This window comes from Thermodesulfobacteriota bacterium, from assembly GCA_040753795.1.
In the GTDB taxonomy this organism is placed as follows: domain Bacteria; phylum Desulfobacterota; class Desulfobacteria; order Desulfobacterales; family Desulfosudaceae; genus JBFMDX01.
In genome coordinates, this window is record JBFMDX010000003.1 from 1 (window position 1) to 115,343 (window position 115,343).

Annotated in this window: 101 protein-coding genes, 2 pseudogenes and 3 riboswitches (1 of these 106 running past the window's edge); of the genes and pseudogenes, 48 read left to right on the plus strand and 55 right to left on the minus strand. The window is 56.7% G+C overall.

Annotated features, from left to right (window positions below):
* Positions 1 to 102: 102 nt before the first annotated feature.
* From AB1724_04900 to AB1724_04915, 4 genes are all read right to left on the minus strand, one after another.
* Positions 103 to 282, minus strand: coding sequence for a hypothetical protein (locus AB1724_04900; protein ID MEW6077125.1), 180 nt, complete (start codon positions 280 to 282; stop codon positions 103 to 105).
* Between the two features lie 55 nt (positions 283 to 337).
* Entirely contained in the window at positions 338 to 1,561 is a 1,224-nt protein-coding gene (locus AB1724_04905) for a thiolase family protein (GenBank protein MEW6077126.1), read from the minus strand.
* 26 nt (positions 1,562 to 1,587) lie between these two features.
* Positions 1,588 to 2,430 (minus strand): 4Fe-4S dicluster-binding protein, encoded by an 843-nt coding sequence (locus tag AB1724_04910; protein MEW6077127.1) that lies wholly within the window; start codon positions 2,428 to 2,430, stop codon positions 1,588 to 1,590.
* 181 nt (positions 2,431 to 2,611) lie between these two features.
* Entirely contained in the window at positions 2,612 to 3,544 is a 933-nt protein-coding gene (locus AB1724_04915; GenBank protein ID MEW6077128.1) for a MerR family transcriptional regulator, read from the minus strand.
* A gap of 308 nt (positions 3,545 to 3,852) precedes the next feature.
* Here AB1724_04915 and AB1724_04920 point away from each other — a divergent pair, with 308 nt between their 5' ends.
* Both AB1724_04920 and AB1724_04925 read left to right on the plus strand, forming a co-directional pair.
* Positions 3,853 to 4,890 (plus strand): nitroreductase family protein, encoded by a 1,038-nt coding sequence (locus tag AB1724_04920; GenBank protein ID MEW6077129.1) that lies wholly within the window; start codon positions 3,853 to 3,855, stop codon positions 4,888 to 4,890.
* A 3-nt stretch (positions 4,891 to 4,893) separates the two neighbouring features.
* Positions 4,894 to 6,516, plus strand: coding sequence for a hypothetical protein (locus AB1724_04925; GenBank protein ID MEW6077130.1), 1,623 nt, complete (start codon positions 4,894 to 4,896; stop codon positions 6,514 to 6,516).
* 57 nt (positions 6,517 to 6,573) lie between these two features.
* Here the strand turns inward: AB1724_04925 and AB1724_04930 are convergent, their stop codons facing one another.
* The gene (locus AB1724_04930; GenBank protein ID MEW6077131.1) at positions 6,574 to 7,293 is read right to left on the minus strand and encodes an alpha/beta fold hydrolase; all 720 of its coding nucleotides are present in this window, start codon (positions 7,291 to 7,293) and stop codon (positions 6,574 to 6,576) included.
* Between the two features lie 14 nt (positions 7,294 to 7,307).
* On the opposite strand from AB1724_04930, the gene AB1724_04935 reads away from it, so the two are divergent.
* The 8 genes from AB1724_04935 (at position 7,308) to AB1724_04970 (ending at position 14,061) form a co-directional block, all read left to right on the plus strand.
* The gene (locus AB1724_04935; GenBank protein ID MEW6077132.1) at positions 7,308 to 8,048 is read left to right on the plus strand and encodes an ion channel; all 741 of its coding nucleotides are present in this window, start codon (positions 7,308 to 7,310) and stop codon (positions 8,046 to 8,048) included.
* A gap of 44 nt (positions 8,049 to 8,092) precedes the next feature.
* Positions 8,093 to 8,303, plus strand: a riboswitch (cobalamin riboswitch).
* Positions 8,304 to 8,430: 127 nt separating this feature from the next.
* Entirely contained in the window at positions 8,431 to 8,691 is a 261-nt protein-coding gene (locus AB1724_04940) for a hypothetical protein (protein MEW6077133.1), read from the plus strand.
* A gap of 25 nt (positions 8,692 to 8,716) precedes the next feature.
* Positions 8,717 to 10,756 carry an adenosylcobinamide amidohydrolase gene (locus tag AB1724_04945; protein MEW6077134.1) on the plus strand — a complete coding sequence of 680 codons (2,040 nt, stop codon included), beginning with the start codon at positions 8,717 to 8,719 and terminating at the stop codon, positions 10,754 to 10,756.
* Complete coding sequence (locus tag AB1724_04950) at positions 10,753 to 11,607, plus strand: ABC transporter substrate-binding protein (protein MEW6077135.1); 855 nt, start codon at positions 10,753 to 10,755, stop codon at positions 11,605 to 11,607. The genes AB1724_04945 and AB1724_04950 overlap by 4 nt, the downstream gene beginning before the upstream one ends.
* Positions 11,604 to 12,614, plus strand: coding sequence for an iron ABC transporter permease (locus tag AB1724_04955; protein MEW6077136.1), 1,011 nt, complete (start codon positions 11,604 to 11,606; stop codon positions 12,612 to 12,614). Before AB1724_04950 ends, AB1724_04955 begins: the two co-directional genes overlap by 4 nt.
* Before the next feature lie 157 nt (positions 12,615 to 12,771).
* A complete protein-coding gene (locus AB1724_04960) occupies positions 12,772 to 13,575 on the plus strand; it encodes an ABC transporter ATP-binding protein (protein MEW6077137.1) in 804 nt (267 codons plus the stop codon).
* A gap of 101 nt (positions 13,576 to 13,676) precedes the next feature.
* Positions 13,677 to 13,883: a type II toxin-antitoxin system HicB family antitoxin gene (locus tag AB1724_04965; GenBank protein ID MEW6077138.1), complete on the plus strand. Its 207-nt coding sequence runs from the start codon at positions 13,677 to 13,679 to the stop codon at positions 13,881 to 13,883.
* Entirely contained in the window at positions 13,876 to 14,061 is a 186-nt protein-coding gene (locus AB1724_04970) for a type II toxin-antitoxin system HicA family toxin (protein MEW6077139.1), read from the plus strand. The genes AB1724_04965 and AB1724_04970 overlap by 8 nt, the downstream gene beginning before the upstream one ends.
* A gap of 421 nt (positions 14,062 to 14,482) precedes the next feature.
* Here the strand turns inward: AB1724_04970 and AB1724_04975 are convergent, their stop codons facing one another.
* From AB1724_04975 to AB1724_05020, 10 genes and pseudogenes are all read right to left on the minus strand, one after another.
* A complete protein-coding gene (locus AB1724_04975; GenBank protein ID MEW6077140.1) occupies positions 14,483 to 14,899 on the minus strand; it encodes a hypothetical protein in 417 nt (138 codons plus the stop codon).
* Between the two features lie 298 nt (positions 14,900 to 15,197).
* Positions 15,198 to 15,386, minus strand: a pseudogene (locus AB1724_04980) (RHS repeat-associated core domain-containing protein).
* Positions 15,387 to 15,430: 44 nt separating this feature from the next.
* Positions 15,431 to 16,273 (minus strand): hypothetical protein, encoded by an 843-nt coding sequence (locus tag AB1724_04985; GenBank protein ID MEW6077141.1) that lies wholly within the window; start codon positions 16,271 to 16,273, stop codon positions 15,431 to 15,433.
* Positions 16,274 to 16,345: 72 nt separating this feature from the next.
* Positions 16,346 to 18,307 carry a TonB-dependent receptor gene (locus tag AB1724_04990; protein MEW6077142.1) on the minus strand — a complete coding sequence of 654 codons (1,962 nt, stop codon included), beginning with the start codon at positions 18,305 to 18,307 and terminating at the stop codon, positions 16,346 to 16,348.
* A 132-nt stretch (positions 18,308 to 18,439) separates the two neighbouring features.
* Positions 18,440 to 18,648, minus strand: a riboswitch (cobalamin riboswitch).
* 62 nt (positions 18,649 to 18,710) lie between these two features.
* Entirely contained in the window at positions 18,711 to 18,995 is a 285-nt protein-coding gene (locus AB1724_04995) for a hypothetical protein (protein ID MEW6077143.1), read from the minus strand.
* A 169-nt stretch (positions 18,996 to 19,164) separates the two neighbouring features.
* Positions 19,165 to 22,101: a PilC/PilY family type IV pilus protein gene (locus AB1724_05000; protein ID MEW6077144.1), complete on the minus strand. Its 2,937-nt coding sequence runs from the start codon at positions 22,099 to 22,101 to the stop codon at positions 19,165 to 19,167.
* 175 nt (positions 22,102 to 22,276) lie between these two features.
* A complete protein-coding gene (locus AB1724_05005; protein MEW6077145.1) occupies positions 22,277 to 22,828 on the minus strand; it encodes a PilX N-terminal domain-containing pilus assembly protein in 552 nt (183 codons plus the stop codon).
* A gap of 26 nt (positions 22,829 to 22,854) precedes the next feature.
* On the minus strand, positions 22,855 to 23,262 hold the full coding sequence (locus AB1724_05010) for a prepilin-type N-terminal cleavage/methylation domain-containing protein (protein MEW6077146.1): 408 nt from the start codon (positions 23,260 to 23,262) through the stop codon (positions 22,855 to 22,857).
* A gap of 121 nt (positions 23,263 to 23,383) precedes the next feature.
* The gene (locus tag AB1724_05015) at positions 23,384 to 24,214 is read right to left on the minus strand and encodes a prepilin-type N-terminal cleavage/methylation domain-containing protein (GenBank protein MEW6077147.1); all 831 of its coding nucleotides are present in this window, start codon (positions 24,212 to 24,214) and stop codon (positions 23,384 to 23,386) included.
* Positions 24,215 to 24,218: 4 nt separating this feature from the next.
* Entirely contained in the window at positions 24,219 to 24,791 is a 573-nt protein-coding gene (locus AB1724_05020; GenBank protein ID MEW6077148.1) for a GspH/FimT family pseudopilin, read from the minus strand.
* A gap of 248 nt (positions 24,792 to 25,039) precedes the next feature.
* On the opposite strand from AB1724_05020, the gene nuoE reads away from it, so the two are divergent.
* Genes nuoE through AB1724_05035 form a run of 3 tightly spaced genes read left to right on the plus strand, consistent with a single transcriptional unit; the run spans position 25,040 to position 28,128 of the window.
* Entirely contained in the window at positions 25,040 to 25,567 is a 528-nt protein-coding gene (gene nuoE, locus AB1724_05025; GenBank protein ID MEW6077149.1) for an NADH-quinone oxidoreductase subunit NuoE, read from the plus strand.
* Positions 25,554 to 27,500 carry an NADH-quinone oxidoreductase subunit NuoF gene (locus tag AB1724_05030; protein MEW6077150.1) on the plus strand — a complete coding sequence of 649 codons (1,947 nt, stop codon included), beginning with the start codon at positions 25,554 to 25,556 and terminating at the stop codon, positions 27,498 to 27,500. The genes nuoE and AB1724_05030 overlap by 14 nt, the downstream gene beginning before the upstream one ends.
* The gene (locus AB1724_05035) at positions 27,493 to 28,128 is read left to right on the plus strand and encodes a 2Fe-2S iron-sulfur cluster-binding protein (GenBank protein MEW6077151.1); all 636 of its coding nucleotides are present in this window, start codon (positions 27,493 to 27,495) and stop codon (positions 28,126 to 28,128) included. Before AB1724_05030 ends, AB1724_05035 begins: the two co-directional genes overlap by 8 nt.
* A 413-nt stretch (positions 28,129 to 28,541) precedes the next feature.
* Here AB1724_05035 and AB1724_05040 read toward each other — a convergent pair whose 3' ends face one another.
* Positions 28,542 to 29,315: a zinc ribbon domain-containing protein gene (locus AB1724_05040; GenBank protein MEW6077152.1), complete on the minus strand. Its 774-nt coding sequence runs from the start codon at positions 29,313 to 29,315 to the stop codon at positions 28,542 to 28,544.
* A gap of 203 nt (positions 29,316 to 29,518) precedes the next feature.
* Here AB1724_05040 and AB1724_05045 point away from each other — a divergent pair, with 203 nt between their 5' ends.
* Positions 29,519 to 29,869, plus strand: coding sequence for a hypothetical protein (locus AB1724_05045; GenBank protein ID MEW6077153.1), 351 nt, complete (start codon positions 29,519 to 29,521; stop codon positions 29,867 to 29,869).
* Positions 29,870 to 30,229: 360 nt separating this feature from the next.
* Here AB1724_05045 and AB1724_05050 read toward each other — a convergent pair.
* Positions 30,230 to 30,349, minus strand: a pseudogene (locus tag AB1724_05050) (RHS repeat domain-containing protein).
* A gap of 103 nt (positions 30,350 to 30,452) precedes the next feature.
* On the opposite strand from AB1724_05050, the gene AB1724_05055 reads away from it, so the two are divergent.
* Positions 30,453 to 30,695 (plus strand): DUF2281 domain-containing protein, encoded by a 243-nt coding sequence (locus AB1724_05055; protein MEW6077154.1) that lies wholly within the window; start codon positions 30,453 to 30,455, stop codon positions 30,693 to 30,695.
* A 1-nt stretch (position 30,696) separates the two neighbouring features.
* Positions 30,697 to 31,086, plus strand: coding sequence for a type II toxin-antitoxin system VapC family toxin (locus AB1724_05060; protein MEW6077155.1), 390 nt, complete (start codon positions 30,697 to 30,699; stop codon positions 31,084 to 31,086).
* A 462-nt stretch (positions 31,087 to 31,548) separates the two neighbouring features.
* Here the strand turns inward: AB1724_05060 and AB1724_05065 are convergent, their stop codons facing one another.
* Together AB1724_05065 and AB1724_05070 are read right to left on the minus strand one after the other, a co-directional pair.
* Positions 31,549 to 32,580 carry an SPFH domain-containing protein gene (locus AB1724_05065; GenBank protein ID MEW6077156.1) on the minus strand — a complete coding sequence of 344 codons (1,032 nt, stop codon included), beginning with the start codon at positions 32,578 to 32,580 and terminating at the stop codon, positions 31,549 to 31,551.
* On the minus strand, positions 32,577 to 33,677 hold the full coding sequence (locus tag AB1724_05070; GenBank protein MEW6077157.1) for an SPFH domain-containing protein: 1,101 nt from the start codon (positions 33,675 to 33,677) through the stop codon (positions 32,577 to 32,579). Before AB1724_05070 ends, AB1724_05065 begins: the two co-directional genes overlap by 4 nt.
* Before the next feature lie 348 nt (positions 33,678 to 34,025).
* Here AB1724_05070 and AB1724_05075 point away from each other — a divergent pair, with 348 nt between their 5' ends.
* A complete protein-coding gene (locus AB1724_05075; GenBank protein MEW6077158.1) occupies positions 34,026 to 35,630 on the plus strand; it encodes a hypothetical protein in 1,605 nt (534 codons plus the stop codon).
* Between the two features lie 15 nt (positions 35,631 to 35,645).
* On the opposite strand, the gene modA is transcribed toward AB1724_05075, so the two are convergent.
* From modA to AB1724_05090, 3 genes are all read right to left on the minus strand, one after another.
* Positions 35,646 to 36,446, minus strand: a complete 801-nt coding sequence (gene modA, locus AB1724_05080) for a molybdate ABC transporter substrate-binding protein (GenBank protein ID MEW6077159.1) — start codon at positions 36,444 to 36,446, stop codon at positions 35,646 to 35,648.
* A gap of 252 nt (positions 36,447 to 36,698) precedes the next feature.
* Positions 36,699 to 37,373, minus strand: a complete 675-nt coding sequence (locus AB1724_05085) for a GntR family transcriptional regulator (GenBank protein ID MEW6077160.1) — start codon at positions 37,371 to 37,373, stop codon at positions 36,699 to 36,701.
* A 120-nt stretch (positions 37,374 to 37,493) separates the two neighbouring features.
* Positions 37,494 to 38,573 (minus strand): C45 family peptidase, encoded by a 1,080-nt coding sequence (locus AB1724_05090; GenBank protein MEW6077161.1) that lies wholly within the window; start codon positions 38,571 to 38,573, stop codon positions 37,494 to 37,496.
* A 299-nt stretch (positions 38,574 to 38,872) separates the two neighbouring features.
* Between AB1724_05090 and AB1724_05095 the strand changes: the two genes are divergently transcribed.
* The 5 genes from AB1724_05095 (at position 38,873) to AB1724_05115 (ending at position 45,553) form a co-directional block, all read left to right on the plus strand.
* On the plus strand, positions 38,873 to 39,694 hold the full coding sequence (locus AB1724_05095; protein MEW6077162.1) for a hypothetical protein: 822 nt from the start codon (positions 38,873 to 38,875) through the stop codon (positions 39,692 to 39,694).
* Positions 39,695 to 39,713: 19 nt separating this feature from the next.
* The gene (locus AB1724_05100; protein MEW6077163.1) at positions 39,714 to 40,814 is read left to right on the plus strand and encodes a hypothetical protein; all 1,101 of its coding nucleotides are present in this window, start codon (positions 39,714 to 39,716) and stop codon (positions 40,812 to 40,814) included.
* Positions 40,815 to 41,235: 421 nt separating this feature from the next.
* Positions 41,236 to 42,921 (plus strand): hypothetical protein, encoded by a 1,686-nt coding sequence (locus tag AB1724_05105; GenBank protein MEW6077164.1) that lies wholly within the window; start codon positions 41,236 to 41,238, stop codon positions 42,919 to 42,921.
* Between the two features lie 289 nt (positions 42,922 to 43,210).
* On the plus strand, positions 43,211 to 43,585 hold the full coding sequence (locus AB1724_05110) for a CBS domain-containing protein (GenBank protein ID MEW6077165.1): 375 nt from the start codon (positions 43,211 to 43,213) through the stop codon (positions 43,583 to 43,585).
* A gap of 72 nt (positions 43,586 to 43,657) precedes the next feature.
* On the plus strand, positions 43,658 to 45,553 hold the full coding sequence (locus tag AB1724_05115; GenBank protein MEW6077166.1) for a tetratricopeptide repeat protein: 1,896 nt from the start codon (positions 43,658 to 43,660) through the stop codon (positions 45,551 to 45,553).
* A 69-nt stretch (positions 45,554 to 45,622) separates the two neighbouring features.
* Here AB1724_05115 and AB1724_05120 read toward each other — a convergent pair whose 3' ends face one another.
* Entirely contained in the window at positions 45,623 to 47,875 is a 2,253-nt protein-coding gene (locus AB1724_05120; GenBank protein ID MEW6077167.1) for a hypothetical protein, read from the minus strand.
* A 141-nt stretch (positions 47,876 to 48,016) separates the two neighbouring features.
* On the opposite strand from AB1724_05120, the gene AB1724_05125 reads away from it, so the two are divergent.
* From AB1724_05125 to dctP, 3 genes are all read left to right on the plus strand, one after another.
* Positions 48,017 to 48,334, plus strand: a complete 318-nt coding sequence (locus tag AB1724_05125; GenBank protein MEW6077168.1) for a hypothetical protein — start codon at positions 48,017 to 48,019, stop codon at positions 48,332 to 48,334.
* A 128-nt stretch (positions 48,335 to 48,462) separates the two neighbouring features.
* A complete protein-coding gene (locus tag AB1724_05130; GenBank protein MEW6077169.1) occupies positions 48,463 to 50,562 on the plus strand; it encodes a hypothetical protein in 2,100 nt (699 codons plus the stop codon).
* A 123-nt stretch (positions 50,563 to 50,685) separates the two neighbouring features.
* Complete coding sequence (gene dctP / locus AB1724_05135; GenBank protein ID MEW6077170.1) at positions 50,686 to 52,086, plus strand: TRAP transporter substrate-binding protein DctP; 1,401 nt, start codon at positions 50,686 to 50,688, stop codon at positions 52,084 to 52,086.
* On the opposite strand, the gene AB1724_05140 is transcribed toward dctP, so the two are convergent.
* Together AB1724_05140 and AB1724_05145 are read right to left on the minus strand one after the other, a co-directional pair.
* Positions 52,078 to 53,169, minus strand: coding sequence for an NAD(P)-binding protein (locus AB1724_05140; protein MEW6077171.1), 1,092 nt, complete (start codon positions 53,167 to 53,169; stop codon positions 52,078 to 52,080). The genes dctP and AB1724_05140 overlap by 9 nt on opposite strands.
* A 77-nt stretch (positions 53,170 to 53,246) precedes the next feature.
* Entirely contained in the window at positions 53,247 to 53,477 is a 231-nt protein-coding gene (locus AB1724_05145; GenBank protein ID MEW6077172.1) for a 4Fe-4S binding protein, read from the minus strand.
* Between the two features lie 337 nt (positions 53,478 to 53,814).
* On the opposite strand from AB1724_05145, the gene AB1724_05150 reads away from it, so the two are divergent.
* Positions 53,815 to 54,381, plus strand: a complete 567-nt coding sequence (locus AB1724_05150; GenBank protein MEW6077173.1) for a hypothetical protein — start codon at positions 53,815 to 53,817, stop codon at positions 54,379 to 54,381.
* On the opposite strand, the gene AB1724_05155 is transcribed toward AB1724_05150, so the two are convergent.
* From AB1724_05155 to AB1724_05165, 3 genes are all read right to left on the minus strand, one after another.
* On the minus strand, positions 54,374 to 54,865 hold the full coding sequence (locus AB1724_05155) for a hypothetical protein (GenBank protein ID MEW6077174.1): 492 nt from the start codon (positions 54,863 to 54,865) through the stop codon (positions 54,374 to 54,376). The genes AB1724_05150 and AB1724_05155 overlap by 8 nt on opposite strands.
* Before the next feature lie 79 nt (positions 54,866 to 54,944).
* Positions 54,945 to 56,054 (minus strand): two-component system response regulator, encoded by a 1,110-nt coding sequence (locus tag AB1724_05160; protein MEW6077175.1) that lies wholly within the window; start codon positions 56,052 to 56,054, stop codon positions 54,945 to 54,947.
* A gap of 3 nt (positions 56,055 to 56,057) precedes the next feature.
* Positions 56,058 to 59,594 carry a response regulator gene (locus AB1724_05165; protein MEW6077176.1) on the minus strand — a complete coding sequence of 1,179 codons (3,537 nt, stop codon included), beginning with the start codon at positions 59,592 to 59,594 and terminating at the stop codon, positions 56,058 to 56,060.
* 384 nt (positions 59,595 to 59,978) lie between these two features.
* Between AB1724_05165 and AB1724_05170 the strand changes: the two genes are divergently transcribed.
* Complete coding sequence (locus AB1724_05170) at positions 59,979 to 60,305, plus strand: hypothetical protein (GenBank protein MEW6077177.1); 327 nt, start codon at positions 59,979 to 59,981, stop codon at positions 60,303 to 60,305.
* A gap of 130 nt (positions 60,306 to 60,435) precedes the next feature.
* On the opposite strand, the gene AB1724_05175 is transcribed toward AB1724_05170, so the two are convergent.
* The 3 genes from AB1724_05175 to cobT all read right to left on the minus strand — a co-directional run bounded on the left by AB1724_05175 (position 60,436) and on the right by cobT (position 65,178).
* Complete coding sequence (locus tag AB1724_05175; GenBank protein ID MEW6077178.1) at positions 60,436 to 61,929, minus strand: diguanylate cyclase; 1,494 nt, start codon at positions 61,927 to 61,929, stop codon at positions 60,436 to 60,438.
* Positions 61,930 to 62,260: 331 nt separating this feature from the next.
* Positions 62,261 to 63,853 (minus strand): radical SAM protein, encoded by a 1,593-nt coding sequence (locus AB1724_05180; GenBank protein MEW6077179.1) that lies wholly within the window; start codon positions 63,851 to 63,853, stop codon positions 62,261 to 62,263.
* Between the two features lie 260 nt (positions 63,854 to 64,113).
* Positions 64,114 to 65,178: a nicotinate-nucleotide--dimethylbenzimidazole phosphoribosyltransferase gene (gene cobT, locus AB1724_05185; GenBank protein ID MEW6077180.1), complete on the minus strand. Its 1,065-nt coding sequence runs from the start codon at positions 65,176 to 65,178 to the stop codon at positions 64,114 to 64,116.
* An 87-nt stretch (positions 65,179 to 65,265) separates the two neighbouring features.
* Positions 65,266 to 65,448: riboswitch (cobalamin riboswitch) on the minus strand.
* Positions 65,449 to 65,579: 131 nt separating this feature from the next.
* On the opposite strand from cobT, the gene AB1724_05190 reads away from it, so the two are divergent.
* The gene (locus tag AB1724_05190; GenBank protein MEW6077181.1) at positions 65,580 to 66,992 is read left to right on the plus strand and encodes a radical SAM protein; all 1,413 of its coding nucleotides are present in this window, start codon (positions 65,580 to 65,582) and stop codon (positions 66,990 to 66,992) included.
* A 1-nt stretch (position 66,993) separates the two neighbouring features.
* On the opposite strand, the gene AB1724_05195 is transcribed toward AB1724_05190, so the two are convergent.
* Positions 66,994 to 67,608: a DUF3786 domain-containing protein gene (locus AB1724_05195; GenBank protein MEW6077182.1), complete on the minus strand. Its 615-nt coding sequence runs from the start codon at positions 67,606 to 67,608 to the stop codon at positions 66,994 to 66,996.
* Positions 67,609 to 67,738: 130 nt separating this feature from the next.
* Here AB1724_05195 and AB1724_05200 point away from each other — a divergent pair, with 130 nt between their 5' ends.
* From AB1724_05200 to AB1724_05280, 17 genes are all read left to right on the plus strand, one after another.
* Complete coding sequence (locus AB1724_05200; protein ID MEW6077183.1) at positions 67,739 to 70,375, plus strand: 1-acyl-sn-glycerol-3-phosphate acyltransferase; 2,637 nt, start codon at positions 67,739 to 67,741, stop codon at positions 70,373 to 70,375.
* Positions 70,372 to 72,117 (plus strand): sugar phosphate nucleotidyltransferase, encoded by a 1,746-nt coding sequence (locus AB1724_05205; GenBank protein MEW6077184.1) that lies wholly within the window; start codon positions 70,372 to 70,374, stop codon positions 72,115 to 72,117. The genes AB1724_05200 and AB1724_05205 overlap by 4 nt, the downstream gene beginning before the upstream one ends.
* A 161-nt stretch (positions 72,118 to 72,278) precedes the next feature.
* Complete coding sequence (gene dapB, locus AB1724_05210) at positions 72,279 to 73,115, plus strand: dihydrodipicolinate reductase (protein MEW6077185.1); 837 nt, start codon at positions 72,279 to 72,281, stop codon at positions 73,113 to 73,115.
* Positions 73,112 to 74,632 (plus strand): glycerol kinase GlpK, encoded by a 1,521-nt coding sequence (glpK, locus tag AB1724_05215; GenBank protein MEW6077186.1) that lies wholly within the window; start codon positions 73,112 to 73,114, stop codon positions 74,630 to 74,632. The genes dapB and glpK overlap by 4 nt, the downstream gene beginning before the upstream one ends.
* Positions 74,633 to 74,709: 77 nt before the next feature.
* Entirely contained in the window at positions 74,710 to 75,279 is a 570-nt protein-coding gene (locus AB1724_05220; protein ID MEW6077187.1) for a 2-oxoacid:acceptor oxidoreductase family protein, read from the plus strand.
* Positions 75,276 to 75,587, plus strand: coding sequence for a 4Fe-4S binding protein (locus AB1724_05225; GenBank protein ID MEW6077188.1), 312 nt, complete (start codon positions 75,276 to 75,278; stop codon positions 75,585 to 75,587). The genes AB1724_05220 and AB1724_05225 overlap by 4 nt, the downstream gene beginning before the upstream one ends.
* Positions 75,588 to 75,795: 208 nt before the next feature.
* Positions 75,796 to 76,998, plus strand: coding sequence for a pyruvate ferredoxin oxidoreductase (locus tag AB1724_05230; protein MEW6077189.1), 1,203 nt, complete (start codon positions 75,796 to 75,798; stop codon positions 76,996 to 76,998).
* 31 nt (positions 76,999 to 77,029) lie between these two features.
* A complete protein-coding gene (locus AB1724_05235) occupies positions 77,030 to 77,929 on the plus strand; it encodes a thiamine pyrophosphate-dependent enzyme (GenBank protein ID MEW6077190.1) in 900 nt (299 codons plus the stop codon).
* Complete coding sequence (gene glpA, locus AB1724_05240) at positions 77,899 to 79,554, plus strand: anaerobic glycerol-3-phosphate dehydrogenase subunit A (GenBank protein ID MEW6077191.1); 1,656 nt, start codon at positions 77,899 to 77,901, stop codon at positions 79,552 to 79,554. The genes AB1724_05235 and glpA overlap by 31 nt, the downstream gene beginning before the upstream one ends.
* A gap of 161 nt (positions 79,555 to 79,715) precedes the next feature.
* A complete protein-coding gene (glpB, locus tag AB1724_05245; GenBank protein MEW6077192.1) occupies positions 79,716 to 81,047 on the plus strand; it encodes a glycerol-3-phosphate dehydrogenase subunit GlpB in 1,332 nt (443 codons plus the stop codon).
* Positions 81,044 to 82,246, plus strand: coding sequence for an anaerobic glycerol-3-phosphate dehydrogenase subunit GlpC (gene glpC / locus AB1724_05250; GenBank protein ID MEW6077193.1), 1,203 nt, complete (start codon positions 81,044 to 81,046; stop codon positions 82,244 to 82,246). The genes glpB and glpC overlap by 4 nt, the downstream gene beginning before the upstream one ends.
* A 161-nt stretch (positions 82,247 to 82,407) precedes the next feature.
* Positions 82,408 to 82,596 carry a hypothetical protein gene (locus tag AB1724_05255; GenBank protein ID MEW6077194.1) on the plus strand — a complete coding sequence of 63 codons (189 nt, stop codon included), beginning with the start codon at positions 82,408 to 82,410 and terminating at the stop codon, positions 82,594 to 82,596.
* A 21-nt stretch (positions 82,597 to 82,617) separates the two neighbouring features.
* Entirely contained in the window at positions 82,618 to 83,769 is a 1,152-nt protein-coding gene (locus AB1724_05260; protein MEW6077195.1) for an ABC transporter permease, read from the plus strand.
* 2 nt (positions 83,770 to 83,771) lie between these two features.
* Positions 83,772 to 84,563, plus strand: coding sequence for an ATP-binding cassette domain-containing protein (locus AB1724_05265; protein ID MEW6077196.1), 792 nt, complete (start codon positions 83,772 to 83,774; stop codon positions 84,561 to 84,563).
* A 35-nt stretch (positions 84,564 to 84,598) separates the two neighbouring features.
* Positions 84,599 to 85,585 (plus strand): MlaD family protein, encoded by a 987-nt coding sequence (locus AB1724_05270; GenBank protein ID MEW6077197.1) that lies wholly within the window; start codon positions 84,599 to 84,601, stop codon positions 85,583 to 85,585.
* Positions 85,578 to 86,243: an ABC-type transport auxiliary lipoprotein family protein gene (locus AB1724_05275; GenBank protein ID MEW6077198.1), complete on the plus strand. Its 666-nt coding sequence runs from the start codon at positions 85,578 to 85,580 to the stop codon at positions 86,241 to 86,243. Before AB1724_05270 ends, AB1724_05275 begins: the two co-directional genes overlap by 8 nt.
* A 348-nt stretch (positions 86,244 to 86,591) precedes the next feature.
* Positions 86,592 to 88,085 (plus strand): AMIN domain-containing protein, encoded by a 1,494-nt coding sequence (locus AB1724_05280; GenBank protein ID MEW6077199.1) that lies wholly within the window; start codon positions 86,592 to 86,594, stop codon positions 88,083 to 88,085.
* A 165-nt stretch (positions 88,086 to 88,250) separates the two neighbouring features.
* Here AB1724_05280 and AB1724_05285 read toward each other — a convergent pair whose 3' ends face one another.
* From AB1724_05285 to AB1724_05390, 22 genes are all read right to left on the minus strand, one after another.
* On the minus strand, positions 88,251 to 88,781 hold the full coding sequence (locus AB1724_05285; protein MEW6077200.1) for an N-acetyltransferase: 531 nt from the start codon (positions 88,779 to 88,781) through the stop codon (positions 88,251 to 88,253).
* A gap of 113 nt (positions 88,782 to 88,894) precedes the next feature.
* A complete protein-coding gene (locus AB1724_05290) occupies positions 88,895 to 89,605 on the minus strand; it encodes a methyltransferase (protein ID MEW6077201.1) in 711 nt (236 codons plus the stop codon).
* A 195-nt stretch (positions 89,606 to 89,800) separates the two neighbouring features.
* A complete protein-coding gene (locus AB1724_05295; protein MEW6077202.1) occupies positions 89,801 to 90,370 on the minus strand; it encodes a hypothetical protein in 570 nt (189 codons plus the stop codon).
* 17 nt (positions 90,371 to 90,387) lie between these two features.
* Entirely contained in the window at positions 90,388 to 90,549 is a 162-nt protein-coding gene (locus AB1724_05300) for a hypothetical protein (protein ID MEW6077203.1), read from the minus strand.
* Between the two features lie 102 nt (positions 90,550 to 90,651).
* The gene (locus AB1724_05305) at positions 90,652 to 92,364 is read right to left on the minus strand and encodes a bifunctional sulfate adenylyltransferase/adenylylsulfate kinase (GenBank protein ID MEW6077204.1); all 1,713 of its coding nucleotides are present in this window, start codon (positions 92,362 to 92,364) and stop codon (positions 90,652 to 90,654) included.
* Positions 92,343 to 94,280, minus strand: a complete 1,938-nt coding sequence (locus AB1724_05310; protein MEW6077205.1) for a nucleoside-diphosphate sugar epimerase/dehydratase — start codon at positions 94,278 to 94,280, stop codon at positions 92,343 to 92,345. Before AB1724_05310 ends, AB1724_05305 begins: the two co-directional genes overlap by 22 nt.
* 166 nt (positions 94,281 to 94,446) lie before the next feature.
* The gene (locus AB1724_05315) at positions 94,447 to 94,770 is read right to left on the minus strand and encodes a helix-hairpin-helix domain-containing protein (protein ID MEW6077206.1); all 324 of its coding nucleotides are present in this window, start codon (positions 94,768 to 94,770) and stop codon (positions 94,447 to 94,449) included.
* A gap of 230 nt (positions 94,771 to 95,000) precedes the next feature.
* Positions 95,001 to 96,188 carry an NAD-dependent epimerase/dehydratase family protein gene (locus tag AB1724_05320; GenBank protein ID MEW6077207.1) on the minus strand — a complete coding sequence of 396 codons (1,188 nt, stop codon included), beginning with the start codon at positions 96,186 to 96,188 and terminating at the stop codon, positions 95,001 to 95,003.
* A gap of 11 nt (positions 96,189 to 96,199) precedes the next feature.
* Positions 96,200 to 97,267, minus strand: coding sequence for a polysaccharide biosynthesis protein (locus tag AB1724_05325; protein ID MEW6077208.1), 1,068 nt, complete (start codon positions 97,265 to 97,267; stop codon positions 96,200 to 96,202).
* 128 nt (positions 97,268 to 97,395) lie between these two features.
* Positions 97,396 to 98,187, minus strand: coding sequence for a YdcF family protein (locus tag AB1724_05330; GenBank protein MEW6077209.1), 792 nt, complete (start codon positions 98,185 to 98,187; stop codon positions 97,396 to 97,398).
* On the minus strand, positions 98,188 to 99,180 hold the full coding sequence (locus tag AB1724_05335; GenBank protein ID MEW6077210.1) for a glycosyltransferase family 4 protein: 993 nt from the start codon (positions 99,178 to 99,180) through the stop codon (positions 98,188 to 98,190).
* A gap of 34 nt (positions 99,181 to 99,214) precedes the next feature.
* Entirely contained in the window at positions 99,215 to 100,105 is an 891-nt protein-coding gene (locus tag AB1724_05340) for an NAD(P)H-binding protein (GenBank protein ID MEW6077211.1), read from the minus strand.
* Positions 100,106 to 100,123: 18 nt separating this feature from the next.
* Positions 100,124 to 101,011: a glycosyltransferase family 2 protein gene (locus AB1724_05345; GenBank protein MEW6077212.1), complete on the minus strand. Its 888-nt coding sequence runs from the start codon at positions 101,009 to 101,011 to the stop codon at positions 100,124 to 100,126.
* Entirely contained in the window at positions 101,008 to 101,667 is a 660-nt protein-coding gene (locus AB1724_05350; GenBank protein MEW6077213.1) for a class I SAM-dependent methyltransferase, read from the minus strand. The genes AB1724_05345 and AB1724_05350 overlap by 4 nt, the downstream gene beginning before the upstream one ends.
* 48 nt (positions 101,668 to 101,715) lie before the next feature.
* Positions 101,716 to 102,993 carry a glycoside hydrolase family 99-like domain-containing protein gene (locus AB1724_05355; protein MEW6077214.1) on the minus strand — a complete coding sequence of 426 codons (1,278 nt, stop codon included), beginning with the start codon at positions 102,991 to 102,993 and terminating at the stop codon, positions 101,716 to 101,718.
* 17 nt (positions 102,994 to 103,010) lie between these two features.
* A complete protein-coding gene (locus AB1724_05360) occupies positions 103,011 to 104,174 on the minus strand; it encodes a TylF/MycF/NovP-related O-methyltransferase (protein ID MEW6077215.1) in 1,164 nt (387 codons plus the stop codon).
* Between the two features lie 66 nt (positions 104,175 to 104,240).
* Entirely contained in the window at positions 104,241 to 106,262 is a 2,022-nt protein-coding gene (locus tag AB1724_05365) for a sulfotransferase family 2 domain-containing protein (protein MEW6077216.1), read from the minus strand.
* Positions 106,263 to 106,322: 60 nt separating this feature from the next.
* Positions 106,323 to 107,030, minus strand: a complete 708-nt coding sequence (locus AB1724_05370) for a sulfotransferase family 2 domain-containing protein (protein ID MEW6077217.1) — start codon at positions 107,028 to 107,030, stop codon at positions 106,323 to 106,325.
* A 56-nt stretch (positions 107,031 to 107,086) separates the two neighbouring features.
* Positions 107,087 to 107,908 (minus strand): class I SAM-dependent methyltransferase, encoded by an 822-nt coding sequence (locus tag AB1724_05375; GenBank protein ID MEW6077218.1) that lies wholly within the window; start codon positions 107,906 to 107,908, stop codon positions 107,087 to 107,089.
* The gene (locus AB1724_05380) at positions 107,868 to 110,045 is read right to left on the minus strand and encodes a glycoside hydrolase family 99-like domain-containing protein (GenBank protein MEW6077219.1); all 2,178 of its coding nucleotides are present in this window, start codon (positions 110,043 to 110,045) and stop codon (positions 107,868 to 107,870) included. The genes AB1724_05375 and AB1724_05380 overlap by 41 nt, the downstream gene beginning before the upstream one ends.
* Before the next feature lie 6 nt (positions 110,046 to 110,051).
* Complete coding sequence (locus AB1724_05385; protein ID MEW6077220.1) at positions 110,052 to 110,876, minus strand: ABC transporter ATP-binding protein; 825 nt, start codon at positions 110,874 to 110,876, stop codon at positions 110,052 to 110,054.
* Positions 110,877 to 110,911: 35 nt separating this feature from the next.
* Positions 110,912 to 111,709, minus strand: coding sequence for an ABC transporter permease (locus AB1724_05390; protein ID MEW6077221.1), 798 nt, complete (start codon positions 111,707 to 111,709; stop codon positions 110,912 to 110,914).
* A gap of 435 nt (positions 111,710 to 112,144) precedes the next feature.
* On the opposite strand from AB1724_05390, the gene AB1724_05395 reads away from it, so the two are divergent.
* From AB1724_05395 to AB1724_05405, 3 genes are all read left to right on the plus strand, one after another.
* A complete protein-coding gene (locus AB1724_05395; protein ID MEW6077222.1) occupies positions 112,145 to 112,306 on the plus strand; it encodes a hypothetical protein in 162 nt (53 codons plus the stop codon).
* An 81-nt stretch (positions 112,307 to 112,387) separates the two neighbouring features.
* Entirely contained in the window at positions 112,388 to 113,155 is a 768-nt protein-coding gene (locus AB1724_05400) for a hypothetical protein (GenBank protein MEW6077223.1), read from the plus strand.
* Between the two features lie 26 nt (positions 113,156 to 113,181).
* Complete coding sequence (locus tag AB1724_05405; GenBank protein MEW6077224.1) at positions 113,182 to 113,628, plus strand: hypothetical protein; 447 nt, start codon at positions 113,182 to 113,184, stop codon at positions 113,626 to 113,628.
* A gap of 157 nt (positions 113,629 to 113,785) precedes the next feature.
* On the opposite strand, the gene AB1724_05410 is transcribed toward AB1724_05405, so the two are convergent.
* A protein-coding gene (locus AB1724_05410) for a hypothetical protein (protein MEW6077225.1) crosses the window boundary here: on the minus strand, positions 113,786 to 115,343 show its 3' portion. The gene runs 929 nt beyond the window's last position; only the last 1,558 of its 2,487 coding nucleotides appear in the window; its start codon lies off the right edge, out of view; it ends in the stop codon at positions 113,786 to 113,788.

The following is a 115,343-nucleotide window of genomic DNA, read 5'->3' on the forward strand; positions in this document are numbered from 1 at the left end:
ACTACGTTACGTTACCTCGGCGAAAAGACACTGGTGGAAAGGCAAGGCGGAGACCGTGAGCAAAAAACGATTTTTGCTAATAGAGGAGTGTTTTTTGTTGACTCACTTTCTCATAGGCGGCTTGACCCCGGCCTTGTCAAACCGCCGGCGGTTAAAAGGGGTGTGCTCATATTGCCAGTGCAGGGCATTTTTGAGTTTTTCCAGCTGCAGCGCCTTCATTTCCACGGTGTTCAGCTTCGGTTCAATATCCATGTTCCAGTAAGTTCTGTCGCTGTGTTCCATGATTCTCCCCTATCCTTTATTGCTTGATATCAACAACCGATTTACCCGGGTCCTGTTACCGTTTGAATATGTGAAGGGCCATGGCCGCCGCGTCAACTCCCAGGATCCCGCCGCCGTTATGGGTCATACCGATTTTGGCGTCCTTGATCTGGCGCTTGCCCGCTTTTCCCTGCAGTTGATGAACGATCTCGTGCACCTGCCCCAGGCCGGTAGCGCCGATGGGGTGGCCCTTGGCGGCCAGACCACCGGAGGGGTTGGAGGCGATAGTACCGTCGATTTCCAGCCGCCCTTCATCGATCCAGCGGGGCGCTTCCTCGCCGGGGCAGACACCCAGTTCGATCAGGGTGATGATCTCCGACGGCGAGGTGGCGTCGTGGACCTCGATCACGTTCAGATCCCTGGGCCCGATCCCGGCCTTTTCAAAGGCTTTCGGACCCAGCCGCCGGGTCAGGGTGTCGGACAGGTCATCGCAGATCCTGCCGCTGCCCACTACCGAGGACGCGATCCAGACCGGCCGGGTTGTGAATTGCGCGGCCTTCTCCTTTGAACAGACAATGGCCGCCGCGCTGCCGTCGCTGACCGGGGAACACATCATCCGCGTCAGGGGAAAGGCCACGTCCCCGGAATTGAGCACCTCTTCCAGGGTGACTTCCTTCTGGTACATGGCATGGGGGTTATTGGCCCCGTTCCGGTGACTTTTCACCGCCAGCTTGGCAAAGTGCTCCTGGGTCAGGCCGTAGCGCTTCATGTACTGCCGGGTATAATAGGCGTACATGTCCATGAATATGCTTTTGCTCTTGCCGCTGTCGTCGCTTAAAATCTTCTCGCCGGACTGCTGCCGCTTCTGGAAATCGGCCAGAAATTTTTCCACCATCTGGATATCCACGGCGGTGCCCAGGGCCATGAAGGATTTGAGTTTGTTCGTATCGTACAGTTTTTCAAACCCCACCACCAGCACGCAGTCATAAATACCGGCGCCGACGGCGGTCCAGGCCAGGTTCAGGGCCGACGACGAACTGGCGCAGGCGTTCTCCACGTTATACATGGGTATACTGTCGATCCCCATGGCGCTCAGGCAAACTTGCGCCTTGATCTGTTCCTGGCCCGTCATGACACCCGGCACCGCCGACCCGACATAGGCGGCTTCGATATCGCCGAACTGAATGCCGGCGTCGGCCACCGCCGCCCGGACCGCTTCGGCCACCAGATCCTTGATTCCCTTATCGGCGTATTTTCCGAACCGCATCATGCCGGCGCCGATTATCGCCACATCGCGCATCGCTTGCTCCCTTCTCTATTCACAGTTTATCTTACATTCACTTTTTCGTCGCTTAGTCGTTTAACCGACTTGGTCCGCACATCGTAATAGACCTGCCGGGGTTCAAACCCCAGTGCCCGGGTGGGGCAATGCTCCACACACAGGCCGCACCCCCGGCATTTGGACTGATCCACCATGACCTTATCGTCTCCGGCATAGGAAATGGCTTCATGCAGACACCACTTGGAACACTCCCGGCAGCCGATACAGTCGCCGCGGTTGGAGGCCGAGGCCACCACAAAACTGGGGATGCCGCCCCAGCGGGCTTCCGGCGCCCGGTAGGTGGCGCAACGCCAGTCGCAGTTGCACACCCAGATGACGTTGGCGTCCCACAGCCAGCCCACGCTCTGCCAGGCCCCCCGGGAGCGCCAACCGGCTACCAGGTCCTTGGCCTCCTGTTTGTTAAGCGGCTTGACATCGGTGTTGGCCGTATCCTTCATCCAGATATCGGCGGCAATGTTCATGGCAATGCAGCGGTAGAGCGGCGCCTCCCCCTTGTGCCGGTCCATGACCTGGTGACAGAGGCAGGGCATCAGGGCCAGTTCATTGGCCATGTCGATGGTTTTGAAGGCCGACTCCCGGTCCGGCAGAAACTGCATGCCGTGGAGGGTCTTGGCAAACCAGCTGAGCAGTTCCCGGCTGACAAACGGCATCTTTTTCGCGGTGTAATCGGGCTGCTTGGCCCGGACCAGGTTCAACCCGATGCTGATCAGCGGATTCAGTTTCCGGCTGACCAGATCCCGGAACACGCCCAGAGACCGGATCCGATGCTTTTCCTTATCTAGGTACCAGAGTTTTTCAGCGTTATGCTCGCCGCAGGTCAGGCACATCACTCCTCCTCAAATATGGTTTTCTTCTTCATATGCCCAGTAGACCGTTTAGTCAAGTAATAATTTAAAAAAATGATAACTTCTTAATATTTGTTTTAATATCAAATAATTATAAAATAAATGCGATGAGACTGCCTGATGGTCAGTTAGTAGATAGAATGGCCGATGGGCCGTATGCAGGTTATTTTTCAGGAGGAACCGGCAATCGCTCCCCGGCCCCGACCAGGCCGTATGCCAGCAGGTTGTAAATATGGATTTTCATGGCCTCCATTGAAAGGTCGCTGTTGATTTCCCGCATGTAATAGGTGTTTTCCACTATCGCAATCATCAGACTGGCCATCATTTCCACATTTACCGGCTGAAAAATCCCCCGGGTGATGGCTTTTTTAATATCGGATTCCAGCGGCCCGCGGATGGACAGGTATGTCTTCTGCCCCAGTTCCTTCAACTTCGGATCCGTATCCGCCATGGCCTCTTTGGCCAGCTGAAGAATGATACAGAACTCCTCCAGGGCGTTTAAGGCCAGCTGGAAACGCATCTCCAGACGTTCCACCGGGTTGTATAGTTTGCGAATATCATCCCAGCCGCTGGAAAACATTTCCTCGAAGATCCGGGGAACGCATTCCAGGAAGAGTTCCTTTTTATCGGAGAAATAGAAATAAAAAGTTCCTTTCCCGATATCCAGTTCACGGGTGAGATCATTCAAACGCGTATTGTTGTATCCACACTTCCGGAACATTTCGCAGCCCACGGAAAGGATGCGTTCCCGGGTTTTCTGGCTGTTGCGGCCACGGGTTTTCTTGCGGACGGTATCGGGCCGGACTTCTCCTTCAACGGCATCAACCGTATAATAATCGGACACCTTTCTTTCGCTGGCCGGGGCAATGTCCTTGACCAGATCTTTAACGGAAAACAGCGACTCTCCCCGCTGCCTGGCTTTCTTGATCACCTGAAGCTGCCGGATATGGGAGTCGTCATAATAGGCCATGGTTTTTCCCGTCTTTAAAGGCTTGTTCAGCAATCCGGACTGTATATAAAAATGGATCCTTCTTCTGGGCACATCGGTTATCTTTTCTATTTCCGCGATACGATACAATCGCTGGTGCTTGTTCATAATCCCTCCTCATGCTGCGGTAATGGCCGGTTTTAAATAGTAACTATACATAACATGCGCATGGACTGAAAGCAAATAGAAAATCACCTGCACGGAATTTTTTTTAGCAGAGACTAAATTACCATATTGAATAAATTGACAAATAATATTAATCAGAGCCATAATCGATAAATCAAACGGCTGTCTGGATAAAAAAAACAACTTGACTGGCCAGTCAAAAAAAAATATAAATGCACGATAGTCATATTCAACATGTCCATCGTTTTCGGAAGATAATATTCGGCATTTTTAGTATTTAAGGAGGCCTGATGCTGTTTGAAAAACACCGGCTGGTGACGTTTCCGCCGGCAACTTACTCCCGTTTTGTTCTTGATGAGGAAAAGTGTACCGGATGCGGCCGCTGCGTTAATTCCTGCCCGATTCAATTACTGATGGTCAACGACAATAAAAAAGCGGCTCCCAATGACCGTTATGATCATTTCCGCTGCATCACCTGCCAGAACTGCATGGCCGCCTGCCCCCAGGGCGCCATTACCATTGAAGGCGATTACCGCGTCCCCAGGGGGTTCTGGAAAAACGCCCATCTTTTTACCGGCGGCAAGACCGACCCATTGCCGATTCGCGGCAGAGAAAGTTACCAGGCCTGTGAACCGGATCTGACCGAAACGGAACGGGTGATTTACAACCGCCGCAGCATCCGGCTTTACAAAAAAAAGCCCGTTCCCCGGGAGTTGATCCACCGGGTCATCGAAGCCGGCCGTTTCGCCCCCTCGGCCGGCAACAATCAGCCCTGGAAATTTATCGTCATTCAAAATAAGGAGCTGATCGACGAGATCGACCTCAAATGCAAGAAGTTCTGCCGCCTGGTCATGCGAGGCACCATGCCCCGGCCCTGGATCGACAAACAGGTGCCGGGCGACAAAACCGCGACGCTGAAACCATGGCAGACCGTCCTCACCCGGCTGCTGATCGCCCTGCGGGGCCCCAACGAACTCGATCCCCGGGCACGCGGCGGCATCAACGCCATTGTCAGCGACCCGGATTACCACACCTTCTTTCACGCGCCGGCGCTGATCATCCTGCTGGCGGACCGGCGAGGCATCGGCTCCATCGAGCTGGACACCGGCATCTGCGGTCAGAACATGGTGCTGGCCGCCCATTCCCTGGGCCTGGGAACCTGCTGGGTCAGCCTGATCGAAGGTCTCCAGGGTTTCCCCAGATTAAGGAAACAACTGGGCATCACCGATCCCTTTAAAATCATCACATCCCTGGCCCTGGGGTATCCGCAGGGGAAAATCGACAACATCGTCAAAAGGGAACAGGCCCGGGTGGTATGGCATGAATAGCCTATGATTCACCGCCGTTTTTCCGACACTGCCGCCATCGGCCTGATCGTTGCCTACTTAGGGCTGCTTTGTTTTCGATATGGCAGCATCCCCGGCGGTATCAGCAACGATGCGGCCCAGGAGGTGATGACGGGCTACAATGCCGTCTGGCGGGACGGGTTCCCGGTTATGGCCTTTGACCCGCATACCAACGGCGTCGAGACGCTGTGGGTCGGGATCGCGGGCGTTCTGGTGGCCGTTCTGGGCCATGACACCCTGGCCGCCGTCATGTCTAGCTGGCTGGCCGTCGTCCTCATGCTGGTTTTTCTTTTTCTTCTGGCCCGGCAACACCGAAAACACCTTGATCCGCTGATTGTTGTCCTGGTCGCCATGACCCTGCCCTGGCTTTTTCATTACGGCCGCGGCGCGCTGCGGGGCATATCCTCGGCAACCTTCATGGCGGCCTCCCTGGCGGGCCTGTCCTGCTTCCTGCAAAACCCGCGGGGCTGGCGCGGACCGCTGGCCCTGGGCACACCGCTGGCCCTGGGTATCTACGCCTACACCAGTTCCCGGATCCCGCCGCTGGCCTATGCTGTTGTCGCGATCATCCATATCGCCACGGCCCCCGGGAGACGCCGGGCATGGTTCGTTCAGCACCTGCGGACGGTCATCATCGCGACGATTGTTTCCATTCCCAACATCATCTATGCCGCGGCCAACCCGCTTCTCTTCTTCTGCCGCGGCGCCTACAATACGCCTGCCTCTCCGGCCGACCGGATTCATCATGTCGCGGACAGCCTGGCGGTACCGCTCTGGTACCGGAACGACCTCTATAACACGATCATCAAATTACGCGGAGAAGGCCTGCGCTGGGCGTTTGATGCCGCCGCCGTCGTCCTGCCCAAAGCCGGCATCAGTCCCGTGCCGATCATCATCGGACTGGCGGCGCTGGCAGGACTGATCCTGTGGCGGATTCGCCGCAGGGAATACGGTCAACTGCATCGCGTTCTTCTATTGGCCGTCTTGACCTATCTTGCGGCGGCCCTGCTGATCGGGTTCATGGGACCCAGCCTGACCCGCCTGACGGTCATGATCCCGATTGTCGTACTGCTGGCGTCGCTGCCGCTGACCCTGCTCGCCCGCAAGTTCGGCGGCGCCGGCCGGGCGGGGGTCATCCTCCTGCTGGCGATCCTCCTGGTTCAGAATACTCATGACTATTTCCGGCTTACGCCGCAAACGCGCTGGGACTGCACCAGCCATGCGGCCATGTCCGCCGCCCGCGTGGCGGCCCGCATCGCCGGGCAGGGCAATCAGGTGCTGCTGATCGTCAGCCGGGATCTCAACGCGGCCAGATACTATTCGTTCGATCACCGCCGGCAAATCACCGTCTCCGAATTTCACCAGCGCCCCTTTGATCCCGTTGAACTCGAACCGGCAACCGGCCAGGTCGATGCCATCGTTGTGTCCCTCGATCCGATTGGCGGCCCTTACCATCATGCCCCCCAGATGCGGGAAGCCGCCCGCTATTACTCGTGCCGCTATAAAATCGCCGAAACCGGTGAGGATCCGCCTTATGTCGTGTTTGAGACCGGCAAACCCGGGCGGCGGCCCGGGAGCTCCCCCCCGGGCATTCCCGGCGGGCACTGATTTTTGCGGGCACGCTACCCGATAAAAATCAGTTCGGCATCCTTATGCCATCCGGAATCATTGGCTGAATTGCCCCTGTTTCAGGAAAACAATGGTCTGATCGATGGCCTGCCGGTTATCCATGATAAAAGGATGGGTGGCGTGGATAACGATATGGTCTTTCATCCCGTCGACTCGTGTCGCCGCCACCGACACCTTGCCGTCATCGGGACCGGGAATCATCCGGGACAGAAGCAGATTGACGGAGCGGTCCCCGGCGATCACGCCCGCCTCAAAATTCACCGGGCCAAGACTGCGGGGAAGGCTGTCGCCGCCGGTGCCGAGCTGCCCGCCGGCCGGACCGTTTAACCATTTGAAGGCGAAATTGTCTTTCAGCCGGTCGACCGCTTCGCTGCCGCTGTTGGGCGGCGCCATCATGACCACCCGGCCGAGATCGGGAAGCGGATATCGGGACAGGTAATACCGGACCAGGATGCCGCCCATGGAATGGGTGACAAAATGGATCTTTCCGGCGCCGTTGCGGCGGCATTCCGCCACGGCCGCGGGGATCACTTTTTCCGCCAGTTCCTGGACGGTCGCCGTCCGCGAGGGATAGCCCGCGTTCATAACGCCGTAGCCCTCGGCGACAAGCCGGGAGGCAAGGTCTTGCATCGACCGCTCCGTCCGGGCCAGGCCGTGAAGAAGGATGACATATTCGGTTGGGTCCGCAACGGCACCGCGAGTCTGTGTAAAGCACACCAGACACCCCGCCACCATGATCATCAACCCCGCTTTCATGAACGGCAATCCTCTTGAATAAAATTAAAGCCATCCTGTTTGATACCATGTATAATACTTGCATGGACAGCAAAAATTCAGTACCTCTCTGGCATCATATCACCCGGCGGCACCCGTCCGCGTTTCTTCTTGCCGCTCAACTGGTGAGCCTGGCGCTTTATGTGATGCTGGAAAATGTGCCCGGGGGGCAGTTTATTCTCGGCATTGTCGGAATGCTGATCCTTCTGCTGGTGGTCTGGGTCGTTATTCACAGTCCGGCCATCAACTGGATCGCCTGGAGTATTGCCGGAGCGGTATTTCTTCTTTCCGCCATGGCCTGGCTGCAGGACAACCCCTCCCTGCTGATATGGGCGGCACTGCCCCAGGCCGTCCTTTATTTTTACGGGGCAGGCGGGCTGATCGTCCATATGATGGGAGATGAAAACGTCACCACCGATGATCTGTTTGCCGCCGGCGCGACCTTTACCCTGATCGCCTGGGGCTTTGCCTATCTTTATCTTATCTGCCAGGCGTGGAGCCCCGGGGCCTTTGCCTATGCCGCCCACTCGCGGGATCCGCTGAACTTCATCGAACTGCTGTTCTTAAGTTTCGCCAACCTGTCGGCAACGGGCCTGAGCGATATTATCCCTGCCTCCGCCCCCTCCCGGGTACTGGTGATGCTCGAGCAGTTCGCCGGCGTCGCCTATATCGCCGTGGTCGTCTCACGGCTGATCGGGCTGACCATCACCCGCCGTCAGGACAGGGGCGCACCCTGATCTTAAAGTTTTGCCTTGACAAATCAGACCCCGCCGGCATAGAAAATATGGAATCTTGTTCGGGTCTCTCAAAGCGAGAGTAAAAGGGAACTCCGTGAGAACCGGAGACGGGCCCGCCGCTGTAATCCCGCCTTTTCCGGATGAATATGGAAAAGGACCCCTTTCAGCCATTGTAGGCCACTGTCCGCGCGCGGATGGGAAGGCTGCTGAAAGGGCGGGAGAGTCAGAAGACCTGCCCGGGCAAGACAATGGCGCCTGCCGTGGCAGCAGGCCGATCATGATCGATTGACGGATAAAAAAGGGAAATCCCGGATCGAAACCTATTTTCGGTCCGGTTTTTTTTTTGCCCGGACCCTGACGTGTTGGAAAGGAGACAGCCGTTATGAGGACCGGGGTGATCGTTTACGTCATGGAAAAGAATTTCCCCTTTGACAGAGAGCCTGAACTGGCCGAGGAGATCAGGCGTTACCATCAGGCGGACGCGGTGGAAATCGTTTCCTGCGGGCAGCGGCACTTTGATGTCATGGACGCCTGGTGGAAACTGACCACCAGAGGCATGCAGCGGTTTATCTGCGTGTTCGCCGGATACGGCCGCCATTCAACGCCGGCCCAAAACCGGCGCCATCTCAGGCTCTGTAAATAACCGTTCGATTGAAGGAGAAAAAGCCATGGGCAAACACCCGGCCGGATTCCCCCGGATATGGATATGGTTCCCGACGATCGTCCTGACCCTGCTGGCCCTGCCTGCGTTCAGCCTGCCCGTCACCATCACCGACGCGGATGACCGGCCGGTGACCATCACCCGTGCTCCGCAGCGGGTGGTCAGCCTGGTGCCGGCCGTCACGGAGATCATTGCCGCCATCGGCGCCGGGGAGGCGGTCAAAGGCATCACCTGCCATGACGCGGATTCCATTGCGGGCGGAAACGTCACCACGGTGGGCGGGTTCGCCTCCCCGGACCTTGAAATTATCGCCTCGCTGAATCCGGACATCATTTTCATCTCCGACCTGCATCCGTCCGTAAAAGACCGGTGGAAGAACTCCCCCTGCCCCGTCGTCTGTTTTCCGATCAGTTCCATTGCTGACAGCCTGGAGGTTATCGATCAGCTGGGCCGGATTTTCGACAGGCAGAATCAGGCCGGGGCCGTTATCCGCGGCATCCATGAAGATATCGACCTGATCGCGAAAAAAACCGCCCGCATCCCGCCCCGGGAAAGGCGGCGGGTCATCCGGCTGATGGGCGACAAAGCCGTCATGACCCCGGGCCAGGGCTCATTTCAGAACGAAATGATCCGGGCCGCCGGCGGCATTGCCCACGCCATTGACCGGAACGGCACCGTCATCCCCGTCTCCGTTGAACAGTGGCGGGCCTTTGATCCCCAGGTCATTTACGGCTGCGATGGAGACGAGCGCGTGGCAGCGGCGTTCTTCAATCTTCCCGGATGGAAGGAGGTGTCGGCCGTAAGGTCGGGCCGGATCACCTATTTCCCCTGCGATCTGACCTGCCGGGCGGCGACGCATACCGGCGAATTCGTCTCCTGGCTGGCCGCCTCCATTTATACGGATTCTTTCTCCAACCCGGCCAACCTGGTATTAAAGGAAGGCATAATGGAGACCGCCGGCCTGGCCACCGCGACGGATCTGCCCGTTTACGTAAAAAACGCCCGCATCGTCCGCAGCCGGCTGTACGACTTTATCCACAAAACGCTGGTTCTGGACTTTGCCAGGCCCACAACCGTCCTCTCTTCGCTGGAAGGGTGGCGGGACAACATCCGGACCGTGGGAAATCACTACCTGCCCCCGCCCTGCTGGCCCATCAGTCACCAGATCGGGTGGGACCCGTTCCGAAACCACGTGCTGAATGTTCTCGGCCAGGACCAGGCGGACACGTCCTTTCTCTATACCGGCGCGGACATGGACCACCTGTCCGCGCGGAAGAAGACATACCGGGACCTGACCGTATGGGCCCTGGTCACGGCCGGGGTCTCATCCAACGCCATGCGCATGTCGGCCGACGAAGGACTCTATTATGAGCCGGGGACCATCAATATCATCCTGCTGGCGAACACGGCCTTAAGCCGGCGGGCCATGACCCGGGCCGTCATCACGGCCACGGAAGCCAAGACGGCCGCCCTCCAGGACATGGACATCCGCAGCAGTTACAGCGGGAAAAGCTGCCAGGCCACCGGCACCGGCACCGACCAGGTCATCGTCATCCAGGGCGCGGGGAATCAGGCCCTGGACAACGCCGAAGGTCACTCCCGCCTGGGCCAGCTCATCGCCGAAACGGTTTACGCCGGGGTCCGGGAAGCGGTGGCAAAACAGAACCGCCTGACGGAGAAACGCGGCGTGTTTCGCCGTCTGGAAGAACGCGGGATTTCCCTCTACGGCCTGGTCGACCTGACCTCCTGTGAATGCAACCGGCCGGAAAGCGCCATGGTGGCCGAGCTGGAAAAGCGTCTGCTGGACCCGGCTGTCGCCGGGTTTATCGAACTGGCCCTGGCGGTCAGCGATGACCATGAAAAAGGCCTGCTGACGGATCTGACCGCCTTCAACCGCCTGGCCCTTGACATCTGTTCGCAGGTAGCGGAAAAAGAGGTAACGCGGATCAGGGATCACATCACCCGGGATGACCTGCCGGTGGTGATGGCAACGACATTCAACGCCCTGCTGACCGGGATTTATCAACGGCAGCCGGAACAACCATGAAACCATTGTTCTCGATATTACTGCTGATCGGGGGATTGGCCGTAAGCGCCCTGCCGGCCGAGGCCGAGCCTCCCCGGCGCATCGTTTCCCTGGGGCCGGTCATCACCGAAATGATTTACCTGCTGGGCGCCGAGGACAGCCTGATCGCCGACACGGTCTATTGCAACGTGCCGGAAGCGGCCAGGGAAAAAACAAAAATCGGCAACATCATTCAGGTGGATGTGGAAAAAATCATCAGCCTGGCGCCGGACATCGTGCTGGCCAACCCCCTGGACAGCGCCAAACAGTTGGATACCCTGCGGAAGATGGGCATCCGGGTGGTACAGTTTGACAACCCGGCCACCTTTGACAAAATATGCGCCATGATGGACGAGCTGGGCAGGCTGCTGGGCCGGGAAGATCAAGCCCGGGCCGTTATCGCCGAGGCAAAAGCGGCGGTCGATACCGTTGTATCGCGGACCCGCCGATTGCCGCCCCGTAAAGTGTTTATTCAGATCGGCATGAACCCGCTGCACACCTCCCCCGAGGGGACGTTTATCCATGAATACATCACCTTTTCCGGCGGCATCAATGTGGCGGCCCATGAAAAATCAGGCAACTACAGCCGGGAAAAAGTGCTGGAGACCAATCCCGACGTCATTCTCATCTCCGGTATGGGAACGGACACGGCCGGGGCCGAGCAGGAGAAACGGACATGGCTGAATTATTCCTCACTGAACGCGGCCCGGACCGGGGAGGTCCACGTCATCGACTCGGAGATCCTGTGCAGCCCGACGCCGGTCAGTTTTGCCGACGCCCTGGCCTATGTGGCTGCCCTGATTCATCCGCCGCATCCGGGTGAACTCCCATGAAAAACACGAGAGCCATCAAATACGCCGCCGTCCTGGTCATCCTGCTGGCCGTGCTGGCGTGCGCCTGCCTCCTGTCCCTGTGCGCCGGGTCGGCGGATATCCCGTTCCGGGACATCCCGGGGCTGCTCTTCGGCGGCGGCGAAAGCATCCAGCGGAACATCCTGATGGATATCCGCCTGCCCCGGCTGATCCTGGGTATCCTGATCGGCGGCGCCCTGAGCCTGGCGGGCGCCCTGCTCCAGGGGATGTTCCGCAATCCCCTGGTGGAACCCTACACCCTGGGGATATCGGGCGGCGCTTCCCTGGGCATATGCCTCAATATCCTTTTCAAATGGGACCATGTCCTCGGCGTCATCGCCTACCCCCTGGCCGGGTTCGCCGGCGCGGCCGCGGTCGTGCTGGCGGTCTATTTTCTCAGCCTGAACGCGGGGTCCCTGAAAACCAACCACATGCTGCTGACCGGCGTCATGATCAGTTTCGTGTCCTCCTCCCTGATCATGCTGATTATGGCCATTGCCCGTTCCGACGACATCCATACCATCGTGCTCTGGACCATGGGTTCCCTGGACGTGCCGAACATGAAACTGGTCAAAATCGCCGCCGCCGGAATTCTGGCCGGGCTGGTCGCGAGCCTTTTCTTCTGCCTGGACTTGAACGCCCTGGCCCTGGGGGAAGAGGAAGCCGCCTCCCTGGGCGTCAACGTGGACCGGACCAAAAAGTGGCTGTTCGTGCTGGCCTCCCTGCTGACCGGCCTGAGCGTGTCCGTGGCCGGGATCATCGGTTTTGTCGGGCTGATCGTGCCCCATCTCATGCGGCTGGTCATCGGCCCCGACCATCGGCTGCTGCTGATCGGCTCGTTCCTGGCGGGGGCGTCGTTTCTGGTCCTGTGCGATATCGCCGCCCGCACCGTGATCGCCCCCCTGGAGCTGCCGGTGGGGGTCATCACCGGCATCATCGGCGGGACGGTATTTATTTACGCCCTGGGGAAGAGGCAGGTCACGTTGTAGAGGGGTTCAAGGGGACAAGGATTCAAGGGGTCGAGGGGTCAAGTAACTCCCATAATTACAGGCCATCGAACGTTTGAGAATTCGATAGTTGACTGCCCCGGAAATATGATTCACTGGCGAACAACTATCATGGGAAAATAACTGAACAAGAACTTTCATGAATAAGTTTATCATCACACTGAACAACGTGACCTGCGGTTACCACGGGAAAACCGTCCTGACGGACATCACCCTGGCAATCGCCGCCGGAGAAATGGTCGGCATCATCGGGCCCAACGGCGCCGGCAAAACCACCCTGCTCAAAACCCTGGCCGGGCAGTTGAAGCCCCGGCAGGGGGACATCACCGTCGCCTCCCGGCCTCTGTCCGAATATTCCGGTAAAGAACTGGCCGCCGTCATGGCGGTGGTGGGGCAGACGGTCCCCCCTTCCCTGCTGACCGTCCGGGAACACGTGCTGCTGGGGCGCCTCCCCTTTTTCCGCCGATACCAGTTGTTTGAAACCGCCAGGGACTTTGACATCGCCGACCGGTATATGGAACTGACCGGGATCTCCGACCTGGCCGGAGCCCCCATGAACGAAATCAGCGGCGGCGAACGGCAGCTGGCGGCCATCACCCGGGCCCTGGTCCAGGAACCGAAGATCCTCCTGCTGGACGAGCCCACCTCGCACCTGGATATCACCCACCAGCAGCGCATCATGGACCTGATCGCCGGCCTCAACCGCGACCTGGCGCTGACGGTGGTCATGGTCATGCATGACCTGAACCTGGCCGGAGAATACACCGGCCGGTTGATTCTCCTGAACGGCCGGGAGAAGGGCATTCACCTGGCCGGTCCGGCTGAAACGGTCCTGACCCCGGAAACCATCCGCGCGGTTTACCGGACCGAGGTGCTGGTGACCCGGAATCCCGTGTCCGGAAAACCCGGCATCTTTCTGTCGGCGCGGCAATCAGATATTTGATTTTTTGCGGGGGATGCGATAAAAATAATTGTAAAAATAGCGGATTAAAAACAAGGGGCGAGGCTCAACAGCCATGCAATCTATTGAGGAGTAAAAATACCATGAACACCTTTACCGCCATTATCCATCAGGAGGATGACCGCTATGTGGCCGAGTGCCCGGAAGTTGGAACGGCCAGCCAGGGTACAACCATTGCCGAAGCTATCAGCAACTTGAAAGAGGCAACCGAGTTATACCTGGAAGAATTTCCTTTAAAGTCGTTCTCCCGCCCCATCCTCACCACCTTCGAGGTCTCCGCTCATGCCTGAGTTGCCGAAGATTTCCGGCGATGAAGCCATCAAGGTCTTTAAACGCCTGGGATTTTATGAAGCAAGTCAACGGGGAAGCCATGTCGTTTTGAGAAGAGAGAACAGCGGTTGTGTCATTCCCCGGCACAAATCTCTTGCCATAGGCACCTTAAAAGCGCCATCAAACAGTCCGGCATAACCGATCAGGAGTTTCTGGACGGTTATAAGAAGCGGTAGGCCTCCGTGCTCGGGCTTCATCCGCCTGCGGCGGATTTCACTCCCTGCGCGCGGAGCCCGGCTGATTTTTAAATCTATTCCCACCCGCCACCCTCAAAGGTAGCCGCCGCGCGTTTATTTGGTCATTCCCTGCCTGTCATGCCGCCTGCATCTTCTTACATAATCAAATCTTAATTATCGGCCCTTGCAGCGTTTTAAAAAGCATTAAGGAACCAAAGGCCGATAATTCTGATTATATAATCAGGCGCAAGCAGCCCGCCAGGCAGGGGACAACGGCCCCGGCAGCAGCGGCGGCGTCTGATTTTACCATTCTCCCGGCCACCCTCCCCGGATAAGGTAATGGATCAATTTTATTCTGGATCACCCGGACAAGCCGATATTTGTCACAACTTTCTAATCACTAAACTAAGGCCACAAATTATAGTACCACCAACAGCCACTACAATTGGACCGGCTTCATTCCAAACGGCTAATTCTTTACAAAAGTAATATAAAATTGCCAAAACACTAAGCCCATACGCAGTATACAAAAACCATACAGTCTTAACTCTATTCATTGCCTGTAAAACGCTTTGAAGGAGCGCTAATGCTGTTATAAAAATAAGCAGTGCCATCAAAAAGGTTGATTCACTAGAAGCAAATGTGCCACGGATGTAATTGTACCCATAGATGGGCACATAAAACACGTGAGCCCAAGGGACAATAATAGAGGATAACAACATTAAGCATACGGTGATAAGCAAATAATCATAAAAATTTTTTTTCATAATTTTAAGAAGCTCACTGGCACTTGTTTTCATCAATCACCTTATTGACGCAGTCGATCCAGTCGTCAATGGCCAGCCCACCGCCAAAAATTGGATTTCCTGTGGGGCATTGTTTTTTAATCTTTTTCTGAATATCATCACAACATTTACACTTACATAATTTATCTACACCCTCTTTGCATTTCTGAACGACCTTTTGGCAATATGACTCATTACTTATTGGGTTGTTGTTTCCATCGACAACAGTTATATTCTTTCTGCATAGTTCTTTAACGGTTGTTTCGCATCGATTATAGCCCTCGTCCCTTTTGGGGCAATCATTCTCATCTTCCAAACCTGCGGGATCAATTAGTCTTATGGGATTATTTGACGCATATGCAAATAAATTAATTCCACCTTTTATTCCTATCGGATCCTTCCTCAAATATCTCCCGGTAGAAGGCTCATAATACCGCCACCAGTTGTAGTGCAGGCCTGTCTCCTCATCGTAGTATTGGCCCGGGAACCTGAGATTTTCCTCGATGATGAAATCCAGATACTGATGCCGGTTTTCTGCCGCCGGTTTTATTCCGCCTGCCGGGCGACCGCGTTTGAATTATACGTTATCCTGCTCCAATAGGCCGCTTGCCAGGTATCCTCTAAACATTTAGCCCAGATATCCCAGGTATCTTTCGTCGCTACCGCCATGGCATCATTGACCGCGGCAGACTGGGTAGAACTCATTTTTGATTCCTGCGCCAGTTTCATCATACCGGCCACATCACCTTTGGCTTTTAACGCTTTCATTTGCGCCTGCAGCTCTTTTGCTTTGGCTTTATCATTATCAGTAAAGGCATTGGACGCATCGGCCGCTTTTTTCCTGTCTTTTTCCGGATACGCTTCCTGTTCGGCTCTCTTATAAAGCAGCTTGTCCTCGCTTATTGTTCTGCCGCTCCCGTCATCTACTTTTCTGAAATACGCTTTGTCCAAAGCCATATACTTCTTTTCCAGCGCCTGGTATTCCTGCTCGGAATGTTTTCCCATAAGACTCTGTGATTTCAAGGCGCCGAGCGCATCGACAATATTGTCACCGGCGGATATTTCCAGCATCTCCGCTTCCATGACGACCTGTTCCTTCTGGCCGAGCTTTTCATAATAATTGATGCGCCATCCCTTTTCCTGACTTTCCTGAACAGGTTCAAGCCGATCACCTTTTTGCGCCTGCCCTTCAAAAAATTGTTTAACCGTATCTATCGGATCTTTGGTCAGAACAACATAGGGTTCGCTTTCATTCTGCCTGACGGCGTTTGGATACGGGGATATGGGATGGGCCTGAATGATACCATCACCTTCATCCGCCTGTAATGACGACATCATTCCAAGCACCAAACCGGTTGCCACGATCAAAACCAGCCAGCCTTTTTTCATTTGTTTTCTCCTGTTTTCTTCAATAAGAAATTCAAATCAATTACGAGAGCGTCATAATTTCCCGGGTCCGCCCTAATACTCGTATCTCACGCCGATAAAGAAGTTTCTGCCCGGCATGGGATATCCGGCGACATAGGCATAGTCCCGGTCAAAGATATTGCGGATCTCGCCCTTTACGGTCAGCCCGCCGCGTTTGGCAAAATCAAGGATCTTCTGATGAACGGTAAAATTGGCCACCGTGAACCCGCCGCAGTGGATGATATTCACCGGGTCCGACCAGTTTTCCCAGTCTTCAACCTTTTTGTCCCCGGTATAGGCAAAGTTCAGATCAGTGGACAGTCCCTTTTTGTCCGAAAAAACCAGGCCCCAGGAGGCCGTCATGTCTTCGGTGTAAAGAAGGTCTTCATCGGTTTCGTCGTCCTCGTATTTCGTCAGGTAAACGATGCTGCCATAAGGCCTGAGGTCATAAGCCCAGCCCAGAAAAGCGCCGGCGTCAAAGGAGATTTCGCTCTCAATTCCCTGGATGCTGGCCCCGCCGATATTCTTGTAAGACTGTTCAAAGGTCGGCAGGGTATAAACTTCAATCTTGTCTTTAAAATCCGTGACAAAACCGGTTACGGAAAAATCGGTGAAGGCATGAGTCAGATCAAACCCGGCCTCGTATGTTTCGCTGGTCTCGGGTTTGAGTTCCGGGTTCCCCAGGTAACTGATCCAGGCCACGTAATCGCCGGCCAGCTGCTCGGCGGTAGGCATCCGGAAGGCCTCGCCATAGCCGGCCCTGGCCTTGACATGGTCGTTGATGATATAGGCCGCGCCGAGATTGGAGGCGAGATTGTCGTCTTTTTCCCGGCCGCCGTCGCTTTTCATGTCCACTTCGTAGTCGTCGTACCGCAAACCGCCGGAGAGGATGAGCCGCTCGACCAGCCGGGTCTTGGCCAGGATAAAACAAGCGGGGTTGTCGTATTCGGATTTCTCCGGCGCGGTATTGGAATCAATATCATAATTGACCCAGTCAAACCCGCCGGTAACAGTGGTGTTCTCCCAGTTGCCGCTGATCTGGCCCTGGCCGCCCCGGTGATCCGTATCTTTTGTGTAAAGGGAAGCCCAGGTCGGATCAACCCATTTATACTCGTCTTTGCCGGTAAAATACCGGGTGTTCCAGGCCAGAAAACCATCCGACGTCTGACCGTCATAAACAAAGTCGGCGGATTCCAGGCCGATATCGGAATAGGCGTCCGGATCGCTCTGGCTCAGATATCCCGCGCTGCCCGCCTCATCGGCGTCAAAATAATGATAGATCAGGCGGAGGTGGTTCCGGGGCAGGAATTCAACCCCCAGGTTCAAACTGGCGTTTTGCTTTTTGTCATAGCCGGTATTGTCATAATCGTCCCCATCGGCCGTAACATAATCGTCCATGGACTCACGGGTGGCGCTGCCGGAAAAATCGAACTTCTCCAGGCTCCCGGAGAAACCGGCCGTCCCCGTTTCATGGTCGAAACTTCCCAGCCCGCCCTCGGCAAAAAAACCCGGGGGACCTTCCCCCTTCTTGGTGATAACATTGACCACGCCGCCCATGGCCGCGGAACCGTATTGAACCGAGGCGGGCCCCCGGATGATCTCCACCCGCGCGACGTTGGCGGTCATGATTTTGGCCACGTCGCCGGTGCCGGCCCGCCGGCCGTCAATAAGGATCAGGACCTTGCCGGCCAGGTCGTTGCCGGTGGCGTCGGTCCGGAAACCGCGGATACCGATGGAGGTGGATATGCCCGGATACTGCTGGATATGGCCGATTCCCTTTTCAGCCAGCAGCTCCCCGAGGTCCGCGGCCGAAGACATCCGGATATCCTGTTCACTGATCACGACCACGCTCGCGGTGACTTCTTTCTTTTCCTCTTCCGCCCTGCTGGCGGTGACCACCACGTCTTCCATGGTTGACAAGGCCGCCTCATCCGACCGCGCCTCTTCCGCCAGGCTCCATCCCGGAATCATCAGCGCCGCGCAAATTGCCAAACTCCCTAACCACTTTCTCATCATTTTTTCCTCCTTCCCAAAGTTAACTGCCTCTTGGGCCCGGGAGCAAAAAAAAATCCCCGGACCGAACTCAATCGATCCGGGGATTACCCTTTTTATCCTCAAGATCCGTACCCGGCACCCTCCGTCCGCGAAGGTAATGCCTCCTGCCCAGACAGGTCTTCTGACTTTCCCGCCCTTTCAGCGGCCTTCCCATTCCACCGGAACAGTGACGCACAACGGCCAAAAGGGCTCCCTTTTCCGCCCAAACGGGAAAAGGAGGATTACAGCGGCGGGCCCGTCCCCGATTTTCACGGGGTTCCCTATTAAGCTCCCCAGGGAGCATCTGAACGTTTCCATCTGTAAAACAACCGGCGCCGCCGCGTCAAGGAAAAAACCGCGCCCGAAATTATTTTCAAGACAATTTTCAGCGGCGACTATTATTATCCGGCTGCGGGGGCTCATGCTCAAGCTCCTTGACCGTCACCCGCCCCTGGTCATCCGTTCTGACCTCCAGGATAACACCATTGCCGGTTTTAATAATGATCACCCGGGCCTGCTTATCCTCAAAAATAATCGTCCCTTCGGGAACCGGCGACTGACCGGCCAAGGACTGACCGGGGCAATAGCTCAAGCCCAGCACTATGGCCAGGGCCCAGGTAAATCCGGACAGGAACGCCAGGCAGCTCACGGAATTACGATATTTCTCCACTTGTTTCTCCTTTACTCATGATGGTCTCGTAAAAAGTCGAAATTTGGATGGCAAAGTAAAAAGTTCAAGATCAAGGCGCGCAAATCCTGAGGAATGGAGTCACGCCTGAGGCGTGATGAAATTCCGAAGGATGCAGCGCAACGCAGATATTGGACTTTTTACGAAGCCATCAATCATGAATCTTCCAGTAAAATATTCTGACGCCTTCCAGATCCGACAAGGGGTCTTCGGCATGAGGCCCGACCAGCAGCTTATCCCCGCTGTCGGTGATAAAAATATTCGGCGAAGGCGCGATGGATATGAGACCGTCTAAGATGATTTTAGAGCGGTCCTCCCGGTTGAGCAGCCCGTCACCGTTAAAATCACAGACCGCCGCGCCTGTCCGGTAATCAATCGCGTAAAGCCGGGTGACGCCTTCTCCCGGGTTGCTGTGCAGGCAGGGATCGGTATTGACCGGTTCAGGGGCAGGAGGCGTGTAGGTTGTAAAATACACGACCCCGTCATAAACGACCGGTGTGGACAGACATTTTTCCCCGTCATTTCCAAGCGTCAGGAACCAGCCCCGGTTATAATCCGCCTCCAGCGCCAGTCGAGCTGCTTTTTGCTCATCGGCCGTGCCGTCCTGAATTAAATTGTCGGACACATCGATGATGACCGGATCGTTGTCATTGCCGTCCGGATCCATTCCCGGGTCATCATCCAGGGTGGGGTAGTCCCCCACCACGCCCGTAACGGTCAGCGGCCCCGTCCGCCAGTCGTTTTTAACACAATAAAAATGATCCGTCTGATTCGTGCGCAGGGGGTTTTCCCGGTCGCCGGTACCGAAATAGACAAAGTCGCCGGGCGTTCTCTCCCATTTATTGTCTTCCGGATTAAAAAAACGGATCTTTTCCGGTACCACGTCAACATCTTCAAATATTTTCCGGCCTCCGGACACCACCGAGAACAACCGTGTCTTCTGCCAGCTGCCATCAAGAGCGGTCCGGTCTTCGGGATGGTCATTATCCCGGAAGGCGTAAAGATGACCGTCCAGGTCGGCGGCATAGATCTGGCTGATCAGGAACCGGCCGTCATCGATCATGTCCAGGGCGGAAGCGCTGACGATACAGCTCATCTCCTCAAAATCCCCTGTCCCGGCGGCAAACCCTGTCGCCGCCCCGGTTACGGCATCAATGGTGTAGACGGACCGGCCGCGCTCAGCCGGCAGGTCACGATCCAGGGAGGGATCATACCCGCCGGTGATCAGAAGCACTTCGGCGCTTTCACCGTCACCGACGGCAACCGGCATGAACTGGGGCGTTTTCCACGACTGGCCGTCGGTGGCATGGGTATAAAGATACCGGGGCCGATCCGGCTCGGATATGTCAATGGCATAATAATGGCTCCCGCCCCGTCTTTCTCCGCAGATAAGAATTTTAGTTCCATCAGATTTATCCGCAACCGCCGGTGAACCGTCCATGAAATAAGAATGTTTTCCGGAGGAAAGCGCCTTGAGACGGCCGAACTGCTCGGAAGGGACAAAGGCCCAGGTTTCCTCACCGTCAGCGTCATTAAAGCAGTGCAGCAGGCCGTCATTGGCGCCGACAAAAATACGGGAAGCGCTTCCTTCGCCGGAGCCATATGTGACAACCGCCGGTCGGGAGTGGTTCAAGTCGCCCAGACGCCAGTTTTTCCCGACCATCCGCACTTCATCGATCAGGGCGTTCTTATCCGCGACACCGAAAGCATCGGCCGCAATGTTTTCGTTCTCCTTTGAAAAAGCGTTGGCCGGATCCGTTAGATCGGACGTACCGGTAATATTGGCGTATATCCGCCGGGTGGCGTCTTCCCTCAGGGACAGTTTTTCCCCCACCCCTCCCTTGTCCACGGCGGGCCCGTCCGCCGACGCCGACCAGCAGGACAGGGCCGTGTCCCGGATATTGCCGTCGGCATCCAGAATGGGCGTTCCAGTGCCGCAGGAAACAAACTGGTTGTCCGCGCCCAGACCGTATTTTTTCAGATTACCGATCCAGCGCCCTTTGCCGGACGGCTGGAACAGAGACATATAAACATATTCACCAGCGTAGGCCCTGCTGTTGAGGCTGACAGGGACCACCGGCGCGGCGAACAGGGTCCGGCGCTCGTTGATGTCGAACATGATCGTCGTAAACGCCCGGGACAGGTCCTCCGGGCTGGTGGCGTCAAAATAGGTCCCTCCGCCCCGCCGGGCCGTCTCGCGCAAAAGATCCGGATCCCCTCCCTGAAAACCGATGGCGTAAACCAGGATATTCTGGGAATAATCCGGGGTGGTAAAATTGGCGTTTATATCATTATCGTGGAGATAGGCGGCCACATCGTCCAGGGCGGGCAAACCGCCGCCGGCGATATAATCGCCGTTGATGTACCTGTTTTTGAGCGTGACCGCGTTGTCATGGGTCGGCTCGCCGTCGGTCATGAGAATGATGTAATTCTTCCGGCAGCGGTGTTCGATGGGTGGGTGACTCAGCGTGGAGTTATAGGCGTCAACGATACTGTCCGGGTATTTCCCTCCCCGGGGGTAATTGACGGTATCGCTGTTAAACCACGACGCCTTTTCCGCGAAATAAAGGCCTGCCTCCGCCAGGGTCTCGGTCAGGGGCGTGTTGGTCCGCGGCGTCAGCGTTCCGACAAAATTTTTCAAATAAGTTTTATAATCCCTGATGGCCTGGGCATAAGCCTCTCCGGTCTTGACGCGACCCGTTGCGTCGAGGATGAAGGCGTCCTTGACCTCGCATACCGGATATTTTCCGCTGTATCCAGGAAAGTATCCGCCGTTGGTGTCATCCAGGCTGTCCCGGTCCGAACCGTCGACATTGTCGTGAAAAATCATGATGCCGAAGCGGTTACCGTCTCCGTAAGCGTCGATGATATTTTTCACCGTCTCCTGGGCGACCGCCAGCCGGGTTTTGTCATCCACCGCCGTGGACCGCATGCTTCCGGAGTTATCAAAAACGATCAGGATATTCGGTTCCACCCCGACGGAAGTGGCGCCGAAAATGTCGTTGTCGTCCGCCGCGGCGGTAAAAACCCCGCCGGCTATAAGCGCAACCGCCAATCCGCAACAGATCAAATAGCCTGCTCCTTTCATGACAATCCCCCCCCAAATCAGATTCATAATCAAAATCCAACCCGGATGTTTCACGAATTGATTTGGCTGCAGCCGCAAGGCGCGGGACACGAAGCTGTAGTGAATCTACTGCGAGTGTCCCGCAACACAGTCCCGCTTTAGCGGGACGGTTAAGGCGGCTCGTGAAACATCCGGGTTAAAAGGCGTTAAAGACCTTATACAACCCCGCCTCCACCGTCACCCCTCCGGCCGGCCGGTCCGGCCTCGATAATCCGTTAGAAAGAACCCCATACCGCCTGATCTCAAAGCTCCTGGCGGAATAACCGGCGCCGGACGGCATGGGCGCGCGATGCCCCAGGGCATAAAATTGTTTCGAAAGGGACTCGTCTTCAGGATCACGCTCGATGCGCGCGATGGAATAATTTCCCATGGCCGGCAGGTCGTTACCGTCCGGGCCGGAAACGGAAAACCCGTTGACCGTCACGGCAGCGTCCTCCCGTGACAGATCGAATAATTCCGAATCCGGGGCCAGCCAGGAATCGGCATGGGTCTCCCGCGCCAGCGTGATGCCGGTTTCCGCCCGATAGAGCGCGTCCCGGTACAGCCGGTTGTTCCTCATGATGCTGCTGTCGCTCATGGCCATATTTACCGCCATCACGGCTGTCAGCAGCAATGCCATCATGACCAGCATGGTAACCATGAGGGCCGATCCCCGCATCCCCCCTGCCCGGTTTTCAGGATGTTTCATTTTCCCCCTCCCTTTTGTCGCCGTATTTAATCTCTCATCGCCCGTCGGTAGTAGTTTTCCATCTTCAGATCGAACGCGTCTCCTTTTTTCACCCACACCCGGAGACCGATGGTCTTGAAATCATCCCGGCCGTTGCCGTCCAGGTCGGCGGCGCCAAACACGGTGATTTCCGCCTTCTGATTTTCCCGCAGAAGCGTCAGGACGCTGCCGTCTTCCAGTTCCGGAGCGTCCAGAGGGATCCCGGCCAGCCGCTCCGTCATATCCTGGCCCCAGAAAACCGCCTGGTCCGCCGCGGCGGTCGTGCGGTTCAGCCCTGACGCCGCGATGACACTGGCGGTAATGGCCAGAAACCCGATGCCGCAGATACTCAGGGCAATCAGGATTTCAATCATCGAAAATCCGGCCATGCTTCCTGCACCTGAAAATACTTTCATTTCCGACCTCCATAGAATGAGGATTCGAGGGTTCAAGGGGTTAAGGGTTCGAGGGCAAGGAACTGATCTTTACATTCACTTGACCCCTTGACCCCTCGCCCCCTTAAACCCTGCACCTTTTTTACATATTCCGGCATCGCACCGTCGTCTCCAGCAGCATATGGCCGTAATAATCATCCACGGCGCAGCGCTGGTCGCCGACCACGAATATCCGCTGATCCCGCACGCCTTTCTGCGGGCTGGCCGATCGAACCAGGAGCCAGACCTTTACCGCCCTGATGCGCCCGGTATCGACCGCCTGCCCCAGGTCATCTCCGCCCGCCGCGTCATCTTCGTCCACATCGCCGTCGTCATCCGTGTCCAGTAACGTATCCAGCCGGCCGTCGCTGTCGGTATCAATGGCCCAAACGATGTTGCCGCCGGCGGAAAGATCGAGACAGCCGTCATCGTCATCATCAAAGGCATAAGCAAACCGGATGGCCTTTATGTTATCCGCCGCACGGACATTATTAACGATCAAGCCGGTCGCCCCGATTTTGCCGTCGGCCAGGCCGTCCGGTCCGCCGCCTTCCCGGTCCGCGGACTTGAGCAGATTGATGCTGATCGTCTGGACTTCTTCTATTTCATCGGGATCCGGATTGTTCCTGAGAAAAACCATCCGGCCGCCTTCGGCGCACGCGCCACGGGAAAAATCCATGGCGTCAGCCGCGTCCAGATCCCCGGCGGGGCTGAACCCCATCATCTGAATACAGCCTTCTACAATATGCATGACATTGCGGGCGGTAATCTGCATTTCAGACCGCTGATCAATATGCGTCATTGTGTTCTGCTGGTTTGAGAAGGTCTTGACGACAATGGTCATGACAATGGAAAAAATCGCCATGGCGACCATGATCTCGATCAGAGTCATTCCCTGCTCTGACCGACTTGAACCGCTCCTTGATCCGATCATGGCGTTACACCCAGGTCTTTCCGTTGTCGCTGGACCGCTGAATGACCATGGATCCGGTAGACCTTACCTGGACCCGGCGTAAGTCATATCCCGGTTTCTGATATCGCAGGCAGACGGAGCCGGATACCCCGGTTTTAATACCCAGGGAGTTGAAAAAATACTGGTTCTCTGTTTTACCGTCACCGGTGATCTCGTAAAGATCGATGTATCCGGGCAATTTTATCCGGGAGAGGAGATTCCCGGCGGAATCCGTCATGGAAAACTCGTCTGCTTCCGGGCTGAAGGTAACAGCGACCCGTTCACCCCGGGCAACGGCCTGGGCCTGGGCCTGCCGAAGCGCGCAATAGAGTTCCCGGGAGGCGCTCATGAGCCGGCGCTCCGGCATTCCCCGCAGGATACCGATGCCACCGATACCGGCCAAGACGGCCAGAATCGCCAGAACCGTCAATAGTTCCATCAGGGTGACGCCCCGGCAGTCAGAGAAACCACCTGCCTTTAAGGAAAAAGTACGGGCCTGATGCTGATAATACGTGTGCTGGTGAAGGGGAATAAAAGAAAAACCATCCGGCGTTTTCATGGGCGACCTCCCTGTCATGTTGTCTGTCTTCATCCGGGCGGATGAAGTGTATCAGCTGCCGGTTCCGTCTCGTCCGTGAGACCGGAGTCCTGCTATCGAGTGTTTAATAAATAACCGCAAACGGTTTTGTCAAGCATTATTAACGATGGTCTCGTAAATTTTCCCAAAAAACACTTGAAAAGTTCTTCAATAAGATATTTATAGAAACCTTGGCTCGTTTATTAGAAACCGTTGTTGCCGAGGCGTTCATGCTGACACACGCCACCGTAGAAGAATCGCAAAAACTGGAGGCCGTCCGTTCCCGACTGATGGAAGGGCAGAGGAGCAGAGGCTCCCTGATTCCCATCCTCCAGACCATTCAGAAGGAAATGGGCTATCTTCCCGCCGAAGCCCTGGATCTGGTCGCCGGCCTGCTGAACATCTCCGCCGGAGAAGTTTATGGTGTGGCGTCATTTTATAACCAGTTCCGGTTCAATCCGCCGGGCAAACACCAGATCAAAGTCTGCCTGGGCACCGCCTGTCATGTCCGCGGCGGCGACATTATTCTGGAAAATTTTGAACGCAAGCTGGATATAAAGGAAGGCCATACCACCGAAGACCGGGAGTTCAGCCTGGAGCGGGTGGCCTGCGTCGGCTGCTGCGCCCTGGCGCCGGTGGTGCTGATGAACGAGAAAACCCACGGGTACATGTCGCCCAGCAAGGTCGAAGGACTGTTTACCCAGCTGGAGATTGCCAAAAAGAAGTCTGAATCGAATAAGACCGATGGCTCAGAATAACGACCGCATCAATCAGGCGCTCCAGGCCCTGCGGGAAAAAGCCGCCGGCCAATGGCGGGAATTTACCGGATCAACAATTCCCCGTATCCATATCGGCATGGCCACCTGCGGCCTGGCCGCCGGCGCCCAGGAAACCCGGGACGCATTTGAGGCTCAGCTCAAAAAAGACAACATCCAGGCCGTCATCCATCCCATCGGCTGCCACGGCCACTGCTATGCCGAGCCCCTGGTGATCATCGACCATCCGGCCTCGGGCCTGCCGCCCATCATGTACCAGAAGGTCAACGAGGGCAAGGCCGTGATGCTGGTAAAAAACTTCCTCAAGGGCAACGACCCGCTGCTGGAACACATGTATGGCGCCATGGAGGAGAGTGACACCATTCCCGCGGTCATGCTCTTTCCGCGGTTCAATATGGAAAAGCGGGTCATCATGGACAAGTGCGGCCGCATCAATCCGGCCGACATCAATGAATACCTGGCCCTGGGCGGGTACGCGGCCCTGGGCGCGGCCTTGAGCCTGGCGCCGGAGGCCATCGTCGAGACCGTGACCGCCTCCGGCCTGCGGGGGCGCGGCGGCGCCGGCTTCCCCACCGGCAGAAAATGGCAGTTCGCCGCGCAACAGAACGCGGCCGAGAAAGTGGTCGTCTGCAACGCCGACGAGGGCGATCCCGGCGCTTACATGGATCGCACCATCCTGGAAAGCAACCCCCACCAGGTGATCGAAGGCATGATCATCTGCGCCCGGGCCATCGGCGCCGGCCGGGGCGTCATGTATGTCCGGGCCGAATACCCCCTGGCGGTCAAACTGGTTACCCGGGCCCTGGAACAGGCCCGGGAGTTGAACCTGCTGGGTCAAAACATTCTGGGCAGCGACTTTTCCTTTGACATCGAGGTGTTTCAGGGCTCCGGCGCCTTTGTCTGCGGCGAGGAAACGGCCCTGATCCGTTCGGTGGAAGGATACCGGGGCATGCCCCGCCACCGTCCGCCCTTTCCCGTGGAACACGGCTTAAACGGCCGGCCCACGGTCATCAACAACGTCAAGACCCTGGCCACCATCGCCCCGATCATTGAAAACGGGGCGGAATGGTTCCGTTCCATCGGCACGGAAAAGAGCCCGGGCACGGCGATCTTCTCCATCGTCGGTCATGTCCTCTACCCCGGCCTGGTCGAAATCCCCATGGGCGAGACCCTGCGGTCCCTGATCTTCGACATCTGCGGCGGCATCCCGGACAAAAGAGAGTTCAAGGCCGTGCAGATCGGCGGCCCGTCCGGCGGCTGCCTGCCCGCGTCCTTCCTGGACACGCCCATTGACTTTGATTCCCTGACCGCGGCCGGCGCCATGATGGGCTCCGGCGGCATGGTCGTCATGAACGACGAGACCTGCATGGTCAACGTGGCCCGCTACTTTCTGGATTTCACCCAGAAGGAGTCCTGCGGCAAATGCACCTTCTGCCGCATCGGCACCCGCCACCTGCTGGAAATCCTGGACCGCATCACCAAAGGCCAGGGCAAGCCGGAAGACCTGGCGCGGCTGGAATGGCTGGCCGCGGCCGTCAAGCAGGGTTCCCTGTGCGGCCTGGGCAAGACCGCGCCCAACCCGGTCATCACCTCATTGAAATATTTCCGGCAGGAATACGAGGCCCACATCAACGACGGCGTCTGCCCCGCCCTGATGTGCCGGGACCTGATCGCCTATTACATCGATCTGGACAAATGCGCCCGGGGCTGCGACGCCTGCGTGGGCTGCTGCCCCACCGAGGCCATCTTCACCACCGCCAACCGCAAGAAGGGCATCGACCAGGAAAAGTGCATCAAGTGCGGGGAGTGCCGCCATGTCTGCATTCCGCTGTACAACGCCGTGGGCAAGGCCTCGCCGCCGGGTACCGTGCCGATGATTGAAAAACCGAAGGTGCCGGTAAAAGACAATGATTAAACTCTATATCGACAACTGGGAGATCCACGCCACCGAAGGCATCAGCGTGCTCCAGGCCGCCCTGGACAGCGAAATTTATATTCCCAACCTGTGCTGGGTGCGGGAGATGACCGACCCGCCGGCCTCCTGCCGCCTCTGCTTTGTCGAGATCGCCGGCCGGCCCGCGCCCGTGACCGCCTGCACCACCATCGTTGAGAACGACATGGAGGTGCACACCGATACCGAGGCCGTGCGGGAACTCCAGCGGACCTCCTTAAAACTCCTGCTGTCGGCCCACCACGTTGACTGCGGCCACTGCCCGGCCAACAAGAAATGCGAACTGCAGAACCTGGCCAGATTCCTCAAGGTGAAATTAAAACCGGCCGAGTTCCCGACCTATCAGCCGACCGGCCTCATCGACACGTCCCATCCGCACCTGGACTACAACCGCGACCGCTGCGTACTCTGCGGCCGCTGTGTAAACGCCTGCCGGGATAAGAACGGCCGCCCCCTGTTCACCTTTGCCGGCCGGGGCAGCGAGACTATCGTCACCCCGCTGTTCCCTCCCGCCGGCCAGGCCCTGGACAAGGACGCCAGCCTGGTCTGCGTCGACCTCTGCCCCACCGGCGCCCTGACCCGGAAAGGATAATTTTTTCCTCCTTGATTCCTGTGGCTGGACTGCCATAAATTCTTATCGTTTTACCAACATACCATGGGGGGGAACCGATGTTTCATCCTTGTTTTGAATTTATCGCCGTGGTGTTCACCCGTTTTACCGGCTGACGTCATGTTTGCTTCAACAGCGTCTGCCTATTCCCGACTGCTCCATCCCTATCACACTTTTCTATTCAATCTTTTGATTCAATCGTTGTATGACGCTTGTGTTTACCAATTTGCCGTCAAATTTTGGGAAATCATCTCCAAAAGACCGTTTTAATCTGACACTTTTGTCATTATACATCATCACAAATAATGATTTATCATCATTGTCGGTCAGGCGGTCAAGATGCCATCTGCCCGTGGCGGGACAACAGGCTTTCCGCCGACCGTTTTTAACCCTTCCTACCCCGCCGTCAAATTCCTCGGGATATTCTTATACTGCCGGAACAGCACAACGGCCCCCCAGGCAAATGACATCAGCATGATCAGGGCGCCCAGTTTATGGGACATGTTGGCCAGGAGATGATCGTATTGGGCAAGATGGAGCTCCTTTAAGATGAACTCCCAGTCATGAAACCCATAGGGGGCGCTCCGGCCGGTATTGCCGCCCAGCAGCGGCAGGGTCAGGGACCGGGCGTCGTTGATATACGGCGCGATATCGAGGAAATTATCGCCGATCCACCAGAGCACCACCGCCGCGCCGAAAGTGTCCCGGGTCTGGATCAGCAGCACCACCATGCAGACCGCGGGCATCAGTATCTGTCCCAGGGTGCCGCCCAGAGAACGCATGATCCGGCCGAGGGGACTGAAGATCAGGTGCCCGGCCTCGTGGAACGGCAGATTGACCAGGTGCATGAAAGAGTTGCCAGAGGTGCTGCCGGCAATGGGCGCCAGGATCAGTTTCCAGCCCCAGACAAACAACGCCGCCAGCAATACCGCCCGCGCCCAGAAGGAGAAGGCGTTCACCTCATCCGGAACATGGAACAGGATTTCGTTGATAATGGAAAAGAAACCGTCCCTTTCCTCCTGGATTTGATGACTCGGGGTGACCCGGGACGGCGGCTGGGGCCGGCGCAGGGCCTGCTGAAAAGCCTCGTATTTTTCAAAGATGACGCCGCACTTCACGCATTCGCGATGGCCGTCATCCTGTTCATGCTGACATTTGGGACAAATCATCAAAACACCTTCGGCGACTATGTGCCATGATTACGCCGAACTCTTGCCTGGATTCTTGTGACTCTCTCTTTATTGCGCAACCAAAATAAAAAATATATAATAAAAAATACCTATTAACACCAGCTACCGTCTTTGGGGCGGAAAAACTTACTCCGGAATCACCGGAGAATACGAATTTACTTACAGGATTGGAAAAGTCGGTTATGAAAAAATTGTTGTTTTTTGCTGCTATGGCTGTGGTTGGCTATTTTGGGTATCAGCAATTTACAGGCAATAAGTTAGAGCCGCTGTATGAAGAACCATATGTCATCTTATACGGTAACCCCAGGTGCGGCTGGTGTCAGAAGATGGAAAAAGGCTTGCAAGATAATGATATCGATTATATTTTTGAAAATATGAACGAACAGGAAGTCCAGGATGAAGTGCTTCCAAGGATGGAAAAGGCGGGATTGAATACCATGAGATTCAACTACCCGATTATGGATGTAAACGGCAGGCTTTTTATGAGGCCTGATATTGAAACCGTGGTGGCGGCCTATAACAAGACCAAGTGAATTCCACGGGTGACGTGGGCAACTCGTTGCCCGCGGCCGAATCGTGTATTGTCCCCAAGTCGTGCCCAAATTTCTGACTGAAACCCCGGAAATCCTCTCTGCCCTGCTCCATGACCTCAAAAAACGGATGAGATTTTGATCTGATTTTCTGCCTTGAATCCTTTGTACGGCTGATTTTTGGTCCGTTTGATTTTTTGTATAGTACTGGGTCAGGCTCCGGTTGTCGGCGGTGATGGTCTCGTTGGTCAGCCGGCCGCGGACGTCATAAGACAGGGTCTTGACCGTGCCGTTGGGATAGTCGATCTGGTACGGCCAGACCGGTCCGTTGTAGTGATAGACGGTGGCATTGCGGGCGCCGTCGATGGTTTTGGTGACCCGGCCGCGGTAATCGTACTGGGCAGACACCTGCCGACCCATCTGGTCGGTCAGCCGGACCGGGTTGTTATCGCTGTCATAAACGGCGGTGATATAGGCGGCCACGGGATCGACAGAAGCCCGGCGGCTTTAAAAATCTTTTGACATACCCTCAAAATTATTGGTAAATAATTCTATGACGATCCGCAATACCAGATAAAGGCAAAACATGGAAACTAACAATATAAATAATGACATATCGAGTCTTCCGCCGGAAGTTCAGCGGCAGGTATTTGATTTCATAAGTTTCTTAAAAAACCGCTATCAAAAGCCGCGAAAGGCCAGGGCGTCCCGGAAAGGTAAACTATCGGACTCCCCATTTATCGGGATATGGGAGGATCGAAAGGATATGAATGACAGTTCTAGCTGGGTCCGTAACCTGAGAACGTCCGAGTGGGGCGGATTGTCCTGATATGATAATTGTTGATACGGATATTCTGATTGATGCCGGCCGCAATATTAAGGAAGCCGTGACATGTCTTAACCAACTCGAAAAGAATTTTTCCTTGGCAATATGCAGCATCACCCAAATGGAACTTATTGCCGGATGTGGAAACAAAAAAGAATTAAGTGCGCTTGAGCTTTTTGGGGAACACTTTCAAGTTTTGCATGTTAATGAACAGATTTCTGAAACCGCCACGGAACTGCTGAAGCATTATCGGTTAAGTCATGGTTTACTCATACCAGACGCCCTTATCGCCGCAACATCCATAGCCAAGGGCATCCCGCTGATTTCCAAAAACCAGCGGGACTACAAATTTATAAAAAAGCTGCGCCTTCTTCCATACCCCAAACCGTTTTAATGCGGCCGAATCTTTACCATGTAAAAAAGGCGGCCTGACAACAGCCGCCATAGAACAAAGCCGCACATCCATTAAACAACGACAATCGCCGACAGTCTTTGCCGGCTTATCTGGAAAACCATCGACAAGCGCCCTCAACCTGCCTGCAAAAGCAAAAGCTCTGACTGAAACCCCGGAAATCCTCTTTGCCCTGCTTCACGACCCCAAAAAACGGATGAGATTTTTATCTGATTTTCTGCCTTTAGCCCTTGATAGGCCTGATTTTTAGTCCGTATGAATTTTTGTATAGTACAGGGGAGATCGACCCCACGCTCTTGACCGCCGACGAATCTCTTCAGCGACGCATTCAATGTCAGCCGCTTCTCGAATGGAAGGCTCTCAACGTTCGACATCACAAACTAAAAGAAAAAGGAATAAGGAAACACATAAAAAACATAGGCGTCCCCATTAGACCCTTTAAAATTATTCCTTACTTCCGGACAATTTCTTTATCCCCATGGTCTGGATCAGTTCATTGATATTGGTGGTTTTCAGATTCATGCCGCCTTCGGATACCGGCAGCAGGTAAAACGTTTTCCCCTGCAGGGCCTCGGCGATTTTCAGCTTTACAAAAGCCTCGCCCCCGGCGCTGGCCATGGCGTTGTTCATTTCACTGATGCCTTTGGCCTCGGCGATCCCTTCGGTTTTAATGGCCTGGGCAATCAGGTTCTGTTTCTCGTAGTAGGCATCGGCTTCAATCTTGGCTTTCAAATATTCACCATCAACATCGGCCACCATCTTATTCACCTCGCCCCTGGCCTGTTCCAGCTTGCGCTTATACTCCTCCGTCGCGGCATGCTGGGCAGAACGGTTTTTTTCCACCATCTGGTCGGCGATCTTCTTGTCCTCGATGGCTTTCTGATAAGCGGGATTGAAGCGGTAGTCCTTTGTCAACACCCTTTCGATGACAATGCCCATGGGATCGAACATGGATTGAAGCATTTCCTTGGCTTTCTGGGCCTGGGCCTCACGGTGCCTGGCAATATAAAAATCTTCCGTCTTCAATTCGCCGAAGAAATCCCGGGGTTTGCTGCGGGCGATGGTCCTGACGATCTTCTCCCGCAGGGCTTCATCATTCCGGGCCACGTTCTGCAAAATATAAGGCGCCTTCTCCGGAACAATGCGATAGGCGATGATCACGTCCAGGCCGATATCATTGCCGTCAATGGTTTTAAACAACAGGTCGTCGTGACTAAGGCGGTCGCCCCTGCCCTTCTGAAAGGTCATCTCCATGTTCTGGAGTTTGGTGTCAAACGTGTACCAGTCATTGATGAAGGGGAGAAAAAAATAGGTGGAACCGGCCGGGAAGATCTTCTCCGAAACCCCCTTCTCCCCCCACAACGCCAGCTTTTTAACCCGTACGCCCACTTCCGTTTCTCCCGTGGAATGGGGGACACAACCCTGGACGATGATCAACGCGGCCAGCAGCGCCACACTCGCAAGAATCTTTTTCATCGGTCACCTCCCTGACGGACATCAAAGAGTTTCAGGGCGTTGTCCAGATCCAGGGGATTGACCCCGGACGGGCCGTCACTGGGCAGAATGATCAGTTCAAGGCCCTGATAAACCTCCGCCATCTTGAGACCCACCATCCGTTCAGCACCGGCGCCTTTGAGGGCTTCGTTCTTCAGCCTTGTTTTTTCCGCCTCGGCCAGCTTTACCAGCAGGTCGGCTTCAGCCCGCTTGCTTCGGGCGTACAGATCTTTTTCCGCGTTCTTTCGGGTGACATAGGCGGCCCCTTTTTCCATTTCCACGGACACGTTGACCTTGCCCTCCTGCTCGATCTTCTTGAGAATGGCTTCTTCAATGGCCGCTCTGGCCTCGGCCTGATTTTTAAACACCAGCTGATCTTTCAGCTTTTTCTCCTCGATATTTTTCTGGATTTCATCGCTGTATTTAAAGTAGCGGACAAGAACCTGATCAACGGTGATGCCTTTTTCCTTCAGCTCCTGATTGAGATACTCCCGCGCGTCCTCGGCCCGTTCCACCCGGAGCGGGCTGTTGTAAAATTCCTCGGTGGTCAGTTTGCCCAGGGCGTCTTTGAGGGCCGGTTCGGTCTTGGGAATGATGCCGTTGTCCTCGAAGAGGTTGCCCGGACCGATGATGGTAAACACCTTGTACGGGTCGGCGATGTGATAGAGGATGGAGACATCCACGTCCACGAAAAACCCGTCGGACGTCTGGATATGGGCGGCCCTCTCCTGCCTGGCCTGCTCGGAGGCGGACTGACCGGGGTAGTTGGTCAGTTCCAGCACCTGAATGTCCCGGGGAAGAAAGTGCATGATTTGCAGCACGGGCAGGATGAAATGCAGTCCGGGAGGATATATTTTCTCCTGAATGCCCCGGGTCATGCCGATCTTGACCTGCTTGATGCCGTATTCATTGGGTCCGACATAAACCAGAAAAGAGTTGTACAGAGCGATAATGATGGCCAGGATGGCGATGATCAGCCACATCCTGGCCGGCATCTTGAATTTCGGGACTTTCATTTTCAGCGGCATTTTCGGAAACCGCTCCGGCACCACATCGATAATTTCCGCGTTGTCTTCCATGGCTCCTCCTCCATTTTCGAATCATAAAACATCGGGGTCACCCCGGATATTGCACAAATTCAACAGGTCGCGGTTGCGGGAAAAAGAAAACAAAAATCATGGAATATCCGGGCAAAGCAGAAACAGTATGCCTTTTTTCCGGAAGCATGGATATGAAAAAATTATATTCATCTGTGACCGGGGGAAATGGGGGATGTCCTTATCTGCGAGGCGGCGGGCCAACACCGTGGCAAGGGGCGCCGGGTATGATTCAAAATCCAAACCGCATGATACTTGCAATCCCGGGCCGTATGGCTTAAATTTCTGTCATTATTCATCTTGAATTGGCCTGAGGCCCGTTAATAAAGAATGTTTCCCTTCCTCCCCAAATTATACAATTTTCCATTCTTCATTGTATTCTTTATTTCGATATCATCCGCGTTCGCATCGCAGCAAACGCCAATGGTTCCTGATCCTGCTGCAAACAAGATAGAAAAGGCAACCGTAGAAGACGCGGCCCTCAAAACGGAAAAAGGGCTGCTCATGTGGGATTATGAAAGGATCCCGGTTCCTGATAATGAATCGTTTGATCTACTGGGCTTTCATTATCTTCATCAGACCAATAATTGGCTTTTTCTGGGTTTCGGCGTCCACGCCCCTCTGGTTGATGGAAATTGCGGCGGCTTTATGGCGGTTGATGGAACAGTACATGCGCAACGGAAAATATGGAGAAACTCATTTGTCGATGCCGGCGTCTCGCTTGGCGGCGGCGGCGGGGGATCCAGCATAGAACAGAGCAAAGAGCTTTCCGGAAAGGGGGGTTACATCAAAAGTTACGCGGGGCTGGGATACGATTTCCGCGCTTTCTCCCTGGGCATTAACTATGCACACTTTCAATTCATGGATTCCTCCATAAACCACTCGCAATTTGATTTTTTCATCCAGAAACCGATTTCATTCTCGCTCAGCCCATATGCGTTTTCAGGTAAAAAGAGCGCCTTTGATCTTAGCCTTCCGGAATCCCGGGAAAAGATATTAACATTTGAATTGAACAATTTATTTCAAATCCAACCGGAAGGATCGAACACGGAAACGATTAATACGTTATCCCTTCAATTCACCCGCTTCCTGAATGAAAAATATTACCTGTTTCTTGCAGGGGATGTCGGCTATTACGGCCTTCCCCTTTATAATCAACTGGTCGGTGGCATCGGGTATAAGTATTCCATCTCTCCCCGCGTCCATCTATATCACCAGATAGGGGCCGGCTCCGGAGGGTATTCACCGGATATCATCGATACCGGTTCCGGGCTGCTGGTTTATCCGAAATGTTCGGCTGAATACTTATTGAACAACCATATGGGGCTATCGGTTTCAGGCGGCTATCTGTTGGCGCCCGAGGGATCCTCCAGAAATTTAACCCTGGGTGCCGCCATAAATTATCACCTTTCGACAACAGGACATATCCCCGATCAGTTCCGCCTTGACAGGGTTCTGACGTTTAGAGGGTTCCGCCTCAACGCGTTCCAGCAAACTGAATTTAACGTTAAGTTCGGGGACGACCGTCTTGACGACATCAACCTGTTATCATTCCAGCTGGACAGTCTGGTAAATGACAACTGGTATGTACCCGTTCAGGTCAGCGTCGCGTATAATGATTTTCTCGGGTACCCGGGGTATGGAGAATTATTGACCGGATTAGGACGGCAGAATAAATTTACTGAAACAAACAGATTCCAGGGCTTTTGCCAGGTGCTGGTCGGCGTTAATGTTCTCAGCATATTGTTAAAGCCTTCGATTGGAATCAATTACAGCTTGAGTGACAACCTGGCGATCTATGCCCAGATCGGCAAGACCCTGTCAGTTTATAAATTATCCCTGCACAGTAATATTGACGTGGATAACGAACGATTAGACGCCAACCATATCGGAATCGGGCTGACCTATCGTTTTTCGGTGCTGGACATCCTGTAAATTTTTTTTACGTTGTCATCGATCCCGCAGCGGTCTGAAACCATTGTCTGCCAATATCTTCAGACCGGCTTCGCTTACGACAAAGTCGACAAACAGCCGCGCCGGAGCTTCGTGCCTGGTTCCCTTGACCACCGCGATGGGGTAGTCGATGGGTGTATGGCTTCCCTCCGGAGCGGTGGTCACCACCTTTACGTCGGCGGGTCGGGTGGCGGCATCGGTGGCGTAAACGACTCCGGCATCCACTTCACCCCGGGCCGTGTAATCCAGCGCCTGGCTAACGTTTTCGGCCGGCATGAGCTTGTTTTTCAAGTCATCGAAAATCTTCAGATAATGGAACACGTCATCGGCATACCGACCGGCCGGAACCGTACGGGGATTGCCCACGGCGATCTTTTTAACTTTTGCTTTGGTCAAATCCTCGAAGGAAGAAACGACCACCCTGGAAGAGGCCGGGACGATCAGGACCATGCCGTTGGAGGCAAAAACGCTTTTTGTTTCCCATTTTATTCTACCCTCCGCCAGAAGTTCATCCATCTCTTTGGCCGCGTCGGATGCGAACACATCCACCGGCGCGCCGCCCCGGATCTGCGACTGGAGATCGCCGGAAGCGCCGAAATTCAGCCTGACTTTTATCGCAGGATGGGACGCTTCAAATTGTTTGCTTATCTCCGTAAAGGCGTCTTTAAGGCTGCTGGCCGCGGAAACCGTTATCTCCTCCGGCTCCACCGCCCCCACATCTTTAACGGCCGGTAAAAAAACCAGTACAGACAACAGAACTATAAAAGCAGCTTTTTTGAACTCCAGGTTCATGATCATCGCAAATGCCCTCCCTCTTTTGATAAAGTTATCCCTGTTTTTTCGTCATTTATTGTTTTATCCTTCATTCGTATACGGTATACAGTATACGGTATACAATAAAACACGCTGCGATTTTACTGTCAAGTGTAAAAATGGTTAATAAATTCAATAACTCGAAGTAAGATGCCCTTTAAAGGGGGTGACAATGAAAAGTGCGGGGTGGAGGATCTGTTATATGATGGTTACAGGTTGGACTTCGGGGAAAAGAAATTACCGATTCGGCTCTTCGATACTTAATTTTTCAACCGTCATTTCCTTGGCCAGCAATACTGTGCTGTGGAATAAAACAATGGCTTCCTGACTGTTTTTCTCTAATATTTTTTCATATATTTTTTTCACACTTCTCATGAGGCGTTCCGGAATATCCGGGGCATTGGTCACCGCCGCCCACATGATACGGCTACCGATGGGTATGAGTTCCCTGGTTATTTTTTCGATTATCGGGTTGCCTGTTTTTGTGACCAGAAAAAGAATGATATCATTCATCATCTGGATATAGGCATCGAAATCCGTTTTCTGTATGCTCTCTTCCATTTGGCGTATCATTTTTTCCATTTGGCGTTTGTCGGGTTCCGACAAATCAATAAAATGAGACATCGAGTAGTCCAGCAGAATCCTTACCGTATCATAAAAATGGCCTATATACTCGACGGATAACGTGGTTACCTGATAGCTGCCGTTGGTCATTCGTTCCAGTAACTGTTGCTGCTCAAGCGCCCGCAACGCTTCCCGAACCGGAGTCCGGCTGACGTTCCACTCCTTTGACACCTGGGTTTCCCGAAGAATCTCGCCGGATTTATACTCCCCGTGAACAATTCTGGCACGAATCATCCTCAAAAGCTTATTGGCGTAATTTTCTCTGGTAAACAAATCGGCGTTATTCATTCCAACCCATTTAAAATCGTTGCGTGGTTGACTGGATCTGACCCGCGATTTATTGTGAAAACGATATATTATTCAGCCGATAGAATCAAGCAAGCATCCACCCGCATAGCGTGGCCTGGCCTATTCATCCACCGTATAGTGATAAACCTTGTCGTATTTCTGCCAAACCGCCAGATCAACGGTCTTCTTCGTGTTGTTGTACAGGGCGCTCCACGACGTATTGCAGATCGCACCGGTTTGGGGGTCTTTGACATTATGCATCCTGGCTTTGGCCAACAAGTCGATGCCCTCCCGGGTCGTCATTATCCCGTTCGTTTCCCGCAGGCGGTTCAAGATGATCTGGTAGCGGTCATGGCCATCTCCGATATTAAACTTCCTGCCCGGCGTCAGGTAGAAGTTGGTGGCGGCCTGGTATTTCCCGTCCGGTTTCAGGACCTGCATTTCATTATCGACGTACTCGACAATGACACTGTTGCCGGCCGCGTCGGTTATCTGATAGTGGTAGCAGCTATTGGCCGAGCTGCACATGTCATATTTTTGCAGCAGGGCGACCGCTTCATCCACGGTGGCCGCCTTGTCCAGCAACAGGCGGATGGCTGTCGTACTGGTAATCGCCACCTTGCCCGTCTCCTGCCGGGTGGGCGGGTCAAAAAGCTGAAGGATGCCGACCGCCAGTCCTTTTTCATTGATACCATCCAGGGGCAGGTAGGGCGCGGACATGGCCAGTCCCTTGCTCCATAACGCTTCCACTATATTGCCCCCTTCCCTGTACCCATCGATGAACGCCAGGTTGACCATGGAGACGCTCCGGTAGCCCTTATCCGGTTTTGTATATACCAGCATAACGATCGATTCATAGTCGAAGTTTCTTCCAAAAACGCGGTCGCCATCCGGTGTAACGGCATTAAACGTACTGCAGCTCAAATCAGGCGTTTTCATCTCAATGGCAAATCCCTTCAGGATCTGCCGGGACACGAATTCAACCAGCTCGGCATCATTGCTGGCGCCGACGTTGAGGAAATCGTCAAATCCGTAGTCGCCATGATATGTCATCACATAGAAATGGTCATCGACCTTTTGAATGCTGTTGGCCGTCTTGATCTCATTGCGAAAAACAAATCCGACCCCGGCCGCCGAGATCACCAGTACCGCCAGGATACCGATTAACGCCTTTTTCACAAACCCGTTCTGCTTTTCCATGACACGCATCCGATTAGCTTAAAGTTGAAGGTTTATCAGCATAGCATATTGATATAAAAAAGACAGCTTCAGAAATCTCATCCGGTTAAGATGCCGCAGGAACGATCCCGGGATCAACCAGGATCTTGACTCTCCATATCGGCCTTGTTATTAATGTCGGCCATAAACAATTGCTTTTGTCAAAACGCTACCGTGTATGGCGACATCACCCAAACCCGCCTGTTGTTTAAACCTGAAGCACATGGGCTACAGTGACTTGCTTAGCAGCATTCCCCGTCGATGCAGGAGTTGAAAGACCGATGAACTACAGGATATCCGGCAACGTCCTCGCCGTATACATGGCCTGTCTGGGAACGGCCGGTTTCCTGCTAGGCGCCATCTGTGCGGCGTTTGCGGCCGGAACGGTCCACAGCGACGAAACCACCATACTCCAGAGGATTCTTGGAACCCTTTTCGGCCTGACGCTGATGGCCGGCTCGGGGACGGCGCTGTGCCTGCTGGCGAAGGCGCTGGCCAGGGACCTCGCCTCCTCACCAGTCCGCCGGTCATTGACGGGACTTTTCGCCTATATAAAAGCCCAGATAACCGGGCGCAGCCTGGCGTCGTCCGCGCTGCTGTTCGTCACCATGCTGGATTGCCTGGCAGCGCTGAGATACCGCTCTGTGTTCCCGGCGAATATCATGGATATCGAGTTCCTCGCGATTCACGCTTCCCTTTTTCTCGGCCTGATCGCCGCGGCGCGCCCGGCCACCCGGCGGGGCGCAGCCCTTAAATACGCGGCATTTGCCTCGTTATTGGGCATTTACGCGGCCATCGCCGTCAGGAACATCGACGCCTACTCGGCCGCGGTTTTCCTTTTCCTGGTTCTTGGCAAGTTCGCCGGAATGTACTTCAACCCTCCCGACACCGATGAGCGGGCGATCACGGCCGCACGGTGGATCATGAACCTGGTCATCTTCATGTCCGTGGTCATGATCGGGCGTGCCGTTGGCGCCGACGGCCCTGGCCCGGCGGCCGCCGCCGTCTATTTCGGCGCCCTTGGCCTTCTGGAAGCGGTGAATTTCTATGGTATTAGATTCTCAGAAGAGACCGCCGCCTTCATCAGATCACGGCTCAACTGACGCGTCAGGAATGGAAGGAATGACTGACATCGACGGCTGGGAAATCGATCTTCGCCAGATCTACGGCGGCCGGTGGCGCGACCGTAAACGTTTCGGCCTGGGCGAATCCCTCTGGGAAGCGCCTGATGGCAGCTATGCCGTGCTTCTCTATGGCATCGGTGAAATCGGCATAAACAAAGAGGTCGGTCATCTGGCGGTGTTCCGGGACAAGCAGGCGCCGGTGACGGTCGCGCGGTTCGGACGACAGTTGTTCTGGCATCGCGACGACGATACGGCGCAGTTCGGCGAGGGCGGCCTGTTTCTGGTCCATCGCTATGACGTCACGGGTAAACGGCTCATGGCGACGCCACTGCTTGTCGATACGACTCGCGGCGCCTGGGCAATGCCACCGGACTTGCCAGGGGTTTTCCATCGCCTGCACCGGCTCCGGTCAACTGATTGCGTCCTGTGCCGCGATGACGAGACGGCAGCGCCCGCTGTGTCCCTGGACCCTTCAGCCCTGCGCTGGCGGACCTGTCGGCCCGGAGGCGGCATTCTGGTTTCGGCGTTCGCCTGGGGCATACCGGCGGCAATTTCGACCGGCTATCTCTGGGCCTTAATACGCTTTGCCGCGCTACCGGTCGTCGGTACCATAGATCAGATGTTGCCGGATGGCCCACTGGCGGACGAGACCCACTTCGATCAACTCTGGCAACCGCTGATGGTGGCCGGGCCGGCGTTCGCTGCCTATGTCCTCGGGTTGGCGGGGCTGGTGCGCCGTGCCGTCCTGGCCACCGGGCGCGCATATGGTCTGGCGGTCTGGGCGCTGGTGCTGGTCTGCTTAAGCCCTCTCGTGTTCATGGGACTCAATGCAGTGCTGGACCGGTCGCCTGCCGCGGTTCGGGAGGTTGTCGTGCTTAATAAATATGAGAGCACCGATCCGAACACCGGTGCTAACCCGATGTGGCGCCTGACGCTTGCTTCCTGGCGCCCCGGCCGCGAGTTGGAAATCCTGCCGGTCAGCGAGAATGAATACCGCGCCGCCATTCCTCAGCAGACTAAAGTGGCCCTGACCTTGCACACGGGATACTTCGGCCATAATTGGATTGCGTCCTACCGTCTCCAGCCTCCGACCCGATAAGCGATCTCAAACCGGAAGCGGCCGGTTTTGCAGATTGGTTTGAGGTCGTGAAAATATTGACACGCAAGGCCTTGCCATGGATAATGATCGGAACGAAAGACCAATGTTTTCTTGAAGGCCGCGGGGAGATGCTGAAGTGCCGCTCTTTTTTTCCATATCGTTACTTTTATGTTTTCTTTTCTCCTTGCCATTGACCCCGCCGGCGATTTGCGGTGAAATCGCGTCCCCGGATTCGGGCTATTGCCTTTCCTGTCATTTTAATAAAATCAACCCCGCCGGAAAAGAATCGCCGGCAAAGCATCCCGGCGCTCTTCTCGATCAGCACCCGCCGGACCGGTTTCGGTGCGTCTATTGTCACGGGATGAAGCCCGATTCGGATCCGGCCGGCCAATCGGACCCATGCCCCTCCCGTGAACCCGGAATGTTTATCCCCCGGCCTCATAGCCAGGCCGCCTGCCTTCGCTGTCATGAGAGTACCTACCGGCTCGCCGGCGCGGAGCGTCTGGAAGACGCGCGCGCACTGCTGGACAAGCATGGATGTTATGCCTGCCATTATTCGGAAGGCGTCGATTACCAAAAAAAATTCGCCCCACCCCTCAATGGCCTGCGCAAGAAACTGGCGGACAGACGCTGGCTCTTAAGCTGGCTGAGCGGCCCTTCCGGGATGAGGCCCGGAACGGTCATGCCGGATTTTCATCTTCCGGAAAACGAAATCCAGACCCTGGCCGCTTTCCTGCTGAAACTGCCGTACCCGGAAACGTTTGCGCCCATCGACCTCGGCAACGCTTCGGTTGAGCGGGGGCGTCAATCCTTCCATCGTCGCGGATGCATCGCCTGCCATGTGATTCAACGCCATGAATCGCAATCCATGCGCCGTATTCCGGTCCTTTTCGACGCCGGCATCAAGCTCAAGCCCGAATGGATCTGGGTCGAGCTCGAAGATCCCCGCCGGTACAATCCCGATGCCCGCATCCCCCTGCTTATCCTTCCCCGGGAAGAGACCCTCGACATCATCGCGTACCTGGTTTCCGAGACATCGGGAATCGAGGACGTTCAAATAAAAACCTTTCAGAAAGCGGTTCCCGGAACCCCGTCAGGTGAACAGATCATCCGCGCCAGGCGGTGTTACGCCTGCCACCGGATCAGCGGTTTTGAAAAGGACGAGCTGCCCCCGTCCGCGGGCGATAAACCGGCAAAAACACACACCCTGACGGGGATTCATGGATACCGGCCCGGTGCGGGCAATACGCAAACCGGACAGGGCGTCAACCTTCCGGACTTCGGTCTGAATTCCGGAGATACGGAGAAATTGCTGACGCTGTTCTTTTCTCTGCCTTCGACGGACATACCGGAGGCGTTAATGGTTCCGGCCTCTCCGGACCGCCAGCGCGGCCAGGCCGGTCATCGCCTGGTGGCTGATTATGCCTGCGGTGATTGCCATCTATTGGAAGATCCGATCAAACCGCGGGCAGGCCGATATGTCGACCGCACCAGCCTGATGCCGCCCCGGCTGGATTTTGAGGGAGAAAAAGTTCAGCCCCAATGGCTGGCCGGCTACCTGGCATCGCCCTCCCGGCTCCGGATATGGCTGGAAATGCAGATGCCGCTTTTCTATCTGGATGACAAAAGCATCGGCATGATCATCGATTATTTCCGGGACCGTTCCGGCCTGCCCGTGTCCGTCCCCCGGCAATACGCCCTCCCCTTTGACCCGGTCGGCCTGTCAGCGACCGACCGGGAGATGGGGCTTTACCGGTTCCGGAACGACCGGTGCATGCAGTGCCACCCGGTCAGCGCCGCGGCGGAACTGCCGCCGGGCGTATCCCTTGATGACCTGGCCGTGGACCTCATGCTGGCCAAAAACCGGCTCACCTATGAATGGACCGTCAATTTTCTCAAAGACCCGGTCCGTTTCGCCGGAGCCCGCACCCGCATGCCGTATGTCTATTTCTCGCCGGAAGGCCTGCCGAGGGTGAGCGATGCGGAATTCTGGATGGAAAAAGTGGCGCGGTTTCTTTTTGTCATGGAAGAGCCCCCGGCACCTTTAACACCGGAAGAGCACAGGCGATCCGTGCCCGATACCGACTGGCTTCATACGGATTATTAGCCTGTAGTAGGGCACACGATCATCTGTCCGCCGCGCTGCCGCATGGAGGCGAGCACGCCGGAAGAACGGGCCGCGGTAGGCGTTCGTGGCCCACAAGCAGGGGGCTTTGGCCTGACAGGAACGCCTGGCAGACGCATTGCGGCCGTTTAAAAAGCGCGGGACAGCAAGAGAAGCGCTCTGCGACTAAAACAAGTTGACACGCAAGGCCTGCCCTGGTATAAGGTATTTGCTTAAAAAGCAATCTATTATCCTTATTTTTAGTTTATCCGGCACGAAACAGGAGTCCGTTATGGTCACGGCAAAAGAGGTCATGTCCGCCTCCGTAATGACTGTCAACACCGATGTGAAAATAAACGACGTCATCAAACTGCTGGTGAAGCACAATGTAACCGGATTGCCTGTGGTTGATGAGGAAATGAATCTCCTTGGAATGGTTACCGAAAAAGATGTATTAAAAGCGTTGTATAATAAAGAAAAAGTCAAGACAGTTCAGGATTTGATGTCGCCGAACGTTACAACATTTGATGAAAATGAGGATCTGATTAAAGTATTCAAGTGCCTGGTTGAAAACAGCTTCAGAAGAGTTCCCATAACCTCATCCGGGAAACTGGTGGGGATAATAAGCCGGCGCGATATTATCCGGTTTCTTCACAAAAAATTATAACTTAAAGCAATTTTTAAATTTCTCGTTTTTACCTTTTTTATCCGTTTTTCCGCCAGAAGGCTTCCGCTGTCGATGAATAAAAAGTATGGTTATCTTGTCATCTTCGCCTTAATCGCCGCTTCCCTGGCCGCCTTTGGACGGATAGCCGGCAATGATTTTATTAATTTCGATGACACCGGATACATTACCGAAAACGCTCATATCCAGTCGGGGATAACGGCGCAAACCGTTAAATGGGCCTTTACCTCGGTTGTTCTGGTCAACTGGCACCCCCTGACCCTGCTCTCGCATGCCCTGGACTGGAGCCTGTTCGGATCAAACGCCGGCGGCCATCATATTATCAGCCTGATGCTGCACATCGGTGCCGTCCTTTTCCTGTTTCTTTTTTTAAACCGGGCTACCGGCAGCCTCTGGCCGGCGGCCTTTGCCGCGGCCTTGTTCGCCCTGCATCCCCTGCGGGTGGAATCTGTGGCCTGGGCCGCCGAGCGTAAAGACGTGTTGAGTATGTTTTTCGGCATGGCCTGTGTCTACACCTACGCCTGCTATGCCGAACGTCCCGGAGCAGGCCGCTATCTGCTGTGCCTGGTCCTGTTCGCCCTCTCGCTGCTGTCCAAGTCGATGCTGGTCACCCTGCCCTTTGCCCTGCTGCTGCTTGATTACTGGCCGCTTCAACGCTGGCGCAGTGCCGCGGCCGGGCCCGGCATCAATGTAACGGGCAGACTGATTCTGGAGAAAATACCCTTTATCTGCCTGACGGTCGCCATCAGCATGGTGACCCTCTGGTCTCAAAGCAAAGGCGGCGCGGTGGTGGAATTTGAAAGCCTGCCGTTTACCGAAAGGCTTTTAAACGCCATTGTCTCCTATGCGGCCTATCTGGGAAAAACCCTCTGGCCGGTTAACCTGGCTATTTTTTATCCTCATGAAAAGACGCTGCCCTGGGGACAGGTAGTGATTTCCGTCCTTGTCCTGACGGCCATCACCACAGCGGCTGTTTGTTATATAAGAAAGCTGCCTTTTCTGTTCGTTGGCTGGTTCTGGTATCTGGGCACGCTTGTTCCCGTAATCGGGTTGGTGCAGATCGGCGGTCAGGCCATGGCCGACCGCTATACTTACCTGCCTTCCATCGGTCTGGCCGTTATGCTGGCCTGGGGGATGCCGCTTCTATTCCCGCGCCGGGATACCCGCGAAAAACTCCTTTTCCCGTCGGCGATTGCCGTTCTTCTGGTTCTGGCGGGTTTGACCTGGAGACAATGCGGTTACTGGAAAGACAGCTTCAGTATTTTCGGTCACGCGCTGGCCGTGACCAGAAACAACCCGCTGCCGCATTTTAACCTGGGCCACGCTTATTCCCAGCAGGGCGATAACGAAAAGGCCCTTTATCATTACAACAAAACCATCCTGATGAATCCCGGCAACCACCTTCCCTACAATAACCGGGGAAAACTATACGAGGACCAGGGCCTTTATCAGCAAGCCCTTGAAGATTACAACATGGCCGTGCGGCTTAAACCGGATTATGCCGATGTTTACAATAACAGGGGAAATGCCTACATCAAAACCGGTCAGTATCAACAGGCCCTCAGAGACTACGACGAGGCCATACGTCTGGCCCCGGATAACGCTGAGGGATATTACAACCGGGGAACCGCCTACGGTAAAGTCTTGAGGCTGTACCGGGAGTCAATTGAGGATTTAAACAAGGCCATCAGCCTTAACCCTGATCACACTAAAGCCCACAGCAACCGGGGCAACTCCTATCTGGTGCTGGGCGATTATCAGCTTGCCATCAGGGATTACAACCACGCCATCCGTCTTCAACCGGATTACGCCGACGCCTATAACAATCGGGCTTTTGCCTATTTAAAGACAGGAGACATTTCCTCCGGTTGCCGCGATGCGCAAAAAGCGTGTGAATTGGGAAACTGTTCGGTCTTAAATGGCGCGCAAAAAGGTGGATTGTGCCGTTGAAAGCGGCGACTCCGGTAGCTTCAGGCGACAGCCTTAAGGCCTCTCTAAAAATTTACGCCCGCCCCACGCTTACCAGAGGCTTATCGGAAACATCTTCTGCCTGCCTCCCCGGAGCGTGCGAAGCAGGTAAAACTCCAGATAAGGGTTATCATCCGTCAAGTCCGGCAATTCAGGGGCTCTGCCCGAAAGTTGCGGAAAAGCTAAAAAAAAGTCGAGGGGTACGGGATCCCACTCAAGAAGGTCCGCGGCCACCGGCGGGCTGTAATATCGCATCTCTATTTCACTGGGGCTCGTTTTGACAGGTTCCGCTGCCCCGATTACATGCAGTCCCATTTTATTGTAACCTTGTTTGATATAAACGCAGGGGAAAGCGCTCGAGAAGGTCTTGACAAGCGACATGAACGTCTCTCTGTCGTCGACCCCGCTACCGGTCCCGACAAAAGGATACCAGTGAGCCATGATCCCGCCATCTTTCAGCCGGGACCTTGCCAATTCTATAAACTCCCTTGAATACAGATTGACTACTCCGGCCGCATCGATCGGGGGGGGAGGGTCAATGGTGATAACATCGAATTTCTCCCGTGTCAGTTTCAAAAAATTCCGTCCATCATTGACAATCATGCGCCCCCGAGGGTAGGCCCTTATCTGGTCGGCATCGGCATAAAAATGGGGGAACGCTTCAAAGACCTCCGGGACAAGCTCGACGACGGTAACGTTTCTCCCATGAGAAACGGCCGAACGATAGGTCGTCCCCATTCCAAAGCAGATTACCAGTACGTTTTCAGGGTTAGGATGAATCAGCAAAGGAAGGTGGGCCATGATCTTCGTATCCGTTGCCTTAACGGTCATGCCGATTCCGTTAACCAGCAGCTTGTCATAAAGGCCGTTCGACCATAATTTGACTACCGTTACCACCCCCTGCATCCCCGGTTTATGAAAAGGAATCGTTAAACCAGGGGATTTCTTTTTGATGTGCCGCACAAAACAGCTTTCCGCCTTCGTACCGTTTATCGATATAACGATCACGACCAGTGCCGCGATTCCCGCCGGCAAAAGAAGTACAGCCTGGCGCCGGAACGACTTTCTCTCAAACCATATCAAAAAGAGAAGCGCCACCAGGCAGATCAGTCCGTAACAAAAAGCCAGCAGAAAAAGAGCGTTGAAGTAATCATAGCGGGGGGCCACAATGAAACCGGCTGTCAGAGAACCGGCAACCGCTCCGATGGTATTCCAAGAGTAAGCCCGGGCAACCGCTTCCCCTCTCGGATCAACCGATCCGGGGTCAAGCATCCGCGCGGCCAGCGGGAAACACGCTCCGGAAAAAAGCGAAAGCGGCATCAGCATCAGCATCGCTTTCAGATACGCCAGAAAGATAACAGCCAGGTGAACCATAGCCGAGCTGTTAGTGGCGATACCTGTCGCGAGCCTTTCGAACAAGATAATGGAAACAATGCCCCACGCCCCCATGGCCAACTGAAGGCCTGCCAGCCAGATTGGCAAATCGTCCTGCCGTAACCGGTTGACAAACAGCGCCATCAGCCAGCTGCCGAGGGCGATCCCGACCAGGTAGAGCAGCACAATCGTGGCAAAGGCGTAAGTCGAGTTGCCCACCAGCGTTTCCAGTGTGCGTGTCCATAACACTTCGGAAGCCAGAGCGACGGCGCCGCTGCCCGTCAGTACGGCGATAGCCACTTTACCGTGAAAAGAAAGGCCCTTCACATCAATATTGTCACCGCTGGTATCAGGGGACGGCGGCGGCGGGCCTTTCTGCGCCAGGTCTCCCGAACCCGTTTCCCGGCGTGAGAGGAGAAAGCCCGCAAACGCAACGGAAAAATTCATGAAAGCAGCGATCATATTGGTTGCTGAAACACCGGCCAACTCTATCAGGACGAAACTGGCCGCTATGATGCCAATGGCCGCGCCCAGGGTGTTGGCGGCGTACAGCAAACCGGCCCGGAAACTGAAAGTCCGGCGGGGGTTACGCCGGAAGTATTCGGTCAGCAGCGGCAAGGTAGCACCCATAAACGTGGTCGGTACCATCAACAGCAGGAAAGAAAAGATCGCCCGCACCGACAGGCTGTAGGCGGGAGAAGAATCCGCGCTCATTATAATTGAAAAGATGGTGTCCCCGAGGCCGAACAGCCACGGAAAGATCAGGGCAAATGAGCCGATGCCCAGTTCCATGACGGCATACCATCTCATCACGTTTGTCACACGGTGCAGCACGCGTCCGGCGACATGGCTCCCCAGCGCGAGCCCGATCATGAAACAGCCCAGGACAATGGAAACCGAAGCGGTGGTGGTCCCAAGGGAAAGGCTCAACCAGCGCGACCAGATAATCTGATAAATGAGAGCGCTGGCACCTGAAACTGTAAAAATACCGTATACACTGAAATTTCGATATAAAGATTGACGCTGCATTCGTGCCTGCCTCTACAGATAGTTCTCAGAAAAAATTTGAAAATGCGGACTTTATTTAATATCAGGCCCTTCTTTATCTACGGCATTGAATATATTGAATTTAACACGACTGCGGGTATACTAAACTTCTTTTCCACTGTCAACCGCTCTTCTGCTGCCCATACATGGCGTGTAGCCGCAAAAACTTTGACACCTGAGAGCGACCTTGTTATAGATACCCGTCAGGAAGGACCCCGCTATCCTTTATCAACAACAGCACACCCCACCGCAAGCAGCGGGATATTTATCAAGGTTTATGGTGATCTTATCAAAGCAAGCTGCGAGGAAGTAAACCCGAACATGATCAAAAAGGCCAGATAATGGACGATAGCCGGTTATCGATAATAACACCCGCGGCGTCGGCATCTGATGAAAGGCGGGGGGCATCCCGGACAATTGTTCTATGGCAGCTTTTCGTGGCCAGCTTCATCTCGCTCTTCTGGGAAATCTTGCTGATACGATGGATCCCCTGTGAACTTCCTTTTCTGGCGTTTTTCCGATCGCTGGTGTTGCTCGCCTGTTTTCTGGGCTTGGGGCTTGGCTGCATTGCTTTCTCTCGAATAAAGGTTAGCAAAGGCACCCTGATTGCTCTTTTCCTGACGGGTTTGTTGATCGGCACGATTACCATACGGATGGCCGGTGAGGATTTGAGAGCAAGGGGGTTCGGCAAGAATTCCGGTATATACCAGCAAACCGGAGAAAGCGCCGACCGTCAGCGGAATAAACCGGACCAGCTTGATTTTACGATCGAGTTCGAGGGGACAAAAGGCCTGGGAGAATTCGTCATCATCGGTGTTTTTATCTTTGTTTCTCTGCTGATGGTCCCCATCGGGGTAATTATCGCCAGATGTTTCTGCCAGATCCCCCCGCTGCAGGCCTATCTGATCAACATCTCCGGAGCGATTTCCGGATCGATTGCTTTTATCGTCATATCGTTTACGGGGCTTTCTCCCGAATTCTGGTTTGCGATCGGACTTCTCCCTTGTGTTTTTCTCGTTTCCCGAAACGTAAAAAAGCAGGCGCCTTTCTGGGTGATGGTCTGTGCTGTTTTTTTTATTGTATGGCAGCATGTCAACAGCACGACATATCCGGTCATATGGTCCCCCTATCAGCGGGTTTCATGTAACTTCTGGTATGTCCGGCTATCCGGCTTTCCCCTGGATCTCAATGGCCGGCACCTGATGGAGGCGCCGGTTTTTGTCAATTACGACTATCACCAGAGCATCATGGATTATTCCTACGCCAAAAACGCCGATCCGGAAGGCATCAGGAATTCCCAGTGGGCACTGGACACCTATAACCCCAGGACATCTATCTTTTATCGGACTTATACAACGCCTTATCGGTACAAGCCCCATCCGGAAAGGGTTCTGATTATCGGGGCCGGCGTGGGGAATGAAGCGGCCGCGGCAATTCGTGCCGGCGTGCCGGAAATCGATGCGGTTGAAATCGATCCCGGTATAGTGGAAATGGGCGTTCGGTACCATCCGGAGCGCCCTTATGCCAATCCCCATGTCAATGTCATCCGCAGGGACGCCCGGTCCTTTCTTGAACAAACGGATAAGCAGTACGATCTGATCGTAAAGAATATTGTGGATTCTCATACCCAGTTTGCCGCCAGCGCAGGACTGAGGCTGGACAGCTATATCATGACCATGGAATTTTTTGAACAGATCCGGAGACATCTTAAACCGGATGGCCTGTTCGCCATGGAGTTCAGCGGCTATCACTGGTCCTTACCCTGGACGCAGGCGAGAATCCGGGAAATCCTGTGGCGGGTGTTCGGGTTTTCGATCTCCGACCCGGCAAAGCTGGTCTGGGGAGGAGGCCCCATGCTCCTTATCGGCAAAGGGTCGCCTCCGCCGAAGGCGGAATACGACCAATCGATCCCGGTGAGTACGGATGACTGGCCCCAGTTTTTCCTCAAAAAACCGATGATCCCCAGAGCGTATCTGTTTTTAATATTGAGCGTAATGCTCATCTCACTGGTCGGGATCACGATTGCGAACCCCCGCAGTTTGAAACAGGTTGATGCCCACTTCCTGCTGCTGGGCGCGGCTTTCATGATGCTCGAGATCAAGAGCATCACAGAGCTCTCGCTGATTTTAGGGGCAGACTGGCTGGTGAATTCAATCGTTATTGTCGGTGTGCTGATTGCGGTAGGATTATCCAATATGGTGATTCTGCTTTATCCGCGATTGCCCTACTGGCCGAGCTATCTGATTATATTCGCGTCCCTGGCGTTGGGGTTCGTTTTTCATCCCGGATTTTTTCTGGGTTATGATTTCCCGACGCGCGGCCTGGCCGGTATACTGCGCGTGGCGCTGCCCGTTTTCGGGGCTGGATTGGTCTTTTCCTCTTCTTTCCGCCAGGCGACCAACCCTCCTGTCGCGCTGGGATGGAACCTGCTGGGCGCCATGATCGGCGGACTTGGGGAGTACTTGAGCCTGATCACCGGGGTCCGTCTGCTGGGCGCTGTAATTATCCTGTTGTACCTCCTGTCACTGCCGCCTGTAACCAGACATTGCGCTTGCCGCGCTTCCGGGTAATTTCAGAATGAGTTCCCGGCAGCGGGAATTCAGTTGACAATTGTGATACCGGGCATGAATATTAGCTCTTATAATTTTTAGGATACGGTTACTTTTCATCAATATATATGAGAGGCGTAAATCATGACTTTTTCGCGTGCAGGGGTTGTCAAAACCCGACGACAGGTATTGGGTTGTTTATTCGTTATTGTTGCATTAGCCGTTCAACCGGCCGTTGTCACCGCGGCAGACAGCGGTTCTTCAGACACACAGGCCACCCTGCGTGACAGCCTTGAGGCGATCTGGACCGGGAATGAATTCAGCCCGGAACTGGTCAAACGTCAGCAGGCGCTGAAGGCCCTGTTAAAATCCGGGACGCTGACACAGAACGATCTTCGGTCCGCCGCTGAAAAAAACATCCTGTCTCTGATGAACAGTCAAAAAACCTCCCGCTATCTTTTAAAAGCATGTCCCGACCGCATCAACGGTCTGTTTTCTTCTTATCTGGAATGGAAGGACGTCAAAGAAATCATCTGGCGGGTGGCCTCAACCCCGGCCTCGGAAAGCGATCCCATCCTGGTCAACCTCGGCACACTGGCCCCTTCCGGAACACCCTGGTTAAGCGTACCGGAATCGGTTTTCTTTCCGGAGATCAAACGATTAAGCGGCGGCAGGGTCCAGGTAAAGATATACGCCGGCGGTGTCATGGGCGAGGACACCGACATCCTGCGAAAAATGGACATCGGCCAGCTTGACGCCTGCGGCTGCACGTCGCTCGGTGTCTGGTCCGCCTCGCCGGACACATCGGCGCTGTTGATACCCGGCCTTTTCAATAATTACGATGAAATTGACTACGTATGCGAAAAATTCCGGAAAAGACTGGATGAGACTTTTGAACAGAGAGGGTACATCCTGGCGGCGCTGATCGATACGGGCTTTTTTTATATGTTCTCCAAGAACAAAATCACCGGGCTGGCGGATTTAAGAGCCCGCAAGCCGCTGATGTGGTTCCCGGCCATCGAAGCGCCTTTATATAAGGAACTGGGCATTAACGCCACGCCGGTGGCGGTCCCGGAAATCGTTTCCGCGCTGAGTACCGGCATGGCGGATACCAACCTGGCGCCGGCGGCCTGGATGCTGGGTATGCAGGCCTACCAATATTCAAACTACTATTTGACCCCACCGTTGTTCTACTCCCCGGGCGCCGTCATTGTCAGCACCCAGTTTCAGAAAAGAATTGAGAAAAAATACGGCATATCGCCGGTATTTTCCCATAATTTCAAGGAAGTTTTTGTGCATGAATTAAACTCCATTGAGCCGGAATGGCGGATCCAGCTCCGAAGCTACGAAAAGAAGTGCCTGGAGGCGTTTGAGTCCAAATGCGGCATCAAAGTGATGACGTTTTCTCCCGAAGACCAGGAGACGCTAAAAAAGGCGGGCAAAGCCGTTCAGGAGCAGCTGGCCGGCCAGGATTTTTCAAAAGATTTGATGAACGACATGCTCAAGGCGCTGGAGGAGTACCGGGCGGCCCATCCATCAAGATAAACCGGCAGGCTGTTTCTCTCTTTTGTATCGGTAGCCCGGGGGCCAGAGCATGAATTTCATGGCATACGGCAGGGAATCGGGATCATAGGTAGCAAGGATGGCCTGGGTCAAGGGCTTCAGCAAGACGTGAGGCAGGTATTCCCTGAGTTTGCGGAAGACTGACTGCGGCCGGTAGAGGGGCGCCATCCGCTGAAACTCGCGCCGGGCCGCGTCGGGATCAATAACCGCCAGGGCGGCTATTTTCCCGGACACCAGGGCGCCGTTGACACCGAAGAGGAGCACCGGGCTGATCAGCCCGGCCAGGGTGCCGGCCAGGATCTTGCCTCCCTGAAAGAGACGCAGGTTGCGACGCCCGCCCAGGGGCCAGGCGGCCCAGGCGGCGACATGGTCATCCCAGCGGTCGAAAGCGATACCGTCCCGCTCCCCCAGGCTGGTTTTAAACGCCTCTTTTTCCTCTTCGGTCATGGGCCGCCGCAGACTGAAGACCAGTGCCCCGGCCGCTTCCCCCCGCTGGAAGTAATAGCCGTACTCGTGCGTGTAACGGTCCAGATGGATGATCACACCCGGCCGCGACGGGTCACCTTTGCCGGTGGCCATGTGACAGAAAAAACGCCGGCAAGGCAGGCCAAGAGATTCAAAAGTCTGCCGGTCCAAACCGGTGGCCAGAATGGAACCGACAGGCAGATCCCTTATCTCCTGCCCGGAGAGTCTGCTGCCCAGACGGACTTCCACCCCCTCCCGCAACGCCTGCTGGTAAAGCACGTTATCCAGCGAGTGCTCGCCCCTGCCGCGTTCCACGGTAAAGCCCTCCACGCCTCGCGGCAGTTCGAACTCGTATTTCTTTCCGTAAGCCCAGGCCCGGGTGATGGTCCAGGGTTCCAGGGACTCCTCCACCTCAAGCCCCAACTCCCTTCTCACCGCCGGCACGTCCATGATGGTGGAATCCGCGTAGGAGAGATCGCCTCCCGGACGCTTCCGTCCTTCGTGAACCGTAACCTTGAAACCCCGGCGGGCCAGGGTTATCCCCGCCGCCAGGCCGGCCAGGCCGGCGCCCACGATTTCCACCTTTTCAAATGTTTTCATTCCGGATCCCATCAAAGAGGCTAAAAGTCGGGGATAAGGCCCTCACGATAAAGAAGCGGTCATAGAATATCACTGGGTCAGGACACCTGTTTCATGGAAACGGCCCCCAGGGGGCAGGCATCAATGCAATCCCGGCAGCCCATGCACATATCCTGGAAAATAACGGGCGATTCAAAGGCGCCGTCGATCTGTTTGATGACCTTGTGGGAGCAGGCCGCGGCGGAAGCGCACCGTCCGTCTTCCGGATCGCATTGACCGGGGCGGCATTTCTCATAAGCCACAACGGCAAAAATTTTTTTCGGTTGCATGCTCCGTTACCTTCACCCGGATCCTCTTCGATTATAGCGGCTGGCGATCAGTAACGCCCCACATCAAGCAGACGGTTGCCGGGCCGGAATGCATTACCATCAATGGTTTTCTCTTACGCAACCATACCATGGAAAGCGCCGCTTATCAAGACGGGCGCGGTTGGAATTTGTACGGCATGACGAAAATGATGGGTGGCGCCCTTTAAGATTAACGCGGTATTTTTTAAGTACTTCTTAATTATGTTTGCCACCGGCTGCCACCCATGCTAAATTAATCAAAAATTTTCAGGATCAGTCCCTTCCATTATCCGTAATGTCAATTTAAAAGAGGTTTGCCATGGATACCGCGCAGAGAAAGCTGACCGTCATCACGTCCCTTGGAAAACGATATTCCGGCCTGGTGGATTTGCCCAATGCCAATTACAGAACCACCGATCTGTTTAACAGCGCCTATACCTTCTGGAAAAATCCAGATGAAAAATGTTTTGACAATTCGATCATGATGCATGATGCCCGGCTGATGCTCGATGATACGTCCGTTTACCGGCAGTTTGAAAAAATCCAGATACGGATTTCCGAAGTCTTCTTGTTTTATGATGATGTGCCGACCGTGGGAGACCAGTCGGAAAAAAAACGGGCAACAACCGTGGCCAAAAGGACGCCGGATAATGCGCAGGAGATCAGCATCATCACGCATCAGGTGGCCGGTTCCTTTTATGACATCACCGGAAAATTTTTCGGGATATTCCGCCAGCGGGCCAAGGACAAATTTGTCCCTCTGACCCAGGCCGGTATCGCCGAGATATATAAAAAACAGGACAAATGGATGAAAAAGACCGTCGTCCTCCCCCATGATTTCATCTGCGTCAGCACCGCTCACATCGAATCCGTGACGATCAAGTAACGGATCCGGTTGAGAGTATTATGTTGACGGTCTCCGTGTCCAGCTCGCGGCTTCTGTCGTAGGTCACGTCACGATCCCAGTATTTACCGCACATCCCGCACTGGTGCAGTTCACCCAGGCCACCGTCCAGATACTTTACAAAAATAAAGCCGGCACAAAAGTTCCGGTATCCGCCCCCGCACCGGGGGCAGGGTTGGCCCTGCCCGGGTGACCCGCCGTTCTCCTCTTGATGGCCGGAACCGGGGGCCGCCTCCGGTTCCGGTTCAGGGATTTTGTGTTTTTCAGGGACAGGAACAAAAGGCGTGCTCCCGCTTTTTTTCACCCTGTCCGGCTTTTTTTCCCCCGGTCTCGCCTTCTTCGGTTTTACTTTAGGCGCCATCATTTCCGGATATTTGTAGTGCAGCCAGTCCAGAAAACCTCCCAGCAGGACCAGGACAAGAAACAAGACCACATAGATAATGTTCTGCTTCCACTCTTCCATCATGGTTCAACCTCCCGGGAAAGGCAACTGCTTGTCCTTTTGACGCACCGATCCCGAGACGGCTCCCTTGAAGGCCAAGGATTTAGTCATCCCCGGAGAGCAGGGCGGCACGGTCTTCTTCGCAATCGGAGAATTCCAGGGCGATGTTCCGGAAGGTGTCCTCGATTTCAAGAAACCCCCGGCACACGTCCGGGTCGAAATGGGAGCCCAGTCCATCTTCGATGATGGCCACGGCTCTGTTGTGGGCAAAGGCCGGTTTGTAAACGCGCCGGGTCACCAGGGCGTCATAGACGTCGGCCACGGCCATGAGCCGGCCCGATACCGGGATGTCCTCCCGAAAGAGCCCTTCGGGGTATCCGGAGCCGTCCCATTTTTCGTGGTGGGTGTAGGCGATCTCCCGGGCCAGCCGCAAAAAGGAAGACCCGGTGTCTCCCTCCAGCCGGTCTTCCGCCCGCCGGATGGCGTCTCGGCCCAGGGTGGTGTGCTTTTTCATCTGCGCGAATTCTTCGCCGGTGAGTCGGCCGGGTTTGAGCAGGATGGCGTCAGGCACGCCCACCTTGCCCACGTCGTGGAGGGGGGCGGACTTGAATAAAAGATCGATGTAGCGGTCGTCCAGGAGGGAGAGAAAATTTCCCCGGGAGCGGAGATGCTCGGCCAGGGCCCGCACGTAGCGCTGGGTGCGCAGGATGTGGCCGCCGGTCTCATTGTCCCGGGTTTCCGCCAGGGAAGCCAGGCTCCTGATGGTGGCGTCCTGGGTGACGGCCAGTTCCCGGGTGCGGACCCAGACCAGTTCTTCCAGGTGGTCCTGGTGGAGCTTGAGGCGGATGTGATTGTTGACTCGCGCCCGGACTATGGGGGGAGAAACCGGCTTGGTGATGTAGTCCACCCCGCCCAGTTCCAGGCCCCGGGTTTCGTCCTCCACGTCTCCCATGGCCGTTACGAAAAGAATGGGAATCTCCCGGGTTTCCGGATCGTCCTTGAGCCGGCGGCAGACCTCGTATCCGTCCATTTCGGGCATCATGATGTCCAGGAGAATCAGATCCGGCCGGGCCGGGCCCCGGACGATCTCCAGGGCCTCGGCCCCGTTGATGGCAACGCTCACGGCGTAATCCTCGCGGAGGATGTCGTTCAATATCTTTATATTGGACGGCATGTCGTCCACGATGAGAATTCTTCGTCTGGCATTATTCATGAGTTAGTCCCGCGGTGACCCCGCCTCCGCCTCTTTTTCCAGGAGGCTGACAATTTTTTTCAGCGATTCCAGGGCGCCCTTGAAATTGAAGTTCCGGATGTTCTTCTCCAGTTCCCCGGCCTCCCCGGAAGCCGCGGCAAAAATGGCCTCCCGGACTTCTTCAAAGGCTTCCTCCGTGCCCGTGTCATTGATGCTTAACAGTTCCGCCAGACGGTCGAGGGCGCCTTCGGCCAAAGGCGGCGGCTGGGCGCCGGAACCGCTCCGGGAGGGCGGTGCCTGTCCTGAGAAAAAGCGCTCCAGGGCCTCCAGCGGGGGGGCAAGCGCCGCGGCCAGTTTCCCCAGGAGTTCCGGAAGGACTTTCTCCCCCTGGGCGATGGCCTGCTCCATGTCCCGGGCCGCGCTTTCCACCGCCCCGGCCCCCAGGTTTCCGGCCACGCCTTTGATGCCGTGGACGTGATGGCGCAGGGTTTCCATGTCCCCCGACTCCAGGAGGCGGGCCAGTTCTCCGGCCGCGTCACGGTAGTCGTCGGCAAAGCGCTTCAACAGATCCGCATAGGTCCCGGCGTTGCCGGAGAGACGGTCGAGTCCGGCGTCCAGATCAAATCCCGGGAGGCTCCCGGGCAGAGGGGCCCGGGTCGGCCGGGAAGCGGCGGCGGGTTTCGTGCGGTTCCGGGGCCCGATCCAGCGGGCCAGGGCTGAAAGGAGTTCCTGGGGATTGACGGGTTTGGTGACGTGGTCGTTCATGCCCGCGTCCAGGCTCTTCTGGCGGTCCCCGGCCATGGCATGGGCGGTCATGGCGATGACGGGCAGCCGGGAGATGTTTTCGTTCCCCCGTATTTCGCTGGTGGCGCGGTAACCGTCCATGACCGGCATCTGCACGTCCATGAGCACGGCGTCGAAATTTCCGGCCACGGCCATGTGGACGGCTTCCAGCCCATTGTCCGCCACCTCCACGGACATCCCGGCGTTTTCCAGGATCTCCCGGGCCACCTGCTGGTTGATGGGGTTGTCCTCCGCCACCAGGATCCGGGCCCCGGCCAGGCAGGAAAGGGTGACTTTCCCCATGTCGCCCGGGCGTTTCCTGCGGGTGGACGGGGGAAGGTCTTTTCCGAAGGCCTGCATGATGGTATCGAAAAAGATACTGTGACTCACGGGTTTTAACAGAAACCGGTCGATGCCGATTTCTTCGGCCCGGCGCATGACCTCTTCCCGGCCGTAGGCCGTGAGCATGATGATTTTCGGCCTTTGCCCGCCCTTTTCCGCGGCTCCGGCAATGATCCGCCGGGCGGTCTCCAGGCCGTCCATGTCCGGCATTTTCCAGTCCATGATGATCAGCTCAAAGGGCTTTTCCGGTCCGTTTTCAGACAGGAGCTCCAGGCACCGGGCGCCCGAGTCCGCCAGCGTCACGTCAAAGGTGAAGGAGGCGAGCATGGAATCCATGATTTCCCGGGCGGAGGCGTTATCGTCCACCACCATAACGCGCATACCCCGGAGGTCCGGGGCGGGAACGAAACGGTCCGGCCTTCTCTTCTCGGTCTGCTGCCTTTTTAAAACCGCCGTGAAGGTGAAAACCGATCCCCGGCCGGTTTCGCTTTCCACGCGGATGTCGCCGTCCATCATGGTCACCAGGCGTTTGCAGATGACCAGGCCCAGGCCCGTGCCGCCGAACTTCCGGGTGGTAGAGGTGTCGGCCTGGGTAAACGCCCGGAAAAGCCCTTCCACCTGCTCCTGGTTCATGCCGATGCCCGTGTCCCGGACGGAAAACTCCAGGGTGACGCTTTCCTCGGTCTTGTCCCGGGCCCGGACTTTCAGGATGATCTCGCCGCTGGGCGTGAATTTCACGGCATTGTTGGTCAGGTTGATGAGCACCTGGCCCAGGCGCAGCGGATCGCCCTTGAGGGAGTAGGGAACTTCCGGGTCCACGTGGATGAGAAATTCCAGCCCCTTTTCATGGGCCTTCAAAGCGATGAGGTTGGTCACGTCGTCCAGGACCTCTTCCAGCTGAAAGGGCATTTCCTCCAGGTCGAGCTTGCCCGCCTCGATTTTGGAAAAGTCCAGGATGTCGTCGATGATGCCCAGCAGGCTCCGGGCCGCGGACTGGACTTTTTCCAGATAGTCCTGCTGCTTGGGGGTCAGGTCCGTTGAAAGCGCCAGGTGGGTCATGCCCACGATGGCGTTTAAAGGTGTGCGGATTTCATGGCTCATGTTGGCCAGAAATTCGCTCTTGGCCTGGTTGGCGTTCTGGGCAGCGTCCCTGGCTTTCCGGATGGCTTCCTCGGCCAGCTTACGCTCGGTGAGATCGATGACGGTCACGATGTTGTGGTACCCGGAGTCTTTGTGGACGTCGGCCCACTTGAAGGCCAGGATTCGGGTCTCCCCGTCCGGGCGGGTGACGGGTCTTTCCATGAAAAGCCCCGACGGCAACTCGTTGCACTTGACCCGTAGAAGGGAGTCGGCCATCTCCGCCTGGATCTGGTCCATGAAATGATGGGATACGTAAGGCCCGAACGCCTTCTGCAGATCTTCCAGGCGTTCGAAACCCAGAAGCTGGAGAGCGGCCCGGTTGGCGCCCACCAGCCGGGCTTCCCGCACCATTTTCTTGACCTTGTCCGGATGTTTCTGCAGCAAATCCGTCAGGACGCAGCCCGTGGACGGGGTCACGTCCCCGGCCCCTTCCACGGTCCCGGTCCAGTCCATCTCCATGATGCCCACGGGAGACAGCTCAAACAGGTCCCGGAACCGGGTTTCGGCCCGGCGGCGTTCGGCCACCTCGGCTTCCAGCGCCCGGGTCCGGTCGGCCACCTTCTGCTCCAGGTTGCTCCGGGCCTGGATCAGGTTCTCGGCCATGCGGTTCAGGTCATTGGCCAGGTCCTCCAGCTCGTCACCGGTGGGAACGTTCAGGCGGTATTCCAGGTCTCCGGCGCCGATCCGGGCGGAACCCTCCTGAAGCAGCCTGACAGGGCGGAACAGCTTTACGGAAAACTTCAGGGCCAGAAGCGCCGGCAGCACCAGAATGATGAGAACCGCGAAAACAGCGTATATGGCCCGGAACTGGAACTGCTCTTTGAATAGTTGCGCCAGGGACAGGGACACATGAAGCACGGCCTGCCGGTCATCCGCGACCGGGACACGGAAGTAGATGAGATGGGGATCACGGTGCCAGTCCGTATCCGAACGTTCCAGGTTGCCGGAGACGGGCTTGCCCAGTCCGTTCATCAGGCCCGGCGGCGGGTTCCCGTCCGGAGCCTGGGCGACAGCCTTTCCTTCCACGTCCAGCACCAGATGGGTAAGCTGGGGATTGGCCCGGTGAAAGGTCCGGAGCACCATCAGTGCCCCGGCCCAGTCATCTTTGGCCACCGCCGGCGCGATCAATTCGCCCGCGGTCAGCGCCAGGTTCTCAAAATGGCCCATCCGCTCATGGACGCCTTTCTTGATCCAGAAAAAATCGCTGACCCCGCCGCCGCAGATCAATGTGAAGGTGATGGCAGCGAAAAAATAAAGGAACAGTCTTTTTTTGAAGGGAAGTCGCAAACGCTTCATGAAAAGCTCGCTGTGTTGTGGGGAACGGGGAGGAAATGTCTCCCCTGTCCGGATTGTCAGAAATCAGCTCGGCCCAGAGCCATAGCGATAAAAAGTTGCTTTTAAAATAGTTATTTATATCAAAACAGGCCTTTTCTGTCAATGGTTTTCCGGCCGCCGGGCTTATGTGGACGCCATGTGACCCAGACCACAAGCGGATCGTTCTGTCCCAGAAATCCGCACGCCCGGTGCATGCGTCGCGGCAAAAACGGAACGCGGGAGAATTCCGGTGCCATCCATGAATATCTGTTCCGTTAGTCCGCTCCATTTAGCGCAGAGGGAAAAAGTTAAACGAACGAATCGGGGGATATATCTATTGATGATTTATGAAATTGTAATATCGAGTTGAAATACGTATTCTGCCCACCGATTTCCTGGGTATTTCAGGCGGGCGGTAATGATGAATCATTATCCCAGGGGACGAAAGAGTTCGCCGTTTCTATCCAGTTGGACCAGAAGCGCGGCAGTAATTTCCGCGCCTGCGCCAACGCGTTCAACGCATTTTTCCCGCTCGGGAGAAGAATAGAAGGCGATGGCCTGATTAAGATCGCTAACGTCATACCCGGTGAGGTCTTTACAGGTATAGGCGCCCATATGTTTATGCAGGCGTTTCATCAGCCTGGCGGCGGGAGTGAGGATGGGGAGCAGTGCTTCTCTGTCGGACTCGGCTAACCCAATCCGTATCCTTCGGCAACTGCATCCCTTTTTGATCAGCGGACATTTTTACACCTCAGTTCGCAATATGGCATACGGACACGGCTCTCCTGCCACTTTCCTAAAAAACCGTGACCTGGCAAATATTTTAACTTTTATTCTTTTTCTGAAAATACATGTTGTTGTCAGCCTCGGACATCATTGAATCACAGGAAAAAGCGTTTTTGGAACCAGCGAAGGATATTCCGTAACTCATGGAAATCGTATAAGGCTTTTTTGAATGCGCGTTATATTCGCCGATAAGTTTTTCAAATTTTTCATTGATACGAGAAGTGATGGCATCCACGTCCTTATCTTCCGTTACCATGCCGAAAACAGCAAACTCGTCTCCACCGATCCGTCCGATAATATCTGATTCTCTGAAAGCATTTTTTAAAATACTTGCGGCACCGATCAACGCCAGGTCACCTTCCGCATGACCGTGCAGATCATTGATCTGTTTCATGCCATCCAGATCTATATAAAGTAACATGGCATTGTTTTTGACCCGTTTGGCGATGGCGCATTGCTGTGCCATTATGGATAAGAACCCGCGACGATTATAAAGGCCGGTGAGTTCGTCCTTTAATGACAATTCTTTAAGTTCTACGACAAGTTTCTCGCGCTCCTGTTCCAACCGTTTCTGCTTCATTATCCGCCACATACTGTTCATGAACAGGTTAATCTGTCGGGCATCGGATTCATCATACGGTTCTTCTTTATTGCCCACCCCGGTAACGCCCACAATTCGATTTCCATCAAAAATCGGAATGCCCAGATGGCGAATTAAATGGAAATGGCCTTCCGGGTATCCTTTTTTATTGGCCAGTGATTGATAATCGTTATGAATAACCACCTTTCTGAATCGAACGCTGTCCGCCCACAATCCGGCGGCTTCCAGGGGATAATGATGATCCTGTGCTGCCGTACATGTTTTCAGTACGTCTTTTGACCATGCATAAAGATGGATGGTTTGTTCGTCTTCATTAAAGAAATGAAGATAACCGCCTTTGCTTTTCGTCAGCCTGACCCCTTCTTCCAGTGCAAAATCCGTAATCTCCTGCTCAGATGTAAAATCCATCCGGGAAAGCGTCAGTAATGCCTCGAGGCGTTCTTCATCAAGCTTCAGGGATTTCTCCATCCGCTTGCGGTCTGTTATGTCCATGAATGTTATGACAGCGCCTGTAATCTCTCCGGCTTCCATGACAGGGGTGCTGGTATATTGAACAGGGAAACAAGTGCCGTCTTTCCTCCAGAACACCTCGTCATCTGCACTATGGGTCTTACCATCTTTATATGCGGCATAGATCGGACATTCTTCTTCAGGATAAGCGCTTCCATCAGATTTTTTGTAGTGCCATAGTGAATGGCTTTGATTTCCTGTCAGTTCAGTGACTGAATAGCCCAGCATTTTTGCCGCGGATGGATTGATAAATAATTGTTTCCCCTGAGTATCCAAGACGATAAAGCCTTCCCCGGCGGCATTTAAAAAAAGTCCGTGCTTATCCGCCAGACTTTCCGCGAAATCCGTTTTATTGATTTGTTTTCGCAGTTCCATCAATTCGTTGATGAGCTGCTTTTTTGTTTTGTATTCGTCTTTCATTGGCGTGTACCGGTTTGGGGTCGGCCCAGGCAACAATTTGATTAAAGAAAATAATTAAAAAAATAGCTTTTTTTTACCTTTAAGACAACCCTTTTGGGAAAAAACAGAATTCCGGCGCGAGTCCTTTATCGGTGTCGACTGCAAGGCCGGCGAAAAAAGTTCTTCCACTGCCAGATGTGTGACATCAGGCAAGACGGCCGGTCCCGGCAACTGGGCAACTGCGCTGTCTGAAAAGATTATATCTGCGACAAGCTGGCCTTACTTCGCACGCCGGCGCCGGAATAGGTCAAAGGCTGGCGGGACGGCGAGGTTGAGTCTTTCAGGACTTTCTTTAAAGGCGGCCATAATGCCGGATGCGCGTGGGCGGCTGGAGGGCGTCTCCGGTCAGACGGGTTCTGATCTCTCGCGCGCGGCCGAACAGGGCCATTCCGGCGGCCGCGGCTTTTTCAAAGACGGTGGCCGGCCCGAAGGCGCTCTCGATATCGGCCAGCGTGTCAACCGCCATTTGCCGCATTTCCGGGCGGGGCAACAACCGGCCCATGGCCAGGAGCAGAATCCGGTACTTGCCCATATCAGCGGCCAGGTCGGCCGCCCGGGCAACCAGATGCTGTTTGGAAGAATCCTTTAAAAAACGCCAGGCCTCGACATCCGTCCGGATATAGCGCAGCAGGGACGGCCCCAACTCGTAAAAATCCCGGTCATAGGCCCGGTTCTGGATTATCTCGGCTTCCTTGAGGTTAAATTCCGGATGAACGAACCAGGGTTGTTTGAACGCGTGCCACTCCTCATAGGGAATGGCCGTCAACAGCCGACCCGTGGATTTCACGCGGTCATAAAGAGGTGTGCCCGGCAGGGGGGAATAAAAGGTGAACTGGCTGAACGTCGGCCGGCAGGCCAGGTGATCGTTGATGTCGGCCTCGATGTTCTCCCGGGTGTGTTCGTCCACCAGCAGGATGGAGCTTAAGATGACCTTGATCCCGTATCGACCGAGCTCGGCCACCATCTCCCTGATGTTCCGGCCCAGGTTCTTCTGGTACGGGGAATAAATGCTTTCCCGTCCGATCCAGATCAGGTTGACGCCCATCTCGGCCAGTTTTTCGGCCCCGAACTCCGCCACCCGGTCGGCCGAGCCGAACGTAAACAGGCGGTAAATTCGTCCCGACCGGATCATGCATTGCCGCAATTCTTCGGCCCGATCCAGATCCAGCAGGAAGTTATCGTCGCCGATCAGGCTGACGGCATTGGTTTTGTAACGCGCGGCCACCTTCTCGATTTCGCGGAAAAGCGCCTGGCCGGTCTGAAAAAACCGGATGTGACGCTTGCCGAAAAAATGGCTGGGGCAGCAGAAGTCGCAACCATAGGAACAGCCCAGCCCCACCACGATATGGGGCGCGCCCACCATTCGCAGGGGGATGCCCATGACCTCCCGCAACTGGCTGACCACGTCCGGATTTTTAAAGGCAAACGCCTCCGGCAGGCCCAGGAGCCGGCGCATGAAACTGATGCCTTCGCCCACGCAGACGTGGTCCACGTCCATGATCTTGTCGATGTCGGGGATGGTGGCGCAGAAACCGCCGATCACGACGGTGGACCGGGGAGACAGTTCCCGGACCGTCTCCACCATTTTCTTGACTTTCAGAAAATTGGGAACGATGGCGCCGATGCCGACGATATCATAGCCCTTGCGGACCTCCCGCCGGAACCGGTCCAGGGACGGGAAATCCAGCACCGTCACGGGCGTGTCGTCCAGGTTTTCGGCAATGGCGTGCAGGCCAAAGGAAAAAAGGAAAAACCGCGGAGAATAAATGCCCTGGTTCTTGGTCAACTGGTTGTGAAACAGCTCGACCTTGGATTCTTTCCTGGCCTCGACCGTGTCCACGCCAAAAGGCTTGAATACCGAGGACAGCAGCACCTTTCTGGTCATTTATAACTCCATGATCGTCTCGAAAAAATCGAGGTTGGTCGCTATGTTATCTCAACCAAGGTACCTCGCACGGCTGTTATGTGACAAGCCTTTTGTGAGCAACATTTGATTGTTTTGAGAAAAAAGGTCGCCAAGTCCCCGGCGTTAAAAATTTCTCGCTGTCTGAGGGCGCCAGCCCGAGTTCGAGAAATTTAGCCGGGGATTACGCGACCGTTCAAAACAATCAAGTTGCGAATCAAACCGGCGTGTCACATGACTGACTATTTCTTCTGCACATCCTTTATCCTGACCTCATCAAAGGTCTTGATCTCGGCCAGTATACGGGGGGCCGCGTCGAGCAACTCCATGGCCACGGCCGCGCCGGTTCCCTCCCCCAGCCGGAAGCGCAGGTCCAGCATCGGCTCCAGTCCCAGGCGGCCGTGCATGAACTTATGCCCCGCCTCCACCGAACGGTGCCCGGCAAACAGGTACGAGCGCGCGGCCGGCGCCAGTTCGCAGGCGATCAGGGCCCCGGCCGTGGAGATCAGCCCGTCGCAGACCACCGGGATTTTCCGGGCGGCCGCGCCCAGCACCAGCCCGGCCAGGCCGCCGATCTCAAAACCGCCTACCTTAGCCAGGACGTCAATGGGATCACCCGGGTCCGGCCGGTTGATTTCAAGCCCTTTTCTAATCGCCGCCACCTTGAGTTTCCAGCCATCGTCGTTGATGCCGGTGCCCCGGCCGGTGACTTCAGCCGGATCAACGCCGGCAAAGGCGGCGATAATGGCGGCTGAAGGCGTGGTGTTGCCGATGCCCATGTCGCCGGTGCCGATCATGTCCACCGACCCGGAGGCAAACAGTTCGTCCACGATCTCGATGCCGGCCCGTACCGAAGCCACGGCCTCTTCCCGGGTCATGGCCGGCCCCCGGGCAAAATTGGCGGTGCCCCGGCCGACTTTCTTGTGGAATATCGGCAGGCCCGGATCAAAATCGTGACACACCCCCAGGTCCGCCACCCGCACCTCCGCTCCGGCATGCCGGGCCAGCACATTAATGGATGCACTGCCGGCCACAAAGGTGTCGACCATCTGGGCCGTCACTTCCTGGGGAAAAAGGCTGACGCCCTCGGCCGTGACGCCGTGATCGCCGGCACAGACCACAATGATCTTTCTCTTCAACCGCACATCCAGGGTTCCGGCAATGGAGGCCAGCCGGGCGGCGGCCTCCTCCAGCAGGCCCAGGCTGCCCGCCGGCCGTACCTGATTGGCCAGCCGCTCGCGGGCCTTTGCCAGAATGGTTTCGTCGACCGGCCCGATGGCGCCAATGGTTTTCTCAAGCTTATTCATAACATTTCCTCTTCTTTCTCCGCCGGAAAACAAAAAGGGCTCCGACAGGATCCAAGTTTCCTGCCGGAACCCTTTGCCATCAGGTTCCAGACGCCATGACCGGCCGGTTCGTCTTCTGGCTTCCCTGACAGCCTTCCGGGCCTTCCCGCGCCGCTTGACACAACGCAGTGACCATCCTTCGGAAGGGTATTTTCCGGGTTACAGCGGCGGGTCCGCCACGGATTGGCACCGTGTTCCGTTAACCGGCCGACCGATCAGATTTGTCTTTTTCCTACTAAAGCGACCCGGCCGTGTCAAGATGAAAACAAACGGGCCCGCTTCCGGTCATGCCTGCCGGCTCACGACCTGCCGATCTGAATAATCTATTGAATCCTGAAGATGATTGGCATATAAAAAAACCCATGAAGCCGTACCGCGTACTTTTCATCAAACCGCCGGACAGCGATGTGAATGTCCTTTCGCTGGACGTGCCCCTGGGCATCCTGTACCTGTCCGCCTGCCTGAAGAAGAATTTCGGCGATCTGGTCAGGACGGACATCATCGACCTGCGCCTGGAACAGGAGGTGGAAGCGCCGCTCACGGCAAAAATCAGGGAATTTCCCCCCGACCTGATCGGCATCAGCCTGCTGGCCTTCAACAAACTGTTCATCAAGCGGTATATCTCGCTGATTAAAGCGCTGGCGCCGGCGGCGAAAATTGTCATCGGCGGGCCGGACGCCACCTACAGCTACCAGGAATTTCTGCGGCAGTACCCGGGAATCGACTTTGCCGTCATCGGGGAAGGGGAACGGGTCTTCACCAACCTGGTCAGAATGCTGATGACCGGCGGAGAAGCCGGTTCCGTCAAGGGCATCGCCTTCCGGAAAGACGACCAGATCCTCGTCAACGAAAGGGAAGAATACATTCAGGATCTGGACAGTCTGCCCTTTCCGGATTACGGCCTGATCCGGTTTGACCGCTACTGGGGGGAAAAGCGGCACTCTCAGATGAACGGCGTGCTGGCGGACAAAAAATACACCCACATCATCAGTACCCGGGCCTGCCCTTTTAACTGCATTTACTGCCACAGCATTTTCGGAAAAAAACTGCGGAAAAGAAGCCCGGAAAATTTCGTCAATGAGATCAAATGGCTCAACAGCACTTACGGCGTCCGGGAATTTCACATTGTCGACGATATCTTCAATTTTGACCGGGAACGGATGCACACCATCCTTAACATGATCATCGACAGCGGCCTGAAGATCAAAATGGCCTTTCCCAATGCCTTGCGGGCCGACATGCTGGAAAAGGAGGACCTGGCCCTGCTCAAGAAAGCCGGCGTCTACATGGTCACCTTTGCCATTGAGACCGCTTCCCCGCGGATTCAGAAAATCATCCGCAAAAACCTGGATATCGACAAGGTCACCGAGAACATCAATTACGCCGAATCCATCGGCCTGCTCGTCAAGGGCTTTTTCATGCTGGGCTTTCCCGGAGAGACCCTCGAGGAGATCGAGCAGACCATCAACTTCGCGGTGAAATCCAAGCTGGACCTGGCCCATTTTTTCACGGTCACCCCCTTCCCCGGAACAGCACTCCGGCAGCTGGCCAAGGAGACCTATCCGGAATGGCAGGATGAGGCGATGTATCATTACTGGCCGGACAAGCCGTTTTATCAGCAGGCCACCGGTTTTGATCTCAACCGTGTCCAGAAAAAAGCCTATCTGAAATTCTATGTTTCCCCCCGGATGATCAAGACCTTTTATAAGATCCCGCTGAAGCTGATGCGGATGAAGAAGTGGACGATCTTCGCCGCGGAAGTCCTGGGAAAATAGGCTATAATTCCCCCAGCCGCGCAAAACAATACCGCCCCAGCACGGCCAGGCACTCGGCATCCAGGTAACGTTCGGCCCGCCGTTCAAACAGGACCGTGCAGCTCGCCGGAAAATCAGCGTCCGCCTCATTGAGCTGAATGATCAGGGGCACCCGGGGCAGGGCCTCAAACCGCAGGGCCGCGTCACAGGCCGCATCCAGATCCGGCGCCACCCCGCCGGCTCTTCTTCCCACGGTCATGAATTCCGCCGCTGAATGGCCGAAGCAGTCGGCCAGGGCCCGCTCCACGTCGTTGGCGAAATATTTTGTGAGCGGACCGGAGTCCTTCAGCCCCCGGTAAGTTACCCACTCTTTTTCAGCCGGAGGAGATTCAGGGCACAGCAAAAGATATTTGAGCAGAATGACACAGGCGGCAAAATCCGGCCGCCGGCCGGCCGCGTCCACCAGGCCTGTTTCCTTCAGAAAAAACGTCCGGTCAAACAGCGGCATGACTACCGCCCCGGACCGCATGACCAGACCCAGCCGGTCCAGACGCGAAGTCACATCCTCCAGCGAACGGACCTGCGCCAGGTAATCATCGTAGGTCTTTTCAAATATGATATTCTGTTCCGGTTTCATATTTGTATTATGAGCTCAATGGATGTCAGGACTCAATATATATTTGCAAAGCGCGGTCTGATCTGATATCAGCATACACTTGATCGGAAATCTCCGGTTTTAAACCTTAAATATTATTCGGGATTACAACATGATAAAGCGGATTCGAGATTTTTTTGCCGCGGCCGGCCGGCTTTTTGTCAATGGACGGCAGCGGCTGTTCGGCGGAACGCATAACCATTTTCTCTGTTTTCTTCCCTCCGCCCAGGGGCCCCTGTCGGGACGGATCTTTGATTTTCTTTTTGCCAGGGTAACCGTCAATGATGAGCTGATCGACCGGGTCCGGGCGCTTCATGAAAACGGCATCATCGTCTATGCCGGCAAGTATAAAAGCCGCATGGAGTATCTTTTCTGCAACCGGCAGTATGAAAAGCACGGGCTGCCGGCGCCGGAACTGGCCTTCGGCTATCGTTTCATTTTCCTCCAGCCGCTGTCCCGCCTGCTGGTCGTCCTGCTGGCCCACATCGATCACCTGTTCACCCGTTTTTCTTTCCTGTCGCCCTACAAGAACCAGTACTTTAAAGAAGAACTGACCAACGGCCGGTCGGCCTTTTTCTCCCTGTTCGGCAACACGTCGTTTTACTCCCGCCTGGTCCGGTCCAAGAACAATCCTTCCCAGGAATTGATCGCCCTGCAGAAGACCCTTGACCGCCCCATTTATATTTTTCCTCAAAACATGTTCTTCTCCCGGAGGCCGGTCAGAAAAGTGTTCAACGTGCTGGATTTTCTTTTCGGCGGCCTGACCGAAAAGCCGGGCGCCCTGCGAAGGCTGTTTATGCTGATCTCAAGATCGAAGAACATCTTTATCGAAATGAGCGATCCCATCAACCTGCTGGAGTTTCTCGGCCTGCCCGAAATCCGGGAACTGTCGGGCGACAACCAGGCCCTGGCCCTGCGTCGGAGACTGCTGTCGGACATCAACCGTCTGCGGCAGCGCGTCACCGGCCCGGTCATCAAATCCCGCGAAGAAATCAAGGAAAGCGTCATGGGCAGCCTGCGGCTCCAGTCCTTTGTCGAGGAAATGGCCATGAACACCGACCGGCCGGCCCGGGAAATCAACAAGGAGGCTTACCGGTACCTTGATGAAATAGCCGCCGACTACAGCATGAACTGGATCATGACGTTCGACCTGGTGCTGAACTGGATGCTCAAACACATTTTCGACGGCATCGCCATCGATCAGGACCATCTGGAAAAGCTGAAAAAGGAATCGGAAAGAACCCAGGCCCCCATGATTTTCGTGCCCACGCACAAAAGCCACCTGGACTACCTGATCCTGTCCTATGTCCTCTATCACAACCACATGGCCTGCCCGCACATTGCCGCCGGCAAGAACCTCTCCTTCTGGCCCATGGGGCCGGCCTTCCGGGGCGGCGGCGCCTTTTTCATGAGACGGACCTTCAAAGGCCAGAAGCTCTATGCCAAGGTCTTTCTGGAATACATTTACAAGCTGCTTCAGGAAGGGTTTCACATCGAATTCTTCCTGGAGGGTACCCGCAGCCGCACCGGTAAAACACTGACACCGAAGGTCGGCCTGCTATCCATCCTGCTGGAAGCTTACGAACACGGCGCCTGCCGGGACATGATCTTCGTGCCGGTCAACATCGGCTACGACCGGATCATCGAGGAGGCGGCCTATGTCCACGAATCCGAGGGCGGAGAAAAGACAGCCGAGAACCTGCCGGCCCTGATCAAGGCCAGAAAGTCGCTCAAGACCCGCTACGGCAAGGTTTACGTGAACTTCAACGACCCCATTTCCTTAAACGACTTCCTGTCCCGGACCCGGACCACCCTGACCGGCAAAACCCAGGAAGACAAGAAGCAGTTCATCGACCGCCTCTCCCGGATCCTGATCAATCGCATCGACGACATCACCACGGTCACGCCTTACGGTATCGTGTCCAGCGCCATTTTAAACAGCCCCCAGAAGCGCTTCACATACAGCCAGCTGCTGTCGATTATGGACAACTACCTGGCTACGCTCAAGTCCATGAACGTGCGTCTCTCGGACGCCATCATCACCGACCCCGGCCATGCCTTCAGCATTGCCCTGGATTCCTTTGCCCAGCGGAAACTCATCGAACGCCTCCAGATCGACACGGATCAGGATAATCCGCTGTATGTGGTAAACGAGAGCAAGCGGCCGGTCATGGAGTATTACAAAAACAACTGCATTATTTTCTTCATCCCGGCGGCTTTCACGGCCCTGGCCATTCTCAAGCTGGACACCTTTGAATTCGCCTACATCGACATTCACAAGCAGTTCGAGTTTTTGAGAAAATTCTTTGTCAGTGAATTTACCCTGGAGGCGGACAAGTCGTCCGAACATTTCACCAAGAAAAGCATCAGCACCTTTATTGAGAAAGGTATCCTGGTGCCCCACGCCTCCATACCGGGCAATTACAACCTGACCCCGGACGGTCTTAAAAAGCTCAAGCAGTTCACCTTCTTCCTGACGCCCTATTTCGAATCCTACCTGATTGCCCTGACCTTCCTGCGCCAGGAGCAGAAACTGCCGGACGACAAGGAAATCGTCAAAAAAGCCCTGGGCCACGGCAAACGCATGTACAAAAACAACGAAATCGAATGCCTGGAGGCGATTTCCACGCCCACCATCAAAAACGCCCTGCGGTTCTTCCTGAACGAAAAACTGGCCGCCGGCGACGACCGGTCCAAAGCTGATTATTATGAGGACACCATCCGCAACTATCTGATGCTCCTGGCATGACCCGTTCTCCCCGACCCTGGAAAGCCCTGGTTCTCGCGGCCGGGTTCGGCACCCGCCTGCTGCCCTACACCCGGTACGTTCCCAAACCGCTCTTTACCATCGCCGAAGAGGCGGTACTGGACATCATCATCCGGCGACTGGCTGAAGCCGGGTGCGGCGGAGCAGTGGTCAACACCCACCACCTGCACGAGCGGATCGAAAGGCACTGCGCCGGCCGATCTTACGAAATCCCCGTGCGGCTCTCTTATGAACCGGAAATCCTCGGCACCGGCGGGGCCATGAAAAACAACGCCGGCTTTTTCGGTGATGCCGCCTTTCTGGTCGTCAACAGCGATATTGTCACGGACATCGACCTGGCGGCCGTCTACCGCTTTCATCTGGAACATGCCCATGCCGTGACGATGGTCATGCATGACTGCGACCGGTTCAATTCCGTGGCTGTAGAGGACAACCGGGTGGTCCGGTTCTACAGAGCGGCGGACGAGCGTCCGGCCGATGCGTGCCTGATGGCCTTCACCGGTATTCACGTTGTTTCTCCCCGGGTGCTGGACAATATCCCCGGTCCCGGCGTCAACGTGGACATTATCGACATCTATAAGCAGATGCTGGAACGGGGCCAGACCATCGGCGCCATGATCGTCACCGGCCACCAGTGGCAGGACATCGGCACACCCGACGCCTATCGGGCCGTCGCTTTTAGGGAAATGGCGCGCCGGGCAGCGGGAATCGCGTTCGGCGACGAGACTGTCACGGCCGTCGAACCCATTGCCCCGGACGGATCGGACACATGCTGGTTTCGGATCACCGCTCCCCGCGGCAGCCTCATCGCCTGCCAGCGGGGCATCCGGCCCACGGACGCCGCGGGCGAGGCCGACGCTTTCACGCACATCAACCGGCATCTTTTCGACAAAGGGATCGCCGTGCCGAGGCTCTGGCTGTCCGACCCCCTGGCCGGCATCTCCTTCCTGGAGGACCTGGGCGACGTCAGCCTTCAGGCCGCGGTCCGGTCCGCCGCCGACCCGGCCGAGGTTTCGCGGCTGTACCGGCTGGTGATCGAACAACTATTGGCCCTGGCCCTGGACGGCGCCGACGGGTTTGACGACGCCTGGACTTACCAGACCCCGGCGTATGACCGGGAGGTTATCATCGAGCGGGAATGCCGGTACTTTGAAAAGGAATTTATGAACGGTTACCTGGGTCTTGATACCGGAGGCCTGAATCTGGAACCGGAGTATCGGTCCCTGGCCGATCTGACCCTGGATTTTGCCGTTGCCGGTCTTGTGCACCGGGACATGCAGTCCCGCAACATCATGATCCGCGACGGACAGCCTTATTTCATCGACGTCCAGGGCGCCCGCCGGGGACCCGTCCAGTACGACCTGGCCGCCCTGCTGATCGATCCTTACGTCAACCTGTCGACGGACGTTCAAACCCGGCTTCTGGAAGAATATGAAGCCGGGTTAACGGCAAGGCAGACCGTTGACCGGGACATGTTCCGCAAAGGCTATGCCTGCTGCGCCGTGACCCGGAACCTCCAGGCCCTGGGCGCCTTCGGCTTTCTGACCCGCGAAAAAGGCAAAAAACAGTTCGAACCCCACATCCCGGCGGCCGTTGCCTCCCTGGTCCGCAACCTCAGCGCCATGGAAACCATCACCGAACGGCGTTTTCCGGAGCTGACCGCCGCGGCCGTCAGGGTGCAGGAAGCTTTAGGCGTAAGGGCGGCCTTCAGGCCGCCTTCTTAAACCCATCCTGCATACTTGCATAGAGCATGTTTGTTCGCGCCCTGACTTTTTTGGTGTTTGTCCTGAAGCCAGACTGCCGGCGGTAAAAATAGCAGTGGAAAAATGAGGTCTTTTCTGGTAACCTGTCAGACTTTGTAATTAATAATGATAAAGGCACGACAGTGGAACGCATAAAAATCATGATCAACGGCCTGCCCGGCAACGTGTCCGCCACCATCGCCTCGCGGCTGGCCGAAGACGACCGTTTTGAGATCCTGCCCTGGTCCCTGACCGGTCCGGAGATCGAGCAGCCGGAAACCCGGGTGGGGTCAACGACCGTGAAGCTCGTTCGCCCGACCAGCCGGAATGAGCGCATTGACGAAATAAAACAAGCCTACGGCCGGTTTATCAGCATCGACTACACCCACCCTTCGTCGGTCAACGGCAACGCCGAGTTTTACTGCCGGCATGACTTGCCTTTTGTCATGGGCACCACCGGCGGCGACCGCGTCCGGCTGGCCGAAGTCGTAAAAAAATCAAATATATGCGCGGTCATCGCGCCCAACATGGCCCGCCAGATCGTGGGGTTTCAGGCCATGATGGAATATGCCGCCAGGGAATTTCCCGGCATGTTCGCCGGCTATTCCCTGACCATCAGGGAAAGCCACCAGCAGAGCAAGGCCGACACCAGCGGCACGGCCCGGGCCATGGTGAAAACCTTCAACGACCTGGGTATCGATTTTTCCGAAGACGACATTATCAGGGAGCGCGATCCCGAGCGGCAGGCCGGCCAGTGGAAGATCCCGGCGGAATACTTAGGGGGGCATGCCTGGCATACCTACACCCTGATCTCGCCCGATGGTTCCGCGAAATTCGAGTTCACCCATAATATTAATGGAAGAGACATATACGCCGACGGGACCGCCGCCGCCGTTGTCTTTCTGGACCGGAAACGCGGTCTCGACAAAAAAGGAAATGTTTACAGCATGATAGACGTCTTAAAGGGGAACGAGTCATGACCGGGAAGTATGTCGCCGCCATCGATCAGGGAACCACCAGCACCCGTTTTGTCGTCTTTGACGCCAGCGGCCGTATCGTTGCCAGTCACCAGCTGGAGCACCGGCAGATCTTTCCCAAACCGGATTGGGTGGAACACGACCCCATGGAAATCCGGGACAACACCGCCGCGGTCATCACCGGCGCCCTGAAAACGTCGGGCATCGCCGCCGATGCCATTGCCGCCGTGGGCATCACCAACCAGCGGGAGACGACCGTGATCTGGGACCGGCGGACCGGCCGACCCTTTTACAACGCCATTGTATGGCAGGACACCCGCACCGACGCCATCTGCCGCGAACTGGCCGCGGAGGGCGGCGCCGACCGCTTCCGGGAAAAAACCGGTCTGCCCCTGGCCACCTATTTTTCCGGGCCCAAGATCAAATGGATCCTGGACAACTGTCCCGAGGCGCAAAAGGCCGCGGACCAGGGGCAGGCCCTGTTCGGCAACATGGATACCTGGCTGACCTGGTGGCTGACCGGCGGTCCGGACAAGGGCATTCATGTCACCGACGTGTCCAATGCCAGCCGCACCCTGCTGATGAACCTGCGCACCCTGGCCTGGGACCGTGACATCCTGAAAATCATGAACATTCCCGAAAGTCTTCTGCCCGCCATCAAACCTTCCAGTGAAGTTTATGGCACCATTGCCGCGGACTGGGGCATCCGGGAAGGAACGCCCGTGTCCGGCATCCTCGGTGACCAGCAGGCGGCCCTTTTCGGTCAGATCTGCTTTGAACCGGGAGAGGCCAAAAACACCTACGGCACCGGCTGTTTCATGCTGGTCAACACCGGCGAAAAGGTCATCCCTTCCCGCCACGGCCTGCTGACCACCGTGGCCTATCAGATCGGACAAGAACCGGCCGCCTACGCCCTGGAAGGGTCCATCGCCATTGCCGGGTCCCTGGTGCAGTGGCTGCGGGACAATATCGGCCTGATCACCGAGTCCCCCCAGATCGAACAACTGGCCGGGACCGTGACCGACAACGGCGGCGTCTATTTCGTGCCGGCCTTTTCCGGTCTGTTCGCGCCCCACTGGGACAGCACCGCCCGGGGACTGGTCATCGGCCTGACCCATTACGCCAACAAAGGCCACCTGGCCCGGGCCGCCCTGGAGGCCACGGCCTTCCAGGCCGGGGAGATTTTTGAGGCCATGGCCCGGGATTCTGGCATCGCCTTAAAATCCCTGAAGGTGGACGGCGGCATGGCCCGGAATAATTTCCTGATGCAGTTCCAGTCGGACATCCTGGGGATCCCGGTCATCCGGCCGGCCGTGACCGAATCCACTGTTCTGGGCGCGGCCTATGCCGCCGGCCTGGCGGTGGGGTTCTGGGATAAAAAGGAATCGCTGAAAGCCAACTGGGAAAAAGAGAAGGAGTGGACGCCACAAATGCCGGCGGCGGAACGGGACAGGCTGAATCACGCCTGGAAGGAAGCGGTAAAACGATCGCGGGGATGGACCGAGGCGATTGTGAATTAACCACTTAACCACTTAACCACTTAATCACTTAATCACTTAATCACTTAAAACTTTATATATAAAAACAGGACTTCTATATGGAAGAAAACAAACAGATCGACATCCGCTGGCACGGACGCGGCGGCCAGGGCGCCATCACGGCGGCCAAAATCGTGGCCGCGGTGGCCCATGCCTCGGGATTCCCTGGCGTGGCCATGATCCCCACCTTCGGCACGGAAAGACGCGGCGCGCCGGTATTCACCTCGCTGAAACTTTCTAAAAATGAGATCTATGACCTCTCGCCCATCGAACAGCCCGACATTATCGTGGTGCTGGACGAGCGGCTGTTCGAAGAGGCGGGCGCCGCGGCCGGCCTCAGACCGGGCGGCATGGTCATCATAAACACGCCCAGGCAGCCCGAGGCCTTTTCATTTGCCGGCGCCACCACGGCCGTGGCCGACATTTCGGAAATCGCTGTCTCCGCCGGCCTGCCCCGGGGCATCGTCAATTCCGGGATCATCGGCGCGTTTGCCCGGGCCACCGGCCTGGTACCCCTGCCTGCTCTTCTGGACGCCATCGGCAAGGAGTTCAAAGGGAAACATTGGGCCAAAAACGTCGAATCAGCCCGGCTGGCTTATGAAGCGACGGTCGTGGGAGGAAAACAATGAAAAACGATAAGTTCGCGATCAACATATCCCACAGCGAGCCCGGTCCCGGCGATGCCGGCCAGACCGGCTCCTGGCGGGTGGAGCGCCCGGTGCTGGACGCGGCCAAGTGCATCCCGGCCAAAACCGGCAAGGAGTCCTGTTTCCTGTGCTGGATGTACTGCCCGGACGGCGTCATCTCCCGGACCATCCCCCCGGGCTTTGACTTTCAATACTGCAAGGGATGCGGCATCTGCGCCGAGGAGTGCCCGGCCGACGCCATCACCATGGTCAGGGAAACGGAATCCGGGGACGAAACAACTGGCTGTTGAAGGTTTGATGTTTAAGGTTTAGGGTTTGATGGTCCGAGGGTTCAAGGGGTCTGAACAGAAAGGTTCATGGACAAAGGAGTTGAGTTGTTGAAGTGTTAAAAAAATGAGACTCAACCCTTAATCACTTAACACTTAACACTTAATCACTTAACACTTAACACTTAATCACTTAACCACTTAAATTTAAATACTACCGGAGTCAAACGACATGCATTGTATCGAAACCGGCAACACCGCCGCCGCCACCGGCGTCAAGCTGGCGCGGACCCAGGTGATCGCGGCCTATCCCATCACCCCGCAGACGCCGTTGACCGAAAAGCTGTCCGAATTCGTGGCCGCCGGAGAGATGAAAGCCGAATACATCCCCGTGGAAAGCGAGCATTCCGCCCTGTCGGTGTGCATCGCCGCCTCCAGCGCCGGGGCCCGGGCCTTTACCGCCACCAGCGCCAACGGGCTGCTCTACATGCACGAACAGATCCACTGGGCCGCGGGCGCCCGCCTGCCCATCGTCATGTGCGTGGTCAACCGCGGCGTCGGCGCCCCCTGGTCGGTCTGGAACGACCACCAGGACTCCATGTCCCAGCGCGACACCGGCTGGATCCACCTGCACGCCGCCAGCCACCAGCAGATCATCGACACCGTCATCCAGGCCTTCCGCATCGCCGAAACCGTGCGTATCCCGGTCATGGTCTGCTACGACGGCTACCTCCTGTCCCACACCTACATGCCCTATGAGGTCCCGGACCAGGACAAGGTCGACCGGTTTCTGGCCGGCTCCGCGCCGGCCCGCCTGCTGGACCCGTCGTCGCCCATGAACTTAAACACCGTCACCCTGCCCAACACCCGGCCCGATGTCCGGGGCGACATTGCCCCGGCCTACATGGAAATCCGCCACTGCCTGCAGCAGGACCTCACCCGGACCACGGCGGTGGTCGAGCAGGCGGACAGGGATTACCGGGACCTGACGGGACGGGGCGGCCATCCCCTGTATGAATGCTATCGCTGCGAAGACGCCGAGTTTATCGCCATCTGCCTGGGATCGCTCTCCCGGCAGCTGCGGGGCGTGGTGGACAGCCTCCGTTCCGCGTCCGTCAAGACCGGGGTGATCGCCCTGCGTCTTTACCGGCCGTTCCCGGCCGAGCAGCTCGTCCCGGAACTGGACAAGGCCCGGGGCGTGCTGGTGTTTGAAAAAGCCCTCAGCTACGGCTACGAAGGCCCCCTGTTCAGCGAACTGAAAGCCGCCCTGTACCACGGCAGCCGCCGGCCCGTCCTTCACAACTGTATCGTCGGCCTGGGCGGCCGGACCATCACCACCGCCGATCTTCACACGGCCCTGGCCGATTTCTGCGTTGACCCCGAAACCGTCCGAAAGGCCTCCCCGCAATGGATCGGGCTGGCGCCGCTAAAGTGATTTTTGTAAAGACCATTGAAGGATATGCACCATGAATACTGTTTCCAAAGCCATTGACCTGCCGATTGAAGAACTGGTTCACCCCGGAAACCGGGCCTGTTCCGGCTGCGGCCTGTCCCTGATCTACCGCACCGCCCTCAAGGCCCTGGGCCGCGACACCATCCTGGTGGTGCCGCCCAGCTGCCTGACCGTTCTACAGGGGCTCTACCCCATTGCCGCCACCCAGCTGCCCTGCGTCAACGTCACTTTCGCCTCCACTGCAGCAGCCGCTTCCGGCGTGCAGGCCGCGCTGCGGGCCCAGGGCCGGCAGAACACCCTGGTAGCGGCCTGGGCCGGGGACGGCGGCACCAGCGATATCGGCATCCAGGCCCTGTCCGGCGCCTGCGAACGCCAGGAAAATTTTATCTACATCTGTTATGACAACGAAGCCTACATGAACACCGGGGTGCAGCGCTCGGGCACCACGCCGGCCGGAGCCCTGACCACCACCACGCCCCTTGTCGGCAAAGCCCAGCAAAGAAAAAACGTGGCCCGGATCGTGGCCGCCCACGACATCCCCTACGTGGCCACCTGCTCGGCCTCCTACCCCCTGGACCTTTACAACAAAATGGCCCGGGCCAGAACCATGACCGGGATCCGCTATTTTCACATCCACACGCCCTGCCCGGCGGGCTGGGGCTTTGATCCGCGTTTTACCGTCAAGATGGGCAAGCTGGCGGTGGAAACCGGGCTTTTCGAGCTGTATGAAATTGAAAACGGCCGCTTCTCGCTTACCGGCGCTTCCAAGAGGCTGCTCGACAAGGAGCGGACACCGGTGGAAAAATACTTTTCCGTCCAGAGCCGCTTCAAGGTCCTGCCCCGCGAGCAGGTCGAAAGAATCCAGCAGGAAACGGACCGGCGATGGAACGAATTGAAACAGACGCAATCATAATCGGCGGCGGCGCCACCGGCTGCGGCATCGCCCGGGACTTCGCCCTGCGGGGCGTGGACTGCGTGCTGATCGAAAAGCACGATTTTGCCGCCGGCACCACCGGCCGTAACCACGGGCTGCTCCATTCCGGCGCCCGTTACGCCGTCAAGGACGAGTCCTCGGCCCGGGAATGCATCGCCGAAAATATCATCTTAAAGAAAATCGCCCGGCACTGCATCGAGGATACCGGCGGTCTGTTCGTCACCCTGCCCGGAGACGACCCGGCCTATCATGACCTGCTCCTGGCCGGCTGCCGCAAAACCGGCATCGCCGCCCGGGACATCGGCCGCAAGGAGGCGCTGGCCCGGGAACCCAACCTCAACCCGGAAATCACCGCCGCCATCGCCGTGCCCGACGCCACCATCGATCCGTTCCGGCTGGCTTCGTCCAATATCCTGGACGCCGTGGAGCGCGGCGCCCGGGTACGAACCCACTGCGAGGTGACCGGGATTATTCTGTCCGGGACCGCTGCCGCCGGCATCCGCTGCCGGGACCGGAAAAGCGGACAGCGCCTGGAAGTGCATGGCCGGGTGATCGTCAACGCCTCCGGCGTCTGGGGCCAGGAGATCTGCCGCCTGGCCGGGATCGAGCTGCTCATGTTCCCCTCCAAGGGGTCCATGGTCATCCTGGACTACCGCATCAACAGCCTGGTCATCAACCGCTGCCGCAAGCCGGGGGACGGCGATATCCTGGTGCCCGGGGACACTGTTTCACTGATCGGCACCACCTCGGAGAAGATCCCCTACGAGTCCATTCACGACCTGGAAGTGACCCCCGACGAGATCCAGGCCCTGCTCCGGGACGGCGAAAAACTGGTGCCCAACCTCTCCCGGACCCGGGTGCTGCGGGCCTTCTGCGGCGTGCGGCCCCTGGTGGCCACGGGCAAAGGCGCCACCGGCCGGGACATCTCCCGGGGCATCGTCCTGGTGGACCATAAAGAAAGGGACGGCCTGGACAACTTTATCACCATCGCCGGCGGCAAGCTCATGACCTACCGTCTCATGGCCGAACAGGCCACGGACCTGGCCTGCCGGAAGCTCGGCGTGACCGCGAAGTGCCGCACCCATCTCCTGCCCCTGCCGGGCTCGGAACGGTTCAAGGTGCCCATCCGGCGCCGGGCGAATTTCGGGGAGTCGGTCATCGAGTCCACCTATTACCGCCACGGCACCCGGGCGGGCGACATCCTGGCCGGCCCCGGGGCGGACGAAAGCCTGATCTGCGAGTGCGAAATGGTCACGGCCCGGGAAGTGGCCTACGCCATCCGCCATCTTCAGGCGGCCGACATCGTCGACCTGCGCCGCCGCACCCGCATCGGTATGGGCCCCTGCCAGGGGCTGCTGTGCGCCTACCGCTGCGCCGGCGCCTTCATGGACGTCAAGGGCGTGGACGGCAGCGAGGCCACCCGCATGCTGATCGATTTCCTGGAGGAACGCTGGAAAGGCATCCGGCCGGTGCTGTGGGGCGACACCCTGCGGGAGGCGGAGTTCGCCTACTGGATCTGCGAAGGCACCTTCGGGCTGGGCAAGATTGTGGCCAAGGGTGCGGGCAAGGGGGAGGGGGTCGTGATCGAAGAAGAATATAAATAAACAGAAGAGTTTTAAGTGTTAAGTTTTAAGTTTTAAGTGTTAGGTGTTAGGGTTGAGGGGTCGGAACGGAAGGGTTCAAGATGCAGAATGTACCTTGAAACTTAAATCTTAATACTTAAAACTTAATACTTAAAACTTTTACCCTTGTTAATTTGACGAAAATGAACGAATCCCACGATTACGACTGCTTGATTATCGGAGGTGGATTAGCCGGCCTGACCTGCGGGCTGGCCTGCCTGGAGGCGGGGCTGTCCTGCGCCGTGGTCTCGTCCGGCATGAGCGCCCTCCATTTTTCTTCCGGTTCCATCGACCTGCTGGGATATAACGCCGACCGGACCCTGGCGACATCGCCGGTGGACGCCCTGCCCGGATTCATCGAAAAAAATCCCGACCATCCCTATGCCCGTTGCGGGGCCGAAACCATCATGGAGGCCATGGCCTTTTTCGGCCGCGAACTCGAGGCGCAGAGCGCGCCTATGTATGCCAACGGCCGGGAAAACCATTTTCACATCACCGCCATGGGCACGCTCAAGCCCACCTTTCTCTCCCCGGCCAGCGTCTTTACCCGGGAAATCAGGGCGGCCTTTGAAAAGCGGCCGGCCATCGCCATTCTGGACGTCAAGGGGTTCCGGGATTTTCATCCCGGCCTGGCCGCCGCCAATCTGCGCAAGAACAAACTCTTTGCCGACTGCCCGATAACCTGCGGCGAGATCGAGCTGCCCGGCCAGACGCCGGCGGCCGGCGGCGCCAGGGACATGCGCTCCGTGGACGTGGCCCGGATCCTGGACGCCACCACCAACCTCGAGGCCGTGGCCGGGGCCATCACCGCCGCCGCGGGCCGGGCCGATATCGTCGCCCTGCCGGCTTTTCTGGGGTTGAACCGTTATCAGGAAATTCTGGCCGGACTGCGCCGGGCCACCGGCCGCCTGATTTACGAAATCCCCACCCTGCCGCCGTCGATCCTGGGCATGCGGCTGGACCAGGCGCTCAAGTCCCGGTTCGCCGCCCTGGGCGGAGTCTTCATCGCCCGGGACACCGTCGACGCCGGCCGGATCGAAGACAACCAGGTCATTTCCGTTCATACCACCGGCCAGAAAGATGACATCCGGGCCGCCTGCTATGTACTGGCCTCGGGCAGTTTCTTTTCCAAGGGACTGGTCAGCCGCTATGACCGCATGTTCGAGCCGGTCTTCGACTGCCGGCTGGACACCCCGCCGGACGGCCGGTCCCTGTCCGGGGCCGCCTTTCTGTCTCCGGAAAGCCACGCCTTTATCCGGGCCGGCGTGATCACCGACGGACAGTTGAACCCGCAGACGGCCGACGGCCGGACCATCGCCAACCTGTTCTGCGCCGGCGCCGTTCTGGCCGGTTACAACCCGGTCATCGAAGGATGCGGCGGCGGTGTGGCCATTGCCACCGGATACGCGGCCGCTAAAGCGATCCGTGCCCGTCTTCATCCGCCACAACCGACCGCCACGGCAGGGCCCCAATGATCGATCTTGAAAATACCAGTTTCGACTGCTGCATCAAGTGCACCATCTGCACGGCCTACTGCCCGGTGGCCAGGGCCACGGACCTCTATCCCGGCCCCAAGTACTCGGGCCCGGACGCCGAACGGCTGCGCATCAAGTCGCCCCTGCTGGCCGACCACTCCCTGTCCTTCTGCAACAACTGCAAGCGCTGCGAAACCGTCTGCCCGTCGGGCGTGCGGATAACGGATTTTATTTACAAGGCCAAGGGCAGCCGCCTGAAAAAAAGCCACCGCTTAAGAGATTTCGTGCTGACCCGCACGGATATCTCCGGCCGGCTCTCCGCCGGGTTCTCCTGGCTGGTCAATCCCCTCATGAAGCTGTCCGTGACCCGGTTCTTTTTAAGCGCTTTTTTGGCCATTTCCCGGGACGCGGTCATGCCCGCCTTTGACCGGGGGACGTTCGTGTCCGGGTTTCGCAACCAGGCCAAGGCACAGGAGGGATTTCCCCGGAAAGTGGCCTATTTCCATGGCTGTTACGTCAATTATTATGACCACGCCCTGGGCAATGACGTCATCCTGGTGCTAAACGCCATGGGCATAGGCGTTACGGCCCCGCGCCAGAAATGCTGCGGCGTGCCGCTAATCGCCGCCGGCAACTTTAAGGCCGTCAGAAAAAACGCGGCCTTCAACATCGCCAGCCTGGGGGCGGCGGTGGCCGATTCGGACATGAAAATCGTTTTTTCGTCTTCGTCCTGCGCCCTGACGGTGACACAGGACTACCCCCATCTGCTGGCCATGGACACCTCGGCCATCGACGACCGGCTGGAACTGCTCACCCGTTTCCTTCACCGGGAGTTCGCCGCCGGCAACAAACCGGCCATGGGGTCGCTCAACCTGACCGCCGCCTACCATTCCCCCTGCCACCTGGACCGCACCGGCGGCGTCCGGCACACCATCGCGGTATTGCAGTCCATCCCCGGCCTGCGGCTGATCCTGCTTCATTCGGAATGCTGCGGCATCGCCGGCACCTACGGATTTAAAAAAGAGTTTCACGCGATCGCCCAAGATATCGGCCACCGGCTCTTTGACCAGATCGAGCAGGCCAACCCGGACATCGTCATCACCGACTGCGAAACCTGCAAATGGCAGATCGAGGCCAACACCAGGTTCCCGGTGCGGCATCCGGTATCGGTCCTGGCCGAGGCGGTAAAGAAGTTTTAAGTGGTTAAGTTTTAAGTGTTAAGTGATTAAGTATTAAGTGTTAAGGTGATCAGGTGGTTAAGGGGTAGAAGGAATTGGGGGGGCCGGTTTTACTTTTATATTGCCCTGTGATATTTAAGGACTCCGTTGTTAAAAGCAATCCGTGAACGAAAACAAACGCCATGTATAAGATACTGACCAACCGCATAAAATTCGATTTTGAAATCGGTTATTTTATCAAAAGCCCCTGCAGGGACTGTGACAGGAGAAAAGAGTTTCCGCGCTGTTTTGAAGAGTGCCTGACGCTGGACAAGGTCCGAACCGTGCTGGCGGAAAGCCTCTCCTGCTATAATCCCCGCTCCTCCGTATAAAAAAAATGGAAGAGCCGGAACATGCCGGACGAAACCGCCCGCGAATCCGTTACCGTGCAGACCGCAGAGCAGGCGGACGGCACGGCTATCATCCGGCTTTCCGGCGTCCTGGACATCGAGGCCTGTTCAAGCCTGCTATCGCGACTGACCGCCGTCATTGAAAGGCACAAGGCCGGTGCGGTGGCCCTTGATCTGGCCGACATCGTTCAGGTCGATGATTACGGCGTTTTTTTCCTCCGTGAGATTAAACGAATCGCCGTCAGTAATCACGCTGACCTTTTTATGACCAACATCCCGGACGCGGTCAGAAAAAGCATCGAAATATTCAGCCGGCCGGAAAAAACAAGGCAGCCGACCGGTTCCGCCCACAGGCTCAACCCTGCCCTGCTGGTCTCGGACGTGGGCGGCACGACCCTGGCGGGAATCAACAGGGTTGAGGCCTCCCTGACATTCCTGGGCGCCGCGGCCATCGCCGTTGTCAGCTCCCTGACCCGGCCCCGGACTATCCGCCTGGGCGACACCATTTCCCTGATCCAGAAAAACGGCGTCAACGGAATCCCCATCACCGCCCTGATCAGCTTTATCACCGGCCTGATCATCGCCTTTGTCGCGTCCGTAAAGCTGGAACAGTTCGGCGGTCATATTTTCATCCCTTCGCTGATCACCTTTGCCATGGTGGCTGAAATCGGGCCCATCATGACCGCCATCATCGTTGCCGGGCGGACCGGTTCGGCCTACGCCGCCGAAATCGGGACCATGAAGATCTCCGAGGAAATCGACGCCCTGACCAGCATGGGCTTCGACCCGGTCCTCTTCCTGGTAGTGCCCCGGATGATCGCCCTTTTCCTGTCCCTGCCGATTTTAGCCATGTTCTCGGTCATCGCCGCCCTTCTGGGCGGCCTGACCGTGTGCGTCACCCTGCTCAATCTCATGCCGGGGCCCTATTTTCAGGGAGTAACTGACGCGCTGTTCCTGGAAGACATTGTCTGGGGGTTGTCCAAAAGCGCCGTCTTCGCCGTCCTCATTACCCTGATCGGATGCCTGCGGGGATTCCAGGTCAGGGGCGGGGCTTCGGCGGTGGGCAACGCGGCCACCTCGGCGGTGGTCAGCGGCATCTTTTTGATCATTTTTTCCGACTCCATTGCCGCCGTTATCCGGATTTACTGGGGGTAAACATGACACCGGAAAAAGTGATCGAGGTGATGAACGTCGGCAAACGATACCGGGATCATATCGTTTTAGACAACGTCAACTTTGCGGTCTTCCGCGGAGAAATCGTCGCCATCCTGGGCTCCAGCGGATGCGGTAAAAGCACCCTGATGCGGATCATGGCCGGACTGGAAAGCCCCACTTCCGGTCAGGTTCTGGTTGACGGCATGGAACCCGGCTCGCGCAATATCATCCGGAAAGCGGGCATTCTCTTTCAGAACAACGCCCTCTTCGGATCCATGACCATCGGCGAGAATATCGCCCTGCCGGTTTCGGAATACACCCGCCTGGGAAAAAAGACCGTCCGGAAAATCGTGGAAATGAAACTGGCCATGGTAGGCCTGGCCGATTTTCAGGATTACCTGCCGTCTGAAATCAGCGGCGGCATGAAAAAGAAAGCAGCCCTGGCCCGGGCCCTGGCGCTCAACCCGCCCACCCTGTTCCTGGACGAACCCACTTCCGGCCTGGACCCGATCAGTTCCGCGGAAATCGACGAACTGATCCTTCACATCAACCGGACCGCCGGCACCACCATGGTGGTGGTGACTCATGAACTGGACAGCGTTTTTAAGATCGCGCCCCGGGTCATCATGCTGGATAAGGTCCGCAGAGGGATCATCGATGAGGGAGATCCGGAGTTTCTGAAACACAACAGCCCCCATCCCTTTGTCCGTCAGTTCTTCAACCGCCAGCCGCGGTCCGAAGACATTCCGGCGCCGGCCATCCCGGCATTGACCGGACCGGATGAGTTCCGGTAATATAGGCAGAAATCAAGAAAGGATGAAACGGTCACATGGCCGCGCTGAAAACCAACTTTGTCGTCGGCGTCTTCATGATTACCGGCATCGTCATCGCCACGGCCGTCATCATCTTTGTCGGCGCTTCCACCTACCTGCGGCCGGGAAAACTGTATTCGACTTTTTACAATGAATCCATCCAGGGGCTGAGCAAGGATTCGCCGGTCAAATACCGCGGGGTATCCATCGGCCAGGTTCACGACATCCGCATCGCAACGGGCACCCAGCTGGTGGAGGTGCTGCTGCGCATCGAGTCGGAATGGACACCGGACGAGTCCATCGTCGCCCAGCTCAAATCCATCGGCATTACCGGCATCATGTACGTGGAGCTGGATGTCCGGCAGGCCGGGGAAAACGTCCTCTATCCCGCCCCGGACTATAAAACGGAATACCCGGTGATCCCGACCAAGTCGTCGGATATCGAACAACTGCTGACCGGCATCAAAGAGCTGGTACAGCAAGTCAAGGGGACGGATCTCCAGGGCGTCTCCGTGAAGATGAGGGACACCATCAACACCATCGATCAGACCATCGCGGACGCCCAGATCAGGAGACTGTCCGAGGGGCTGGACACCGCCATCGTCCAGGCCAATAAGATCCTGACCGACCCGAGACTCCAGCGGATCATCGCCTCGGCGGAGAGCGCCGGTGTGCAGCTGGACCGGTTTTCCGGGCAGGCCGACGCCGTCACCGCCCGGATCGAAAAACTGATCGCGGAAAACGAATCCGACCTTACGCTGACGATTCAGGAACTCCGGAGTACCATGGAACAGGCCCGCCTGCTCATGGAAAACGGCTCCAGGACCATGAACAAGGCCGGGGAAAGCATCGCCCGCGTCGAGGACAACCTGGTGCGGACCATCAACCATCTGGAGTCTGTCAGCCAGAGTCTGAAAACACTGACCGACCGGAGCGCCAGCCAGCCGTCCCTGCTGTTCTTTGCCGCGCCCCTGCCGGAAAAGGAGATTGAATCCGATGACTGAAACCGGAAATCGCCGCATAAAAACGGGCTGGACACTTCTCCTGCTGCTGGTAATGGGGCTTTTCTGCGGCTGCGTCAATCTCTCGGAACTGACCCAGACCGGCGTGGAGATGACTTACTACACCCTTGAATATGAACCAACGGCGGCGGCGGCCGATAAGATCGACCGCGTTTTGAAAGTAAACCGCTTTACGGCCGCGCCGCTGTTCGCCTCAAAGAAAATTGTATACAAGCAAAAGGATTTCCAGACCGGGGAGTATCTTTATCACCAGTGGCATGTGGCCCCGACCGAGAGCATCGCCTCCCTGCTGGCCCGGGATATGAGTCAATCCGGCCTTTTCGCGGTGGTTCTGGATCCCGCCGCCGCAACCCCGGCGGCTTTTTCCGTGAGCGGCAATCTGGAGGTGTGCCTGGAGGACAATACCCGCCGGCCGTGGGAAGCCGTGCTGTCCCTGGGAATCCTGCTGACGGATGAAACCGAACCGGATATCAGCAAACGAGTCCTGATGCAGAAGGTGTATACGGCCACCGAACCCTGCGCCCGCAAAAATCCGCGCGCCACGGCCGAGGCCATGAGCCGTGCCCTGCAAAAAATATCCATGGAAATCGTGCGGGATGTTTATGGTGCGATTAAAGAGCGGACGCGACGGAGCGACTGATGAAGGTCCAAGGTTTAAGGTTCAAGGTGTAGGGTATTAGATTTAAAAGGGGAAGGGTTGAAGCAAAGAAGGGGTGGCGTTCGTAATCGGCATCGGCTGTCCTGCCGGGCAGGAGCATTTTTCCATCCGGCTGGACATTTTCCTTGAACCTTTGAAGAATTGTTGTTATAATTAATTTAAAATACTGATAAAAATTTATCACAACAATTTGGCATACCCTTTGCTCCGTTACAACAATAAGGATTTTTAAATATTCCTGTTATTCCTTTAAACTCTTTCGTGCAATAAAGCGTTATAATAAAAAAATGACCATAGCAACCTCCTATCCTTTCCGGCATGAGGAAAAACATGGCAACGAAAAATAACCCCGATAAAGGTGCCCGTCCCAAAAAGAAAGCGGACGATTCTTCCGATGAGTTAAGCGCCATAATGGCCATTGACGACGAGGATCTGGAAATCCTTCAAATGACCGAACGAACGCTTACCGGCCCATCAACTGATGAAGAAGAAACCATTGCAATAAACGACAAACCCAACAAGAAAAAAAGCGGGAACGAAACCGCCAAGACCGCTGACCTTCCCTACGACTTTGATGATTTAGCTGAAGACACAGAGGAAGTGGAAGTTGTCCCGGAAGAGGTGAAGGCGGACGAAGAAGGGGATGAAGATAGCGAGGAAGTACTTGAACTTGAGGCGGATGAACCGGAAATAGAAATAGAAGAAGAAGCGCCCCCGCCGGTCCAGAAAACAACCAGGGCCGTGCCGGCTCCCAAGGCGGAGAAAACCGCGCCGAGCGCCAAAGCAGCCAAGCCGGCGGCACCGAAAGCTGCTCCGGCCGCGGCCGCTCAAAAAGCCGCCAAACCAGCCCCGGCGCCAAAAACATCCAAGCCTGCTCCAGCGCCTAAAGCCGCTCCGGTCACAAAAGCCGCTAAAGCCGCTCCGGCCGCAACAGAAGATGCCGACGCCGCTATCCCTCAAAAAAGCAAGGGGATAGCGGGTTTAAAAAACTTATCCTATAAAACCCTTTTATTGATTCTCGTACCGGTTGTCGTAACGGCTATTATACTCATCCTGGTTCTCCACCGGCAGCCCGATGAATTTCAAATGATATCTTCGGCCTATACCGGTCAACCCGCAACGACACCGGCCCCTGTCCCAGAATCCGCATCGCAGACGAAGCCCGCCCCCCCACCGGCCGGTCCCGGGGCGACATCTCAGCCGCAGACCGCCAGGCCTGCCATCCAACCCGGGGCAGTACCCCAGCCTCAGGATAGACCCGCCGTCCAAAGCACTCCGGTTATCGCGCCCGCGGCGCCGAAAGCGCCCGTCGTTAATGACGCGGCACAGGATAGGCCGGCGACTCCGGTGCCACAGCCGCCTCAGGTAAAACCGCAACCGGCCACGGCGGCTGCGCCACAAACGGTTCAGGCCATGCCTCCGGCCACGGCCCAAGCGACTCAACCGCAACAACCTGCTACTGTCGCAACGGCACAAGCACCTAAGCCCGCTTCCGTCCCGGACAAGAACGCCGTGCGTACCCTGAAGGGCGTTGATTTTACGGAATCCGCCGGAACGGTTCAGATGAAAATTTTGATCGATAACCCCGCGGTGGAGTACAAGTGTTTTGCCCTCTCCGGCCCCACCCGGGTGGTTGTCGATCTGATGGGCAAATGGAACAAACCGCCGTTTGAGGACAAAAACGTCAGCACCAGCCGGGTCAGCCGTATCCGGGTCGGAAAGTATGACGATAAGGTGCGGATTGTGGCCGATATCAGCGGCGGCGGCGTTTCCTCTCCGACCGTTACCGCGGGGCCGGACGGGCTGGTTGTGAGCATACCCTGAAAAAAGAAGGATTCAAGAGGCCAGGGGTCGAGGGTTCAAGGGGCCTCAACGCCTTCCCCGTTTATGCGTTTCATGTCCGGAAGCTCGGCCCTGTGGCACGAACAAAGGCGTCAGCTTCAGCCCTGTTTTTGTTTATTCCATGCGATGTGATGATCAGCCCACCGATCACCATAATTCCGGGTAGCGCAATGAGGTGACGCAGGTTATTGTCGCGGGCAAGTCTTCAATCTCACATTCCTTGAGTAAGATGGCCTGCCACCCGAACGGATACTGAAGTTTGTAAGGTGCGGTAAAGTCACGGGCCGCCTCAACGCTGAAGCCGAACCTGCTGTAATATTTTGGATCACCATAGACAAAGACAACATTCACCCCCATGGCTGACAGTTGCCGCATGCCAAACTCAATCAGTTTTGATCCAAAGCGACATTTTTGATAATCCGGGCTCACCCCGAGCGGCGCCAGAATATAACCCAGGAAACGCTCATTGTCTTCAATCATCACGGGACTGAAAGCGATATGGCCGACAATGGCGTCATCGGTTTCAGCGACCAGGGATATGATTTGCGGCGTCGTTTTTTCGGCAAGCAGATCAACGGCAAGCTTTGCGACAAGCCCGCTCTCGCTTTCGGGAAAGGCGCGCAAATGGACCTTTTGGATATCGTCGCGATCCTGGTTTGTTGCTGTTCTGATATTCATAATTATTCCTGTTAAGCGGGCCGACAGGACGACCGGCGGGTCGCCCCTGATATGTCTAAATGATTGCTTCAGGCGGGACGAATCTCCACCCTCAACCCTCCACCCTCAACACCTTACACCTTACACCTTGAGCCCTCAATCCCTTTCCCGTATATGCGTTTGATGTCCGGAAGCTCGGTCGAATAGTAATGAACCCATATATACAGGTGGCTGAACAGGGCCGCGACTAAGGCCGCTGACGAGGCGAACCACAATGCCGGGACCCAGAGCAGGAGAAAACCGTAAACGTACATGCCGTTGCGCGTCAACCGGAAAATCCCCGTGCGCACGAACGGCAATGACCGGTAATCCGCATCGAAATGGTCGATGCCGAAGGCCCGCCTGAAGCCGAAATAGCGCATTACCGAGTAGGCCAGATACGCCGCCGGAATCGCCGCGATGACGGCAAAAGTCCTGAGCACGAAGAAATTCACCGCCAACGAATCCCGGTTTGAACTGGCCAGGCAAAAGACCAGAACAACACGCGCGACGCCCAGGGCGGCAAATCCCGCGGCATACACCGGGAACCCGGCGCGGCCAAGCACCCGGGTAAACAGAGATGCGTGCAGCTGGGTCCGCCAGCAGAACCACACGTATACCTGGTGCGCGACGGCGGAGGCGATAGCCAGCCGGAACCAGACCGGAGTCGGAACTCCCCACAGATGCCCGGTTCGAACCCCGTCCAGGCCGCTTGCCAGCCCCGCGCCGGCAAGCAGGACGCCGAGAAGCAGGGCATGAAGCCACTGCCGCTCAAGGATCAACCGAGTTCGAGACATGCCACCCATTATGGTCTTCCATGATCTTATTGATTGTAAACATACCCGGTAGTCGGTCCGGTCGCGGGTGGTCCCGGCAACTGGTTGCCGGGGTGCGATGCACAAGAGACTTTTTTTACCCAGGGTCAAGCTTCGCGGGCAACCCGTCAGACCTCCTGCCCTCCAGACACGGGCAACGAGTTGCCCGTGTCACCCGTTTTTTGATCACCTCTCCTCGTCTTGGGACCAATTCAACAGATATTTTCCTCTGTCATTATCCCAGACAACATCGGCACCAAAATCACAGTACATGCAAAACCAGATTACCAATGGCCCTTTTTTAGATAATGCAGCGAAGGCAGGGTTGCCAAAGCTTTCAAGAAAAGATTTCCGCCAATTTCCGGTCTGATCTCTAGTAAGAATCAAAAGGAAGCTTCCACGTTTTCCAGTTTCGCCTTTGTAAACCCCTATAAGCGCAAGATCCTCAACCCCGTCATGGTTGAAATCATCGGATCGTGAGAAACAGACTTCATTCTCTTCCATGATATCCGATCCGTCCTCATAGAGCAGTTCCTTGGGTATGATGTCTTTTGTAAGTTCAGAGGCAAGATCCCATGAAGAATCCAGTTGCGGCAGAGGGATGCCTCTGACTTGTTTATGAACAGGGACGAACTCGGTGCGGAGCCACCATGCGTGGTTCTCCGGCACAGAAGATACGACGATTCCCGCGTGCCTGGTCGTGCAACCGGACAGTGCAATGAATAAAAGGACGCGTAACAGATTCAATGATTTCATATCTGGATCTCGTTCTATTAGGAATATTTCATCCCCCCGCCCGTTGCAGCGCGGCCCCGGTTGCGGCCAGGTTTTTTCGGCATCAGTGGGCAGGCTGTTTGAGCGCCGAGTGACTGTTGCAACGCAAAATTGAAGAAAAGAGAGTTCGCCGACAAACAGCCTTCAATGGTATTTTTCAAGCGAGTTCCTGCCCACGCCGAAAAAACGGTCGCAACCGGGATCAGCCGCGCTGCCGGGGAATGTTTCTTTTGGTCCTTTTCTTTGCGCCAAAGAAAAGGACTTTAAATAAATCCCCGTTCCCCCAGGAGCACTAAAATCGCCTGCACCGCCTCGTCCGGCGTCAGGTGGGTGGTGTCGATGGAGATATCCGGGGATTCCGGGACCTGGTAGGGGTCGTCGATGCCGGTGAAGCCGGTGATGAGCCCGGCCCGGGCCTTGGCGTACATGCCTTTGCGATCGCGCTTCTCGCACTCCTCAATGGGCGTGGAGATATGGACCTCGATAAAACCGCCGTAGGCCTCGATCACCCGCCGCACCTCGTTCCGGGTGGCGGCATAAGGCGCGATAGGGGCGCAGATGGCAATGCCGCGGTTCTTGGTGATTTCACTGGCCACGAAACCGATGCGTTTGACGTTGATGTCCCGGTGCTCCCGTGAAAAGGTCAGTTCACTGGACAGATTGTGCCGCACGATATCGCCGTCCAGCAGCGTCACCGGCCGGGTGCCGATCTCCAGAAACCGCGCGTACAGGATTTTGGCGATGGTCGACTTGCCGGCGCCGGACAGGCCGGTCAAAAACAAGGTAAAGCCCTGTTTGGCCGGCGGCGGGTAAGCGCGCTCCAGTTCTTCCAAAACCTCCGGAAATGTAGCCCATTCCGGGATTTTCTTGCCCGTGCCCAGGCGCTTGCGGATCATGGCGCTGGACAGGGCAATGCACTGGCTTCCGTCCGGCACCTCGTCGACGGGCAGATAGGCGTCTTCAAAGGGAAGATAGACAATTTCCTTGAAGGGAATCACCTGAACGCCCACCTCCTCTGAACAGGCCCGGGCCAGTTCCGCCGCCTGGCCGCTGGAATAAAACGGTTCGCCATTTTCTTTTTTTTCCGGGCTGCCGTGATCCGGGCCGATGATGAAATCCGTACACCCGAAGTTGGCGGAAATGATGAGGTGCAGCAGGGCTTCCCGGGGACCGGCCATTCTCATGGCCATGGGAAGCAGATTTAGCACAAACGAGTCAGGCGGATAGTGTTCCGCCACCCGTTTATAACAGCGGACCCGGATGTAGTGATCAAAATCGCCGGGGTGAGTGGTCCCGACGCTGGGCAGACAGAGCAGGTTGGCCCGGGCGATTCTCATGGCCCGCATGGTCATTTCAAACTGCGGCCGGTGAATGGGCTGGCGGGTATGGAATCCGACCACCCGCTGCCACCCGAGTTTTTTATAAAGCTGCCGGATCTCCAGGGGCGTTCGCCGCAGTTGCCGGGAGTCGAAATGGATCGGCAGCTGCACCACTTCCAGTTGACCGCCGACATAGTAATCCCGGCACACGGCCAGCAGGTAATGCACGCCGGGATGAGACGGGTCGCTGGTGCCGTAAACGGCTTCGGCCTCGCGTTCGCGTTCCACCGGCCAGATGTCGTCGATGTGCATGACCGCCAGGAGCAGCCCTTCCTGGTCCCTGAGCGCAACCGGCTGCCCGATTTGAAGGGTTTCCGCGACGTGGGCGCTGACGTCCAGGCAGACGGGCACGGGGAACAGCCGGCCGTCGGTCAGTCGCATCCGTTCCAGCACGCTCTCATAATCGGCCCGGGACATGAACCCCCGCAACGGAGAGAAAACGCCGGTGGCCATCATGTCCAGATCGCACAGCTGCCGGTTATTGACGATGATCTCGCGGAAGCCCAGGGCCTCATCCTTCAGTACCGCGGCCCGCCGCTCGTCAGCCACCAGGTTTACCAGTTCGCTCTCGGAGATTACGCCTTCCCTGTTTGCCATTCTTTTTCCCCCGGTTGATATTCAGGAACAATCTCTTTTAACATGGCCCGTATCTTCCCGTCTTCCTGATTTTCGGCAAATTCCATGAGCCGGAGGATCTTTTCGTTTAAGACCGCCAGGTCCGCCTCATGACCATTTAAAACCAGAATCTTGGTGTGCGATGTCGGGACCACGCCCTCCCCTTCGATCATCAACTCCTCGAAAAGTTTCTCGCCCGGCCGGAGACCGGTATATTCGATGCGAATGTCCACATCCGGGCGGAACCCGGACAGCCGAATCAGATCCCGGGCCATATCGACGATTTTTACCGGCGTTCCCATTTTCAGAATATAGACTTCGGCGCTGGCGCCCTGTTCACTGGTAATGGCGCCCGCCTGGAGAATCAACTGGCAGGCTTCCGGGATGGTCATGAAATACCGCGTCACCTCCGGATGGGTCACCGTTACCGGCCCGCCCCGGGCGATCTGTTTTTTAAACAGCGGAATGACGCTGCCGGCGCTGCCGATGACATTGCCGAAACGGACGATTTTAAACTGGGTATTGGCCTGGTTGGTGCCGTTCTGGCTTTGCAGAAGAATCTCGGCGATACGTTTGGAAGCCCCCATGACATTGGCCGGGCGAACGGCCTTGTCGGTGGAGACGAAAACAAAACGCTCAACGGCATATTTTTTGGACACTTCCACCAGGTTTTGGGTGCCGTAGATATTGTTCTTGACCGCCTTCCAGGGATGGGCTTCCAGGATCGGGACATGTTTGTAGGCGGCCGCGTGGAAGACCACCTGGGGGGCATACTTTTCAAACACCGCTTCCAGCTGCGACCGGTCCTGGATGTCTCCCAGAACCGACGTGATCGCAATATCCGCGTCCCGGAACAGGTCCCGCAGTTCCAGGTCGATTTCATACAGGGATGTCTCCGCCCGCTCGAACAGGATCACCCGCCTGGGGTGGAAGCGGCAGACCTGGCGACTCAACTCCGACCCGATGGAGCCGCCGGCGCCGGTGATGATAACGGTTTTGCCCATAAGATAAGCGCCGATCCGGTCCCGGTCCAGGGTGATGGCCTCCCGCCCCAGCAGGTCCTGGTAGGCGACCTCCCGGGCCGCTGAAATAGACACCTTGCCGTTGACCAGTTCCCCGTATCCCGGAACGGTCCTGAACCTGATGCCGCTTTCCTCACAATGCCGGACGATGGTCCGCATCTGGTCGGCGGTGGCCGACGGAACCGCGATGACAATTTCGTCCACATCCTCTTTGGCCACGACATCGTTTAAAAAGGTAATGGCGTTTAATACCGTCACACCGTGAATTTTCATGCCCACCTTGGCGGGATTATCATCCAGAAAACCGACCGCGACATACCCCAGCCGCGAATCGGCCTGGATTTCACGCAGGATTTTTTCGCCGCAATTACCGGCGCCGATAATCAAAAGCCGCTTGGGTTCCGTGGGCGTTCCCTTGCGGAAAAGTGCCGCCAGAAACGACCGGGCCATCACCGTTACATTACCGCCGGCATTGTATTCGTAATAAAGCCGGACAATGATCCGGAAAGCCGAAACGGACAGGACCGTCAGCAGCCAGTCGATCAGAAAAACCGAACGGGGAATGTTCTCGAACCGGTTCATAAAAAGAACCGCCCCGATAATAATCAGGCTGCTGAAGACGGTCGCCTTGACGATTTTGATCAGATCCGAGACGCTGGTATAGCGCCACATCCCCCGGTAAAAATCGGAATAATAAAAGACCACCAGCTTGATCAGCAGAATCACCGGGAACGTCTGCCACAGGGGAACGGCGTGGAACCGGGGCACGTTGAAATCAAACCGCAGCTGATGAGAGAGGTAAAACGCCAGGCTGATCAGAACGGTATCCATCAAAATAACGACGGCGCTGTTTCTGGTGAAATACAACCTTTTCATTGGCTTCTTAACCGGACGATCAGTCGTTTGATGGTTCCCGGAGGGGCGGGAAATCAGCGTTTTAACGAGCCAGCATAAATAGATTGTGCGGCACAGCCGGGCCGTGCCGCACAATCTTCAGGGCGAAAAAAAGGAAAAAACATCAATTGTCTGCAAAAAACTTATCTTATTGAGCAGCCGTTTTGGCCGGTTTGTCCCCGACCGTGATGCGCTCCTTGTTCTGCTCAAACGTTTTATCTCCGATGCCTTTGACATTTTTCAATTCTTCAATATTGGAAAAAGGTCCGTTGGCTTCCCGGTATTCCACGATTCGCTTGGCGTAAGACTGCCCGATTCCGGGCAACTGCATCAGCGTCTCCGCCGAAGCCGTATTGATATTGATCTTTTCTACCGCCGCCGCCTTGGGCTCTTCAGCCGGAGCCGCAACGGATAACGCCATCAGAGCAACGACAACCAGTACCAGCAAACCTGCGATTTTTCTTGCAACCATTTCTTACCTCCCTGTAATCGGTTTAAAACCGGCCAAAGCGTCATGCTTTTTCCGGTCGCCCGGACCCTTCCGGGTCCCGGCTGTAATGATTTGTTTTTTCCTCCCCGCCCCCGGTCTCATAACGCGTGAATACGGTTATGGCAACCGGACTTCAAATTCGTAAATGCCCAAATTTAAACGAAACAATATCGGCCTGTCAAGGGAAAAACCAGGCCGAACGGCCCCGCCGGTTACCAGCGGATGCCCCGGAAAATCACATCGGTCCGGACGTTGCCCCGGTATTTTTCCACCGCTTCGAAAAACTTTTCCAGGACGTCGTCGGTCAGATAATGGGGCGTCACCCCGATATCCTTAAGCCCCTGGTATACCGGATTGTAATAATGCTCCTCGGCCTCCCGGCGGGGGTTTTCGATATGATCGACAACGACCTGGTGCCCCCGGCGGCTGCCCACCGCCCGGACTTTTTCGGCCAGTTCATTGGCCGAAAAGGTTTCCATGATCTGGTTGAAAATACGCAGCTCCCCCTCCCGGGCCGGCACTTCGTGGGACCGGTAAACACACTGCAGGGTGTCCCGGATGTTGAGATAACCGCGGGTCTGGCCGCCCTTTCCATAAACCGTCAGGGGGTAGCCGATCACCGCCTGAACGACGAAGCGGTTGACGATGGTGCCGAAAATTTCGTCATAGTTAAACAGGGTGTACAGCCGTTCATCCTCGCCGGCCTCATCGGTGGTAAACCCGTAGACCGGACCCTGCATCAGGTCGGTGATCCGCAGTTTCCACATGCGGACGGCAAACCACATCAGGTCCGTGTCCATGATCTTGGTGGTATGGTAAAGGGAGCCGGCCTGGCGCGGGAACAGGAAGCGGTCGGTCCGGCCCTTGTGGGTAATGTCCAGCCAGCCCTCTTCGATGTCGATGTCGGGCGTGCCGTACTCGCCCATGGTGCCGATATGAATCACGTGGGTAGACGGGGAAAAATCCCTCAGGGCGAAGACCAGGTTGTTGGTCACCAGTAGATTGTTGGTCAGGGTGATGTTGGCGTACTTGTAATTGATCAGCGAATACGGCGCCGACGGTTGCTCGGCGTAGTGGATCACCGTGTCCGGCACACCCGCGAACTGGGTGTCCGCCGGCCAGGCATAGCGCACCCGGCCTTCAAACAGCCCCCGCATGATTTCCGGATCGGTCAGGTCCCCGATCACCACCCGGATCGTTCGGCCCGTTTTTTCGTGCCAGATCCTGGCCCGCTCCGCCAGGGTCGGTATGGGGAACAGCATGCCCACATCCAGTTCCGTGCAGGCGTTTCTGCGGAAATAGTTGTCCGCCACGGTCACCTCATGCCCGCGCGCGGAAAAATACATGGCCGTCGGCCAGCCCAGATAACCGTCGCCTCCCAGAATCAGAACCCGTGCCATCGTCGCTCCCTTTAATACCTTCTGTCCGGCTGGAACGTATCCTCTTCCTCGCCCTCAATCAGATTATTATCCACCAGGAACCGGCGCAGCTGAACCTTGTCCAGGGGCGGTTCATTGGCCGAATGATAAGGCCGGTCGACCTCGCTGTTCACCACTCCGGGATAGCTATAGGTTACGTCCCGGTAAAGAGAGGTAAAGGCCGGCTTGACCACGAAGTACCGCTCCAGCTCGATGCAGCGGCGGACCTCCTCGCCGGTCATCAGTTCCTCGTATTGTTTTTCGCCGGGCTTGCTGCCGATAATTTCGATTCCGATGGCGGCAGGGGAGTGCCCGTATTTGGGCGACAGTTCGGCGATCATGACTTCGGCCAGGTCCAGGATCCGGATCACCGGCATTTTGGTGACAAACACTTCCCCTCCCCGGGCCAGTTCGACGGAGTCAATGACCAGCTGCACCGCCTGGCGGATGCTCATGATAAAACGGGTCATCTTCTCGTCGGTGATCGTGACCGGTCCGCCCTTGCGGATCTGCTCCCGGAAAATCGGAATGACCGACCCCCGGGAACCCAGCACGTTCCCGAACCGGGTGGAAATGAACCCCGAAGGGCCGCCGCGCAGGTTGCTGTTGGCGGCGGTCATCAGCCGTTCTCCCATGAGTTTGGAGGTACCCATGACGTTGGTGGGATTGACGGCCTTGTCCGAACTGGTAAACACGACGGTTCTGACCCGGTTTTCCGTGGCCGCCAGGATCACGTTCTGCACGCCGTTGATATTGGTCTGCACCGCTTCAAAGGGAGACACTTCGCACAGGACCACATGTTTGAAGGCGGCCGCGTGAAAGACGATGTCAACGCCGGAAAAAAGACGCACCAGTCGCTGCTGGTCCCGGACATCGGCCAGGAAAAAATTGGCGGGGCAGTCGGCATAGCGCTGCTGGGCGAAAAACAGCTCACTTTCGTTATTGTCCAGGCCCACCAGTTCCTTGACCGCGTAATCCTCCAGCAACTGGCGCACCAGTTCGCTGCCGACCGTTCCGCAGCAGCCGGTCACCAGCACCCGCTTTTCCTGCAATGATCCCATGGCTGATTCCCCTGTTTTGAGTGTTTGGCTCACCGTTGTCCCTTTTGCCGGGATGCCGTTTATTACATTACCTTTTTCCCCGCGGATTGCAAGTCCGGCCGGGTTTCGTCACGATGACCGGGGCCGGGTCATATCCAGCCCCGCAGGCGATAATAAATCATGCCCGTGTATTCCCTCAGGGCGATGGTGGTATCGTCCAGGGCGCCGGCATCCGGCAGAAAATCAAGAGCGGCTTTCTTTTTATATGGATCCGAACGGAAATCCGCCGGACATGGAACGACCGTCAGGCCGAGTTTCTCAAAACAGGCCCGTGCCCGGGGCATGTGAAAGGCGGAGGTCACCAGCAGCACCGGACCGCTCCATCCGTTTCCCCTTAAGATTTCCCGGGTGAACCAGGCGTTTTCCCGGGTATTCCGGCTGTGGCTTTCTCTGATCAAGGCCTTTTCGGGAATGCCCAGTTCCCGGGCCAGCAGGAACATCTGTTGAGACTCCAGCAATGATCCGGGAGCCTGGCGCCATGAAATTCCGCCGCCGGACAGCACCACAACCGGCGCCTTTTTGTCCTGAAACAGGCGGCAGCCCAGATACAGACGGTCAAAGGACCGGCCGGGGAGAATATTCCGGCCGCCGGTTCGCTGCGCGGTCACTCCGCCGCCCAGGACGATAATGGCGACCGATTCCGGATAAGTTGCCGCCTCCCGGGAGACATAGCCATCCTCCAGAGCGGAGATCAGGCGATCGGCCACCGGGCGGCTGCCGGCCGTCCAGAGTGTCAGAAGACAGATCAGGATCAGCAGCATGGCGGTCTTCCGCCGGTTGACCGGTTTCCATAAGCAGATCAGACCGGCCGCCAGCAGCGCCGTCGAGAGGCCCAGGGGCAGCAGGAAAACAGTGATATACTTGGAAAGGATCAAATCCATCTATCGCGCCATAAACCTTAAACCCTTAACCATTTTATTGATCAGCATAAACACACCCAGAACAAAAAACAGCAACGCCGATACCGCCAACAGGCCCAGAGTTTCCGCCTGCCAGACCGACAAACCGATAACGATCTGGGCCAGGCCGTACCCGCCCGATACTTTCCAGTGGGGCACTTTCCTTTCATTGGCCAGCACCTGATACAGGTGACGCCGGTGGGCCTTGAACGGGGACTCGCCGTCACGGATCCGCTCACGCAGGGTGACCAGTTCGTCGGCATAAAAAAGAAACAGAAAACCCGACAGGAGCAGGAACTCGGTCGCTGAATCGGACCACTGCACCACCAGGCAGGCAAAAACAAACCCCAGCAGGACGCTGCCCCCGTCCCCCATGAACACCCGGGCCCGCGGCAGGTTGAAGGGCAGAAAACCAGCGCAGGCCGCCGCCAGTGAAAAACAGACCGTGACCTGGGCCGCGTCCCTGCCTGCCGAAAGTCCGTACGCGCCCAGCAGGCCGAAGGCCGCCACGCCGGATATCCCGGCCATGCCGTTGATGCCGTCCATGAAGTTGTAAAAATTGGCCGTACCCACGATGAAGACCATAAAAAAGATGGATAATACCAGGCCCCGGACAGTGTCCAATTCGCACAGCGGGTCGACAGCGGCAAAATACAGGAACCAGGCGGCCAGGGAAAACTGGATCCCCAGCCGGACCGTCACGCGCAGGTCAAACCGGTCCCCCAGGAAACTGATCAGGGACAGCAGAGCGGCCGGGGCCCAGAAGACCGGCGGAACCGGAAAAAAAATCGCACAAAGGACCAGTGCGGCCAGCAGCCCGATGCCGCCCCCCCGGGGCGTTGGCCGCTGGTGGGAGCTGCGCTCGTTGGGCCGGTCCAGCAGCGACCATTGCCGGCCGAAGATCGCCACCATCAGGGCACCCAGGGCGCCTGCAGCCAACGCTGCCCCGTATATCCATAGGCCGCTGATGGTCATGCCGACGCCGCCTTTCGTCTTTTTCGCGCCATCATCATTGCCCTTCTTCCCGGATAAGGCCCATGGCCTCTATTTCCCGCCTTACCCCCGTTTCAAAAGAAACCGGGGCAAATTGAAAATCAGCGGTTGCTTCATCATGGGCAAAGGACTTGTCTTCGTTGAGCCGCTCGATCTGGTCGGACCGCACGAAAAAGGACAGCCCGGCGGTTTCGGCCCGTTTACAGGCGGCGACCAGGGGAGACACGGGCAGATGAATTTTCATGATCTTCCGCTTCAGCAGCGCCGACACCGTATCCACCAACGCGTTGAACGTCAGCGGCTCCCGGCCGGAAATATTATAACATTTCCCGATGGTCCCGGGAGTTTGCCAGGCGTCGGCAATGGCACCGGCCGCGTCATCGACATAAACCGGCTGGACCCGCCAGGTTCCCGGTCCGGGAATGAACAGAACCGGCCAGCGCGCCAGATACCGGATCAGCCGGCAGATGTTGCGGTCCTGTTCGTCGCCGTAAACCATGGTGGGACGGATGATGGTATAATCCAGGCCGCTGTCGCGGATCCGTTTTTCCGCCTCCAGCAGATGCCGTTTGGTGCTGGTATCCGGCCGGGTGAAGATCGAGGTGCTGGTGACGAACAAGGCCCGTTTGACGCCGGCGGCCACGGCCGCGTCCACCATGGCCGCGGCATGCCCGGTATGCAGGCCGACCATGCTGATCAGCCCGGAAACGCCCTCAAACGCCATCGCCAGGCTGCCGGGATCTTCCAGGTCCGCGAAAACCGGCTCGGCACCGAGTCGTTTAAAATATTGGGCGTCGCCCTCCCGCCGCACCAGACAGCGGAGGTCCAGTCCCCGCCGCGCCAGCATGGGAACCGTGCGGCTGCCCGTAAAGCCGGTTCCTCCGGCCACCAGAATGATTTCCGACATGGCTCTTCCCGACATCAATCAATCCGCCCGGCGGCCGCGCTGCCACAGGCGGATAACCGCCGCCAGCAGGAAATGGCTCCAGACAAACAGAGCGATCAGGGGCATCCACACCCCGCCAAGCGGCCCCCCGTAATACCGGCGGTAAAAAAGCATCAGGCCGCGATGCTTGTGCCACTCCACGAAAACAGGGCGGCGATGGCTGCACCCTCCCTTGGAATGAAAGACCCGCGCGGCCGGAACAAAAAGGACTTTCCGCCCCTGCCGCCGGATTCTCATGCACCAGTCCAGGTCCTCCACGTGAAGAAAATAGGACTCGTCAAAACCGCCCACGGTGTCGATAATCCGCCGGGGCACCATCAGGCAGGCCCCGGAAACGGCCTCCACCTCCATGGGTTCGTCCGGCGTCTCTTCCTGATGCCGCAGAAAATCGGCGAATATATCCGGATAATGGTCTTTAAACCGGTAAAGGCCGGACAGCCGGACAAAGGCCCGCCAGGGTGTCGGCATGTGCCGTCGGCCGCCGGCCTGTTCTGTGCCGTCCGGATTCAGGAGCCGGGCGCCGGCCATGCCCGCGTCGGGACGGCTTTCCAGAGCCGAAACCAGGGCCGGGATGGTCCCCCCCTCGACGACGCCATCGGGATTCAAAAAAAACAGGTATTCGCCGCCGGCCTTCCGCGCCCCGATATTGCAGGCCCTGGCAAACCCCAGGTTGGCGGCGTTACGGATGATCCGCACCTCCTTCCGGCTGCCGTGGGCGGAAACAAGGCCGTCGAGGCTGCCGTCGCCGGAAGCATTGTCGACCACGATGATCTCGTCCGCGGCCGACGTGTCCAGCACGGAGGCCACGCAGGCCGTGAGCCGGGCGCCGGCATTGTAGTTAACGATGATAACGGATACGGCGGTCACGCTTCTATTCTAACCTTCTGCCCTTCTTCCGTTACATTATCCGGCGACGCAACCGGCGGCGCCTGGAAAAAAACGTAAAGACAATATTGACGTAGACAGCGGCCCAGCGGCGGAAAGTAAAAAGGCGCGTGAAAAATTTTGCGCCGGACACAGGCAAAGGAACCCATCAACCGGATCAGCTCGCCTTCCGTGTAGAAGCAGCGATGATCCTCATCCGCCGCGTATCCCCTGGGCCCCGGCATCCCGATGACCAGTGTTCCGCCGGGCATCAGCACCCTGAGCACTTCCCTCATTGTCTCGACAACCTCCGGACCGGGGATGTGTTCGAGCACGTTATCCATGACCACCCCGGAAAAATGCCGGTCGGCAAAGGGCAGCCGCCGGTCCCGGACCACGGTCGCGTCCAGCCCTCTTTTCAGGCAAACGGCCACGTTATGGGGGTTGCTGTCAACGCCGACGGCATTACGGCAGCAGGCCAGAAAATCGCCTATCCCGCAGCCGAAATCCAGAATCCGCCCGTCCAGCCGATGGATGATCCGCGGATACAGCAGCCATTTTCTGTACAAAAACCCCTTGAGGGATCTTCCCCGCAGATATTCGCTGTAGGCCTCTTCCGCAGCCCCTGCCACTTTTCCACCTTCCTCTTCAGCCGCCATGTCCGGCCTCCAACCGCTTCCGCCGGTACAGGCCGCCTCCGGACCGGATCAGTCCCGCCGGGTCTCGGACCGGAACAGACGCATCAGCCCGACCAGGATTTCTTTTATCTTCGGAAAACGATTGACCGCCAGTTTGACCCGTCCCAGAAAACCGTCCTTATGATAACGCAGAACATTTAACAAGTCCGCCCACAGGGTACGGTTGATACCGGCCAGATCGGCGGGCACCCCGACGTCCTCGAATCGCTGCCTGTCGCCCGTGCCGTTTTTTACCCGCCGGGTCGCCTCCAGAAACCCCCGCTGAAAACGGACATCCGGCTCCAGGCAGCATCCCTCGGCCCATTCATTCCAGGCATTGATAAAAACAAGCCGTTCCTTGTCCGGAAAGTCACGGGCTGTTTTACGAACCGTCTCCGCCAGCCAGTATTCGTAATTGGCCGGGGTGCCGTTCAGCACGACTACCGCCCGCGAACCGGTCCGGGCCGTATTATCCCAGCTGGGGAATACGGCCCGATAAACATTTCCGGGCGCGTATCGCCGTCCCAGGTAGGACCGGGCAATATCTTCGTACTCCAGAACATTGCCCTGAAACGGCTGGAAAAAACTGATGCGGTTATTGATATTGGCGCATCCCTCCAGATTGTGCGGCGGAAACTCGACGCCGCTGTCGAAACCGAACCGGGCGTAATCTCTATTGCCATGGGTCAGCGCCGCGCAGATATGAATTTTTCCGATTCCGATACGATTGCAGTAATCACGCCAGACGCCGGCGGACCGGCGGGCATCGGGCAGCTGCTGGGGGCGGTAGACAATTAAAAACGGGGCCCCGTCGACCCTGATATAACGGGGGTCACTGAAGAAAGGGATGAGGCCTTTAATAAAATCAAGGTCATCGTCGGGCAGGTGCCGCTGGGCGACGAGGATGTCATGATCGGCCGCGTCCCAGCGCCGGGTCCAGTTTTCATTGGCCCAGCACAGGCAGAACGGCATGTCGCTGGCGGGGTCGGCCAGCATGTCGTCCAGGGGCCGATGCAGGAGCCTCTTGCCGGAAAACCAGTAATAGTGATAACAGAACCCGTCCAGGCCGTATTCCCTGGCCAGGGCGATCTGTTCATGACGCGTCTCCCGCAGCCGCAGATCGTAAAACCCCAGATCAGACGGCAGCCGCGGCTGATAATGGCCCGCGAACAGCGGCATGGCCCGGGTGACATTGGTCCATTCCGTAAACCCCTTTCCCCACCAGCGGTCATTTTCCGGCGTGGGGTGAAACTGAGGCAGGTAAAAAGCGATGAATCTGATCCTGCCGTTGTCGGACGCCTGATCCATTAGCCCTCGCGTGACCGTTACTTTTTCCGGAAGAGGTCGCTGGTGATGTACCGCAGGGGGGCGGTGATCCGCCAGGAACGGGATTTCCTCATCAGCTCGATCGTCTGCTCCAGCGCCCGCGCCAGGGCCTCCCGCTCGGCCAGACGGGCGTCTCGCTCGGCCAGGCGGGCGTCCCGTTCGGCGATCTGCGCCCGTCTTTCGGCCAGTTCAGCGTCACGACCGGCGATCTGCTCCCGGCTTTCGGCCAGACGGGCATCCCGCTCCGCGATCATGGCGTCGCGCTCGGCCAGCTGAACATAGCGCTTATTGAACACCTGATTGATCTTGACAAACCGGGCCTCCGGCGTCAGCAGTTCCGGAAGCGGTTTGTTTTCTCCGGCGGAGCATGACGCCGGAACGGACGTTTTTTGCCAGTACACACCCACGCCGTCAATTTCGCAAATAACCGGCGCGATGTTCTTCAGGGCACAGAAATCCTCCACCGCCTGGGCGCACTGGGGGACGCAGTGGTAATCATCGATGATGATATAGCCGTTTTCGCTGACCTTGTCGTACAGGGCGGTCAGGGCCTGCATGGTCGACTCATACAGGTCACCGTCGAGCCGGAGCAGGGCGATCTGCTCCACCGGCGCCACGGGCAGCGTGTCCTTGAACCAGCCCTTTAAAAATACAACCTGGTCGTCCAGAAGGTCGTATTTACGGAAATTGTTTTTCACCTGTTCCATGTCCACGGCCAGTTCCGGACAGGTGTGAAACGCCGAGGCGCTGTCCGAAGGATAAGCCGCCTTGTCGGGGGCCGGCAGCCCTTCGAAGGAGTCGGCCAGCCAGACGCGGCGGCCGGCAACGCCGTAGGCGGACAGGACGCCGCGCAGCAGGATCCCGACCCCTCCCCGCCAGACGCCGGTTTCGAAAAAATCGCCGGGCACGTTTTCCCAGAGCACATTTTCCGCCAGCTGGCGGGCATTCATCAGCCGCTTCAAGCCCACCATGGTATGGGCCCGGGTGGGCCAGTCCAGGCCTTTTATTCTCGTGTCCAGGTCGAAGGTCCCGGACCCGAACCGGGGAAAAGGCGGATCTTCATAAATCAGCCCCAGAATGGATTTGACCAGCAGATCCAGATAGAGCTGCTGGCTGCTGCAAACGTAACGGCCGGAACCACCGCTGTCAGTCGTATGCGTCATTTACCACCTCCGGTACCTATAGGGCGTGAAATAATTTCTTTCATACTATCAGAGAATGATCCGTTTTCAACCATGATTCGACGCGATAACGTCTCCGCTCTCCAGGAGTTCCTGGCGCCGGCGCCAGGCCGCGTCATAAAGCTTCCGGTCCCAGCGGGTCAGATCCTCCAGCAGCCCGATGACCCCGGCGGGAAGATCGCCAACAGCAACTTTCTCACTGGTGACATTGTCCCTTCGGATATGATCCACCGGACCCATTTTCAACGCCCGCATGATCAGCCGGGCGTCCGCTTCAAAGGTTTCGGTAAAACCGACAAAGGACAATCGCTCCATATTCATCCGCGCCTTTTCAAACAGCCTTTCCGGCGCCACCCTCCGGTCGGCCAGCTCCCCGAAGCCCGGTCCGGAAGCCAGGCACCAGACCTGGCTGTCCCGGATATAGCTTCTGACCAGGTCATCGGTTTCGGCTGCCCGCAGAAAGCCCTCCAGATCATGCGCCGCCGCGGCTTTGTAAATGGGGAATTCCTCGGGGTCCCGGGTCCGGCAGAAATAGTAAAGCGAAACAATCCGTTCCATGGGCTTTCTCAAAAACGTGAACGAGAAGCGGCCGGGCATGAGCTCCCAAGCGTAATCAAAGCCGAAATGACCGGAAATAAAAGACAGTCTCTTCAAATCCCCCGGCGCCCGGCCCATGTAATCACCGTGATGGCAGACATTTTCATAACCATAATGTTCCATGGCCTGCCGCACGATTGATGTCCCCGCCGTCTTACGGATGTGAAGAAACAAGGCCGGCACAAGTTCCCTGCTCCCGTCCGGAGCCGGATCGGTCGGTGGCGAATCCTTTGCCGCTTTCATCACCAACCGCCCCATCAGCCGGGCGACACCCGGCGTGACCCAGGCAATGGGGACGATGGACATCACCGGACGCCGGATGTTCACCCGGGCCTTGAGCCGCTCCAGGACATACCCGGTGAACCGATGGTTCATCAGCGCCGCGACCAGTTTCCGCAGTTCGCGGTCGGGCCGGTCGGTCCGGAAAGCCGCCCGGGTCAGGGAGTCCAGAAGGAGCGGTTCCTTCTCGCACAACAACGATACCATGGCCTCCAGGGTTTTACGGCGGATACCGGGGTAAGGCATCCATGCCTCAGCCTCCTTCGGTGCCGCCTCCCGGAACAGAACCCCGTCTTCCCGGTCGAGCCAGGTTCGGGCGATACGGGCATTGCCGTCGGCGCACCGCCGCAGGATTTCCATCCGCCGGGAAGGTGACAGCAGCACGTGTTCCTGAAAATCGCTCTGCGTGCCGGCATCCGTTTCCCGGGAATACGCAAAAAGAAAAGGCAGGACGGCGTTTCTGGTTTCCCGGTCCATGGGCAGACGGTTGACCAGTTCCTTGAAGGCCAGAGCGTCCCGGCAAAGCCGCGGGTTCAGGTTGCCCTCCGGCAGCACGACGCCGGCGGGAACCGGCCGGTTGAGCAGGTGGTAAAAAAAATCCGTCAGGATATCCCCGCCGTGAAACTGCTCCCGTTCAAAGGGCCGCACCACCAGGTTTCCCCGACCGAGGGCATCCGACCACAGGGTGCAGATGGACTCATAGTCAAACTGCTTTGAATCACAGACGAAGCGGACGGCATTGTCAAGGTCGCTGTAATACTCCGGTCGGCCGTTGCATCCCTTGACCATCTGTTCGGCCAGAGAGGAGATATACTGGTCCTGGCGCCGCAGATAAAGGATGGCCCGCACCGGATAATCCCGCAACCGGTCGCGGATATAGACGATCTGGTCCGGCGCCAGGGAGCAGAGCATTTCCGAGCTGATGATGACGGCGGTGGCAGTGCTGGCGACGATCTCCTCCAGCAGCCGGTCCCAGGCCCGCTCATATTCCGCCCAGGAAACTCCGCTGGTCCAGCCGGGGAAAAAATCCGTGGCCAGATAATGATGCGCGGTACCGTACGCCCCGGACCGCGGGTAATAGACATCGCCGCGGGGATCCGCGAAGGTGTGCCACAGCACCTCCTGAAGAAAAGTGGTGGCCGTTTTGTACGTCCCCAGGTGAAGGTAAACGGTCTTATCCGCGCGTGCGCTCATCAGGTTATGATATCCCGCCTTCCGGCCGCCGGGACGGCCGCCTTCCATCGATGATGTTTCCTATCTGCCGCGGCTCCGTCGCAGAGATCTGGCATGATCAACCAGCATCTGATCCATTTCGGTAATCCGCCGCAACCGGCTGCGCGTGGATGACGGCAGATCCTCCGGCCGCGGCCTGGCTCCCCCGGCGTTGATTCTGGGAATCCCTGCGGAAAGGGTAATCTTCAGCCGCTCCAGAATAACCGCCATATCCCTGTCCAGGGTCTCCGTAAAACCGATATAGTCAAATTCGGCCAGGTGGTCCCTGGCATCCGTGATCATCTGTTCCGGATCGTAATCCACAATGTACCGGCCGTCCCGATTGCCCCAGCCGCAGGCCAGTTGCCAGGTCTGGTGATTCCAGACATAAGACATGACCTGCGGCTGTTCCAGGGCAAGGTCCAGAAATTCATCCAGTGATTTTTCCCGGGCCAGGCGGTAAACCGGATACTGGCCCGGATCGGATCGACGGCAATGGTAATAAAACGACAGAACCCGCTCGACAGGATCGCGCAAAAAAGTAAAGCAGTACCGGGAGGGCATGAGCTCCCGGGCAAAGCCGTATCCGAAATGTCCGGAGACAAAATCCGTCCGGTCCAGGTCGTCGGGACGGCAGCCGTGATAATCGAGGTGGCTGACAACCTTTTCGTAATAACCGCTGACCGTCCGGACAACGGCTGTACCCGCTGTCTTCTGGATATGAAGAAAAAGGGCCGGTACAGGAATCATGATCGCTTTCTTCCGGTTTGTATCCAACTTGAAACCAACGTTCTTGTGCCCATCGGTCAGACCAGCAGCCGGACCTGCCTGCCCCGGTTCAGATATCGTCCGGAAAGATCAAAGCGTTGCCCGGAATCATTCTCCTGCTCTCCCCGCCGGATAACGGCGTAAGCCGGCAGCAGGAAAATCGATTCAACCCATTCCGGGCTGGAGGCCAGCGCCATGGTGATCTCGAAAATCAGGTTGGTCAGCGGCGGATCTTCCGGCCAGGGGCCGCCATTTTCCTGCCAGTAGGCATCATGCCAGTGGGCCCAGCCCCAGTCCTCGATAATGTAGTACCCGCCGGGGGTGACCCGGGGGAAAAGCAGGTTGAACGACGCCCGGCTCTCGCGCAGAAAATGCGAGGCATCGTCCACCACCAGATCAATGCTTTCCCGGCCCATTTCCCCGTCAAGGATTTTCCGGATCGCCTCGTCATCCGCCTGATCCACGCCGTAATAGGTCCGGATAACCTGTCCCAGTTTTTTTTGTCCGATATAGGACTCCAGCGGCGCCACCGGTTCCTTGTTCAGGTCTATGGCAACGATTTTTTCCGGGGCAAACAGCTTGTGATAAAACATGACGCTGCCGCCCTGGTAAATGCCCAGGTCGAGGACCCTTTTGACGGGCCTGTCAAAGTTCAGCCCCATCAGGGTTTCCAGTTGCCGGCGGGATTTGCCGATGACGAACCCCTGGGCCGACGACGTCGCCGCGTATAACGGGTCACCCGTCTCGACGATAAACGTCACGTCATCGATGGTGAACACATGGTCGCTTTTCCAGCGCAGCTTTCTTTTGCCGGGGATCTTATTCCGCTTTCCGGCAGCAGGCCACAAATTGAATGGCATGGGCGTGCTCCTTGGCCGCCAGCAGTTTCCGCAGCCTGGCGGGCACCGTTGTTTTGTTCCACCGCGTTCCGCAGCCCCGGGGCAGGACCGGCGCCCGCACCGGCACCAGATCGCAGACCGCCAGGCCGGACTCCTCGATCATCTGGCGGAGGGTATCCGCGGTAAAAAACCGCAGGTGCGTCCTGTCCATGATGCCGACATCGGCGTAGGAAAAATCGTTATTGTATAAACTCGCCAGGATCTGGGCATGGGCGATGTTCGGCACCGAAACGATGATCCGGCCGCCGGGTTTGAGCAGCCCCGCGGACGCCTGCAGCACGCGCCAGGGGTCGCGGAGGTGCTCCAGCACGTCGGCGAAAAGAATATAATCGTATGGTTCCCCGGAGAAGGCCCCCTGCCAGTCATACTGTTCGATATCACCGACGCAGCAGCGGCGGGCATAGGCGGCCGCCTGGCCGGCGCAACGGCTGTCCAGCTCGACGATGTCCACCGTGGCGCCTCGCTCCTGCTTTAAAAAACGCGTGAAGTATCCGGCCGCGGAACCGAACTCCAGGATCACCCGGCCGTCCTCAATAAACCGGTTGACCACGGCCAGGGAGTATTCGCCGTTGCTTTCGATGAGATACTTCAGCCACTCATAATCCCGGGTGTAACGGGCGGCCGAATCCGGATCCGGCTCACCTTCCGGAGCGGCGTCAAAGTCGGCGAAGGGAAGGTTGTAAAGGGCCCGGGCGGTGGTATTCAGGCAAGCGTACCCATAGCGTCGGTCCGGTTCCAGGTAGGCCCCTTCGGCCCATTCGTTCCAGGCATTGATGAACACCAGCCGCTCCTCCGGCGGAAACGAGGCCCGGGTATAGTCCATGACCCGGCGCAGCCACTGGTAGTATTTCTCCAGGGAAAAATTCAGGTACATGGTCACGTTGCGGGTGCCGAACCGGGCGGTGTTGTCCCAGCCCAGGGTGCATCCCTCATATATCCGGGTCCCCTGATGGGACGGCTGGAACATATCCACGCCCGAGGCGTAGTCCAGCCGGTATCCGCCCTCGAACAACCCCTTGTCCTCGGGAATGTGCTGGCAGGGGAAACTGTGCGGCGGAAAGGCGGCGTAGGCGTCAAACCCGATCTCCTCCAGGCGGACATGGGGGTACACCTCGCCGTGGCAGACTGCCACCAGATGGATCTCCCCGATGCCGTTGTCCCGGCACCAGGACCGCCAGCGGCTGACGGTTGCCAGGGGATCGGGCAGCTTGCTGACGCGGTAGACCAGCAGCAGGGGCCGGCCGTTGACGCGGATGTACCGGGAATCCCGGAAGTAAGGCGCCAGGAACTCGATGAAGCGCAGGTCGTCTTCGGGGGAGAAGGTCTGCTTCATGAGAATGTGATGGTCTTTCCCGTCCCACTTCTTGCTCCAGGTTTCGTTGGCCCAGCAGAGACAGAACGGCATATCCAGATCGGCGTTGTTCAGCAGCAGGTCCACCGGCTTGCCCAGCAGCCGTTGGCCGTGAAACCAGTAATGGTAGAAACAGAAACCGTAAATCCCGTGCCGCCTGGCCATGTCCGCCTGACGGCGGAGAACGGCGACGTCGCTCAAATCATAATAACCGATGTCGTCATGGGGCTCCCGGGGCTGATAATGACCGGGAAAGGACGGCACCGCCTTGCGGGTATTGCGCCACTCGGTAAAGCCCTCGCCCCACCAGGCGTCGTTTTCAGGGGTGGCGTGAAACTGCGGCAGATGATAGGCAATGGCCTTGATGTCGGTGGCCTGCCCGGAAAAATCCCGGGGACCTTCGTAATGGGCCTGGAAGGGCCGCAGGGGCGTCTCCAGATCGCCGTCATCGGTGGGCGTGATCTGGATCATTCCCTTGTCGGCGGCAATCTGCTGCCGGGACGGGCCGAAGATCACCGCCGGCGGCTGGGTAATCCGGGGGAAACGCCGGCTGAACCACAGATAGATCCCGACCGCCAGTCCATATAACCGGGGGAAAGGAAGCAGACAGCGCTTGATGAGGTTAATCACCTTCTGCTGCAACGGCGGACGCTGTATCAGAGGTGCCCCGGCCGCGGGCGCCTGCCCGTTCATCTCTTTGGCCGGCGTTTCGGTATCGCTTCCTTTATGATCCGCCCTGTTTAACATGACCCCTTACCCTGTTGATCGTCCATCCGTATCCCGCGGGGCCGCTGATGCCGTCGATGCCGCCGCCGCAGCCTCCTTTTTCCGGGAGGTCGGCCCTTTCCAGTCCGGACGCTTCCCGGGCCATGTGATCGTCTCCAGATAAGCGTCCAGCACCTCCGGCCCCGGTCCCTCCAGCCGGCTTTTTCCGTCCTCGATCCAGACGATACGGTCGCAGAGTTCCCGCAGTATCGGTATGCTGTGAGAAACCAGCACCACGGTCTTGTCGGATTTGATCCGCTGTTTCATGGCGTCCGTGGATTTGTTCCGGAACGCCTCATCCCCTACTCCCATCACCTCGTCGAGCAGAATCACGTCGGGGTTCAAATGGTAGGCCACGGAAAACCCCAGCCGCGCCCGCATGCCGGTGGAGTAGGTATTGACCGGTTCATCGGAAAAATCTTTCAGCTCGGCAAAAGCCATGATGTCGTCCAGGCGCGCGACCACTTCCCGCTTGGTGGCGCCCAGAATCATCCCGTTTAAAATGGCGTTCTCCCGGCCGCTTAAAAACGGCACAAAACCGGCTCCCAGGGAAAGCAGGGAGATACGCAGCCCCGGCTGGTAAACCGTCACTTTCCCGGTATCCGGGACGATGATGCCGGCCAGGACCTTCAGGAGCGTGCTTTTGCCCACCCCGTTCCGGCCGATGATGCCCAGGGTCTCGCCGGCGTAAAGATCAAAGGAAACATCCTGAAGCGCCCAGAACCGCGACCGTTTCCGAAAACCCTGGCGCCGGGTATAAAACAGACCGACATTCGTCACGCTTAACACCCGGTTATCGGCGCCGGTCTTCATAAGCTGGGGTGTATTGTCCGTTCCTGTTTCCATGACTACACGACAATTTTGGGGTAAACCCGGTCAAAACGGCGGAGAATCCAGACCGCCAGAATCAGAACGCCCGCGGAAAACAGCACCACCCCCGTCAGGGGCAGCCAGTCCGGCGGCGTTCCGTACAGAAGCACCTTCCGGTACATGGCAATCATTACGGCCATGGGGTTGAGCATCATATACCCCTTCATGCCGGCGGGCAGATTGCCGATATCATAAAAAACCCCGGAAAGAAAGAGCAGCATCATCAGCACATTGTCGAAAATGCCTTTCAAGTCCGGGAAAAACGGTATGACGGCCGCCAGCAGGCAGGTGATCGCGGCGATCAGCAGCAATTGAATCCCCATTAAAACCGGCAGCAGGAGCCAGGCCCGGCTCACAACGGCGGACGTGAACTGCAGGAACACCAGCAGGATCACCAGGATGAAAACAAATTTGAAGGTGTTGACGGCGACAGTGGTCAGGGGAAAGACGATCTTGGGGACATAGATCTGGTTCATCAGGCCGGCATTGGCCACCAGGCTGTTGGAGCCGATGCTGAGGGTGGCATGGAACCATTTCCACATGATCAGGCCGGTGAGCAGAAAGGTCACATAATTTTCATCCCCCCGTCCCAGCACGTGGGCAAAGGCAATGTAAAAAACGGTCATGTACAGGACCGGTTCAATGACCCACCACATCACGCCGAGATATCCCCGGGTGGCTTCGGCGCGCAACCCGGCCCGGGCTTCCTGGATGATCAGGTCAGTCAGGTAGTGCCAGTCCCTGTGATTCGAATTAAGCGTATACCCGGATTTCATTATGTAAGCAACGGTCCTGCCATACGTTATAAAATTTGTTGAATATATAAATTTTTCCCCCGAAAATCAAAGGATAAACAATCCTGATGCGCAAATTCTGAAAAAAACGATGCACCTGTCAGTACACGACTGGATATTTTTTACCCATTTTTCAAAAAAATGTATAAAATTTACCCACACAATTTATCATCGCGCTTGCCCGTTTTCTAATAAAACCAATAAAAACTGAGTCATAAAAAACATTTTTTGCGGCACAATTGTTGCTTCGCCTTTATCCCTAGGATCTCCGTAGGGGATGACTGAACGTGATCGCCAAACTCCGGGTGCGAGGGTCGCGCGCGGGGAAAAATATTGCATAAAGAGCCTTGTCGTGATAAAGGCGACGCCTATAACGCGACATTTCCGACAACGACATCTAACCACAGGAGGACGAGAATGTCACCGCATCTTCGAACGAAACGCTTTGCCATCGCCTTGTTAGCCCTCATTGCCTGCTGCGCTTTCTTCCCCGGCGCTTCACCGGCCGCGGAGGTGAAGGATATTACCATTATTTATACCGGTTCGGTCAGAGGCAACTTTGAACCGTGTCACTCCTGAGGCTCCAAATATTCGGGCGGTCTGGCCCGAAGAGCCAACGCGATCGAATCCTATCGAAAAGAAGGAAAACCCCTGCTGCTGGTGGACTGCGGCGAGCTGTTCGACCCTAACCAGGATACGGCCCTGTTCCTGCTCAAAACCATGGATCAGATGAAGTATGACGCCATGAGCCTCGGCGCGCCCGATCTCCAGTTCGGGTATGAGTTCATTGAAAAGTCGCGGTCGGAAGTTTCCTTCCCCTACGTTGCCTCCAATCTCATTTACAATGACGCGCCGCCCTCCTCCTCTTTCGGGTATGTCATCAAGGAGACCGGCGGCATCAAAGTGGCCATCTTCGGCGTGATAGATCCGGAGGAACTGGTCAAGTTCATTTCCCCTAAAGAAGCGGAAAAGCTGCGGGCAGTGCCGCCCGAGACCGCCCTGGCGCCGCTGGTTTCCGAGGCGAAGACAAAGGCCGATCTGGTTGTCCTCCTGTCCCAGCTTCCCAACACCAAACTCGTTTCGCTGATGAACGCGGTCAAGGGAATCGATCTGGCCATTACCGCCGGATGCTATGAGCAGACCAAGGAAAAGCCGCCGGCGGAAAGCCAGATCATCAATATCAGAGGGAACAAGGGCATAACCCTGGGAATCCTGAAAATCGCCCTGGATGCCAGGGGAGGTTTCAAGATCAAGGAAGACCAGCATGTCGAACTGAACGATGACTTTACCGATGACCCGGAAATTGCCAGGCAGATGGAAGCGCACAAAAAAGCGTTGGAAATAAAGGAAGAAAAACAGAAAAAGGAACTCGAAGCGGGTCTGCAAATGACCCCGGAGGAGTTCATGAAACAACACCAGAAACAGTAAACCAATAATCAGGAAGGAGAAGTACGGTGAAGAACACACATAAGACCCTGACCGCGGCCGCGGTCTGCCTGATGATGCTGGCCCTGGCCGCCGGATGCGCCGCCTTATCCCAGATGAGCGCCAAACACCAGCCGCTGGAAGAACGGGTGAAGGGATACATGCAGGCCCAGATAGAAGGAAGGTGGGAGGACGCCTATGGTTATCTGGACGCCGCCACCCGCGGGAATACATCCCGGGACAGCTACATTCACAAGACCAGAAAAGCGAACTATACCGGCTATGAAATAGCCGAGGTTAACATTCTGCCTTCCGGAGATCAGGCCAAGGTGAAGGTCAAACTGGATATCTCCTTCATGGGTTATGACATGAAGGGAGCGCCCCTTATGCAGAACTGGGTGAAAGAAAAGGGTGCCTGGTACGTCGTTCCCCAGCCGAAAGAAGGCGCCTTTGCTCCGGGAGAAAAAGAAAAATAGCGGGTTCCATACAGGGGCGACCGGCGGGTCGCCCCTGCCCAACCCCGGTGCCATCCGGGTGACAGCCACATAAGGGCGACCAACGGGTCGCCCTTACCGTTTTGGACAATCCCTTGCCCCTTAAGGGTACCTCTAAACCTTGGACCTTGGACCTTTTTTACATATTCGATCCGCTCAGGATATTTTTGTTTTTGTGGTTGCCGTAAAGATAAAATCCGCCGATGGCCCCGGAGGCATTCTCCGTCCGGAAGACCATAAACGACAGGGTTGAAGCGGCCTGCCCGAAACGGGCCTTCACGTCAAAGACCTCATAAGCCCCGGCATTGAGATTCAGCGTCTGCACCCTATCGGCCATCAGATTCCCGTTCAGATCGTAGGGTTCCATGCGCACCATCTGGGCCACGGTCAAGGGATTGCAGATCACGACTCCCGTCCACCAGTAGCTGTTGCCCGCGTAATGGGGAAGATGAAGAACATTTTTAAAGGCGTTTTCATCCAGCAGCGGATAACTGGCATTGTCGGTTCTGCCGGGGACGTTGTAGGTATAATATCCGGCCAGCGGATAGAGGCCGGTAATCTCCAGAGCCGAATGATACAAGGGATCTCCCGCGGGTTTGGCGAAAAGATCCTGGACCTCCACGACTCTTTTTTCCCGGGGCGCCAGCACGATGTTGTAGTCCCCGGAGCGGTCCGCGCCGGCCAGGGCCAGATGGAACCGGACGGAATTCTCCGAATTATTGGGATTGATGAGGGTCACCCGGGTAATCCACGAACCGGGAGCGGCGACGTGAGGCACGATCTTCTTTTCGGCTCCCCGCATGGGCAGGGCGAACAGGGTTTCCACGCCGGAGGTGTTGGACAGATACTGGAACCCGCTCAAGACGCTGTCCGTGTTTCCCTGCACATCGATCCAGCCCGAAGCCGGCATGTCATAAAAGGGGTAAGAGCCGGGTTTGATGGAAAGATACCCGCGGCCGGCGATGGTCTCGGTGACTTCCTTCTGAAGAATGCCGGTGGCGGAATACAGCCGGAGCCGCACCTGGGCGTCTTCAAACCCCTCGTTTCTGACGCCGGAAAACAACCTGACTTTCGGGGTCATGGGAGCGGCCGTATCAGGCAGGATCAGCCGGCTTGCCCGGGACTCCTGCTGGACAAAAGTGGCCAGAAAGGAATTTGCCGATCCGATCAGGTTGAGCAGTTCAACCGGGCCGTCGGCTGCCAGGGTCAAGCGCTCGGTTTCAATCAGTTCATGCATGGGTATGGGGAAATCACTGAAGAAAAAACGCCTTTTCTCGCCGGGTTCAAGACGCAGCGGGCCCAGAAGCGTCTGGATCGGTGCCCCTTCCCCGTCCCCGCTGGTCAGGGTCACGCCGTCTACCGCCGTCTCCCCCGCATTGGTCAGGGTAAAACCGGACCAGTCACCGGACTTGGGGATATAGGGGACCTCCTGGCTGAAGGCCCTGCTCAGGTCCAGGGCCAGGGTATAGATGTTCGGATCGGCCGTGTAATCGTCCTGGGTCAGGCGAATGGTATAGGGGGCGGTGACGGCCGTAATAGTATCATCCAGCGGCACGCCGCTGGTGATGATTTTTCGCACCAGTTCATTGCCGTTGCCGTCAGTTACAACCGCCTCCATGTCCTTCCAGCTCCCGGCCTGTTTTTCGATCCGCAGAGAAAAGGTATCACCGGGCCGGGCGTTAACGGTATAGGTGTCC

Coding starts and splice junctions, on each gene's coding strand:
- AB1724_04900 (MEW6077125.1), bottom strand. CDS start 282: ATGGAACACAGCGACAGAACTTACTGGAACATGGATATTGAACCGAAG.
- AB1724_04905 (MEW6077126.1), bottom strand. CDS start 1,561: ATGCGCGATGTGGCGATAATCGGCGCCGGCATGATGCGGTTCGGAAAA.
- AB1724_04910 (MEW6077127.1), bottom strand. CDS start 2,430: ATGTGCCTGACCTGCGGCGAGCATAACGCTGAAAAACTCTGGTACCTA.
- AB1724_04915 (MEW6077128.1), bottom strand. CDS start 3,544: ATGAACAAGCACCAGCGATTGTATCGTATCGCGGAAATAGAAAAGATA.
- AB1724_04920 (MEW6077129.1), top strand. CDS start 3,853: ATGCTGTTTGAAAAACACCGGCTGGTGACGTTTCCGCCGGCAACTTAC.
- AB1724_04925 (MEW6077130.1), top strand. CDS start 4,894: ATGATTCACCGCCGTTTTTCCGACACTGCCGCCATCGGCCTGATCGTT.
- AB1724_04930 (MEW6077131.1), bottom strand. CDS start 7,293: ATGAAAGCGGGGTTGATGATCATGGTGGCGGGGTGTCTGGTGTGCTTT.
- AB1724_04940 (MEW6077133.1), top strand. CDS start 8,431: ATGAGGACCGGGGTGATCGTTTACGTCATGGAAAAGAATTTCCCCTTT.
- AB1724_04945 (MEW6077134.1), top strand. CDS start 8,717: ATGGGCAAACACCCGGCCGGATTCCCCCGGATATGGATATGGTTCCCG.
- AB1724_04950 (MEW6077135.1), top strand. CDS start 10,753: ATGAAACCATTGTTCTCGATATTACTGCTGATCGGGGGATTGGCCGTA.
- AB1724_04955 (MEW6077136.1), top strand. CDS start 11,604: ATGAAAAACACGAGAGCCATCAAATACGCCGCCGTCCTGGTCATCCTG.
- AB1724_04960 (MEW6077137.1), top strand. CDS start 12,772: ATGAATAAGTTTATCATCACACTGAACAACGTGACCTGCGGTTACCAC.
- AB1724_04965 (MEW6077138.1), top strand. CDS start 13,677: ATGAACACCTTTACCGCCATTATCCATCAGGAGGATGACCGCTATGTG.
- AB1724_04970 (MEW6077139.1), top strand. CDS start 13,876: ATGCCTGAGTTGCCGAAGATTTCCGGCGATGAAGCCATCAAGGTCTTT.
- AB1724_04975 (MEW6077140.1), bottom strand. CDS start 14,899: ATGAAAACAAGTGCCAGTGAGCTTCTTAAAATTATGAAAAAAAATTTT.
- AB1724_04985 (MEW6077141.1), bottom strand. CDS start 16,273: ATGAAAAAAGGCTGGCTGGTTTTGATCGTGGCAACCGGTTTGGTGCTT.
- AB1724_04990 (MEW6077142.1), bottom strand. CDS start 18,307: ATGATGAGAAAGTGGTTAGGGAGTTTGGCAATTTGCGCGGCGCTGATG.
- AB1724_05000 (MEW6077144.1), bottom strand. CDS start 22,101: ATGAAAGGAGCAGGCTATTTGATCTGTTGCGGATTGGCGGTTGCGCTT.
- AB1724_05005 (MEW6077145.1), bottom strand. CDS start 22,828: ATGAAACATCCTGAAAACCGGGCAGGGGGGATGCGGGGATCGGCCCTC.
- AB1724_05010 (MEW6077146.1), bottom strand. CDS start 23,262: ATGAAAGTATTTTCAGGTGCAGGAAGCATGGCCGGATTTTCGATGATT.
- AB1724_05015 (MEW6077147.1), bottom strand. CDS start 24,214: ATGATCGGATCAAGGAGCGGTTCAAGTCGGTCAGAGCAGGGAATGACT.
- AB1724_05020 (MEW6077148.1), bottom strand. CDS start 24,791: ATGAAAACGCCGGATGGTTTTTCTTTTATTCCCCTTCACCAGCACACG.
- nuoE (MEW6077149.1), top strand. CDS start 25,040: ATGCTGACACACGCCACCGTAGAAGAATCGCAAAAACTGGAGGCCGTC.
- AB1724_05030 (MEW6077150.1), top strand. CDS start 25,554: ATGGCTCAGAATAACGACCGCATCAATCAGGCGCTCCAGGCCCTGCGG.
- AB1724_05035 (MEW6077151.1), top strand. CDS start 27,493: ATGATTAAACTCTATATCGACAACTGGGAGATCCACGCCACCGAAGGC.
- AB1724_05040 (MEW6077152.1), bottom strand. CDS start 29,315: ATGATTTGTCCCAAATGTCAGCATGAACAGGATGACGGCCATCGCGAA.
- AB1724_05045 (MEW6077153.1), top strand. CDS start 29,519: ATGAAAAAATTGTTGTTTTTTGCTGCTATGGCTGTGGTTGGCTATTTT.
- AB1724_05055 (MEW6077154.1), top strand. CDS start 30,453: ATGGAAACTAACAATATAAATAATGACATATCGAGTCTTCCGCCGGAA.
- AB1724_05060 (MEW6077155.1), top strand. CDS start 30,697: ATGATAATTGTTGATACGGATATTCTGATTGATGCCGGCCGCAATATT.
- AB1724_05065 (MEW6077156.1), bottom strand. CDS start 32,580: ATGAAAAAGATTCTTGCGAGTGTGGCGCTGCTGGCCGCGTTGATCATC.
- AB1724_05070 (MEW6077157.1), bottom strand. CDS start 33,677: ATGGAAGACAACGCGGAAATTATCGATGTGGTGCCGGAGCGGTTTCCG.
- AB1724_05075 (MEW6077158.1), top strand. CDS start 34,026: ATGTTTCCCTTCCTCCCCAAATTATACAATTTTCCATTCTTCATTGTA.
- modA (MEW6077159.1), bottom strand. CDS start 36,446: ATGATCATGAACCTGGAGTTCAAAAAAGCTGCTTTTATAGTTCTGTTG.
- AB1724_05085 (MEW6077160.1), bottom strand. CDS start 37,373: ATGAATAACGCCGATTTGTTTACCAGAGAAAATTACGCCAATAAGCTT.
- AB1724_05090 (MEW6077161.1), bottom strand. CDS start 38,573: ATGGAAAAGCAGAACGGGTTTGTGAAAAAGGCGTTAATCGGTATCCTG.
- AB1724_05095 (MEW6077162.1), top strand. CDS start 38,873: ATGAACTACAGGATATCCGGCAACGTCCTCGCCGTATACATGGCCTGT.
- AB1724_05100 (MEW6077163.1), top strand. CDS start 39,714: ATGACTGACATCGACGGCTGGGAAATCGATCTTCGCCAGATCTACGGC.
- AB1724_05105 (MEW6077164.1), top strand. CDS start 41,236: ATGTTTATCCCCCGGCCTCATAGCCAGGCCGCCTGCCTTCGCTGTCAT.
- AB1724_05110 (MEW6077165.1), top strand. CDS start 43,211: ATGGTCACGGCAAAAGAGGTCATGTCCGCCTCCGTAATGACTGTCAAC.
- AB1724_05115 (MEW6077166.1), top strand. CDS start 43,658: ATGAATAAAAAGTATGGTTATCTTGTCATCTTCGCCTTAATCGCCGCT.
- AB1724_05125 (MEW6077168.1), top strand. CDS start 48,017: ATGCGGACTTTATTTAATATCAGGCCCTTCTTTATCTACGGCATTGAA.
- dctP (MEW6077170.1), top strand. CDS start 50,686: ATGACTTTTTCGCGTGCAGGGGTTGTCAAAACCCGACGACAGGTATTG.
- AB1724_05140 (MEW6077171.1), bottom strand. CDS start 53,169: ATGAAAACATTTGAAAAGGTGGAAATCGTGGGCGCCGGCCTGGCCGGC.
- AB1724_05145 (MEW6077172.1), bottom strand. CDS start 53,477: ATGCAACCGAAAAAAATTTTTGCCGTTGTGGCTTATGAGAAATGCCGC.
- AB1724_05150 (MEW6077173.1), top strand. CDS start 53,815: ATGGATACCGCGCAGAGAAAGCTGACCGTCATCACGTCCCTTGGAAAA.
- AB1724_05155 (MEW6077174.1), bottom strand. CDS start 54,865: ATGATGGAAGAGTGGAAGCAGAACATTATCTATGTGGTCTTGTTTCTT.
- AB1724_05160 (MEW6077175.1), bottom strand. CDS start 56,054: ATGAATAATGCCAGACGAAGAATTCTCATCGTGGACGACATGCCGTCC.
- AB1724_05165 (MEW6077176.1), bottom strand. CDS start 59,594: ATGAAGCGTTTGCGACTTCCCTTCAAAAAAAGACTGTTCCTTTATTTT.
- AB1724_05175 (MEW6077178.1), bottom strand. CDS start 61,929: ATGAAAGACGAATACAAAACAAAAAAGCAGCTCATCAACGAATTGATG.
- AB1724_05180 (MEW6077179.1), bottom strand. CDS start 63,853: ATGACCAGAAAGGTGCTGCTGTCCTCGGTATTCAAGCCTTTTGGCGTG.
- cobT (MEW6077180.1), bottom strand. CDS start 65,178: ATGAATAAGCTTGAGAAAACCATTGGCGCCATCGGGCCGGTCGACGAA.
- AB1724_05190 (MEW6077181.1), top strand. CDS start 65,580: ATGAAGCCGTACCGCGTACTTTTCATCAAACCGCCGGACAGCGATGTG.
- AB1724_05195 (MEW6077182.1), bottom strand. CDS start 67,608: ATGAAACCGGAACAGAATATCATATTTGAAAAGACCTACGATGATTAC.
- AB1724_05200 (MEW6077183.1), top strand. CDS start 67,739: ATGATAAAGCGGATTCGAGATTTTTTTGCCGCGGCCGGCCGGCTTTTT.
- AB1724_05205 (MEW6077184.1), top strand. CDS start 70,372: ATGACCCGTTCTCCCCGACCCTGGAAAGCCCTGGTTCTCGCGGCCGGG.
- glpK (MEW6077186.1), top strand. CDS start 73,112: ATGACCGGGAAGTATGTCGCCGCCATCGATCAGGGAACCACCAGCACC.
- AB1724_05220 (MEW6077187.1), top strand. CDS start 74,710: ATGGAAGAAAACAAACAGATCGACATCCGCTGGCACGGACGCGGCGGC.
- AB1724_05225 (MEW6077188.1), top strand. CDS start 75,276: ATGAAAAACGATAAGTTCGCGATCAACATATCCCACAGCGAGCCCGGT.
- AB1724_05230 (MEW6077189.1), top strand. CDS start 75,796: ATGCATTGTATCGAAACCGGCAACACCGCCGCCGCCACCGGCGTCAAG.
- AB1724_05235 (MEW6077190.1), top strand. CDS start 77,030: ATGAATACTGTTTCCAAAGCCATTGACCTGCCGATTGAAGAACTGGTT.
- glpA (MEW6077191.1), top strand. CDS start 77,899: ATGGAACGAATTGAAACAGACGCAATCATAATCGGCGGCGGCGCCACC.
- glpB (MEW6077192.1), top strand. CDS start 79,716: ATGAACGAATCCCACGATTACGACTGCTTGATTATCGGAGGTGGATTA.
- glpC (MEW6077193.1), top strand. CDS start 81,044: ATGATCGATCTTGAAAATACCAGTTTCGACTGCTGCATCAAGTGCACC.
- AB1724_05255 (MEW6077194.1), top strand. CDS start 82,408: ATGTATAAGATACTGACCAACCGCATAAAATTCGATTTTGAAATCGGT.
- AB1724_05260 (MEW6077195.1), top strand. CDS start 82,618: ATGCCGGACGAAACCGCCCGCGAATCCGTTACCGTGCAGACCGCAGAG.
- AB1724_05265 (MEW6077196.1), top strand. CDS start 83,772: ATGACACCGGAAAAAGTGATCGAGGTGATGAACGTCGGCAAACGATAC.
- AB1724_05270 (MEW6077197.1), top strand. CDS start 84,599: ATGGCCGCGCTGAAAACCAACTTTGTCGTCGGCGTCTTCATGATTACC.
- AB1724_05275 (MEW6077198.1), top strand. CDS start 85,578: ATGACTGAAACCGGAAATCGCCGCATAAAAACGGGCTGGACACTTCTC.
- AB1724_05280 (MEW6077199.1), top strand. CDS start 86,592: ATGGCAACGAAAAATAACCCCGATAAAGGTGCCCGTCCCAAAAAGAAA.
- AB1724_05285 (MEW6077200.1), bottom strand. CDS start 88,781: ATGAATATCAGAACAGCAACAAACCAGGATCGCGACGATATCCAAAAG.
- AB1724_05290 (MEW6077201.1), bottom strand. CDS start 89,605: ATGGGTGGCATGTCTCGAACTCGGTTGATCCTTGAGCGGCAGTGGCTT.
- AB1724_05295 (MEW6077202.1), bottom strand. CDS start 90,370: ATGAAATCATTGAATCTGTTACGCGTCCTTTTATTCATTGCACTGTCC.
- AB1724_05305 (MEW6077204.1), bottom strand. CDS start 92,364: ATGGCAAACAGGGAAGGCGTAATCTCCGAGAGCGAACTGGTAAACCTG.
- AB1724_05310 (MEW6077205.1), bottom strand. CDS start 94,280: ATGAAAAGGTTGTATTTCACCAGAAACAGCGCCGTCGTTATTTTGATG.
- AB1724_05315 (MEW6077206.1), bottom strand. CDS start 94,770: ATGGTTGCAAGAAAAATCGCAGGTTTGCTGGTACTGGTTGTCGTTGCT.
- AB1724_05320 (MEW6077207.1), bottom strand. CDS start 96,188: ATGGCACGGGTTCTGATTCTGGGAGGCGACGGTTATCTGGGCTGGCCG.
- AB1724_05325 (MEW6077208.1), bottom strand. CDS start 97,267: ATGGGATCATTGCAGGAAAAGCGGGTGCTGGTGACCGGCTGCTGCGGA.
- AB1724_05330 (MEW6077209.1), bottom strand. CDS start 98,187: ATGGATTTGATCCTTTCCAAGTATATCACTGTTTTCCTGCTGCCCCTG.
- AB1724_05335 (MEW6077210.1), bottom strand. CDS start 99,180: ATGACCATCAGCGGCCTATGGATATACGGGGCAGCGTTGGCTGCAGGC.
- AB1724_05340 (MEW6077211.1), bottom strand. CDS start 100,105: ATGTCGGAAATCATTCTGGTGGCCGGAGGAACCGGCTTTACGGGCAGC.
- AB1724_05350 (MEW6077213.1), bottom strand. CDS start 101,667: ATGGCGGCTGAAGAGGAAGGTGGAAAAGTGGCAGGGGCTGCGGAAGAG.
- AB1724_05355 (MEW6077214.1), bottom strand. CDS start 102,993: ATGGATCAGGCGTCCGACAACGGCAGGATCAGATTCATCGCTTTTTAC.
- AB1724_05360 (MEW6077215.1), bottom strand. CDS start 104,174: ATGACGCATACGACTGACAGCGGTGGTTCCGGCCGTTACGTTTGCAGC.
- AB1724_05365 (MEW6077216.1), bottom strand. CDS start 106,262: ATGAGCGCACGCGCGGATAAGACCGTTTACCTTCACCTGGGGACGTAC.
- AB1724_05370 (MEW6077217.1), bottom strand. CDS start 107,030: ATGATTCCTGTACCGGCCCTTTTTCTTCATATCCAGAAGACAGCGGGT.
- AB1724_05375 (MEW6077218.1), bottom strand. CDS start 107,908: ATGCCATTCAATTTGTGGCCTGCTGCCGGAAAGCGGAATAAGATCCCC.
- AB1724_05380 (MEW6077219.1), bottom strand. CDS start 110,045: ATGTTAAACAGGGCGGATCATAAAGGAAGCGATACCGAAACGCCGGCC.
- AB1724_05385 (MEW6077220.1), bottom strand. CDS start 110,876: ATGAAGACCGGCGCCGATAACCGGGTGTTAAGCGTGACGAATGTCGGT.
- AB1724_05390 (MEW6077221.1), bottom strand. CDS start 111,709: ATGAAATCCGGGTATACGCTTAATTCGAATCACAGGGACTGGCACTAC.
- AB1724_05395 (MEW6077222.1), top strand. CDS start 112,145: ATGTCACCGCATCTTCGAACGAAACGCTTTGCCATCGCCTTGTTAGCC.